Below are 115,343 nucleotides of genomic sequence, written 5' to 3' on the forward strand. Positions count from 1 at the left end.
AGATTGAAAAACTTACTCGGAATGTTAACGAAAATAATATCAAATCATCTGAAATCAAAGAAAAGTTGATTCGCTTAAAGGAACAAAATAGTCAACTCAAGTCCAGCAGGGAAAGTCTTTTAAAACAAAGGTTGAATTTTGAAACTCAATTAAAAAGCTTAGCCAATAGTATAAATGGACTTAAGCAATCAATTAATCAAGAAGTGGTGGCAGTAAAAACTAATATTCCCGAACTAGAACAACAAATCCAAAGTACTAAGCGGGATATTAACGATCTTAATTCAAAAATTGATAAGTTTAACCAAGATGATCAAAAATATGATCATCAAGTTTCCGATCTTCAGGATCGTTTAATTTCTCAAACAGGAATAGTTCAAAAGCTAGAATCAAATTTAAAAACAGCTATAGATAACCTTGATTCTGAGCGTTATCAACGCGATAACATGATTAAAGGAACTAGCTCAATGAAGAAGGTGGAACTTGAATTACCCGAAATCGATTCATTGATTAAATCACTCCAATCTGAAATTGACGAGTTGGGTCCGATTAATGTTAATTCGATTGATGCCTATGCAGAAGTAAAGGATCGTTACGAATTTATGAATCATCAACTTGATGATTTAATTGAATCTAAGAGTCAACTGATTGGGATAATGAATGAAATGGATCAAACGGTAAAAGTTAAATTTAGCGAAACTTATGATAAAATTGCAACTGCGTTTAGTCATATTTTTCGCAATATTTTTGGTGGTGGGGAAGCCAAACTAAAAATGGATGACCCGCATCATTTACTTACAACCGGGATCGATATCTTGGTAAAACCACCCGGAAAGAAATACCGTAATCTCAATTTACTTTCTGGTGGTGAGAAAGCTCTAACGGCTTTGGCACTGCTTTTTTCAGTTCTTGAGGTAAAACCAGTTCCGTTTGTAATATTGGATGAAGCTGAATCTGCTCTTGACCCTGCCAATGTGGATCGTTTTGCGCGGTATATGCAGAGTTTAAAGAATAATACACAATTTATTGTAATCACCCACAGAAAGGAAACGATGATCTATGCGGATCATCTTTATGGAGTTACAATGCAAGATTCGGGTGTATCTAAGGTTGTTTCGGTCAACTTAGATGAATCTAAAAAACTAGGAGAATAATTATGGGTTTATTTGATATTTTTAAAGGTAAGAAGAAAGAATCTGACGACAAAGAGAGCAAAACCAAGCAGTCTAAAAGAGAAGATGAGAAAGCAAAGGTTACTGGTGACGACACCTCTGATCAAGGTGACCACTTTCAACAAACTGAAGAAAATGAAGTTAGTCAGAAAAATGATGGATCAAGCGAGAGTGAGAACGATGGAGCTGATGTTTCTGAAGAACCGGAAGAACAAACGCAAACATCAAAAGATGGTGTTCGAAGCACTGACGATAACAAGTCAGATGAAAAAGGCCAGTCTGTGGTTGATACAGATCATTCTTCTAATAAAAATGAAGATGTAAAAGAGTCTACTGATGATGTAACTAAGCAGCCTGAATCAACTGAAAAAGCATACGAACATGGTCTGGCAAAATCACGGTCTTCGTTTGGACAAAAATTAAATGCGCTATTTGCTAATTTTCGCTCAGTTGATGATGATTTCTTTGATGATTTAGAAGATACGCTGGTTGAATCCGATGTTGGATTTGAAACTGCAATCCAACTAACTGATGAACTAAAAGAAGAGGTTAAATTAAAAAATGCCAAGAAACCAAAAGAAGTTCAAAATCTAATCGTCCAAAAGATGATCGATTTGTATGATGCACCAAGTGATAAAGATAGTTCAATCAAATTATCTCAAACTGGCCCAACTGTGATTTTATTTGTTGGTGTCAATGGAGTTGGAAAAACGACGACTATTGGTAAGATGGCCAATAATTTTAAAAAGCAAAATAAAAAGGTGCTTTTAGCGGCTGCTGATACATTTAGAGCGGGCGCCATTGAACAATTAGATGAATGGGCTAAACGTGATGGTGTTGATATTGTTAAAAAGTCCGCTGGTAGTGATCCAGCTTCGGTTGTTTTTGAAGCAGTAGATAAAGCCAAAAAAGAAAATTATGATGTTTTATTTGTTGATACAGCCGGAAGATTGCAAAATAAAGTTAATTTAATGAATGAACTTGCTAAAATTGATAAGGTCATTAAGCGTGAAATTCCAGACGCACCTCAAGAAGTATTGCTAGTGATTGATGCAACTACTGGTCAAAATGCTTTGAATCAAGCCAAGATGTTCAATGAAATCACTAACATTACGGGAATTGTTTTAACAAAGCTTGATGGAACTGCCAAGGGTGGAATTGTAATTGCAATCAAAAATAAGCTTAATATTCCGGTAAAGTTCGTTGGACTGGGAGAAACGGTTAATGATTTGCGTAAATTTGATTCTAAGAGCTTTATTGACGGTTTATTTAAGGGATTAATTCAAGACAATTAGTGGTGACTTTAGATGGACATTAAAAAGAATAATCGGATTAATGCTTTGTATGATTTTTATGGTGAATTACTCACTAAGAAACAGGCAGAGTACATTCAAGAATACTATGCAGATGATTTTTCGTTAGGTGAGATTTCAGAAAATTTCAATATTAGTCGCCAAGCGGTTTATGATAACATTAAAAGAACTGAGCAAATTCTTGAAGACTATGAAAGTAAAATGCACCTATATCAATTGTTTGTATTACGCAATCGGCAAACCGATGAGATTAGAGATTACATTAAAAAGCACTATCCAAATGATGAACACTTAAATGCGTTGGTGAATCACTTAGAAATTACGGAAGAAAATTAGGGGTGAAAAGATGGCTTTCGAAGGTTTAACCGATCGATTACAAAAAGCTTTTAAAAACTTAAGAGGAAAAGGCAAGGTCAGCGAATCTGATTTGCGTGAAACAATGCGGGAAATTAGATTGGCATTACTAGAAGCGGACGTTAACTTTAAGGTGGTTCGTCAGTTTGTAAAGAAGGTTCAAGAAAAAGCTAAGGGCGCTGATGTTCTTGAAGGATTAAATCCGGCCCAACAAATTGTTAAGATCGTTAACGATGAACTGACTAACATGATGGGTGAATCTGCCACTCCGCTAGTTAAATCAGACAAGATTCCTACAGTCATTATGATGGTAGGACTTCAAGGAGCAGGTAAAACTACTTCAGCAGGTAAATTAGCTAAAAGGCTTAAATCTGAAGATAATGCGCGTCCATTAATGATCGCTGCCGATGTTTATCGTCCCGCAGCAATTGAACAGTTAGAAAAGGTGGGCGAACAAGTTGATGTTCCAGTATTTCAAGAGGGAACGGATGTTGACCCAGTACAAATTGTTCAAGATGGTTTAAAGGAAGCTAGCAAGAATAATAACGATTATGTGTTAATTGATACGGCCGGTCGGCTTCAAATTGACGAAAACTTGATGGATGAATTAAAGAATATTAAAAAGGTGGCCAATCCAAATGATATTCTTTTAGTTGTTGATGCTATGACAGGTCAAAATGCAGTTGATACGGCGGTCGGATTTAACGATGCTTTAGATATTACCGGGGTTATTCTAACAAAGTTAGACGGAGATACTCGTGGTGGAGCTGCTTTGTCAATCAGGGCTGTGACTGACAAACCAATTATGTTTGTTGGTCAAGGTGAAAAATTAGATGATTTGGACGTATTTCACCCAGATCGAATGGCTTCTCGAATTTTGGGAATGGGCGACATGCTCTCGTTCATCGAAAAGACTCAGAAAGAGTATGATGAAAATCAAGCTAAGGAATTAACCGAAAAAATCAAGGAAAATTCTTTTGATTTTGATGATTTTGTTGATCAATTAGAACAAATTCAAAAGATGGGTCCAATTCAAGATTTGGTTAAAATGATTCCAGGAATGGCTAATAATCCAGCATTGAAGAATTTAAACGTTAATCCCAAAGATTTAGACCACATTAAAGCGATTATCTATTCAATGACTGATGAGGAACGATCCAATCCGGATGTGTTAAATCCTTCAAGGAGACGTCGAATTGCTCGCGGATCGGCTCAACCGATTCAACAAGTCAATCGACTCATTAAACAATTTGATCAAATGAAGAAAATGATGAACAAAGTGTCTAACGGAAATATGTCGGGTTTGTCAAATATGATGGATTCTGCTGGAATGGGTGGAGGAATGACTGGTAAATTGTCGAATCTCGCCATGAAGCGGATGAGTCGTAAGATCAAAAAGAATAAAAAGAAGCGACGAAAAAATAAAAAAAGACATTAATTTTAGACTGTAAAGAAAAAAGCCTTTACATCACTAATATTTATTGGTAATATTAGTAACTGTTAAGAAGACTATTAGGAGGTGTGTTTATGTCATTAAAAATTAGATTAAGAAGAATGGGTTCAAAGAAGCGTCCGTTTTACCGTATCGTGGTTGCTGACTCACGTAGTCCTCGTGACGGCCGTTTTATCGAAATTGTTGGTACTTACAATCCATTAACTGAACCTGATCAAGTAACTTTAAAAGAAGAATCAATCATGGACTGGTTGGAAAAAGGTGCTAAACCTTCTGATACTGTTCGTAATATTTTGTCAGATGCAGGTATTATGAAACAATTACATGATGCTAAATTAGCAGCTAAGAAATAAGTGATTGATTATGGTTAATTTTGATAATTTAATTAAAACAATCGTTAAGCCATTAGTTAAATATCCTGATGATATTAGTATTAATCATCAGGATACTGATCAATTTAGCGAATATATATTGTCTACCAATCCTAATGACGTTGGACGTATTATTGGAAAAAAGGGTCGAGTTGCTCAGACGATTCGAACCATAATTTATAGTGTTCACGTTAATGATGGAAAGCGAATTAAACTCGTTATTGATGATGGCAAAGATTAGCTCTTAGATAAAACTCGTTTTTATTTAAGAGTTTTTTTATAGAAATAGGTGAACTATGGATTACTTAGAAATTGGGAAATTAGTAAATACTCAGGGAATTAAAGGTGAAGTACGAATAAAACCTACTACTGATTTTATTGATCAACGCTTTAAAGTTGGTAATCTTGTTTATGTATTCCCCAAAGACGGAAAAATGGAAGAATTGAAGATTGACGGGGTTAGAAGCCATAAGGGATTTATTCTGTTGCATTTTTCTGGTCGCAATTCCATAAATGATGTTGAATACCTTAAACCTGCCATCCTAAAAATTACGTCGGAGCAAAGAAAAAATACTGACTTACAACCAGGCGAATATTTCTATCAACAAATTATCGGCATGGATGTTATCGATAAAGATGATAATAAAATTGGTGTAATAAGTGATATTATGGATATGCCTGCCAATGATGTCTGGGTAGTGGAGCGTAAAAATAAAGATGATTTGTTACTTCCAAAGATTGATTCGGTCGTAAAAAAAGTGGATATTCCTAATCATAAAGTAGTCGTTGAGTTAATGGAGGGAATGCAGTAACGATGAAGATCGATATATTGAGCCTTTTCCCTAATATTTTAAAGGGCCCTTTGAGTGAATCCATTATCGGTAAGGCCATTGAAAAAGAAATCATAAATATTGATATTACTAATTTTCGTGATTTTTCGACTAATAAACATCATAACGTGGATGATACCCCCTTTGGTGGGGGAGCTGGAATGTTACTTAAGCCTCAACCAATGCTTGATGCTTTTGCGCATTCTCAAGAAGTTTCAGAAAAACAGGGTTATTCATCTGGTAGAGTCATTTTAACTGATCCGGCAGGGAAAAAATTTGATGAAAACGATGCTGCAAATCTTGCCAAAGAGGACCATTTGACCTTTTTATGTGGTCACTATGAGGGCTTTGACGAACGAATTAAATCCGTAGTAACTGACGAGTATTCAATTGGTGATTTTGTCCTTACGGGTGGTGAATTGCCTGCGCTAGTAATGATTGATGCGACCGTTCGACTCATTAAGGGTGTCCTTGGTAATCAAGAGTCAGCTCCAGGAGATTCTTTTTCAAGTGGATTGCTTGAATATCCTCAATACACGCGACCAGCAGACTTTAGGGGATTAGAAGTTCCACCGATTTTAACTAGTGGTGATCATCAAAAAATTGATGATTGGCGACAGAAGGAATCTTTAAGAAAGACATATTTAAGACGACCAGATCTGATTAATTACAATAAACTGTCAAAAAGGCAAAAGGAATTATTGGCGGACGTTAAAATTGAGGAAGAAGATCGGTAAGTATTGAGTTTTTTGGTTTGTATGTTATAATTTTAAGTGGTCTTTTATGGCTAAATAAAACGGTATTCCGCTGTCGAGAAGATAAGAATGCTAGTTAGGAGAAATGATTATGCGTCAAAATAAATTGATTGATAAGATCAATAGTGATCAACTTCGTTCAGATATTCCTGAATTTCGTGTCGGTGATACCGTTACGGTTTCCGTAAAGGTTGTTGAAGGTAGTAACGAACGTATTCAGAAGTTTACTGGTGTTGTAATTAAACGTCATGGTTCAGGCATTCAAGCTACTTACACAGTAAGAAGAATTGCCAGTGGAGTTGGGGTTGAAAGAATCTTCCCATTACATTCACCACGAATTGCTAAGATTGATGTTGTTAGACGTGGTTCAGTTCGTCGTGCTAAGTTGTATTACTTACGTGATCGTTCTGGTAAGGCTGCTCGTATTAAAGAAGCAAGTCGTAAGCATTAATTTTATGTAAAAAAAAGAGTTCGCATTGCGAGCTCTTTTTTTATTGGTCATCAACTTCTTTAGCAGTTTTAGTACCTCTTCGACTGTTGTATTCATACATTAACCAACCAACCAATGCAAAAGCTAGTGGTCCCACAATGGTCCAGAAGGCGGTGGTGTAATCATGAGTCAAGATTGGTTGAATAGCAGTAAAACCAATTCCTAACACTAGTACAACCAAGATAATGGTTACCATGATGTTAGTGACAATTCGGTTCTTGTAAAAGACAAAGGGACGAGGAACATTCTTTAGTTTCTTGAAGAATGGAAAAGCTCCAACTAAGAATAAGTAGGGGAAAGTTGTCGAAATATTAGCCATATCAGTTAAAATTAAGTAAAATTGTTGAGCATTATTGCCACTGAAAGAAATGACAAAGATAACGGCAACAACGACGAATGCTTGAATCCACATTGCAAACCCTGGCATGCCATGTTTGTTTAATTTAACCACTTTTTTAGGCCATAAATCTGGATTGGATCCCTCAATAAATGATTTGATTGGGGAATATATCAGAACAAAGAAAGAACCTAAGTACGGAATAAACATCCCTAAACCGGCTACTCGAGCCATGAAGCGACCAAATTCCATTGCTGATCCGGCTGAAAAGCCAAGGGTTTTAGCGAAAACATAACCAAGGTTATTCATTAAAACGTAAGTGATGTTACCCAAGTTGACCGAACCCTTTCCGACAACTTCATGCCAGTTAGCTGTAATACCAACCAAAAAAATGGATCCAGAATAGATGACTGCCATGATGATTGCCGCAATGATGACCCCACGGGGAAAAGTCTTCGTAGGATTTTTGACCTTATCAACGACTCCACCAATTGATTCCATTCCTCCATACGCAAAAATCGCATAAACAACAAATGACATGATGGCGATTGGAGTTACGAATAATGGATTAGGGGATTGAATGAAACTTTTAGCGCCATTGACTGGCTCAGCAAGTTGGCCCTTATTTAAGACCCAAACAATTACTGATAAGATAGCAAAGATCAGTGGCAAAGCAATTGATAATACTCCCCCGATGTTTGCAATCTTAGCAATTGAATCAAAACCATGAGTCGCACACAAAGTAATAATTAAAATCCAGGCAATCCCGAGGATTCCAATTGTTTGCATTGGGGTAAAAATTCCGAACAAATGCCATGTTTGGGTTTTATCCGTTCCAAAAATAATGTTAGAAAATGGAATCCAAACCTTAGAAGAAGTCGAGATCATCCAAATGATCCATGATGATAGCCAGATAAAGGTTCCGATGAAGGCTAAGCGTTCACCAATTGACTCTTTAAGCCAGGAATAAATTCCACCTTTAGCACTACTGAAAGTCGAACCATATTCGGCAAACATTAATGAAACCGGTAAGAAAAATACTAGTGCTCCAAATATGTACCAGATAATACTGGCGTAGCCCATTTGATCATAGGCGACGGTCGTATTACCAAAGCCAAATATCGCAGTGAGTATCATTAAAACTAAAGACATTAAGCCTAATTTACTTTGCTTTTTCCCTTTAGACATAAAGTCACTCTCCTTGATTAAATTTAATGGAAATACTAATAAAGTATACTCTCTTTTTTTATAGATTTAAATCTTGATGATAGTTGAGAAAAGAGAAGTCCGTTGAGTTTGTAATCAAGTATTGACCAAGGTTCTTAAAGCTACGCAAAGCGAGTTTACTTGTCTTAGAACTGGCCTCATTAGCAAGCTGAGTTAGTTCCGTTGAATCTAAGCCGTCGGACTTTTGTTCTACCTGCTGTAAAATTTGTTCGTATTGTTCGATTAAACTTTGTTGCACGTTTTTAAGTTTGTCACCAAATTCAAGGTAGTGGGGGTCAACTAAGATCCCAACTAGCTTGAAGATCCAGTAAGCCGATTTAGGATCAAAATCCATCTTGACGTGGTACTTATATGCTTTTGGAGTATCAGAAATTCCCTCAAGAAATGGGACGTAAGTACTCTGAGCCGCTACACCCATAGCAAGCCAGTGAATTCCACCAATTTCAATTGGTAGATTAGGTTTGATTTGGAGCACGTGTGATTCTTGGGTTTTGGCTAAACTAATGGGACGAAATCGAGTTCGATCAGCTTCTTCGCCTGCACCAATTGGATCGAACTGAGTTCCCTGATAGTGTGAACTGAGCAACTTTTGGGCATCGAGTGCCGATATTAATTCTTCACTTTTCCTTGTAAAGGGGAGGTCTTGGGAAGTGGGATCCTGCTTGATTTCTGGGTTAAACATTTTTTGTCCGTACCAAACTCGAGGGGTGTTGTAGTAGGTGTCTGATAAGTCATGGGTTCCAAAAATGTGTCTAAAGTTAAAACCAGAACGATCCGGATTTAAATTGTTTTTTGATACAAAGTCCCTAATCCCTGGTGACCACATGAAGTGATCATTATCTTTAAAGTTAACTTCTTCAATGGCCATTTGATTAGCAACGACGGCGTACTCATCGTCTGGGATTCTTTCAGCGATCCATTGGTGTCCGGAACCAATCTCTAAGTACCAAACTTCTTCTTTATCAGACATAAGGACTCCGTTGTTTTCACTGGCTCCATATTTTTCAACAATGTTACCAAGACGTTTGACGGCTTCTTTTGCGGAATGAACATAAGGCAAGACTACGGTTACCATGGCTTCTTCGCCGATTCCATCTTTTACAAGGGGATCATAACCTAGAACACGTGCGTTAGCGTACGTACTTTCAGTTGCACTCATAGCAACCCCATATTCGTTAATGCCATCCTCTTCGAATAAACCGTCTTGGTCGGTCCATTCGGGAGTAGCAGTGTATTTTCCCCGTGTTTTTGGTAGCGGCATTTTGAAGCCGTTATCAGTTGATTTGAATTCCTGATCATCCTGATGCTCCTTATGTTCATGGACAACAAATCGTTTTGGCCATGATGCTTTAGCATCTTCATTGCGACCAATTAAAGTGCTGCCATCAACCGTGGCATCTTTTCCAACTAAAATGCTGGTACATGCGGAATATTCATTAAAACTTGTCATTTAGATTGCCTCCTATTAAATCACATGTAAGTATTCTACCATATTGCCTTTGTTATGGTATAACTTCACGTTTGGTATGCTAAATTACTTAGGGTATAATTAACACATAACATTTATTTGAAAAAACGAGGGAAAATATGAGTAGCAAGCAATACATAATGGCAATTGATGAAGGAACGACCTCTGCTCGAGCAATGTTATTTGATCATGATGGCCAGATTGTGGGAAAAGTACAACGTGAGTTTAAACAATCTTTTCCTCATCCAGGGTGGGTGGAACAAGATCCAGTTGAAATTTGGAATGCCGTTGAATCTGTGATTTCTGAGGTATTGATTAACTCTGAAGTTCCTCCCTATAAAGTGCGAAGTATCGGCATTACTAATCAACGTGAAACGACTGTAATTTGGGATAGACGAAGTGGAAAGCCCATCTACAATGCTGTGGTGTGGCAATCAAAACAGACCAGTGAAATTGCTGATCGGTTAATAACTGATGGTTACGCTGATTTAATTCACCAAAAGACGGGACTGATTGTTGATTCTTATTTTGCTGGTACGAAAATTAGATGGATTTTAGATCATGTAAAGGGATCCCAGAGACGGGCGGAGAATGGAGATTTATTATTTGGAACCATTGATTCATGGTTGCTATGGAATCTGACCGGCGGAACCGTTCATGCCACTGATTATACTAATGCTAGTAGGACAATGTTATATAACATCAACGATTTGAAATGGGATGATGATCTGTTAGAGCTCTTCGATATTCCTAAGAAAATGTTACCTAAAGTGAAACCATCGTCACACTTCTTTGGATATACGAAGGGATATTCATTTTTAGGGGTACAGATTCCAATTGCCGGAATTGCCGGTGACCAACAAGCATCATTATTTGGACAATTAGCATTACAACCCGGAATGACAAAGAATACTTATGGAACGGGTGCCTTTATTATGATGAATACAGGAAAAACGCCAAGGTTTTCTAGTAATGGATTGTTAACCACAATTGCCTACGGATTGAATGGAGAAGTTAAATATGCTTTAGAAGGTAGCATTTTTGTGGCCGGATCGGCAATTCAATGGTTAAAGGATGAGATGGGTTTAATTTCATCGGCTAAGGCCTCTGAGCAAATGGCTTATGATGCCAAAACGAGTGACGGAGTTTACGTAGTGCCAGCGTTTACTGGACTAGGGGCACCATATTGGGATCAGGAAATTCGTGGATCGATTTTTGGCTTGACATCATCAACGACGCGTAATCAATTAGTTCGTGCGACCATTGAATCGTTAGGATTTCAAACAAAGGATGTTCTTGATACGATGGTAGAAGAGACTAAGATTCCGGTTAAATCACTAGTAGTAGATGGTGGAGCTGCTAAAAATGATTACTTAATGCAGTTTCAAGCCGATATTTTAAATGATCAAATTGAACGGTCATTAATTTCAGAGACTACGGCACAGGGAGCAGCTTATCTGGCTGGTTTGGCTGTTGGATTTTGGAAGGATATTGATGAAATTAAAAGAAGTAAGCGTGTTGGTACTTTTTTTGAATCACATATGAGTGGCGATAAAAGAAAAAAACTATGCAAGGGATGGAAGATGGCCGTGAGAGCTGCCAAGCAATTTGAATAATAAGGACTTATCAGTATGAAATTACCTGAAGATTTTAAAAGTAAATATCATAATCTGTTAAAAGATGATTATCAAAGTTTTATTGATTCTTTTGATGAAGACTCTTACAATGCCTTTCGAACTAATCCGCTCAAAACTAAAGCTGATGTTCGTTTGGATATGACAAGCCCGATTTCCTATACCCAAAATGGTTATTACGGAAAAATTAGCGGGAAAACCGTCGAGCATCAGAGTGGTTACGTTTACAGTCAGGAACCATCTGCCATGTACGTAGCAGAGGTGGTTGATCCTAGTATGGGAGATCAGGTATTAGACTTGTGTGCTGCCCCAGGAGGAAAGTCGACTCATTTGGCTGGTATGATGAAAAACAAGGGCTTACTTGTATCAAATGAGATTGACCGGAGCCGAGCTAAGGTTCTAGTTGAAAATCTGGAACGGTTTGGGGTGTGGGATCCTTTAATCTTGAATGAAGATCCACATAACCTGTCAAAGCATTTTCCAAGGTATTTTGATAAGATCTTGATTGACGCACCATGTTCGGGTGAGGGAATGTTTAGAAAAAATCATGACGCAACAAAATACTGGTCAATTGATTATCCGAAAGAGTGTGCTGTGCGGCAAAAAGACATTGTAAGAGAAGCCGTTAAGATGTTAAAACCAGGTGGACAATTGATTTATTCAACTTGTACTTTTTCACCAGAAGAAGACGAACAGATAATTGCTTGGATCTTAGCTAATTATGATTTTAAGGCTCTCCCGATTAAGAAGTATGATGGGATGATCGACGGAAAACCGGAATGGGCGGATGGAAGCGAAGAGTTAACTAAAACGGCTCGTCTGTTTCCTAACTTATTTAAAGGTGATGGGCATTTTATTGCCAAGTTGCAGAGTACAGATGTTGGAAAATCCAAAAAGATTAAGCATCAAAGAAGTAACGTCTCAAGTAGTATAAAAAAAGAGTGGAAAGAGTTCTGTAACGTTAACTTTAAGCGCGATTTTTTGACAAAAGATTTTCTAGAATTTGGGAGTACCCTGTATTCATTTAATCCGGCAATCCCCGATTTGGATGGTTTAAAAGTAATGCGACCCGGAACGCCACTTGGAACGATTAAAAAGAATCGGATTGAGCCTTCGTATGCATTGGCATTGGCAATTAATCCTAATGACGTAAAAAACATCGTTAAAATTACTGATCATCAGTGGCAGAGTTATGTCCATGGTGACACCGTTGCCGTGGATCCCAACTTAAAGAAGGGGTGGTACTTAATTCAATGTCGCGGAATGAGTGTTGGATTTGGTAAAGTCGTGAATGGGACGTTAAAAAACTTTTTCCCTAAGGGATTAAGGTTTAAAGCATGAGAAAATAAAAAGACCTTCGTTTAAAAAACGAAGGTCTTTTTATTTGCGCTGATTTAAGTAATTTTGTAATTCTGGACTGGTTACTGATTCACATTGACGCAGTTCATTAATGTTGTGTGCGCCTAGTGCGGTGAAAATGGATTTAATGCCAATAATCCAATCGTTAATCATTTTCACGGTCTCGTCTTCACCGTCATCAATTAGTTTCACCAAAATCTGACTCGCAATGCCAACGGCATCGGCACCCAAATACAAGGATTTGACGATTTCCATGGGATTAGTGATGCCACCAGTTGCTACGATGTTCATGCTAGGAACTTTTTGGGATTCAAAGAGAGATTCCACCGTGGTAATTCCCCAGTCTTTAAAATAGTCCATTTCTTTTTGATGACGACGGAAGTTCTCAATTTGAGCAAAGTTAGTTCCGCCACGACCCCCAATGTTTACATATTCAACTCCAAGGTCCAAAAGGGTTTGAATTGATTTAGAACTCATCCCGAATCCAACTTCCTTGACGATTACTGGTATTTTAATATTTTGGACAATGTTTGAAATATTGGATAGCCAGTTAAATGAATTTGATCCCTCGGGCATGATGAGTTCTTGAACTGAATTAACGTGGATCTCTAATGCATTAGCTTGAAGAATATCAATTGCTTGCTCAGCCGCTTTTGGGGTTGTCCCAGCACCAATGTTAGCAAAGATCAGTCCATCTGGGTTTTGCTTTCTAATGATCGAAAAGGTATCGATTAGTTCCGGATGTTTGATTGCTACACTCTCTGATCCCGAAGCCATTGCGATTCCGCATCTTTTGGAGATAGCGGCTAGGTGATAATTTAGTTTTTTGGTATACTCACTGCCACCAGTCATCGCTTCAATGTAAAAGGGGACCCTTAAAGACAGCGAGCCTAATTGAGTCGAGATATCTACATCCTGATATGTCATTTCAGGGAATGTTACTGGCATAAAATGAACCTGATCGAATCCAGCTTCAGATTCTATGTGGTGAAATTTTTTAGCAAGCGAGACATGTTCATCTTTTCGATGTGACTGTTGGTTAGTCATTTGTTTCTCCTAATTATTATGAATATTAAGGTCTAGTAGCTTAATTCCATGGCGGTTCCAATCGCTAACAAGATCATCGATATTATCATCCTTATTAATAATGACGATCCCACAATCACCACCACCTGCTCCCGAAGTTTTGGCTGCACCACCAAAATGATCGGCAATGTCAATTAATTCTTTTAGCTTGGGGGTTTCAATTTCAACGTTGGCAAATTCACCGAGTTTTAAAAGGAGTTTGCGGTTGTTTTCAATGTTCCTTTGGATCATTTCCAGATTAGAACTTTTAAAGCCATTAACAATATTTAAGACACACTCCTGACTGAAGTGAAGAAAGTCTTGATAAAGTTCAGAATTTCTGGCTTTTTTTAGCTCCACTCGATCAACTAGATTTGAAGTTGAAGCGGGTGAACCTGACCATCCAATTAATAATTGTAAATTCTTTGGTGCTGTTAGCGGCATAATTTTTAAACTAGGCCATTTTAAATCTAACAGTTCCACTAAATCAACATCTTTACGGGCATTGGCTAACCACTGTCGGTCAAATGAATGGTAAGCAATCCAACCGCCGAATACACTAGCAGCTACATCGCCTAATGAACCATTTCCTTGAACTTCAAAATGAGCAATTGCGGCTAGCTTGAAGAGCTGCATCGTTGAAAGGTTAATGTCGTAGAATTCGCATAAGGCTTTAACGGTTGCAACCGTGACGGCAGCTGAAGAACCTAATCCGTACTTACGTCCGTCGGCACTATCGAGTTCACTATTTACGATGATATCGTATGTTTTTAAACTTTTATCGAGAGTTTCAACGTATTCTTCAGTTACTTTAATCGCTGAAATGATGTACTGAAAAGGATTATCACGATTATCGAAGACCATGCGATGGCCTAATCTCTTCCAATGAAGCATATTTTCATCGTACTGTTTTGAATAGATGCTTCCAAAATCTGAACTTGCTTTAATGCCAACCCTAACAAAGCGATCACATGCAGCGATGATAGCAGGGTAGCCGGTCTCAACTACTGCATATTCACCAGCTACGTACAATTTGCCCGGTGCTTTTGCGGAAATCATGTAATTAATTACTCCCTTAATTTAAATATTCGATTCCAGGACCTGGAGTGGTAGCAACCACGTTTGATGATCCAAAAGTGCTTTTAAATCGATTTACAACTTGGTTTAAATTATCATGTTGGACTAACACTTTTACATTTGGACCAGCGTCAATTGTAAAATAGCAACTGATGCCATTGTCTCTTAATTCATGAACAATTTGAATTGCTTTAAGTGTATCTCCATTAAAATATGTAAAAGCTGGATCGGAACTGAACGTGAGGGCGTGCATTTTCATGGCATTTTCCTCAGCAGTGTGGCCCATTAAGTCGAAGTTATGAGTACGAATTGCTTTTCTCATCGTGGTCATGTCATGACTAGTAACTTTTTTCCATGATTGATAGTAAGGGGAGGTGGACTTAGAAATTTTCATACCCTCTCTACTAGAAATTTTTTTTTCGTTTCGATTAATAATAACAGCTACTAGGTTAATGTCCCAATCAATGTCTTCTTCAATTGGAATGGCAAAGGAAGTTTCGTCACTATGACCCTTTTCCCATTTGACGAAACCGCCAAAAATAGAGCGTGTTGCTGAACCTGATCCTCGTCTAGCGAGCCTAGAAAGATCTTTTTTAGAAAGATTCATTCCAATGGCTTTACTAGAAGCGGCAGCGAGAGCAGCAAACCCTGAAGCAGATGAAGCAAGCCCAGCAGCAGTAGGGATATTGTTATTTGTCTTAACATGGGCGTGAATATCAACATTGGCTTTTTTTCGAACGATGTCAAGAAAACTGACAATCTTTTTTCCTTCCGAATCATTAATTAGATGATTGTTAAAAGTGATTTGATCAGAACTTAGAGATGGGTCAAAGCGAACTTCAGTATCGGTATAGAAGTCATTTAAAGTTAAAGACAGGCTACTGTCTTCTGGAATAATGAGTTGACTATTGGCCTTCCCCCAATATTTGATTAGTGCAATATTAGTATGAGCACGAGCCTTCTGGGTTCTATAGATATTAGTATTGTCGGACATAATAAATCTCCTTACTTCATTTCATTTAATGATTGGACCCAAACTCCTTGTGCTCCACTTTGTTTAAGGGTTGTCTTGATTTTTTGCGTGGTGGTTTTAGAATCTGACAGAGCAATAATGCATCCACCGAGTCCGCTTCCCGTTAGTTTAGCACCGAGGGCACCCGCCTGATTAGCAGCATTTACCAGGGTATTAATTTCTGTTGAACTAACTCCCAATTTTGAAAGATCATTTTGGGCCAGATTCATTAATTTGCCGGTTTGTTTGAGTTTATTGTATGTCAGAGAATGTTTAGCTGCTTCAGCTAAATCCCCGAGGTCGTTAATTAAATCATTCGTATTTTGAAAGTTATGATCCATTTCATCTCTTACCATTGAAACTGCCGTGGAAGTATTACTTGAGATACCAGTATCAGCAATGATGAGATTTCCTGCGTTTGAAACAGGAAAATCGTAAAACTGACCTTTTTCAAATAAGATGGGATTAAGCGCGCTGACGGTTTTAGCGTCAATTCCACTTGGATTACCATGAGTTATCTTTTCCTCTACATCGGTAAATTTCTTAAGCTGGTTAGCGTTTAGTTGATGATTAAAGAAATGAAAAAAGGCTTTGGTAACTGCACTAGCTGTTGCAGCGGATGAACCCATCCCTCTCCCCAACGGAATTGCACTATCAATTTTGATATTAATTGGGATGTTATTAGGATTTAATGATTGGTTAAGACGATTAATAAGTGTCTGTAATCCATTCATTGAAGAAGGAAGAGCACTAATTGGACCATGGTAGTATTTACTGAATAGTTGATTGTTACCATCAGAAGTAATGGTGGTTTTCACTTTAATTTGTGGCACAGGAAAAACAATCGCAGGCTTTTGGTAGACGGCACTGTGCTCACCTAAAAAAATTATTTTTGCATGACTCAACCCGGTTGCAGTCGTGTTCATATTTCAATCGCTCACTTTCCAAACATACCTATTTTATCATAATTTAGAACATGACCAATATATTTTAGAATACTTTACTAATGATTAAATGTTGGTTTATATAAATATTAAGATAAATGTAGTAATATTATAGTGGAGTTAGTTTTAAAGGTAGGTGAGACAGGTGCCCAAGAATACAAAATATGCAGTCGTTGACATGGAGACAACTGGAACGGATGTCTCTAATGGTGACCAAATTATTCAATTTAGTTGTACTTTTGTTCAGGGTGGTCAAGTGGTCGATTCCTACTCAACATATGTTAATAATGGTGAAGCGATTCCTAAAGATATCACCCACTTAACTGGCATTAACGCCCAGACAATTAAAGGAGCACCAACGTTTGATCAGGTTGCTCCCCATATTTATAAGATACTGAGTGGTACTGTCTTCGTTGCCCATAACGTTAATTTTGACTTTCCGTTTTTAAATGCGGAATTAGAAAGAGTGGGTTATCCTGAGTTAGATATTAAAGCCATTGATACGGTCACGTTGAGTCAAATCTTTTTTCCGGAATTAACGGGATATCGATTAAGGGACTTAAGTCATCATTTTGGGATTTCACACACCCATCCGCATTCCTCTAAAAGTGATGCTGACGCAACTGCTCATTTACTGTTAACAATCATGAAGAAGATTGAAAAATTACCCTTAGTGACAATTCAGTCTATTCTTAAGGTTCATCCTGATCTCCCTAGAGATACGGTTCAATTTATTGAAGATCGTGAAGAGATTAAGCGGGAACATTTAAAGAATTTGAATTCGCAATATGTGGTTGTAAATGGGATTGCGCTAAAAAACCAAGTACCATCCTATTCAATCTCAGAGCACAATTTGATAAAGTATCCTAAGACTAAGAAGCAGAAGGAACGCCAATTTATGGGTAAGTTAAATTGGCGAAGTTCACAAAGTAAAATGATGAACTTAATTTATAATAATTATCATGATAAAGAAAACCCCACCTATAATTTATTAATTGAAGCACCAACCGGGAGTGGGAAAACCCTGGGATACATGGTTCCAATGGCTTATTTGGTTAATGAAGGTGAACAGCTAGTGGTCAGTACTTCTACCAATGGACTTCAGGAACAGTTGTATTCTACAATTAAGAGTCAACTAGAACCGTTACTTAATACTAGTTTTGATGTTGCTATGTTAAAGGGTGTCAATCATTATATTAATCTAGAACGGTTTAGCAAAACACTTCAATTTCACGATAAATCTAAACAGTCACAATTCATGAAAGCACGAATCTTGGTCTGGCTCACTGAGACAAGCACGGGTGATCTTGACGAATTAAATCTTCCCAATGAAGTTCCGTTTATTGATCAAATTAATTATCAAAATTCTCATGTGGAGACGGATAAGAAGAACTCTTTTCGGGATGTTGACTTCTTACTAGCTCAATTGAAGCGGGTGGAACGTGCTGATATTGTTATCGTTAACCATAATTATCTTTTTGAGAATAGTCGTCAATTAAGTAGTTACATGACTTCAAAGCCATACTTAGTGGTTGACGAAGCTCATAAACTTGCTGACGTTGCGTTTTCATCGCAAGAAAAAGTCATTAAATTCAATACTTTAAAGAAAAATATTGGAAGGGTTAAGAATGATTTATTTCAAACCCACGGATTAAATTTAAATGAAATCTTTTCTGACGATATTGATGAGTTAAATCGACTTAATGAGTTAGATTCCCAGCTAGATGCTATTTTTGATACAAATCAGTTGATTTTACAGGATTTTAGGGTAAAATTCATGAAACCTGTTACTACTAGGCGTTCTGAGTCTTCGATTAGTGCAAAAGAACTACTTCAATTTGTGAAAGACCATCAGGATCAAATAAACCATTTGACTCATATTAACGTAAAATTAGAAGAATTTATAAATACTTTCAAAAAGTTAGTTAAGAAGGAAAAGAATCGTTGGACGATTTCTGATGAAGCTTTGATTGAAAAGTTTGAACGTCATTTACTTACAATTACTGATTACATTGATAGTGTTAATGTGGATCAAGTTAAGCAAAGGGTTAGTGAGCGATCCTCTTTTTACTGGATCTATTATACAGAGGATCTAGATCCTAATCATGTCATCCTTATGACTGGCGATTTTGCTTCCAAAAATAAGTTAAAGGAAAATATCTATCACTATTTTAAGCCAGCAATTTTTACCGGTTCGACGTTGTTTACATCAAAAAAGTCACAGTATATTTTTGATCAGCTTGATTTAAGTCGGAGTGATACGAGAATGAAACGGCTAAAATCTTCTTTTGATTATTCCAAGCAAACTGAAATGATGATTTCTGAAACGACACCGATGCCGCCTAGTGTAGATAATGATGAATATATCTCTTATCTGGCTAACTCAATTTGGAAACTTATCAACGCTAATGCAGTACCAACGCTAGTACTGTTTAACTCATTGGATATTTTAAAAAAAGTGTACGAAAAATTAGATCAGAACAATAACGGTAATTTTATGATTCAAGCCGCCGGTGTTTCTGGGAGTCAAGAAAAAATGATCAAAAGGTTTGAGTCAACCAAGGATGCAGTTCCGGTAATACTTGGAGCTAATGGTTATTTTGAGGGTGTTGATTTTCCGGATAATTTACTCAAGCAACTCATTATTACCCGGATACCGTTTGAATCTCCCAATAATCCGGTTGTTTCAAGTCGGGCTAAGTTTTTAAAGGAACAAAACAAGAATCCATTTTATAACTTTGGCTTACCAGAAGCTATTATCAAAACTAAACAAGGTGTGGGAAGATTGATTAGAAGCTCAACTGATTATGGTATCATTAACTTTTTGGACAGTCGTTTGATTGACAAACGGTATGGTAAGCAAATCATCGATGCGCTTCCCTCTGATTTACCAATTAAAACGGGGTCGATCGCTAAGATTGTTAAAGATGGTCAAGATTTCTTTAATAAGAGGGATTAATTAATTATTAAACAAGGAAAGTTTGCTATAATGATGCATGTAAAAGCTAAATAAAAGAGGAATTTTCATGTACAGAGAACAATTAAAACGAAAAAGGACTCATCGGATTCGATGGATAACTGTTGCGGTGATCGTTCTAATCATTCTGGGTGTTATTATTTTCTTTCATGTTGCTAAAGCACCCCAATTACGCGCTCGTTCTCATGTCACTACGGTAGCAGAAAATAGTGCTGGATTTCATGATATTAATCATTTCTACTCGTCTAATTTAAATAAGACATACTATTCAGTTGGTGGTTATAATAAACAGAATCAGTATGCGTATGCCATCTTACCTAAGAACGGGAAAAGTATGCAGGTCGTTACCCAAAAGAGTGGGATTACACAACAGGAAGCAGAAAAGACGGCTCAAAAAATTGGGAAAGCCTCTAAGATTATTAACACCGGACTTGGGATTTATCAGGATCAGCCAGCCTGGGTGGTTTCCTATTTAAATCAGAACAATCGAATGAATTATGTCACGGTAAATTATAAGACGGGCAAGATTGTGCAAACAATTAAGAATTTGTAATGATGAATTATTGAAGGAGGAATAAAATGAGTGAAAATTTAGAGCGCTATTTAGAAAGTGGTTCAATTAGCGTTTCTGGTTTTTTATTGCAGCATTTCTCTGAGTTGGGGATGACCCCAACTGAATTAGTGGTCTTCTTGGAGTTAGTACTAGCTCGTTCTAAAGGGGATTTGTTTCCAAGTGCTACTGAGTTGTCGAAAGCAACTGGTTTAAAAGAAGACGATATTTATAATTTATTACATCAATTAGTTACTAAAAAGATTATCAACATTTCTAGTACGAAGTCTGGGAAGGACGAATATAAGTTTGATCTTTTAAATCATAAAATGGACAAGTTGCTTGATTCTACATCGTTAGTAAACACTAATAATCATGCTCAAAAAGAGCGTAACAAACAAAGTAATGATATTAAGGAACGAAAAGGATTATTTAAAAAAATTCAAGAGGAATTTGGTCGGCCATTATCTTCAATCGAGTTGGAAACAATCAATCAATGGCTTGAACAAGATCATTACTCACCAAAGATTATTGGATTAGCCCTCAAAGAGGCGGTTCTAAGTCAGGTTTATAGTTTGAAGTATATGGATCGAATTCTTTTGAATTGGCAGCATCGCAACATTAAAACCGCTGCACAAGTTCAGGAAGCCAATGAACAGCGACAGAGAAATTTAAACAGTGATCAACCAAGAAAACCAAAACAAAATATTCCGATTTTTAAAATTAATCAATGATGCATGGATGTAAAAGATCTATGCATTTTTTTTGTGGTTAAATGATTAAAATTCAGGTGAAAAGTTAAAAGTTACTTTAACTTAATTAAAAAAAACAAAACAACAACAAAAAAGACCCAAGCCACATAAATCATAAAGTGGATGAGTCTTAAAGAGAATATTCAATTTATTGATTTGGAGTAGAAGTGCTTGATGATTGACTATTATTAGAAGCAGGAGTGCTCTGATTATTGTTATCTTGATTATTTGATGATTCAGAAGATGATTGATCATTAGGTTTGCTCGATTCAGATGGCTCTTCAACCTTAGAACTAGACCCCGATGACGTCTGACTTGAACTAGAATTATCGTCAGATGATGAACTGTTGGAGTCTTTTGAACTTGATGAATTTGAGACAACTGAACGATTCTTGGATGCTTGTCCAGATTGACTAGCATTATTAGCTGAAACCGCGGTTCCCATGTGGCCTTCGATATAGTATTCGTTTACGCCATCTCGTTTGGTTTCAATCACATTATCCGGCTTCTGCCAATCAATATTAGGTTTATTAGCAGATGCCTGTGACATTACTTCTTTGTAATAGGTTTGAGCAATTCGTGTTTGTGGCTCGGAAATATAGTTTCCGGGTTTAAATTGATGGTCATATCCGGTCCAAATAGAAAGTGAGAAATTCTTCGTGTACCCACTAAACCATGAATCCATTGATGATTGATCAGGAACTTTCTTAATCCAATCATCCGGATATTGGGTAGTACCGGTTTTACCGGCTTGATAAAGTCCAGGAATCTTAGCAGCAGTTCCAGAACCATTAGGAGAAGTCATGACGCCTTTTAGCATGTCATTTATCATAAAGGCAGTATCTGGTGACATGGCTCGATGCCCCTTAGGACTGTATTGCTTTTCAGCTCCGTTGACATTAACTACTTTATTGATTAAATATGGTTTGTAATACGTCCCACCATTTGCAAATGCAGCATACGCAGCTGCTTCCTGCTCTGATGAGATATAGGCACCAATTCCGTTTTGTAGTTCAAGTGGTTTATTAAATGTCATTCCTAATCCAGCTAAAAAGTCTTGTGATCGTTGGATTCCAACCTGTTGAAGGGTCCTGATCGCAGGAATATTACGTGACTCAACAAGTGCTTTTCGCATCGTGATGGTACCTTCATGCTTATTGTCAAAGTCTTGAAGTTCTTTATTTGTTCCGGGATACGTGAAAGGCGTGTCTTGAACAGCTTGATAAGTTGGCCATTTTAAGTATTCAATTGCTGGTCCATAGTCCATTAGTGGTTTCATAGTTGATCCACTAGAACGATCGGTTTGAATTGCACGATTTAATCCAAAGGCAATTTTTTGTTTTCTTGATCCAAGCATCGAAACCACTTTACCGTTATTGGAATTTACCATCGTGGCACCAATTTGGAAGTTATTGTTAGGAAATTGAATGGGTGAGTTGGGATCGTTGGCCAGTTTATACATTTGTTTTTGAGTGTCCATATTCAAATTTGTATAAACCTTATTTCCAGCATTTAATTTGTATCCCTTTTTGTCTAGTTCTTGAACAACTTGTTGGATATAGGCATCGGCATACTTCTCATTTTTTGCGTATGGAGACGAATTTGAATTGTGTTGTTTAACCAGACCATCTTGAATACTGGTCTTTTCAGCTTCACTAGCTTGCTCCTTAGAAATCACTTTATTGTTAGCCATTGCTTCTAGAACTTGATTTCTTCGTTCAGTTGCTAACTTAGGATTTGTATAAGGATTATATTGAACAGGAGCTTGAGGTAAACCAGCCAAAAAAGCCGTTTGTGGGAGGTTAATCTTCTTTAATGGTTTATTGAAATAATAATCGGAAGCAGTTTGCATTCCGTAAGCATTATTACCCATGTAAACCTTGTTGATATAAAACTCTAAAATTTGTTGTTTACTATAATCATGGTCGACTTTGACCGCTAACCAGGCTTCTTGAGCCTTGCGTTTTAGCGTTTGGTCCGAGGCCTTAGTCGAAAAGACTGATAATTTGACTAATTGTTGGGTAAGGGTACTGCCACCTTGTAAACCACCTTGGCCACGAAGATTTGAAAAGGCTGCTTCAACAATTCTGGCAGGATCAACCCCATGATCCTTATAAAAATGACGATCTTCAATTGAAATAATCGCATTTTTTAGGTTATCAGGAATCTGATCTTGTTTCACGTAGTCCCGATTTTGGGCACCTAAACGTGAAATTATCTTACCACTTGAATCATATATCGTCGTTGAATTATCACTAGAGAGGGTATTATAAGATATCTTTGGAGCACTAGCTGCATAGTAAGTAAAAAGCCCTGCTCCACAAATAAGTATGGCAACGATTACTGCCAAAATCCATAAAATGATTTTTTTCCAAAGCTTCATCTTTTTCTTTCGTGGTTGCTGATGGTGCTTAAACCTTTGTACCCTAGAAATATTTTCATCTGAATCAGCCATTAGACTTCTCCTTTACATATTGTTCTTATTATCGATAATTTGATCAACCGCTCTGAGGTATGGAATCAAGGGTTGAAGATGGTACTTAATTTGGTACGCATTCTCCTGAAGCTCTATTTTTGAAATTGACTTTCTTCCGCCCTGATTTTGTCGGTCCCAATAATAGAATAGATTCGGTCCTTCAAGCACAAAAAGTTCATTACTTTTAACAAATTTTATCATTGCAAAGGTGATCCCACCTAATTTGGTGCATTTTTTCATGTGTTCAATTTGATGTTTATGAAAGTTACTAAGAGGAAAAGAAGTGGTACTAGTAGTTTCTTTAGCATCAAAATCAATATATTTGCCCCGATAAATACCATTATAGTCAGTTGTAGAAGCATGCTGGAAATATGCTTCCTTAATAACGGCTGCACTACGTTTGGGGTAATCAACATTTACAATTTGAACTGGAGTAGGTTTTTTATGAACCACTGCAATATCCCTTTCCAAATAATATTTGTTGCTTTCATTTAATTCAGCTTCAAGGGACATCCCCCGATCACCGTACTTAATGGTAGATTTATTTTTTTTAATGATAAGTTTACTTGATTTACTGGTACTTCGATAGGAATTACCGTTAGGATAATGGAAATTCATTGTATAACCTCAATTCATTTATTAAAAATGATCATGTTATCATATACGTAGTATATTATAGCAATTGTAGGTAACTTGGAGAAATAATTATTGAAAGGTGGATAGAAATGAGCCGCGTTTGGGTATCAGGGTACCGGAGTTATGAATTAGGAATCTTTCAAAATGATGATCCTAAGTTAAAAATTATTAAGCAAGCTTTGTTTGATCAACTTTCACAGTTAATTGAAAATGGATGTGACTGGATTATCACCGGCGGACAGCTCGGAATTGAACAATGGACAGCCGATGTTTCTAAGAAACTTCAAAAAAAGTATCCACATGAATTTCAATTAGCAGTAATGTTACCATTTAAAAAATTTGGGTCAAACTGGAATGAAGATAATCAAGCAAAATTAAATCAAGCAGTTTCTAAAGCTGATTTTTCAAATTCAGTAAGTGATCATCCGTATGATTCACATAAACAACTAAAAAATTATCAACGATTTATGCTCACGCATACAGACCAATCATTATTAGTGTATGATCCAGAAAATGAAGGTAAAACTAAGTATGACTATCAAGCTATTCACCAGTTTCAAAAAAATCATGCATATCCGATGCAATTGATCGATTTTGATCAGTTACAAGATCTTGCTGATGATTATCAAAGACAGTTAAATGATGACTTTTAGTTTTATTTCTGATAGAATAGAATTATGCGGAAATGATTGGTGAGGTGTGCATTAATGGAAAATATTAATTTTACTCCAAAACAAATTCTACAAAAGGAATTTAAGCAAAAAATGCGGGGTTACGATCCTGCTGAAGTTGATACTTTCTTGGATAGTATCATTAAGGACTATGAGACTTTTCAACGTGAGATTGATCAGTTAGATCAGGAAAATCAAGATCTAAAGTTAAAAGTTGACGAATTATCTCGTCAAGTATCAATGGGATCGAGCACACAAAGTACTCAACGTCCTATCGAACGTTCAAGTGCTCCACAACGGGCACCAGAAGAAACAACTGCTGAGCCAACTAAATCTGCTGAGGAAGCATCAAAGAATACTGCTTCAAGTCAGCCGGCTCAAGGTCAGAATCCTACTGACATGGATATCTTAAAACGGTTATCCAGCTTAGAGCGTCGTGTATACGGCGAGGATTCAGATAAATCTAATAGGTTTTAAAGACTTGGTGCAGGTCCTGAGTAATCGCGGTCAACAATTGTTGGCTGAGGAAAGTCCACTCTCGCACAAGCTGAGATGCTTGTAGTGTTCGTGCTCGGTGAAAAAATAAGCCGAGGGATCATTGATTTGATTACGGCGAAAGAAAGAACTAAGGCAATTGCTATGCTCTAGTATTTCATAAAGTGCCACAGAAACGACTAATTTGAGAAATCAAATTATTGGAACGCAGTAAACCCCGCGAGCGGGAAACCCAAACTTTGGTAGGGGAGCTTCACACACGGAAATTGAACCAAGTGTGGGGGAAGAACAATTTGTTCTTGAGATAGATGATTACTACTTAACCACTTTTTCCTGAAGTTGTGGTTAAGCACAAAACATGGCTTATAGGGGCCTGCACCATTTTTCAGGTTGAGTGGGATCTTCCCACTCTTTTTTTATATAAAAGGGAATGGATAAAATGAAAAAATTTAATTTAATGGCAACTTGTTCTGCTGGTTTAGAAGGCTTAGTAGGAGATGAGTTGCGGGAATTAGGATACGATCCAGAAGTTAAGAACGGAATGGTTCTTTTTACCGGAACGATTACTGACATTATTAAGGCTAATTTATGGTTAAGAACTGCAGATCGAATTAAAATTATTGTGGGTCGTTTTAAAGCGACAACTTTCGACGAGTTGTTTGAGAATACTAAGAGGTTGGATTGGGAAGACCTTATCCCGATGGACGGAAAGTTTCCAGTTGAGGGACGTTCACAAAAATCAGTTCTTCATAGTGTCCCGGACATTCAAGCCATTACTAAAAAAGCAATCGTTGAAAAGATAAGTAAATTTTATCATCGCCGCACTAGATTACCTGAATCAGGGGCACTATATCCACTTGAAGTTCGGGTTAACAAAGACGAAGTTATGGATACACTAGACACTACTGGCTCTAGTTTGTTTAAACGTGGATACCGAGTTGCAAAAGGTGAAGCCCCATTAAAAGAAAATATGGCCGCAGCTCTAATTCTTTTAACAAATTGGCATCCCAAACAAATGCCATTTCTGGATCCAATGTGTGGGTCGGGGACCATCCCAATTGAAGCGGCTTTAATTGCTAGAAATATTGCACCAGGTTATAATCGTGAGTTCGTATTTGAACACTGGGATTGGGTGGATCCAGAACTTGTAAAGAAAGTACGTGCCAATGCAGATTCAAAAGCTGATTATGACACCGAGTTTGATATCATGGCCTCTGATGTTAATGAACAAATGATTAATTATGCCAAAGTAAACGCTGAGGAAGCTGGTTTACTTCATGACATTCAGTTTAAACAAGTGGCCGTCCAAGACTTTCATACCGATAAACAAGATGGGGTTTTAGTTACTAATCCGCCATATGGTCAAAGAATGGGTAATACTAAAGAAGCAGCTCAGCTTTATCATGACATGGGAAAGGTATTTATTCCTATGAAAACTTGGTCTAAGTATTACTTAACCAGTGATTTAAATTTTGAAAAAGAATATGGCAAAAAAGCCACTAAACGACGTAAATTGTATAATGGGCGAATCAGAACGGATTATTTCCAATACTGGGCTGAGCAAACTTTTAACAAGAAGGACAAGTAATTGAAAAAGAAAATTGCGATTATTGGTGGTGGAATAGTTGGTTCCACCCTTGCATATTACCTAAGTCAACTTCCAAATGCTGATGAACGAGAGGTAACGATGTTTGACGATAGTTATGGGCAAGCAACCAAAGCAGCTTCAGGAATCATATCACCATGGTTGTCGAAACGTAGAAATAAACAATGGTATAACTTAGCAAAGGCTGGAGCTAAGTTGATTCCTAAAATTGCTGATCAAACTCAAATGAATTCAGCAACTTTTAATAGTAGTGGGACCATCATTACAAGACAAGATAATAACGATTTAGATGACCTCTATGCTTTAGCTAAAAGAAGGGTTCAAACAACTCCTGAGATGGGAAACATAATGAGGTTAGACAAAAAAGAAGTGCAAAATAAAATTCCCATTCTTACGATTACTCACCCAGGAATTTTTGTTTCCGGAGGAAGTCGGATTAATGGGAATCTCTTCTGCAAGCATTTAGTTGCAATCGCCAAAAAACGAAATTTGACTCTTTATAAGGGCAGAGTGATACTTACTGGTGACCATACCATTAGTTTTAAAGATCAACTATTAAGTTTCGATCAAATTGTCATAGCTACCGGTGCTTGGGTAAAAGAAACACTTGCTCCTCTTAACATTAAAGTAAAAGTCAGACCTCAAAAAGGACAACTGGTAGAATTAAAAGTATCTGATATTCCAGCTCATGAGAACATGCCGGTGATGATGCCAGAAGGAGAATATGACTTTATTCCGCTTGGACACGGAAAATTGATTATTGGAGCTACTCACGACGATGAAAAGGGCTTTGATTTAAAAGAGGAACCAAAGGTTAATGATGAATTGCTTAATTCAGCCAAAAAATTAATTCCTACCTTGGATTATTCTGATATTATTGGTAGTAGAGTGGGAACGAGAGCTTATACAGATGACTTTGCTCCCTTCTTTGGTTCAATCCCCAATTACAAAAAATTGTTGATCGGTAGTGGTCTTGGATCGTCGGGTCTAACTACTGGACCAATGATTGGAAAATTATTATCGGATTATATCATTTTTGGCACTACTAAAGACTGGGATATGTACGAAAAACCAATCTCTAACTACGTTAATTAATTAGAATGAAGAGCTTGAAAAGCTAATTCGTGAGCACCTAGATTTTGAGTGTCTGGAATCCATTTAGTTAACACCATTGCGAAATGATTTTGTAATTTAACGATTTCATCAACGTATTTTTGATAATGTTTGGCGTATTGTTTATTAAGACTGTCGCTTAAAATGGAACTGTCAGTGTAGTACAGGACAGTAATATCACTTGGATGCTTGTTAATACTATTTAAATGATCACAAAGCTCTCTTAGGGCAGTGAGGCATGCTTTGAATTCACCAATATGATTATTTTTTGCTTTACATTGCTTTTTAATTTGAATTTGTTGTTTCTGATGAAGAATTAAAATTCCAATTCCACATTGATTACTTTTAGGTTTAATAGCTGCATCAGAATATAATTTATACATTAATAAATTACTCCATTCGTTTAATAAAGAGGTTTAGACTATGATAACTCAAAAGAGAAAATTTTTGTATCAACCAAATATCACTACTAGTATTATCTGCTGGAGTTGGACGTTTATTGTTTTGCTAATTGGGGTGATCATTTGGTTAGAAATAACTCACTTTCAAGAAATTACATTAGGTTTTTTTATTGTTTTTATCCTACTATCATGGATTCAAATTCATTTTAGAAAGTTAATCTTATCAAATAAGACATTAACAGTGCGGAGCGTGTTTCATCCCAAGGGGATTCAAATGAATATTAAGGACATTATTGATATTCATTCCAAAAAATTTCAATTATCTTTCAACTATAAGAATAAAAACTATAATTTTATACTTCCCAACAATTCTATCATCGAATTAAAAGAAGCTTTTAGCACTGAAGTAAAAAAATAGAGGGTGTATGAATGAAAACTGACATTGAAATATCACAGAAAAGTCAATTGGATCCGATTCAAGATATCGCAAGTAAACTTTCGATTCCCAAAAACGAAGTTGATCCATATGGAAAGTACATGGCGAAAATATCAGGTAATACTCGTGATCGACATACTAAAAAGAAACTGATTTTAGTAACTGCTATTAATCCCACTCCGGCTGGAGAAGGGAAATCCACTGTATTAATTGGTCTTGGCGATGCGTTAAATCAACTAAATAAAAAAGTTGCCATTGCTTTGCGGGAACCTTCTATGGGTCCTGTGATGGGAATGAAAGGTGGAGCAGCCGGAGGCGGATTTGCTCAAGTTGAACCAATGGTTAACATTAATCTTAATTTTACGGGAGATATTCATGCTTTAACTTCTGCTAATAATACTCTAGCGGCACTGATCGACAATTCGATTCAACAGGGAAATCCTTTACATTTAGATCCACGTAAAATTCAGTGGCACCGAGCGATGGATGTTAACGATCGTGAACTAAGAAATATGGTGATTGGACTAGGTGGATCTAAGTCCGGCGTTCCTAGAGAAGAGCATTTCGAAATCACAGCTGCAAGTGAATTAATGGCCATTTTGTGTCTATCAACTGATTTAAATGATTTAAAAGAACGTATTAAGAATATCTTAATTGGATACACTTATGATAATGAACCAGTTTTTGTTTCAAATCTGGGGGTTGAAAGTGCTTTAACAATTATTTTAAAAGATGCGATTAATCCTAATCTAGTTCAAACATTAGAACATACCCCAGCGTTTGTTCATGGGGGGCCGTTTGCTAATTTAGCTATGGGGTGTAACAGTGTTCAAGCTACTAATGTGGCTCTTAAAGTTGCTGATTATACGTTAACTGAAGCAGGATTTGGTTCTGATCTAGGTGGTGAGAAATTCATGGATTTGGTATCACCACACTTAAATGCAGATCCGAGTGCAGTCGTTATGGTTGCATCAATTCGTGCTCTAAAGTTCAATGGTGGGATTAGTAAAGAAAACTTAGCTATACCAAACGTTAAAGCATTAAAATCTGGAGTAAAAAATCTTGATCATCATATTAAGGCAATGAAATCCTTTAACAAACCAATTATCGTCGCCATTAATCAGTTTACTGATGATTCCCCTGAAGAAATTAAGTGGTTAAGTGATCATTTAAGAAAACAAGACGTTGAATTTGGTATTAGCAAATCATTTCTTGAGGGTGGTAAGGGCTCAATTGACCTTGCTCAAAAATTAATCAAACTTGTTGATAACAATGCATCCATTAATCGAGTTTACAATGACGAGGATTCCTTGATCGATAAAATTAATAAAGTCGCTAAAAGGATTTATGGAGCAAAGGACGTCGTCCTTTCTGGGAAAGCCATGAAGCAATTAAAGGGCATTGAAAAAAATGGATGGGATAAACTACCGATCTGTATTTCTAAAACTCAATATTCTTTATCAGATAACCCCAAAAAATTAGGCGATCCAAGTGGGTTTACTTTGCATATTACTGAATTATTGCCGAAACTAGGAGCAGGATACATTGTGGCGATGGCTGGAAAAGTAATCACTATGCCGGGATTGCCTAAGCATCCAGCTGCAGCAGAAATGGATATTGATAAAAATGAAAAAATCACCGGATTATTCTAAAAAACAAATCTTGGCATGGATATGTTTTGCACTAATGTTTTTTATTCTCCTGATTTTTGATCAAATTTCGAAATGGTGGATTCGGATTAACATTCCACTTGGAAAAGAAATTCCATTCGTTCCTGGAGTTATATCATTGACTAATATTAATAACACAGGTGCTGCTTGGAGTTTTCTTGCTGGGAAATCTTTCATTTTTGAATTCATCGCCACTGTAGCCGTTTTGCTTTTTATGATATTTATTTACGTTGAAAGATATCATATCGGATACTTGTTTGGTTTAACGTTGATGTTGGTTGGAACGATTGGTAATTTGTTAGATCGGCTGTTTTTAGGAGCAGTTACCGATATGATTCAATTAGATTTTATAAACTTTCCAATTTTTAACGTAGCTGATTCGTGTGTAACGATTGGTGTGATTGTCCTGTTCTTAGTTATTTTATTAGCAAAGCCTGAGAGTGAGAAAAATGCAAAATAGAGAATTTAGAGCTGATAATGAAAACGAGCGACTTGATAAATTGGTTTCGGATCACTATGAAGATTTAAGTCGTAGTCGTGTAAATGAATTAATCAAGGTTCATTTAATTTTAGTTAATGGTGATACTAAAAAACCAAAATACAAATCCCAAAATAATGATCTCATTCAAATTTCTATCCCTGAGCCTAAACAAATAAATTTAGTGCCAGAGAACATTAAGCTGGATATTGTTTATGAAGATGATCAGGTGATTGTGGTCAACAAGCCCCAAGGTATGGTAGTCCATCCCGCTCCCGGTCATCCTGACCATACCCTAGTTAATGCACTGTTGTATCATACAAAATTGTCTTCTATTAATGGAACAGTCAGACCAGGAATTGTTCATCGCATCGATAAGGATACCTCTGGATTGTTGATGGTAGCTAAGACCGATATTGCTCATAGATCATTGTCCAAACAACTAAGGAAAAAAACTAATCGCAGAAAGTATTTAGCGTTGGTTCATGGTAATATTAATGAAGAACGCGGTACCATTGATGCTCCGATTGGTAGATCTTTTAACGACCGCAAGAAACAGGCAGTAATTCCCGGCGGAAGGAATGCCATCACTCATTTCCACGTTCTTGAACGGTTTGGTGGGAAATATACTTTAGTGGAATGTCAGTTAGAAACCGGAAGAACTCATCAAATTAGAGTCCATATGAAATATATTGGTCATCCACTCGTTGGCGATCCACTTTATGGACCTAAAAATACCATTAAAGGGAAAGGACAGTTTTTACATGCTGCTGAACTGGGATTTAAACATCCAGTTACACATGAAGAACTCAATTTTAAAGTTCCAGCACCACCAATTTTTCAAAAAACAATCAATCAGTTAAGAAAACAGTATTCTGATATCAGTTAAGGAGTGACATTTATGGCAAAAGAGAAAGTTGTAGTTGATGGCATGGCCATGCAACGTGCTTTGACACGAATCACTTATGAAATTATTGAGAAAAATAAAGGTATCAACGACTTAGTTTTAGTTGGTATTAAGACTCGTGGAGTTTATTTGGCAAGAAGAATTGCTAAACGCTTGGAAAAACTTGAAAATGCTAAAATTCCGGTTGTGGAACTAGATGTAACCAAATATCGTGATGACTTAAAGAACCGAAAGACAAAGCCTAATCCAACTAATAATGATGGGGTAGACATTAATAATAAAAATGTAATCCTAGTTGATGATGTGTTATACACTGGTCGGACTGTCCGGGCAGCATTAGGAGCAATCAATGAAATGGGAAGACCGAAGAGAATTGGTTTAGCTGTATTAGTTGATCGTGGTCATCGTGAACTACCAATTCGGGCTGATTTTGTTGGGAAAAATATTCCTAGTTCGAAGGACGAAAAAGTTAATGTCTTGGTTTCAGAAATTGATGATCGTGATTCTGTCGAAATCGTTTCTAACAAGTAAGGGACCTTCATTATGACTAAAAGATATTTAATCCTAAATGATGGCACTTCATTTGTGGGAAAATCGATGGGGGCTGAATCAACCGTAACGGGCGAGATTGTTATGAATACGAATCTTAATGGCTACCAGGAATCAATCACAGATCCAATTTATCACAATCAAATCGTGGCATTCACACAGCCTTCAGTTGGAAATATCGGAATCAATCGAAAAAACTATGAGTCTATTTTGACATCAGCTAAGGGTGTGGTTGTTCATCATAGTGAGGATATTTCAACTAGTTACTTAAAAAATATATCTTTAGATACATTTCTTAAGCAACGTAATATTCCGGGGATAACTGCAATTGATACTCGTTATCTTTTGAAATACATTATGGCACATGATATTTCAAAAGCGAGTCTCGTTGATGTTAATGATGAACATGCATTTGATCAGTTAAATGCAGCTGTTTTAAGTAATCAGCAGATTCAACAGGTTGCCACACCCAAACCTTATTTGGTCCCTGGGAATGGCAAAACCGTTGCGGTACTTGATTTTGGCTTAAAAGAAGGGATTATTCGTCAATTATCTCAAAGGAATTGCAATGTAATTGTGCTTCCCTTTGACACTTCATACCAAGAAATCATTGATCTTGACCCAGAAGGAATTATTTTATCAACAGGGCCTGGATCTCCGCACGAAATTGATGAAAGTGTTTTAAAGACGATTGCTAAATTAGAACAGGCACTTCCAGTTTTTGGTATGGGATTAGGGCATGAATTGTTAGCTATGGCTAATGGAGCCAGTGTTTATCGAATGAGACTTGGACACCATGGAAGCAATCATCCCATTCAAAAAATTATTACTAATCAAATTATTTATGCTAATCAAGCTCAGGATTATGCCGTAGATCCAAATTCTATCGACACATCAAAACTAATTGTGACATACATAGACTTAATCAATGGAACAGTTCAGGGAATTAGGCACCGTGACTATCCAAGTTTCTCAGTTCAATTTTCTCCGGATGGGTCTAGTGGTCCAACTGACAGTATTGACTTATTTGATGAATTTCTAGAAAGTATCACAGCTCATGGGAGATAGCCTAATGAAAGACGATATCAAAAAAATCTTAATAATCGGAGCAGGACCGTCTGGAATTGGTCAAGAATGTGAGCTTGATTCCGCTGCATTTCAAGCACTAAAGGTTTGGAAGAAACTTGGGATTACTACTTTTCTTTTGGATAATAATCCATATTCAGTAATATTACAGGAAATGAATCCTGATAATGTTTCCATTAAACCTGTTAATACTGAAAATGCTAAACATGTTATTGAAACAGAGAACATTGATGCAGTTACCTCAGTTTTCGGCGGAGTTAATGCACTAAAGGTTATTCAACGCTTAAATAAAAATGGAATATTAAAAGAAAATAATGTAAAAATTATTGGTTTAAATGATGATAATATTGATCTGTTTAACAATGAAAATCGATTGAATCAAAGATTAAAAGAATATGGGATTCCCACCCCTGATTATTATATTGTTGATAATTTTGATGATTTAAGGAATGTAATTGATAAAATTTCATTTCCAATTTCCGTTAGACCGTTAGATCCTAAAGTTCGACAACAACGGTTGATTTTTCAAAACATGGAACAAATAACTAACGATGCTGATACCATCTTTGAGGAGTCAAAGTCTAGTAAATGCCTAATTGAACGGGAAATTGTCGGCTACAAAGAAGTTGGAACGGTTTCACTGCGTGATACAATGGGGACAAAATTGATGGTATCTTCTTTAGAAGATATGAATCCAGTCGGAGTGAACTCAAATGATTCGGTCGTTTATACCCCGGCACAAACTTTAAGTGATACCCAGATTCAAATGATGCGATCAATTTCATTTCAGGTCATGGACGTTTTGGGAATGAAGGGCGTTTGTCATGTACAATTTGCTCTGAATACTGAAACAAATGATTGTTTTGTTCTAAAGGTAAATCCTAGTTTTAACATGAGTACTACCTTAGCAGCAAGATCAACGGGATATCCAATTGCCTTAGTTACCTCACAATTATTATTAAATTATCCAATTACTAAAATTAAGTTACCAGCACGTTTTCATAAATTTACGACGGTGCTTCAACCAATCAGTGATCATATCACGGTAAAAATCCCCATCTGGCCGTTTGAGCAATTACCTGATGCTGATTCACGACTTGGAACTAAAACCAAATCCATTGGATCAGTAATTGGGGTAGGTCGTAGTTGCGAAGCCGCTTTGTTAAAGGCCATTAGAAGTTCGCAATCGAGTCCAAAAGATGTTTTGCCAAGTTATTCTGAACTTTCCGAAGATGAACTAATTTCACAATTAATTCACCCAACCGATATCCAACTCCCAATTCTATTTGAAGCCCTCTCACGTCATTATAGTATTGAAGATTTACAAGAATTGACCAAAATTGATCAATTTTTCTTTGTGATCATGGCAAATATTGATAAGAGTCGATCGTATATTTTTAAACACCAAAATGACGCTAAAGCTTTCAGGTTAGCTCATGAAATGGGATTTGGTGATGGAATGTTGTCATCCATTTGGCATACAGATATCAATCAACTTCGTCAAAAGGATTCTTATAAAACCTATAAAATGATCGAACCAACGGCTGGAGAATTTCCCGAAAAAATTAATTCCTTTTATGCTAGTTATGAAATTGACAACGAATCTAATCAAATCGGGAATAACACCGCACTAGTAATTGGAAAGGGTAGAAATAAAATTGGCCCCAATATTGCTTCTGATTTCTATACTAGTGAAATATTAATTCAACTTAAAAAGATTGGATTTGACACTGTAATTTTAAATAATAATCCTAATTCTGCCTCCTTAGCGCCAATGATGAGTGACAAGCAGTACATTGAACCAATTCAACTGGGAGAAATTTTAGACGTCATTCAAACTGAGAAACCCCAATACGTCTTTCTGCCGGGTAATCGTCACTTCCTAATTCGTGAACTTAGCAAGTATCATGATTTCAAGTTGGTGGTTTTACCACCAAATCAAAAAGATGCAGTTTGGTATGGATCTCATGTTGATTTTGCGTTTGATTTATTAGTAACGGAGAACAAAATAGTTCCAATTTCAACCGTGGGGTTTAAATCCGGTGATGGAAACGATGACGATATCAGTCTTCAAACAGATTATTATGTTCCTTATGGTAAAGATGTTTTGAATGTGGAAGGGCTAGTTGAACGAGCTAAGGTAGCGGTGAAAAATCAAAGTCTTCATGGACTAGTTCAGGTTCTTTTTTACAGGGATCAAGACAAGATTAAAATTACTGGTGTGAGACCACTTCGAATTACCGAGACCGTTCTTTTAAATATGTCCACTGGAATTAACTGGATTGGGGTGCTGGTCAGGATGGCAACCGGACATTTAAATATTGATAAAATTGTAAATACCGTTCCCAAAATTGATTCTTCAACACATTTTACGGTGATGCAGGCTTCTTTCCCATTTAAGCAACTTGGAGTGTACGATTATCAAAAAGACCGATCACTCGAGTCAGGGGCTAAATTATCAATAGGTCATACTATTAACGAAGCAACCAACAAGTTATTGAAGTAAAAAAACAAGATACTAATTAGTATCTTGTTTTTTACTATTCTCTCTTAAATGTTTAACAATTGCTTCCGTTGGCGTTACGTAAATCGTATTTTGCCCCCGATAGGTAACAAAACCGGGTTTCCCTCCATTGGGCTTTTTTACAGCTTTTACTTTAACGTAATCAACTGGCACGTTGGCAGATGCTCGTGCTTTGGAAAAATAAGCAGCCAGTTCAGCAGCTTGAAGAATTGTCTGTTCAGTTGGATTGAAAGATCTAATTATTACATGAGATCCGTGGATATTTTGGACATGAAGCCAAGTATCACGTTTATCTGCTGTCCGAAGGGTAAGTTGATCATTTTGTAAATTATTTTTACCAACCAAAATTATCTCACCATCATCTGAGACAAACTTTTCAGGTTTGCTAACTTTAGTTTTATGATGTTTACTGTTACCTTTTTTTGGCTTCCTAATGTATCCACCATTTTTTAATTCTGTCTTAATGTCATCTAAATCACGTGGATCCGCGATTTCAATTTGGGATTCAATACTCTCAAAATAATCAATTTCATCCTGACATTCCTTGATTTGCTTAACTACATATTCCTTTGCATTTCGCTTTTTATCGTATTTTTTAAAGTATTTTTGAGCATTTTCAGAAGCTGAGAGGGAAGGATTTAGTGAGATAATGATCTCCTTATTATTATTGTAAAAATTGGGTAGTTTAATCTCTTTAGATCCAACTTTAACTTGATTTAAATAAGTCATTAAAATCTCACCTTTAACCCGTAGGTCATCTGCATGCTCAGATTCTTCTAAGGTATTTTGTAATTTTTTAAGCTTTTTCCGATTCTTTTTTAATTCATTTTTGGTGATTCGAATTAATTGTGACCCTTGTTCTCGAACTCGCTCACGTTGAACCTTAGTTTGGTAATATTCATCTAACATTTCGCTTAAAGTTTTAAATCTTTTATCCGGCTGAATGCCGTTATACTGAAATGCTGAAAATTGTAATTTTCCCTTCATATCATCTCCAATAATAGGTTCTGGATTTTCGAAATGATTAAAAAATTTCCAATATTTTTGTTTTAAAGTTGATCCAGATACATGAAGGGCACTTGCGAGCGCATAGGACGTATCAGTCCCAAGTCCTTGAAGATATTTACGTAATTGAGTAGCAAATACATCTACATTTGGAAACTCACGATTGATTTTTTCAATTTGTGTAAATTCTTTTTCGTTAACTTGAAATGGATCAATCAGATCTTGTTTTGGGGGTTGAATATATTTAGATCCTGGAAGAATGGTTCGGTATCGATTTTGAGCAGATGAAATTCTTCTAACTGAATCAATTATTGATGAATCTTTAGCTTGAACTAAAATGATGTTACTATGACGTGCCATTACTTCAATGACAAGGACTAATTCCTCAATATCACCTAATTCATTCCTTGTATTAAAATGAATGTGAATAATCCGATCATTGTTTACTTGATGAATTTTGCTAATAAAACTTCCACTTAAATGTTTTCTTAACGTCATTGCAAAGTTAGTTGGAACTTTCGGATTTGTAAAAGGGACGTTTGTAATTTGTACTCGAGCGTATGAGGGATTCGCTGATAATAATAACTGATAATTATTATGATTAGAACGAATAGTTAAAATAATTTCATTAGGGTAGGGCTCGTTTATTTTTGAAACACGTCCGTTTAGTAATTTGTTATTTAATTCATGACTCATTGCATGTGTAAATGATCCGTCAAATGACATATATAACACTCCTTTTTGCTTCATTGTCCAGTATAACTTATATTGTTGAGTGGTAGCACATAAATATTAAATCCGTAATCTTGTATTAGGCAATTAATGGTATAATATTTTACGGAGGAATATCAATGAAAAATAGTTTAACTGCTCTTAGAGTTGTTGGGAAAATGCATCAACAACAGCTCCAAGCTCTTACCAAAAAATCAAATCTTACTATTTCAGAATGGCAATTGTTAATTGCCATTGATGATGGCTATACGACCCAAGAATCACTTTCTAAGTCAATGAAATTAGATACATCAACTTTATCACGACAATTGAAACGATTAGTTGTAAAAGAAATGATTCAAAAGAAAGCCGTTGGGCAGGATAAACGCCAGTTAATATACAGTATTACTGATAAGGGTAAGAAGGCATGTCATCAAATTAGTAATGACTACGAAGATCTTTCCACACAAATTTTTAATCAGTGGACTGATGAAGAAAAGAATCTTTTAAAGATTCTCCTCAATCGATTAGAAACAAGTATGAAGAAAATCCGTAAATAGGTTAGGTGAAAGAAATGAAGACAGCGATTGTTACTGATAGTACATCGTATTTATCTAAGGAAGATATCAAAAAATATAATGTTCATATTATTCCAATCTCCGTAATCTTCAACGGTAAAAGTTACCGCGAAGGAATTGACATTACAAATAAGGAATTCTACCAAAAGCTTAAAGAGTCACCCAAATTACCGACGACTTCACAGCCGCCAATTGGAGCACTTATTGAAGAATATAATAAATTAGCTGACGATGGTTATGATGCAGTGATTAGTATTCATTTAGCTTCAACCATTTCTGGCATGTATCAAGCAGTTTGTAATGTAGCCAAAATGATGGATAACATCAAAATTTATCCTTTTAATTCTGGAATTACTGTTGATCCAATGGCTGCTTTAGTGAAATATGCAGCTAATTTAGCACAAAATAATGTTCCTCCAGAAGAAATTATTCAAAAACTTAAACTTCTTCGGTCAACCATTGATGAGTTAATTGTTGTTGATGATTTAGATAACCTAGTTAAGGGTGGGCGTTTATCAAATGCAACAGCGTTTGTAGGTGGACTATTAAACATAAAGCCCATTTTAACTTTTGATAACCAAACTGATGAGATCGTAGCATTTGATAAAGTTCGTTCTAAGAAAAAAGCACTTAAACGTGTTGAAGATTTATTTTCTCAAGCAGTATCAAAAGCCAATTATCCAATTGAAGTTGCTGTAATTGATGCCAATAATCCCAAAGAAGCTGATGTTTGGCAGAAATCCATTCAAGAAAAATATCCAAATATGAAAGTTACCCGCGGATCATTCGGACCAGCAATTGGAACCCATTTAGGTAGTGGAGCTCTTGCATTAGGATGGATCAAAGATATTAATAGATAAAATAAGTTGGAAATTAAAGAACACCAAAAATGGTGTTCTTTTTAATATATATTTATAGAGGGAAACATTTAATTATTTATTCTTTTTCTAGTTTACATAATATATATTATACGAAGTAGGCTTAATATTAATAAAAGACCCATTCATACTTATTTTAGATTATCATCATTTGTATAACTTTAAATTGATTTTGCAACTTCATCATTTGGATTCACAATAATTTGATCTGACTGTAGATTCATCTACTTTTAAAAGTTTTCGCGAGTAATTCTTGATCGTTACTATCGTTTCCAAACGCAATCTAGTTTCTAATAGTTGCTATCGGTTATAATTCTTAATGTACTGAATTTGTTAATATTTTGAGCTGTCAGATCAATATTCTTTTCGCCAAAATGACGTATTTTGTTTAATGAATACTGTATTTTATCAATTAAGTCACTATTTATGTCCAATAAAATGATTTTAACGGCTTTTTTGATTGATGAGATAGCTACATTTTCAGCTAATTGATTTGAGTCTAGTTGCTTAAATATTGGATTTAAAGCGCTTACTTTATCACTGTAATTCCAATTATCATCAATTATGTAATTTAAATCGTATTTTTGAATGATATTTTTAGTCAATTGTATATCACAATTACTAATGGGTTTTATTGAATAAGTATGACCATTTCTTGATACAAGCGCCCCGTTTGCACCTACTAATGTCTTATTTTTAAATGTTGGTACGCTTGAAATTAGATATCTGATTGGCCTGGTTGAATCAAAGATAATTTCATTACGTTTTGCTAGTTGTTTAATTGCATTTACAATTTCTGAATCTATTTCAACACCATTAAAGCTCAACGTTCGGTCAACATCAAAGTCTTATTTAAATAGTTTCTATACTCAATGATACGCTAATAATGAGTGCTTTTAAATAACCTTCATTATTGGCTTGCTTTCAAAAAAATAACAACAGCATTTGTTGTTATTTCATCGATTAAATTTTTGATTATTTTCAGTGGTTAAACCGGTCTAATCTAAATGGTTCTAAGTTATAAGGATTTGATTTTCCAAGAGCTTGATCACTTAATAGTTTACCAAGTACACTGGAAAATTTGAATCCGTGTCCACTTAATCCAGTTACAATTTGAATCTTATTCATGGATGGAATCCGATCAATAATAAAATCACCGTCAGGAGAAAGATCATACGAACATGTACCACCATGGTCAATACCATCAGTCCCTGTCAAATGATGCTTTAGTAATGGATCGATTTCATCTAAATCTTCAGAATAATCGCCAAAATTGCCCCTTTCTTTTCTATTTTTAATCTTTTGACCACCCTGGTGACGTCCAATTTTAATGGTGCCATTACTTCCTGGGAAACCGTAATACTGAATAGCATCTGCAAGTTCTACCGTAAAAGCTGGGAACCCTTCATTTTCATTTAAACCGTTATCGGAGACGTTAAACCATGCAAATACTTTTCTTGTTGGCGTGATTGGTAAATTTGGCAATAGTTGTTTGACCCAGGTTCCTACTGATAAAATGACATTTTTGGCATAAAAAGTATAATCTTGTGTTTTAATCTTAACAATTCCATTGTCTTGCTGATCAATCTTTCTAACAAAACCATCAAAGCTTTGGGTAACGCCATTATTTTTAGCACCTTCGATATATGTTTTAATAATTTCCTCTGACTCTAAATACCCTGCACCTGGCTCTAAAATCCCTTCGTATTGATCTTTAAAATTCCAGTTATGCCATTGATCGTGAATTTCAGTTGAAGTATAAGGAACAATATCAATATCGTAGTCATTGGCAGACGCTTTGATATTATTTAAAAATGCTGAATCTTTTGGCCCAACGGCAGAACACCGGTTTTATGGAAAAGACGCTTACCGCTCTGTTCTTGAAGTTTATCCCATAATCTTTGAGCTTCTAGTAGTAGTGGGATATACTTCTCTCCCTCACCATAGGCATGCCGGATAATTCTAGTCTGCCCGTGATGTGATCCTAGTGTATGTGGAGGTTTAGCAATATCTAGCTCTAAAATATTGCTATTATTTTGACTGGCGTAATATCCTGCCGCCGAACCAACTGATCCTGTTCCAATGATTGCTAAATCAAAAATATTATCAGACATATTATGCCTCCGTTGTTTTATTATATTAAAAGAAAATACAAAAAAGCTCTTGAAACAAAAGTTTCAAGAGCTTGGACGAATAAACGCGGTACCACCGAGCCTTGATTGTCAGTTTTCTGCCAATCCTCAGTAACATTGCTAATTATATCTAGAATAAATTAAGCAGTGTATAGCGCTCTAATGGACGCCATCCAAATATGACTTGTAAATAACTTGTCTATATATGCTCCAAGACCATTTTTCTAAATGCCAATATGCAAACATCTCAGCGTCGCTTGCTTTCTGTATCATGGTTGGTTCAGTACTCATCTTTTCTTAGCATTTTCTTTAGACAATACATTATGCTTAACCAACGTTTTTGTCAATGATAATTAATCAATAATTTTTAAAAATTTACTGATGACTAATTCAAATCCCCATCAGCAATTTTTTCAAGCATTGGTCTTGAAGGGATGAAAAACGTTTGACCAGTTAATAAGGTTGAGAACGTTAACAAGAAATCATCTTCATCAACCATCTGTTGAAGCATGCCCTTAATAACGTGCCAGTATCGTGAATACGCAATAAAGTAAGTTCCTGTATCATTGTTAGCAGGATCAGAATAAGGAACATTCATCCTGACAATTTTTTGTTCAACTCCGTCAACGGATGTGTTTGAAGTTACATTATGGGCATTTTTAAATTTTTCTTCATCAGGTAATTCTAAGTCAGAAAATTTCTCTCTTCCAATGGCTTTATCTTGAGTAGTAGTATCTAGGTGATTCCAATAGTCCATGTTATGATGCCATTTTTGTGCAAAAGCATATGAACCATTGATAAATTCGGGATCTTCATCACCAATAAGCGCGTATGGAGCAACATCTTCAACTTGTGGAACTTCAGTCCCATCAATGAAACCAATGATAGCTCTTCCCTCTAAATATCTAAAACCATGAGTTTCGTTCACTACTTTAGTAAAATCTCTTAAAAAGAGCATGAATTGTGTAGTAACTTCGTATACAACGGCTTCAGTATTAGCACGAATATGAAGAAAGATATCTCCCTCAGATGATGGCATCGAATAGTTTGGACCATTAACGCCTGTAAAGTCCTCTAATTCTTTAGGTTTATTAGCCTTCGGAAACAAGTAATCCCAAGCTTTACTACTAAAACCAATGGCAACTCTAAGGTTTGCTTCAGGTTCTCTAATTCTCATTGATCTAATAATAGATTGTGAACGATCAGCAAAATCTTGGATTCCTTCTTGAGCCGCCTTTTGATCTTTTCTAGTTAGCTCTAAAGTGGCAAATTCAACGTTTTCACCGGTATCTTTCCAAACGTCTTGCGATTTATTTGGTCTTATCTTTTCTTCAGTCATTATAATACCTCCCAGAATATACTCAGTATTAGTATGAGATTAGAATCACTTTATTACTAATCTCATACCACTTTTATTTTACTACATATAACTAGTCATTAAAAAAGAATGTCAAATTGACATTCTTTTTGTTAACTTATTTACTTCTTCCAATGATCATCAATGAATTTTTTCCGTCCGCCACTTTCTTCGATGGCGTATCGAAGTGGATTCTTCTTGTAGAAGTCTTGATGATAGTCTTCAGCCGGATAAAACGGTTGAGCGTCTTCAATTTTCGTTACAATTGGTTCATCAAACTCGCCACTATTTTCTAACTCTTTCTTAGATTCTTCAGCAATTTTACGTTGTTCGGGACTATTCACGTAAATTACGGGACGATAAGAATCACCACGGTCCTGGAATTGCCCCATTGCGTCGGTTGGGTCAGTTTGATGCCAATAGATTTCAACTAATTTTTTATATGAAATGATGCCCGGATCAAAAGTAATTTTAACTGCTTCGGTGTGACCAGTAGTACCTGAAGCAACTTGCTCATAAGTTGGATTTGGGACATGACCACCTGTGTATCCAGATACAACGGAAATAATTCCTGGCATCTGATCAAATGGTTGGACCATGCACCAGAAACAACCACCGGCAAAAATTGCTGTTTCTTTTTTTTCACTCATTAATAAAGACCTCTATTTCAGTTATTTGTATTATTCAACAAACTTTTTGTATTTGCCATACCCTTCTTCGTCCATCTTATCATAAGGGATGAACTTAAGAGCGGCAGAGTTAATACAGTAACGTAAACCACCCTTGTCTTGCGGTCCATCTGGAAAGACGTGTCCTAGATGGGACTTAGAGTCTGCACCACGAACTTCTTGTCTAATCATACCAAAAGAAGTATCAGTATCATTCTTTAATTCGTCTTCACTAATTGGTTTAGTAAATGATGGCCAGCCACAACCAGCGTCATACTTATCAGCAGAACTAAATAATGGCTTACCATTTACAACATCAACATAGATTCCTTTTTTATAAAAATCATCATATTTGCCAGTAAATGCAGGTTCAGTTCCAGCATTTTGAGTTACGTTGTATTGCTCAGGTGTTAAGCGGTTTCTCAAATCATCTTTATTATTTTCAGCCATAATATAAACCTCCTATTTGTTTCTATATTTAATTTATATCTTATCCAATTAAATAGCAAACAATTTGTTTTAAACCAAAAAATCCACAATTAAGTGGATTTTTTATAACTATTCTTTTTCTAATGCATCAGTTAATGGGGGGACAACTTGCTTCTTTCGAGAAACGACTCCAGGCAAATTCATAATGTCATCATCATTGAATTTGTTATCAAAAGCTTGTTCGACCACGCTCTTTGGTTCCCCAACTACAATTAGTTCTGAATTACTATCAAGAATATTGGTTACAAGCACTAAGAATAAATCATAGCCCTTATCCTTAGATTCAGCCTTCATAGCTTTCTTAATATCATCAGCACGTTTGGTAATATCGTCTAAATCGACAACGTTAATTTGGTCGATCCTGACATTCTTACCACCTAACGTAAATGACTTAGCATCTCCGTCAATAAGTTGTTGATCAGTTTTTGCGTCAACGTTAGTCCCGGCCTTAAGCATTTTAACACCATAATCTTCGTAATCATCGATTCCGGCAATGTCAGCTAAAGCTTTGAGTGCATCGCGATCAAAATCAGTAGTAGTCGGTGATTTTAACAATAAAGTGTCAGAGATAATGGCTGATAACATTAAACCGGCTAATTTCTTGGGAATTTTAATACCCTCTTCTGAAAACATCTTAGTAATAATTGTACTGCAGCATCCATAAGGTGCAGCACGATAATACAAAGGTGCAGCAGTGTTAAAGCCATTAATTCGGTGATGATCGACAACATCAGTTACGGTTAATTGATCAATATCACTTACACTTTGTTGAGGTTCGTTGTGGTCGACTAGCATTACTTTATCAACTTCAGGCTTTGCACGTTCAATCACACGTGGTGCCTTAGTATCAAAGTAATCAAGCACATACTTAGTTTCAGCATTGGGATTGCCTAAAGCGACTGCTTCTACATCATACCCGTCTTGCTTCTTCAAATATGCGAGTGCCATTGCAGCCACAATTGCATCCGTATCCGGTACTTTATGTCCAAAAACTAGTTCTTTACTCATGATTCTCTCTCCTCTTTTTCCATATTTCCAAGAGTCTCTGACGATCTCTAACTTCTATATTAATACTACTTAAGTATACATCTTTAGCCTGCTCATATTCTCCTACAAAACCACTAAATTCGTCAAATAATTTATTTAACCGCGGAATACCATCTTTAGTATCACGATAGACGGCAACGGCTTGAAGAGAAAAATCAGGAATAATATCAGTATAATAAGTATTCTTTTGAGCCATTTTAGTTCGATCACGTGTCATCATAAAGGTCTTCGGCAGAATGGTATTTAACCCAGATGATAAAGCAAATTCTATGATTTGCACTGGTCTTGTAAAACATGCTTCCATTTTTGGCATTTCATAGCGCTTGGCGCTGTAAATGTTCTTTAAAAATTGATTAAAGTAATAACCATTGGGGAAACCTACCATTGGCCCAACAACTTTTTTAAGATTGATTTTACTTCCAATTTTACTTTTATCATGATGAACATAGCACAAAGTATCGTGAGTAATCGGTTTAATGGCCATTCCCTTCCAATTATGCAATTTCTCGTTTGGTAGGTACATAATGGCTAAATCAATTCTTCCACTTTCAAGATCAGAGATTAATGTTTGTTGAGTCAACATGTACATTTCAATTCGCAAATCTGGATTCTTTTCATAGAAATATAGGGCAAAATTTTCAAATATTTCATCTTCAATTGCAGAAAGAATTCCAACCTTAATTGTTCCACGGATTGAGCTTGAATATGATTCAATTTCATCAGTAGCATTATCAAGGATTCCATATACTTCCTCGGTAGCATTTTTTAAAGTATAACCCGCATCGGTTAAATGAATTTGTTTACCAACAGAATAAAATAAGTTAGCATGGAGCTTATTTTCTAATTTTTTAATTTGTTGGGATAGTGCAGGCTGTGTAATTCCTAAAATACCCGCAGCTTTTGTATAGTTCAGCGATTCAGATAATTGTAAGAAATATACCAAAGCCTTGGATGAAAATAATGATTCCCTCTTAGATTCTCTCAAAACTAATACCTCGCACTAACATTTATTATTATATTGTGTATATTATCACGAAATCACTATATTTACTATAGCAAATTATCAACTTGAGATTGTTTTAAAGTGTCATGGGCAATTAAAATTGGAGTTCCAATCATCTTCGTATTCATTACGGACGACCCGTTTGATAAACGACCTGACGTACCATAGTCACCCAAGACCACTTCGTGTGAAGTCGCGTGATCAGTATAAATTTTAAGCGTTTCATCACTAGAATCAATTTTGATAAAATCAGCTAACAGATTACTTTTGGTTTTAAATTCCTTTAAGACTTTAATTCCTTTTCGTGCGCGGCTAGTCACTGGAATGTCGCTTACTCTCATCTTTTTAAAGTTCCCATTTTGGAAAACAACTCCAATTTCAGACTCATCATTTACAAATTGCATGTTAACGACGTGATCATCATCAGCTAAACTAATTGCCTTCACTCCTGTGGTCCTCGGACCATTCAACGAAACTTCCTGCAAGTCGTATCTAAGGGCCATTCCCTTTTCTGTCATCAATAAGACACTACCAGGATCTTCAACCCGATTGTATGAGACATTGACTACTTTTGATAGCGGTTCCTTCAATTTTTCATACATTGCAGCGCGACTTTTATAGGTACGACTGGGAAGTAATTTACTAAATTCAGTGCGCTTAATATGGCCAGCACTAGTTGTAATTACAAATTCACCATCTTGTTTACTTAGATCAGAGAAGTCATAAACCGCAATGATTTTTTCATTGGCATCAAGCCCATTCATTCTTGAGATATGTTCTCCCGTGTCTTTCCACTTAACGTCTTCGACTTCATAAACACGGCGATAAATCATATTACCCTTGTCAGTGAACATAAACAGCGAATCACGAGTGTTTAATTCATTTAGGTAAACGGCATGGTCATCGTCTTTTAAGCCGTTATCAGTGATCTCAGACGCATTAAATGAGCGAAGACTACTGCGTTTTAGATAACCATCATTACTTACCATTACCATTACATTTTCGTCCGGAAGCGTAACTTCCTCACTAACTTCCAGATTTTGAATTTTGTCTTCAATTTTAGTACGGCGTGGATTACGGTAACGTTTTGCAATATCTCTAAGTTCGCTTCTTAAAACAGAGTCAAGTTCATCTGGACTTGCTAAAATAGTCTCATATTCAGCAATTTTAGCTGCCAAATCAGCGTTTTCTTTTTTTAATTCAGTAACATCTGTATTAGTTAAACGATACAATTGTAAGGCAACAATCGCATCCGCTTGTTTTTCGGAAAAATCGTATTCAGAAATTAAATTATTTCGTGCATCTTGTTTATCTTTACTAGCACGAATGGTTTTAATCACCTGGTCTAGGATTGATAATGCCTTAATCAAACCCAAGACAATGTGTTGTCGTGCATTGGCTTTATCTAAATTAAATTTAGTTCTTTTAGATATAACATCGCGTTGATAATCCAAGTAAGCAACTAAGATTTCTTTTAGAGAAAGCCTTTTTGGTGCCATATTGCTAATAGCAACGACATTAAAATTATACGAAATTTGCAGGTCAGTATTTTTGAACAAGTAATTTAAGATACTAGTACTATCAACGTCCCGTTTCAATTCAATTGCAATCGTCAATCCTTCGCGATCTGATTCGTCTCTTACTTCGGCAATTCCATCGATTTTTTTGTTGATCCTAACTTCGTCAATTTGTTTGACTAATTGAGCCTTATTAACTTCATAAGGAATTTCGGTTATCTTGATCATCTGTTTATTTCCACGTAATGCTTCGATTGAAGTTTTAGAACGGATCATGATGCGTCCCTTACCAGTTTCGTAGGCCTGTTTAATTCCGTCAAGTCCCTGAATGATTCCGCCAGTTGGAAAGTCTGGTCCTTTAACGTACTTCATCAGACTATCAAGTGTGGCATTTGGATGCTTTTGTAGATAAATTAATGCATCAATTACTTCACCGAGATTGTGTGGTGGGATTTCGGTGGCATATCCCGCTGAAATTCCAGTAGCACCATTTACTAGTAAGTTAGGAAATCTAGAAGGAAGAACGACAGGTTCATACTCCGTATCATCAAAGTTTAAAACCCAATCAACGGTATCCTTATCGATATCCCGCAACATTTCATCTGATATTTTACTTAAGCGAGCTTCTGTGTAACGCATGGCTGCTGGAGGGTCACCATCCATTGAACCATTGTTTCCGTGCATCTCAATCAACGGTTCCCGTAGTTTCCAGTCTTGACTCATACGAACCATAGCTTCATAGATTGAACTATCGCCATGAGGATGAAAATTACCCATGACGTTACCAACTGATTTAGCTGCTTTTCTAAATCCTTTAGAAGAAGTATTGCCATCCTTATTCATGGCATACAAAATCCGTCTTTGAACGGGTTTAAGTCCATCACGGACGTCTGGCAATGCTCTCTCTTGAATAATTGATTTAGAATAACGACTAAACCGTTCGTCCATAACTTCTGAAAGAGTTAAATCTTTAATTTTAGATCTATGTGCCATTTCATCACCTCCAAGCTAATTTTTCTCAGTATTATCTAAAATACTTCCGTCTTCTTCGAGATTAAATTGAACGTTATTTTCAATCCATTTTCGACGTGGTTCTACTTTATTACCCATTAAAGTTGATACTTGTCGTTCTGCATCAGCTGCATCATCGATTCGAACTCGAATTAAAGTCCTTTTGGCAGGATCCATCGTAGTTTCCCATAATTGATCCGCGTTCATCTCGCCCAAACCTTTGAAACGCTGTAACGAATATCCTGATTTAAAATCTTTAATGTCTTGATCACGTTCTTCATTGGTCCAAGCATATTCTACTTTGGATCTCTTCCCCTTACCATGTTGCAATTTATAAAGTGGCGGTAATGCAATATATACCTTACCTGCTTCAATCATTGGCCGCATGTATTTATAGAAGAAAGTTAAAAGGAGGATCTGAATGTGGGCACCATCATCGTCCGCATCTGTCATGATAATAATTTTGTCATAATTTGATTCCTCGATCTTAAAATCAGTTCCTACACCCGCTCCTACTGTGTAGATAATCGTACTAATTTCCTCATTTTTCATAATATCGGGAAGTTTAGCACGTTCAGTGTTTAGAACCTTCCCACGTAACGGTAAAATTGCTTGATGCTTTCGATCTCGTCCTTGCTTAGCGGAGCCTCCGGCCGAATCTCCTTCAACTAGAAATAATTCGTTTTCACTCGTATCTTTTGACTGAGCTGGGGTCAGTTTCCCAGAAAGGAGTCGTTCTCGTTTCTTTTTCTTTTTACCATGTCGACTTTCTTCCCGAGCCTTTTTAGCAGCCTCACGCGCTGTGCGCGCATTGGTGGCCTTTTTAATCAAAGTTTTAGCAAAGTCACTATTTTCCATGAGGTAATAAAGTAATTGTTCTGAAACAACACTATCAACAACTGACCTTGCAATCGGGGTTCCCAACTTTTCTTTAGTTTGACCCTCAAATTGGAGCAGTTCTTCAGGTACTTTTAACGCTACGACAGCAGTTAACCCCTCACGAACATCGTTTCCCTCCAGGTTCTTGTCTTTATCTTTTAATAAATCAACTTTTCTAGCGTATTCATTGAAGGACTTGGTCCATGCACTCCTAAAGCCGGCTTCATGACTCCCACCGTCCTTAGTTCTCACATTGTTAACAAATGAAAGCATATTTTCGGTATAGCCGTCATTGTATTGAGCAGCAACTTCAACTTCGATGCCATCTTTTTTACCATCGAAATACATAACTTTCCCAAGGGTACTTTTACCCTCGTTTAAATAATCAACAAATTCTTTGATGCCATCTTTGAACTGGAACTCATCTTCACGAATCTTTCCGGGTCTTTCATCTTTAAGCGTTATTTTAACGCCCTTCAGCAAAAAGGCAGACTCACGAAGCCGTTCTGCCAAGATATCATAATTATAAGTTGTAGTAGTAAAGATGTCCGGATCAGGTTTAAATGTGACAGTCGTTCCGGTATGTTTATTGGTTTTTCCAATTTTTTTTAGGGTTCCAACAGGATGCCCACCATTTTTAAAATCTTCTTGATAAAGAGTACCATTACGGACAATTTGAACCGTTAAATGAGTTGAAAGTGCATTAACAACACTTGACCCAACTCCGTGCAATCCCCCAGAAGTTTTATATCCTCCTTGGCCAAATTTCCCACCAGCATGAAGAACCGTTAAAATTACTTCAGGAGTTGGTTTTCCAGAAGAATGCATTCCAGTTGGCATACCACGCCCATGATCAACCACTGTGATACTATCATCTTCGTGAATGGTAACGTTGATTTCATCACCATAGCCAGCTAATGCTTCATCGACTGCATTGTCAACAATTTCGTAAACTAAATGGTGCAATCCCTTTGAATCAGTAGAACCTATGTACATACCAGGTCGTTTTCGAACTGCTTCTAAACCATGTAAAACTTGAATTGAAGAGTCATCATACTCTTGCTTTTTTGCCTGTGTCATTAGGAAAGACTCCTTCTTTTAGTCATCGTTTTTAATAATAACCTATTTAAACTTGATTGCAAAGACGTTTTAAAGTTAGCTCATTTTTCCAAACTAAATTTTAAAATCATCTTTTTAATGATAGAATAAACTTTTGGGACTTATATATTACATTAATAATACGGAGGAAGATATGGTTAAATTTATTATTCTCCTAATCTTTGCTTATTTATTGGGATCAATTCCCAACGGAATTTGGATTGGCAAAGTATTTTTTCATATCGACATTAGACGACATGGCTCCAAAAATATTGGAGCTACCAACACTTATCGGGTACTAGGATGGTTTGCAGGAACCATTGTGATGATTCTTGATATTGCTAAGGGCGCCATTGCTACTTGGTTACCAATGCAGTTTGGAATCCATTCATGGTACCCACTCATTTTTGGACTGGCAGCGATCTTAGGCCATACTTATTCAATTTTTGATCATTTTCGTGGTGGTAAGGCAGTTGCAACTAGTGCCGGGATGCTTTGGGCATATAACTTCGTCTTTTTCTGCATTGCGGCCGGAACTTGGATTATCTGTATCTTTGTTACTAGTATGGTAAGTCTTGCTAGTATGCTAGGCTTTACCATTATTGTTATTGCATCATTATTTGAAAACGATCCAGCACTGACAATTCTAGCAATTTGTTTAACAATATTTACTTTCTATCGCCACCGTAACAACATCATTAAGATTATTCATGGAGATGAAAATCTCGTTCCGTTTGGTCTTTATTACTGGTACTTAAAATACGTAAAGAAATCCATTCCTTCAAAAAAACAGCATAAATAAGGGGCACTCAACGAGTGTCCCTTATTTAATTTAATCTTATTTAGAAGAAAGTAATATCAAAATCAGCATTTAAGCTTTCGTTCGGGTCAAGTTTACTTATATCGGCCTTATCTTTTAAAAATCCAGTACTGCCTTCCTCATCAGCAATTCCCCACCATGGTTCTAAACACACAAAGGGAGCATTTTTAGGATAAGTTGACCAGATACCAATGTACTTACAGTCGTAAGCAGTCAAAGCGACTCCATGCTCGGTGACATCTGATTGGAGCATAACGGTAGTTTGCTCATTATCAGATACATCAAGCACCTTTGCATCATGAATAAATAGGTTACGATTTAACTGTAGTGGATCGTTCAGCGTTTTTTCAATTGGATGTTTAATATTACTGTATCCATTCTGATCAATTCTAACAGTTTTATAGTCATGCTTTGGAGCAATCGAGACCGAATAATCATCAAATGTTTCTTTCTTAGGAAACAATGGGACGTTGAATCCTGGATGAGCTCCTAATGAGAAATACATTGGATCTGGATTGATATTTTCTACTACCATTTCAACCGCAATGGTGTGTTCATCTAGCTCATAGTGAATAGATAAATTAAAGTTAAAGGGATAAATCTTTCTAGTAGCCGCACTCGAATGCAACATAAAATTGACTTCGGTTTGGTTGTGAGATTCGATCTCAAACTCACTATCTCTAGCAAAACCATGCTGATACATATGATAACTGTTTCCATCGTAAATATAATCATCATCTTGAAGTCGACCAACGATTGGAAACAAGATCGGTGCATGACGCTTCCAGTACTTTTTATTAGCACCCCAAATATATTCAGTACCGCTTTGATCCTTAACCGAAACAATCTCAGCACCTTTTTGATTAATTCGAACCGTTAAGTAATCATTTTTTAGTGTAACTGGCAATTTAATCCCTCCCTTTCTTTATATATTATTTCACAAAATGTAGAAACTATAAAATATATCGTGCTATATTTTCATCAGCCGCAAGATTACCAACTTTGTCTTCAACGTATTGTTGGTTAATCGTAATATCACCCATATGCATATCTGGTCCTTCATACAAAATATCTTCAAGTAATTTTTCTAGAATTGTGTGAAGCCGTCTAGCCCCGATATTATCAGTATCATGGTTAACAGAATATGCAATATCAGCAATTTTTTCAATTGCTTCCTTAGTAAAAGTTACTTTAATATTATCCGTCCCAATTAATGCTACATATTGCTTAATTAATGCATCACTCGGTTCAGTTAAAATTTTAACAAAGTCATTCTTACTTAGATCATTTAATTCTACTCGAATTGGAAATCGACCTTGCAGTTCAGGAATTAAATCTGAAGGCTTACTATCAGCAAAAGCACCGGAACCGATAAACAAGATGTGATTGGTATTTATGACTCCATACTTAGTATTTACATTTACACCTTCAACGATTGGTAAAATGTCTCGTTGAACACCTTCTCTTGACACTTCTCCACGAGTTTGTTTGTTTCCACCAGTCAATTTATCAATTTCATCTATAAAAATAATCCCGGTATTTTCGGCACGTTTAATTGCTGAGCCATTCACTTTGGCATCGTCAATTAGTGTTTCTGATTCTTGATTGATTAATGCTTCACGAGCTTCTTTTAACGGAAGGACTCTTTCAACTTGCTTCTTTGGCAGCATACTCTCTAATCCCTGCAAGTTAATTCCCATTTGTTCCATTTTGCTGTTGTCCGCGTTTAGTGCAGTTGCTGGGTCATCAATGGAGATTTTAACTTCATGGTCCTCTAACTCGCCGTTTTCAATTTGATTTAAAATTTGATCGGCATCATTTTTAATTTTATTCTTTTCGTCATTATCCATGAAGGGATCTTTTTGAGTTAACCAAGATAGATCAATTGGCTTACCCTTCTTAAACGCCTTATTAAACTCTTTGACCGTATCTTCTAATTTTTTATCGTTATTTGCGATTGCTTCTGGATCATCTACGTGATTTTCTTCGCGTGAAATGATCTCAGCCAAGTCCTTATTCGCTTTCTTTTCAGCTTCACGTCTAACGTTTTTAAACTCAATTTTCTTTTCCATTTGAACTGAGCTCTCAACTAAATCACGAACCATTGAATTAACATCTCCACCAACGTATCCAACTTCAGTGAATTTGGTTGCTTCTACTTTGACAAATGGAGCGTCTACAATCTTAGCCAAACGACGTGCAATTTCTGTCTTACCAACTCCAGTGGGACCGATCATCAATAAGTTTTTAGGAGTAATGTCCTCTTGCATCTGTGGGCTTAATTGAAGACGACGGTAACGATTACGCAACGCGATTGCTACAGACTTCTTAGCATCGTCCTGTCCAACAATATAATTATCTAATTGGGAAACAATTTCTTTTGGTGTCATTTGTTCTTCTTTTGTCATTAATTAATACCTCGGTTTATAGTTCTTCAGAAATTACATTGTGATTAGTAAAAATATCAATGTCAGCAGCAATGTTAATAGCAGCTTTGGCAATTTCTTCAGCTGACATTTCAGGCGCCTTATGTTTCATTGCAGTGGCTGCTGCTAATGCAAAATTACCACCAGATCCAATTGCTAAAATATCATCGTCTGGCTCAATTACTTCTCCTGAACCAGATACTAAAAGCAAATTATCATGATCGGCAACAATTAGCATGGCCTCAAGTTTTTGTAACTGTTGATCGCCGCGCCATTCTTGAGCTAATTTTACTGAAGCTCTTTTTAAGTTGCCGCTATATTCTTTCAACTTTTTTTCAAACTTTTCTTCTAGGTTAAATGCATCAGAAACACTTCCAGCAAAACCGACTCCAACTTTCCCATCAAAGATCCGACGGATTTTATGTGCGGTTCCCTTCATGATAACTTTTTCTCCCATAGTAACTTGACCGTCACCAGCTAGTGCAACGTGACCATTATGTCTGATGGCGCAAATTGTGGTAGCTTCAAATTTTACTGTCATAATTAAATTCCCTTCAAAAGTTAGTTTGGATTATCTTCATCAGGACGCTTAAAGAACTTCTGGTAGTTCTTAAGTAGTCCTTCTTTGGTAACATGAGTATAAATTTGGGTTGTAGATAAATCAGAATGACCAAGCAATTCCTGAACAGTTCTAAGATCAGCTCCATTATTCAACATTTGAGTGGCAAATGTATGACGAAGCATGTGAGGATGAATTGAACTATTAAGACCACTTCTTTTCATAATTCCATCTAAAATGTATTCAATACCGCGGCTTGACAGTTTATCACCATGCTGATTGATAAATAAGTAAAGATGGTCTTTATGATATTTACGCATAATTGGCGTTCGGCATTTCTCCATATATCGTAAAATAGCACTTTTAGCATACCTTCCAAATGGCAGATAACGTTCCTTGTTTCCCTTACCTAAAACAAGCATGATTCGATTATCAAAATCAATGTCGTTAATATCAAGATTGGAGCACTCACTGACTCTCATTCCCGTCCCGTATAGAACCTCAAGAATGGCACTGTCACGAGTAGCAATTCGTTTGTCCTGATTACTTGCGGCTGTTTTAAAAAGAATGTCTAATTCTTTTTGATAAAAGAATCTTGGTAAATGCTTATTATGCTTTTTTATGTGAACATATTCAAACGGATTGTCCGAAATTAGTTCATTGTTTAGCAAAAAATTAAAAAAAGACCTTAATGAAGAAATTTTACGAGCGATGGTGCTATTCTCATCTCCTCTATCGTGCAAAGTACCTAAGAAAACTTCAACGTCAAAATTGTCGATATTTTTAAAGCTTTTAGCATTTCCTGACGTCTGTAGAAATACATTAAATTCCTCAAGATCGTCTTCGTAAGCTTTAGCCGTGTCTTTTGAATATTGACGTTCGTTTACAATATATTTTACGAATAGTTTGATTAGTTTTTTGTTTTGCATTAGTTTTTCCTAAGTTAAAGTAACTTTTTACATTTTACCTTATAAATAAAACCGTTCCGAGGAACAGCTATTTTAATTATTTCTGAATGTCTTCTTTATAATCGCCGTTTGGACAAATCACTTGCATGCCACCGCGAACCTTTTTTTCAACCAAGAAATGACCACACTTTGGACAATCTCGTCCAATTGGCTTATCCCATGAAACAAAGTCACATTCAGGATAACGTGAACATCCATAAAACAACCGATTCTTTTTTGTTTTACGTTCAATAACTTGGCCTTTCTTACACTTCGGACAAGTTACACCAATTTCTTTGACAATTGCTTGAGTATTGCGGCAATCAGGAAAGCGTGAACAAGCGTAAAACTTGCCATACTTCCCCATCTTTACGACCATCGGCGCACCACATATCTCACAGTTAAACCCGGCTAATTCATCCTTAATTTGAACATCTTCCATAAGCTGTTCCGCATGATCAACTTCTTTTGAAAATGGTTGATAGAAGTGATCTACAACTTCAACCCATTTTTCTTTAGCTTCTTCGATCTCATCCAATTTTCCTTCGACATCAGCCGTGAAATCAACGTTGACAATGTCAGGAAAGTACTCTTCAATAATTTTATTTACAATCTCACCGAGTTCGGTTGGTTCAAATCGTTTTCCAACTAGTTTAACGTAATAACGTTTTTGAATTGTACCTAATGTTGGCGAATAGGTAGATGGACGTCCCACTCCATTCTCTTCTAAAGTTTTAATCAGATTGGCTTCAGTGTATCGAGCTGGTGGTTGAGTAAAGTGTTGGTCTGGATTATTTTTAGATAATTTAACGGTGTCACCACTATTTAAATCAGGCAAGATATTATCTTTCTCTTTCCCATTTGAATAGACTTTCAAAAAACCTTCAAATTTCATCTTTGAGCCGTTAGCACGATACGTTACACCATTTTGTTCAATGGTTACTGTTTCAGTATCCATAATTGCTGGAGTCATTTGACTAGCTACAAATCGTGACCAAATTAAATTGTAAAGTTTATATTGATCCTTAGTAAGATATTGTTTAATGTTTGCAGGAGTCCGATAAACGGATGTAGGTCGGACTGCTTCGTGCGCATCCTGAGCGCCTTCTGGCATTTTCCCCTTAATTGGTTTATTAGCAGAGTATTCTGCCCCATACTTTTCATGAAGAAAGGTAGCTGCCTCATGCTTAGCAATTGATGAGATTCTTGTTGAATCAGTTCTCATATAGGTAATGAGACCCTGGCTTCCTTCTTTGCCAATATTAATTCCCTCATAAAGTTGCTGGGCAGCCATCATTGTTCGTCCAGTCTTAAAATTTAATTTCCGGTTAGCATCTTGTTGAAGAGTACTAGTTGTGAATGGTGCGTTCGGTTGTCTCCGCCGTTCTTTTTTAGTGACTTTTGTAATATCAAAATCAGCTTTTGGATCAATTTGTTTTAAAACTTTTTGTACATCATCATTATTCGCAAGTTTCGCTTTCTTGCCATTAAGACCGTAGAAACTAGCTTTAAACTTTGAACGCCCAGACTTAAATTCAGAATCAATTGTCCAGTATTCTTCTGGCTCAAATTTTCTAATTTGACGTTCCCGATCAATCACTAACCACAATGCTACTGACTGTACCCGTCCGGCACTTAATCCCTTTTTTACTTTTTTCCAAAGCAGTGGAGAAATCGAATATCCCACTAATCGATCCAAAACCCGACGTGCTTGTTGAGCATCCACGAGATTCATATCGATCGTTCTTGGATGTTTAAAAGCATCCTTAACGGTATCCTTGGTAATTTCGTTAAAGACCACGCGATTTTGATCATTAACGTCAAGATTCAACACGTGGGAAACATGCCAGGCAATTGCCTCACCCTCACGATCAGGGTCAGATGCTAAGTAAATCATCTTCGACTTCTTAGCCTCTGACTTTAGCATTTTAATTACGTCACCTTTCCCCCTAATTGAAATGTAGTCAGGTTTAAAATCGTCTTCAATGTCCACGCCCATCCTACTCTTAGGGAGATCACGAACGTGTCCTTTACTTGCTACGACCTTATAGGTACTTCCCAGATACTTTTGAATCGTCTTTGCCTTAGCTGGCGATTCGACAATCACTAATTTTTTCTTTCTTGAACTTGCTTTACGTTTTTTTGTTTTAGTTGTTTTCTTTGTCTTTGCTACAGAAGTTGTGGCCATTAAAATTATCCTCGTTATTTTTTCTTCATTAATACATGATAATTTCCGTTTAAATTTCTTCCATATCATATTGCAGTTTTAAAGACCTGTCAAACTAAAGAATCCTCCAAAACATCATTATCACTCAAACAAGGACGTGCTCCAGAAGCAATTAGTTGATTACAACCCTTAGAAAGTGGAGAAGTAATATTACCTGGTATGGCAAGGACATCCCGATTTTCAGACAAAGCCAAACTAGCAGTAATTAAACTTCCTGACCTTTGCTTTGCCTCAACAACAATTAATTTTTCGCAAAGACCAGCAATAATGCGATTTCGTTCCACAAAATGATATTTTAAGGGCCTACTTCCTAATGGATACTCACTGATAACCAGGTTGGTTCTCATCAAATTATCCTGAAGCTGCGTACATTCAGCGGGATAAAAACGGTCGAGGCCTGTTCCAATCACCGCAATTGTACGGCCATCATGTGCTAAAGCACACTGATGACTTAAACAATCAACTCCCTTAGCCAGACCAGACACAATCGTAAACTTTTTAAGTACCTGACGTGTAATAATTTCCTTAATTGCTGCAATTGAATAACTTGTACACTGTCGTGCTCCTACCACAGAAATCGAACGTGTTGTAAGTAACGACACGTCACCCACATAAAAGAGCACAATTGGCGCGCAATAAATATCAGCAAGTTGTTCAGGATAACCATCATCAAGAATGGTTATCCAATGACACTTTTGGTTCAAACGAAAAGATCGCTCTAACTCACTACTTAAAAATGAATTCTTAAACTTCGTTGTCTGCAAATGATGACGTTTTAATAGATTGATTAATTCACCTTCAACCTCAGATAAAGACATGTTTTCAACTGAAGTCCCCTTAACCCACCGTGCAAGAATTGCTTCGCCTTTAATCCCAATCCCACGACATAACTTGATTCTAAGCAATAATTTCCGTTTATCCATTTTCTACCTCCTGGTTTGTCTATGGATAAATACGTAAATTAATGATTGATTGTTTTTAATACTGGTGAAAAAGTCTTGCGATGAATTGGGGTCGGGCCAAGTTTATCTAAAGCCCGTAAATGTTCTTTGGTTCCATAACCCGCATTTCGTTCGAATCCATATCCAGGATACTTACGAGCGTATTCATTCATTAAATCGTCTCGAAAAACCTTAGCAAGGATACTAGCAGCAGAAACACTAACTGATTTTGAGTCTCCCTTAATCAACCTAGTCTGCGGAATACTGTCATCAATTGTCATTGCGTCCACAATAATATGACCTGGCTGTGGATCTAACTTACTAATTACGTTTTTCATGGCAATTCTAGTTGCTTCATAAATATTGACTTGATCAATCATCTGACTTGAAACCGCAAAATAGTTGTAAGCAATCGCTTCCTTTTTGATTTTTGGAACTAGTTCTCGTCTTTTTTCATCACTCAATTTTTTGGAATCATTGACGTCAATAAGATCAAAGTCAACTGGTAAAATTGCCGCACCAGCGACTACTGGACCAGCAAGCGGCCCTCTGCCCACTTCATCAACGCCAGCAATATACTTCACCCCGCGTTGCCATATTTCTTTTTCATATTTAAGTCTGGTTAAAAAATCACGTTTTTTCTCGGTCTGGGTATTAATTCGCTTCAACGTTCTCTTAATAATTCTTTGAACTCCAATTCGTGGATCATCCCCAAAGCGGACAAAAAGCGGATCACTAACATTATCAACGTTAGCAAACCGCTCAGAAATTTCTCTAATCGTCATTGCCATGTTCATTTCTTTCCACCAGTTCAAGGGAATCTAACGTAAAACGTCCTAATTTTCCCCCTTGAACATCATTAATAATCCTGACGCTGGCTCGGTCGTAATCGTCTTTCATTCCAATCTTTTCAGTAATTTTAAGTAATAACTCAACATCACTTAGATTTAAATCGGACGGACCCAAATGATAACGTCTCAAGATCTCGTCGCTATGGTGACTACGAAAAAAATGAAGTGCAAATAAAGCAATATCATCAGGATGATAAATACTCTCCTTAATTGCTCCCGTTAACGCTAATTTATCAGCAATCTCCTGATTTTGAAACTTTGGCCACAATATTCCGGGAGTATCTAATAAATCCATCGTTTTACTGGAGGTTAACCATTGTTGGCCCTTAGTTACTCCTGGACGATTGCCAACCGCTGCTGATCTTTTACTAACTAACTGATTCAACAAAGTTGACTTGCCTACGTTCGGAACTCCCACACAGATAGCTTTAATGATGTCTTTCTTTAGGCCCTTTGCTTGCGATTGCTCTAACTTATCCTTCAGAACTTTCCGAGCAGCAGTCTCAATCTTATTTCTGACTCCACGTGATTTTGAATCAATTGAGATGGCCGATAATCCCGTACTATTAAAGTAATCTAACCATTCTTTAGTCATCTTTGGATCAGCTAAATCAGATTTAGTTAAAATAAACAAGCGTGGCTTATTACCTGATACCCGCTTAATCTCTGGATTAATCGATGAATACGGAATCCTTGCATCAACCAATTCAAAAATAATATCAACAACATGGACATTTTCCTCAAACTGACGAATAGCTTTCGCCATGTGTCCAGGAAACCATTGTATATTACTTCCCATTTACTGCTCCTTTATCGTTAATCGAGGTAGGCAAGATACTCTTTCCATGCATCATCAAAAATTGTCATGGATGGTAAATAACCAGCATTTTCCTCCAAGTACTTAGAAAGCCTTTCAAAATTATCCTCTTGCTTTGGAAATAATTGATCAAAGAACGCATTATTAGCAAATTCCGCAATCGGATCAGAACTCCCTGGATGTCTTCTAGTCATTAAAAACTCATAAAAACTTTTTCTCAATTTCTTACCTCTTATTTCTTACGCTTAAATATCTCAAAAGTATGCGGATAAACATTATGTTCATCAACTTTTCCGGAAATCTTCTTTTCTAATTCAAATTGAGAATAATCAATATCAATCATTTTAACATCCCCATCAAAATCATGATTGATACTAGTACGATATAGATAATCAACAAATGGCAACAAATCTTCAAATACGGACGTTCCACCAACCACAAAAATCATTTCATTAGGGTATCTTTTTGCATACTTCAAAAATTCATCAACCGTTTTAAAGGTCACAACCCCACTCGGAAAATCACTCTGCGGGCGGTGAGTCAAAACCAAATTTTTGCGTCTTGGTAATGGTCTTTTAAAACTATCATACGTGGTTCTACCAGCTAGAATTTGATGATCGATCGTATTACGTTTAAAAAATTGCATGTCATCCGGCAAGTGCCAGGGTAATTTACCATCTTTTCCAATGACATGTCCATTTGATTCTGCCCAAATATAAGCTAACATAATAATCTCCTATACTGCCACTGACGCTTTAATTGGCTTGTCGTGGTGATAATCAACCACCTTAATATCATCCATATCATAATCAAAAATACTTTCCTTATCGGGATTTAGCCATAGACGTGGAGCTGAGTGTGGCTTTCTCGTTAACTGCTCTTTGACTTGATCAATGTGATTACTGTAAATATGAGCATCACCCAACGTATGGACAAAGTCACCAGGAATTAATCCGACCTCTTTGGCAATTAAACTAGTAAGTAAAGCATAACTTGCAATATTAAATGGAACTCCTAAAAAAATATCACCACTACGCTGATACAGTTGACAACTTAACTTGCCATCGTTTACGTAAAACTGAAACATTACATGACAAGGTGGAAGAGCCATACTAGGAATATCTTCTGGATTCCAAGCACTCACAATCATTCTTCTGGAATCAGGATTAGTTTTAATGGTATTAATAACATTTTTAATCTGGTCAATGGCCTTACCATTGCTCGTTTTCCAGTTACGCCATTGGCTTCCGTAAACCAAGCCTAGATCGCCATATTTTTTGGCAAAATCATCGTCATTTAAAACTCGTTCACAAAATATTTTCTTCTGCTTTTGGTATTCTTCATTAAATTCGGGATCACTTTGTGAACGCAAACCAAAATTAGTCATATCTGGTCCATGATATTCATCAGAATTAATCCATTTTTCAAACGCCCATTCATCCCAAATATGATTATTATGTTTAAGTAAATAACGAATGTTAGTATCACCCCGCAAAAACCAGAGTAATTCTGATTTAATCAACCGAAAGGGAACCGCCTTAGTGGTTAAAAGTGGAAATCCGTCCTGTAAGTTAAAACGCATTTGATAACCAAAGGTACTAATGGTTCCTGTACCAGTTCGATCTGATTTTTTGTGACCATTATCTAAAACGTAACGTTCTAGATTTAAATATGCATCCTCTAACATTTTAATCTCTTCCTTTTTTAATAAAAACAACTACTCATCAACGTACTGGCTCAAATATTCCCATCGGTTCATTAATTGATCCGATTTCTGATTTAATTCATCAAGATTTCGTTGTAACTCTGCTAACTTATCGTAATCCGAACCATTTTCTTGCATCTGTTTTTTTACATCTTTAGTCTGGCGATCTAAAGAATTAATCTTGCCATCGATCTTATCCCACTCAATTCTTTCAGCATACGTTAACTTGGTTTTCGATTTCGTGCTTTTTTTCTCGGAAGTGCTATCTTTAGCTTCATCTAATCGGCTATTGGTTTGGTTCTTACCATCATGATGAACCTGTTTCCTTTGCATTTTCATTTTTTGTAGATAATCAGTAAATTGACCAGTATAACGCTCAATTTTAGCATTCCCATCAAAAATCAATAATCGATCAGCTACTTTATCAAGAAAGTAACGATCATGAGATACTGTAATCGTTGTCCCATTAAAGTGCTTGATGTAATCCTCTAGAACCGTTAAGGTCCCAATATCGAGATTATTAGTTGGCTCATCAAGAAGAAGCACATTTGGTTGCTCCATCAATAATTTCAGTAAATAAAGGCGCCTTTTTTCTCCACCTGAAAGCTTGCGGATCAAAGTTCCATGCATAAATTTAGGAAAAAGGAACTGTTCTAATAAATTAGTAACGCTGACCTTATTTCCATCCTTATCAACCACATTTTCACCGATATCGGTTAAATAACTAATAACACGTTTGTCTTCCGGGATTTTCTCCATTTTTTGTGTATAATATGCCATTTTAACGGTTTCACCAATATCAATGGTACCGGACTGAAGTGGAAGCTTTCCAGCAATTACATTTAAAAAGCTTGATTTTCCGGCACCATTTTCACCACTAATTCCGATTCGTTCACCATTTTGAATTAACATGCTGAAATCTCTTAGAATTGGCTTATGAGCAATTGTTAAGTTAGCGTGTTTAATGTCAATCACTTTTTTTCCAAGCCGTTTTTGACCCATTGTAATATCGACATCTTCATCGATTGGATTGCCCTGATCAACATCAGCTTTTAAATCGTTAAATCGATTAATTCGTGCTTGTTGCTTAGTGGAACGAGCTTTAGCGCCTTTTTTCATCCACTTTAACTCTTGTTTGTAAAGCCGTTGCTGCTTATGAGAGGCAGCCTCTTGCTCTTCATCAAGTTCAGCCTTCCTCTGGACATAATCTTGATAATTACCGGGATACTTATAAAGTTTACCAAATGATAATTCCCATATTTGATTAGCAATTTGATCCAAAAAATAACGATCATGGGTAACAAATACTAAAGCTCCCTTGTATTTACTCAAAAACCGTTCCAACCAGTCAATCGAGTCAAAATCCAAGTGATTGGTAGGTTCATCTAATAAAAGTAAATCAGGTGACTGAATTAAAACCTGAGCTAATCCAACTCGTTTCTGCTGGCCACCCGACATGCTACCCACCTTTTGATCTAAATCGGTAATTTTCAGTTGATTAAGGATGTTTTTAACGTCCACTTCCGCCGTCCAGGCATCCTCTTCATTCATTTTTGCTTCTGCATTCTCAAACTTTTTTTCAAAATCTGAATTTTCCGGATGCTTAGAGTAATTTTTAAGTGCATGTTCATAAGATCTGATGATTTTAAAAATCTTTTGATCACCAGCAAAAACAGCGTCAATAACGGTTAGGTTTTCATCTAAATCTGGAACCTGCTTTAGGTATCCAATTGTGTACGACTTAGAAGTGGTAATTGTCCCATTAACATCATGATCAATTCCAGAAATAGTATTTAAAAGGGACGATTTACCACTTCCATTCGTTCCAATTAATCCAATTCGGTCATGTTCATTGATAATAAAGTCAAGATTTTTAAATAAAGTCTTTTCACCATACGTCTTCGTCAAGTTTTCTGCTTTTAATGTTTGCACAATATCTGCTCCAATTATTTTTAATCATTATTTATTTGCTTCGATGCAGAAAGTAGTGAATCTGAATCATTTTTAATTTGGCCACTTATAACGGAACGTTCCAGTTGATTAAGAACATTTCCTAATAATGGACCTGGTTTAAAACCTCTATCAATCAACATTTTACCGTTAATTTTTAGTTCACTTTTACTTTTAATCGGAAGGCGATCATATTCATTTTCTATTTGGTCAATATTGACTACCTTACCTAAGGTCATGGCTACTTGACATGCGTTATCAAGATTGATGCGACCAACTTTATACGACGTTACTGGATCTAAAACATCACTTACAATCTTGTAAGTTGCTTTAACCGTTAGTTTAACGTTCTCGGTTAACCTATTTGATCCCTTCCAACTCTTCATCAGATGTCCAATCTGTTCACTATTTAATTCGCACTGACATGCAATTAAGGACCAAACCTGAACTTCGTTATTAATGTATTCTGAAATGGGACGTGACCCTAACCTAGCTATTTCAGAAACATAATCACCCAAGACGGGAACATACTTAATTAAATTCGTTTGGATCATCTGTTTAAGCCCCCTGCCAGGAGCCATCCCTAGCATCATCTTTACAAATTCCACGTTAATTCGTTCCACAGCAATCTTTTTTAATAGATAACTATGTTTACTAATCGCGTTAAAAGTGTTCTTTTCAATTGCAAAATCCAGTTTACTAGCAAAGCGAACAGCACGCATCATTCGTAAAGCATCCTCATTAAAACGTTGTTCTGGATCTCCAACAGCCTTAATTAGATGATTTCTTAAATCATTTAAGCCACCAAACAAGTCAATGATTTCACCATTTTCTTTCATGGCAAGCGCATTGATAGTAAAATCACGACGCTTTAAATCATCTTCAAGTGATCGAACAAAGGTAACTTGATCGGGACGCCGATAATCTTGGTATCCTGATTCAGTCCGAAACGTCGTGATTTCATAAGATCGACCATCGTGCACCACCGTGACGGTTCCGTGTTCAATCCCAGTATCAATTGTCTTCTTGAAAATGGTTTTAATTTCTTCAGGATACGCACTACTTGCGATATCAACGTCATGAATTGGTGCATGCAAAATAGTGTCACGGACTGATCCGCCAACAAAATAAGCTTGAAATCCCGCTTCTTCAATTGTCTGAAGAACCCTTCTAGCATCATCAAATTCACTTGGTAAGTTGTCTATTTTCATGATCCACACACCTTCACTGATTTCATTCTACCAAAATTATCATATAAAAGTTAGGCTTGTGTCTGGTTCTTGTGTTATGATTAAGTTAAAGTAACTTATTACAGGAGACAAATCATGAGTAACAATTATCCATATCAAGATCATTTTGAACGTTATCTAAGAAAAAAAGAACTCTCAAATGTAACCATTAGAGAGTATTCCAAAACCTTATCGGATCTTTTTAATTATTTATCTAATTTCAACGTGGGATACCAAGCGGATCACCGAGTTAGTCAAATCTTTGATCGAGACATCGAGCAATATCTAGATATGATCATTTCCAAGCGTAATAACGGAAACAATACCTATAACAAGGTTTTATCTCAGATCAACGTCTACTTTAAATTCTTATTTAACAACCACCTTAATACCCATCTTCCTACAATTAACATTAAAAGTAAGGAAAAAAACGAACATAATTCATACATTACCAAGTGGATCTATTCTTTACCAACTATCCTCGAAGATCCTGAGGTTCACCACTACACTAAAATGACACTGTTACTTATCAGTAAGGGATACCAATCTTCAGAGTTTCTCTTGCCTGGCTTTTATCATGAATTAAACCACGTTGACTTTTCACCTGAAGAAAAATCCTTTTTATCTAATTTTCAAAAATTTGTTACCCCGCTTCAAATTCGTCATCATTCAAAGGACCTCTTTTTAAAGCAAAGAATCGCTTCCAACTGCCATATTACATCTGCAGGTCTTCACAAATACTTAAAGCCAGATAGTGAATACCTAGCAATGAATCTTAATCCCAAATCACTATACCAAGCATTCGTCGTTAACTACTTCAATCAACATCCAAATGATAGTGACAAAACTCTTGCACATGATTTAAGAATGGATCCAGCGTCACTAATCTATTATCAAAAATTAGCACAAAAATAAGGATCAGAGTATCAAATCCAACTCTGATCCTTATTTTGTTACTCGTAATCTTCTAAATCTTCAAGCATGTATGCCATTTCATCATCAGTCGGGACAAGTTTCACATAATGTTTTAACAATTTAATGGTTTCCTTAATTTGACCATTCTCTCTGAACAATAAAATCGCCTCACGTAAGAAATCAGGATTATCATCAAAGTACGGAAGAGCTCGCTCATAGTACTTTTGAGCATCATCATACTTTTCAAGATGAGCATAAGACACCGCCAAATTCCAGTAAATTTGTGGATCGGTTTCTTCTTCTTTTACGTATGGGCTCAAAAAATCAACATTTTTTTGATATTCGCCCTGCTTAACGTACAAATTAGATAACTTAATAACTAATTCCATGTTATCCGGATCAACCTGATGTCCATTATTAAGATACTTCAGGGCTAGATCTTCTTTTGAAAGTTTAGCAGCAACGTCTGCGGCTTTAATGTACATATTGACATTATACTGATCAACGCTCATACCCTCCTGATAAACCTTTAAAGCATTTTCAGGTTCATTCATTTGAATGTATGCTTCCCCTAAGTAAGGATATAGTGAGGCATACTGAGGATCCTCTTCTCGCAACTGCTTGAACATCTCAATCGCTTTAGCGTAGTTCTTCAACTGTAAGTAAGTAAAACCCGTTTCAAATTTGACGTCTGGCGTCATATCAATGGGCTTAATCTGTTCAAGGTATCCAATAGCCTGTTCAAAATGACCTGCATTAGCATATGCCACCCCTAACCTTTCAACCAAATTAACTGAAGAAATGTTCAAAACACCTTGTTTAATTATTCCCAAATATATAGGAATGGCTTTATCAAATTGTCCGGTAGAAAAATACAATTCAGCCAGGGCAAATTTAATTACATTTTCGTCTGGATCAATTTTTTCAGCTTCAAGTAACTTTTGTTCACTAACGTTATACATTTCCTGAGTTTGATAAAGATCAGCTTCAACCATCAAAGCATTAACATAATTTGGGGAATCAGGTTTAATCTCACTTAAATAATTAAGCGCTTTATCAATCTTGCCTTCAGAAATCAAAATATCTGCAATACTTGTTCTTAACTCGTCTTCCTCAGGATATTTTTTTAAAAGATCTTTATATATATCAATCGATTCGTTTAAAAAACCTAATGAATAAAGTTCTTCTGCTAACGAATAAATCATATCATCACTATCATTTACCTTGGCTTTTTTGATGTCATCATTAAATTGACTCATATCACCCTTTTTTAGGGCGTCTAAGGCTTGCTCTGAATAAGTCATTACACATGGTCCTCCTACTAATAAAAAAACCAGTACGCATAAGCGCACTGGTTAAACCATTAAATAAAACTATTTAACAGCTTCCTTTAAAGCCTTACCAGGTTTAAAGGCAGGTACTTTACTTGCAGGGATTTGAATTTCTGCACCAGTTTGGGGGTTACGTCCCTTACGAGCGGCACGATTACGTACTTCGAAATTACCAAAACCGATCAATTGTACCTTTTCACCGTGAGTCAACTTGTCTTGGATTGAGTCAAAAACTGCATCCAAAGCTGCGGTGGCATCTTTCTTAGTTAAACCAGTTGCCTTTGCGACATCATTAACTAATTCTGCTTTGTTGGCCATGTGTATTCACCTCCTGAATAGATGTTTTTTATGTAAAAAACACCCAATAAGTTAAAGATTAAGCCAGGGGAAATGATGTACGACTACATCATTTCTAGTCTTAATTTAGCATAAGAATGGTGTCATTGCAACAAATAATGGAAGTATAATTAACATTTACTAAAAAAATTTTAATATAATTATGATTAGAAGGTTGTTACCATTAGTCATTACTTTCGACGCCTTGCTATCAAGTGAATTGGTGTCCCAGCAAAGTCAAAATTTTTTCTAATTTGATTTTCCAAATAACGTTTGTACGAAAAATGAAGTAGTTCTGGATCATTTACAAACAAGACAATCGTTGGCGGTCCAACAGCAACCTGGGTAGCATAGTAAATCCGAAGTCGCTTCCCATTTCTGGTTGGTGTTGGAGTAATTGCGATTGAATCCATGATAACATCATTTAAGGTTGACGACTGGATTCGACGCTGGTGGTTTTCGTTAACTCGTTTAATCAAAGATGGTAACTGACTAACATGTTGTTTGGTCGTTGCGGATACAAAAATAATGGGTGCGTAAGCCAAATACTGAAATTGCTCACGAATATCAGCTTCAAATTGTTGTTGCGAGTGATTATCCTTTTTTAAAGCGTCCCATTTATTAACGACAATGATGACACCCTTGCCAGCCTCGTGCGCATATCCAGCAACCCGCTTGTCTTGCTCTCTAATGCCTTCTTCTGCATTGAGAACCATCAATGTCACATCACTTCCATCAATTGCTCTCATAGCTCGCATTACGCTGTATTTCTCGGTCTTTTCATAAACCTTACCACGTTTCCGAATTCCTGCGGTATCAACAATGGTGTACTCTTGACCATCATTTTCAAACTTAGTGTCAATCGCATCGCGAGTAGTACCAGCTACATTTGATACGATCACCCGATTCTCTCCTAAAATAGCATTGACAAGTGATGACTTGCCAACATTTGGTCGGCCAATCACACTAAATTTAATACTATCATCGTCAGCTTCGTTAACATTTTCTGGGAAATTCTTAACAACAGCATCTAACAAATCCCCTAAACCAAGTCCGTGAGATCCCGAAATGGGGTATGGGTCACCAAACCCCAAAGCATAGAAATCATAAATGTCGGCCCGACTTTCGGGATTGTCAATTTTATTAACCGCCAATACAACTGGTGTATCAGATCGATACAATAATTGGGCCACTCGTTCATCAGCGTCAGTCATTCCCTGCTTACCATTTACCATAAATATAATTACATCAGCTTCATCAATCGCAATTTCTGCTTGATCAGTAATTTGCTTAATAAATGGTTCATCAGCAACTTCAATTCCACCAGTGTCGATCAAATTAAAATTGTGACCAAGCCAACTCCCATGAGCATAAATACGATCACGGGTCACTCCAGGAGTATCTTCAACAATTGAAATTCGTTCACCAGCAATTCGATTAAAAATTGTTGATTTACCAACGTTTGGTCTTCCAACAATTGCTACAGTAGGTTTTGCCATTTTATATCACCTCTTATTTTTGAGAATAAAAAAAATCCTTCATAAATATGAAGGATAATTTTCTAATTACTCATTGTCATCATCATTTAATTCATTTCCAACAATGTCACCTAACGTAAAACCATTCTCTTCTTCAGGAGCATTATTAGTTGAATTATCACTCACATTTTTCTTTGGAGTTTTTTGATCATCTCTGGGGTCTTTTTCGAGAGCCTTCATTGACAATGCTAATCGATGTTCTTCAGGTTGAACGTCAAGGACTTTAACTTTAACGTCTTCGCCAGACTTCAAAACATCACTCGGCTTGTCAATATGCTTATGTGAAATTTGTGAAATGTGAACTAATCCTTCAACACCAGGGAAAACTTCAACAAAAGCACCAAAATCAACTAAGCGCTTAACTTTTCCATCAAGAACACTTCCCTTAGGAGCTTTTTCTTCAATGTCACTCCAAGGACCCGGTTGAGTTTGTTTAATTGATAATGAAATACGATTACGATCAGGATCAACTGAAAGAACTTTAACCTTAACCTCTTCGCCAACCTTCAAAACATCACTTGGTTTGTTAACATGTTCATAAGAAATTTCTGAAACGTGAACAAGTCCATCAATCCCACCAAGATCGACAAAGGCACCAAAGTTAGTCAAACGGGCAACTTTCCCTTCAACAACATCTCCAGGTTTTAGTGTGCTCATAATTCGATCACGAGCTTCTTTACGTTCTGCTTCAGCAATCGCTCTATGTGATAAAATCAAACGATTCTCTTCAGGGACAACTTCAATAATCTTAACTTCGAGTTCTTGACCTTTAAATTGATTTAAATCATCAACAAAGTGATCAGTAATCATGGAAGCTGGAATAAATCCACGAACTCCGTCAGCATTTACCACTAAACCACCTTTTACCGCACGAGTAACAGTAACTTTGATGGTGTCACCCTTATCAGCTTTTTCCTTGATGTCATCCCAAACCTTGAGAGCCTCAAGTCTTCTGATTGAAAGAAGGTAACTTCCACCTTCCTTATCATCACCAATTCGAGATACAACAACAACCTTAACTTTGTCTCCAACTTTGTAGTTTGAAGTTGGGTTATCTTCCCTTTGTGCGGAAATTTCTTTCCTTGGAATAACTCCTTCAACACCAGCGCCTTCGATTCCCACGACTAATTGCTGGTCATCATCAATGGCCAAAATTTCACCATTAACAACATCACCAACGTTTACCTGCTTAATATTATCGAGAGCGGCTAATAAATCTTTGTTTGCATTAGTATCGTTTTCACTCATCAAACATTTCCTCCTTGCAACAACTCTAATTGCTATTTTATCTTAGTTGGAAATAAAATACCAGTTAATCGGCTTTATTATTTGAAAGTTGTTGAATTTTATTTTCGATTAATTGCGAAATTGCCGCAACCACGTCATCAATCGACATTGAAGTGGTATCAATTTCAAAAGCATCAGATGCTTTTTTTAATGGGGATATCTTTCGATGGGAATCCTTATAATCCCGTTCCTCAATATCTTTTTTAAGTTTATTGAGACTAACCGAAATTCCCTTTGCTTGATCCTCTTTATATCTCCGCTCAGCTCGCTCCGTAACACTGGCAATTAAAAAGACCTTTACATCTGCCTTTGGTAGAACCGTCGTGCCAATGTCTCTACCATCCATAACGATTCCACCATCTTTTGCCAAATCCTGTTGTCTTTTAACTAATTCGAAACGAATTGATCCAAGTGCTGAAACTGCTGAAACATTGCTAGTTACCTGAGGACTGCGAATATCATTTGTAACTTCTTTACCGTCAACAAAGACCTTCTGAACTGGATCACCCGGTTCAAAAGTAATCGTGGTTTTTTTTAAAAGATCAAGAAGGGTCTTCTCATCATTTAAATCTAATCCTAGTCTAATTGCTTTTAACGTAATTGATCGATACATTGCACCGGTATCACAATATATGTAATGAAATTTTTTTGCAACTAGTTTAGCTACCGTGCTTTTACCCGCTGAAGCAGGCCCATCGATTGCAACTTGTAAGCCGTTCTTACCCAAATGTAATCAATCCTTATCATTTATTTGTAATTATTTAACCCTTAAACTTTGTCCTGGATGAATCTGGCTGGATGAACTAAGTCCATTTAATTTTAATAACTGTTGCATACTAATACCCGCATTAGTAGCTACGCGATAAACTCCCTGACCTTTTTGAACCTTAACGTAATCATTACTACCAGCATTATCAGTGCCATTCGTTGTTTGGGCTGGTTTTTGTTGCTGCGCGTTATTAGCAGTAGATGATGAATCACTACTTGGAGTCGTACTACTTTGGTTACTTCCCATTTCGTTTTGAACGGATGAAGATGAAGCCTCTTCAGATCCAGCATCAGATGAAACAGTATTATCATTTGTAGTATCCTCACTTTGAACACTACCTGAGTTTGCTTTCGGTTTCTTTGATTTCTGATCTTTATTCTTTTTGGGCTTTGCGTGGTGCATCTTACTACTCTGTGTCTTTTCACTGGTACTCCCATTTCCAACCGCACGTTCCTTAGAAAGCCCAAAAACAAGTGCAACAAGGGCAATAATTACAATAACAGAAACCAGCATAATCACGACTAATGAATTACTACGGTGGTGCTTACGGTACTCTGTCCTTGAAAGATTTCCATCTGGATCGGTGTCATCTGAAAATGAATCATCCCATGGATCATTTTTTTTGTTATCTTTATGTTTGTCGTCCCTCATAAATACATCCCTCCAAAACTTCTATGGTGATTATATCATTTTTTGCGCCTAATTATTATTAAAAAAGTTTGTCCAAAATCTCATACCAAGTACCAGTTAAATTGGACTTTTCACTATTAACGTTTTTTAACAAACCAAGACTCATTAAATCAAACTTTTCACTTCCAAAGTCACAACAATCATCAGTGTGGTCATCAAAGTTCACATCAAATAAAGAAAGCAGAAGTTTTCGCCGACAGCCAGTATGATTAATGTACCGGACAACTTGCTTTAAACTTTGATCCTTTTTAAGGGTGACCTCAGAAAAAATCTGTTTGACGTCATCATTACCATACCCATGATTTAAATAGAACTGAAGGAGTCTCTTATTCTGCTCACTCATTTTAGCTTTGGGATTTGAAAAGAAATTATCAATCTGTTGATCATTAGGAATGGACCTAACAATTAAGCTCTGTGCAATTTGTTCATCACCATTAGAGTAAAGTAACACAGCGATACTCTGTTTACCATCTCTTCCAGCTCTACCAATTTCTTGAACATAACTTTCCATATCAGTCGGCATATGGTAATGGACTACAAATCGGATGTCTGATTTGTCAATCCCCATTCCAAAGGCGCTGGTTGCACAGATAACCTGAAGCTCATTATCCATAAATTGATGCTGAATCCGATACCGATCATCGTTACTAAGACCGGCATGATAAGCTGCCACTTTGATATCAGTTTGTTCTCTAAGTTTCAAAGCAACTTTTGAAGCCTTATCTCGACTAGAGAAATAAATTATACCCGGATACTTGAGTTTTTCAATTAAATTAAAAAGATAGGCTTGCTTATCTTTTTCACTTGAACTTTTATGAACCGCAAGGAAAATGTTAGGCCGATCCACATTTTCAATTATTTCTTGAACGTCAGTTAACTTCAAATAATTAATGATATCTCTTTGAACTTTCTTTGAAGCAGTTGCCGTTAGCATTAGTGTTTGCGGATGTCCTAACGTACGAATCACCTGTCTTAATGACAGGTAATCAGGACGAAAATCAAGCCCCCACTTAGAGATACAATGTGCTTCATCAATCACCAATAAGCCAATTTTCAATTGCTTAACTCGGTTAAGCACATCAGAATTAGATAATAGTTCTGGAGAAACAAAAATATAACGAAACTGATCAAGATGATTCAATAGCCGGTGTCGCTTCGACCAATCGTTCATTGAATTTAAAGCACACACCCGCTTTTCTCCCATAAAGTTCATTCGACCAACCTGATCTTCCATAAGAGAAATAAGTGGCGAAACAATCACAACCGGACGCTTAACTAAATACCCATATAACTGGTATATTAATGATTTACCTGCCCCAGTTGGCATGACTGAAAGAACATTTGCGCCATTTAATAGTGCAGAAATGGTCTTATCTTGACCAGGCTTAAAATCACTAAAGCCAAACTTGTTTTTTAATATTTGTTTAGCAAGTTTCATCTTGTTCATTATTAATTCCCTGTTTTGTCTGTTTGATTTCAAGTAATCTAAATTGAAAAAAACTAAACTGCTCTAAAACGTCAGTTGGTAATTGATGATAGTCCCAGTCATCAACGTCCGTTCCAAGTAGAATACGCCTAACTTTTCTTTCCATTTGAAGGGAAATGAAATTTCGATAAGGAAACTTGTCATAATCAACGTAAATTGCAACTTCCAGAAGATGTTCTAGGACAGTTGACTCTCGTAGATTTCGCAGTTGTTCAACCTTTTTTATATTACCCAATCGTTCATATTCATCAAAAGTCCTTTTAGCACTACCAGAAATTGGATTTTTGAAAAGACCATTAAGTAATGGAACCATTACAGATTGATCACTTTGCTCAACAAAGTTCGCCAATTTTGCATAATCGATAAAATCAGCAATATAACTTTTGACTAACGATTGGTTTAAATTATGTGCAATCTGCTGGATTGTGAATCCATTAGTACTAAATCCAACTAATCCTTGAGCAAATAAATCAGCGTCATTTAGATCGAGTAAGGATAAAAATCGTTTCAACTCTTTCTTTAAATCTGTGCCAACTTGCTTGCGATCAATCAGTCGATAATATTTTTTAATAAAATCTTTATTCACTCCATCAACATTGACTGGATAATAGTGTCTAACGTTATGGACATGCTCTGAGATAATCTGAACAAACAACTGCAATCGTTGCTTAAAACTAACTAAATCAATCCTTTGAAAAGTATGTAATGAAAAAGAAAGATTAGAATCATCAATCATTTTAACTAATTCTGCTCTTTCTTTTTCTCCTTCAGACGTTAATTTAAACTGACCATGTTCAACTTCTTCCAGCAAGTTCGCACTAATCAGAGACTTAACATCTAATTCGTTTTTATTAAAATATCGTCCAACTCCAAGAAGGTCTAAAAGACCATATCTCATCGCCCAGTATAAGGTGGCTACCGTTTTCTTGCCTAACAGTAAGTTTTCAATTAATCGAGCCCTTCGTTTTTGGGTTGCACTAAAAACGAAAAGACCAAGAGCTTCATTTGTCTTATTAATCATTTTTGATAAGATCGCTTATTAATCCATTTCTGCATTTGTTTTGCAATAATCACAAAAATTAGTCCAATCACAATACCCTTGATTAAGTTAAAGGGAACTACTCCGTAAAGAATCGTTTTGGCAAGCGAAAAATCTAACTTTAAATTTGTTAGTTTCACATACAGTGGAGTACTAATGAACAAATTGGTAATACTCATGACAATTATTAACGCCAGCGTTTCAACCAAAACAATCAAAAAGTCAATCCAGTGACTTTTAAATAAATATTTTCTCAAAAAGTAAAACACCAAAATCATTGTTAATGAGGCTAAAAGAGAGGTGGTCAACCCAATTAACTCAAGTGGTGAAAAACCCATCACCATCCAGTAAATAAATAGTTTAAGTATCACAGCTTCAATGGCTGCACCCGGTCCCAATAATAACAAACAAATCAAAATTGGAATATCCGAAAAATCCAATTTCAAATAACTCATGTATGGGATGATTGGAAATGAAATCAACATTAACAAAAATGAGATCGCACCAATCACGGCAGTTATAGTAATTCTTTTAATTCGATCGTTTTTAGCTATCATCACAATTCCTCCAATTAAACGTTCTTCAAAGTCAATTAGGGTAAATTGCGCCATAAAAAAACTCATCTTCTTTATACCAGACTTTACTGTCGGCAATGGGATTTCACCATCTCAACCAATTTTCATTGGGTAGTGGGCTGTAACCACCGATTGGGAATTTCACCCGACCTTGAAGACGTTTTATTAATTATTTAGTTAAAGCATACAAATCTCGTATTTCTCTTTTTCGGAGCCTACGAAACTCACCAGGTTGTAAGTTTTCTAAACCGATCCCAGCAAACTCTTCCCGTTTTAATTTTTCAACAGGATGACCAACTGCTTTCAGCATATCTTTAACTTCATGATTCTTACCCTCGTGAATCGTCAAACGTAGCACCGAATTATTCTTTGAATTACCAGCCTTATAAATCACCTCAACTTCCGCGGGTGCACTCTTATACTTGCCATTAATTAAAACACCCTTTCGAATTTTATTCAACTCATTGTGATCGAGTTTCCCAATCACCTTAACTAAGTACGTCTTTTTTACTTCATATTTAGGATGAGTTAACTGGAAATCAAGCGTTCCGTCGTTAGTTAAAATAATTATCCCACTCGTATCATAATCTAATCGTCCAACCGGGTATATTCGTTCAGGAACCTTTTTAAAAAAGTTCAAAACGGTCTTTCGATCCCTTTCATCCCTCACAGAAGAAATTACCCCACGTGGCTTATACAGGGCAAAATATACTAGATCTTCTTTTCTTAACGATGTTCCATCCACCTCAATCTTGTCAGTGGGTTCAACTTTTATCCCTAACTGATTAACAATCTTACCATTAACCTTCACATGTCCAGTACTAATAAGTTCCTCAGACTTTCGTCTCGAAGCCACCCCATCATGCGCCATAACTTTTTGTAATCTTTCACTCATTTCGCTGATCCTCCAATGGTTTCATTTTATCATCAAACATCTGACCATAATCTTTTGGATCTCTTTCTGCGTCTAAAGCTGGTAAATCATTAATGCTTTTAAGGTTAAAAGCGTTTAAAAAAAGGTCGGTAGTAACATATAGCTTAGGTTTGCCTGGTTCATCACGCTCACCCTTGATGGTAATTAAATTTTGTGCCAAAAGATTTCTAATTGAAATCAAACTATTTACGCCCCTCACTTCATCAACCTCAACGCGCGTTATTGGCTGTTTATACGCAATAATCGTAAGCGTCTCAAGTGCCGACTGCGTTAACAGCTCTTCATCGGATTTAACAAACTTTTGAATTACTTTTGAATAATCCTTTTTAGTTGTCATATGGATAATGTCACCATTTTGTAAAATGCAGATGCCAAATCGATCACTTGAATAACGCTCACTCAACGAAGCAATACAGCTCCGAATGGTGGAATCATTTGCGGAAGTTAATTTTTTCAACCGTTCAATTGTCATTCCAGACTCTCCCGAAACATACAAGAGAGCTTCAATTTCTGCCATTAAATTCATTAATTAGATTTCCTTAATAAGATTTCTCCGTCATTACTGGTTTGCACAACCATAATACGATGATGTTTAACCATTTCCAAAAGTGCCAAAAAATCGGTCACTAATTCTTCTAAAGGAGAATTGGCCTCAAATAACTTGGAAAAATAGATTTCATGACTACTAGCTCTATTTATTCGTCTCATAATTACTTCACTTTGCTCATTAACACTAAAATTCCATTCTGAAACTTGTTGAACTGGCGGTTTAGAAGTTAACTGATGTCGTTTAATGATCTTATTCCATGCTTGTTCCAACAAGCTAATTTCAAACTCATTTTCACCAATTGCAATCTCTGACTTATTAAAAGAACGAATCCTAGAATGATAATGATTTCGTTCTACTTCTTTTTTTTGCAACTTTTTCGACGCTTTTTTATACCGATTATATTCAACCAACTGATCAACCAGATCGTCTCGTGGATCATCACCTAATTCATCATCAGTTTCTTTAGCTAACAACATTTTAGATTTAATTCGCATCAAATTAGCCGCCATTACAAAGAAATCACCAGCAATATCAAAATTTAAACGTTTCATTTTATTTAAATATTTAAAATATTGCTCAGTAATATCCTTAATGTCAATATCATAAATATCCATCTTTGCTTGTTTGATTAGATGCAGTAAAAGCTCTAGTGGACCATCAAAGTCATTAACGTGAATCTGTAGATTGTCTCTGTTCATGACCTAACTCCCATTTACTAATGACATCTTGCGTATTAAACGTTCCCATGATTTTTTTGTCGGGATATTCATTTTCAACACTATCAAGAATTCGAAATTCATTAAAAATATTGTTAGCATCTGGCGTAAGGGTAATCCTTCTAACAACCACGTTTTTCGGGTTGGTTTCAACTCCTACAATTCCAGCCCAATTTCCAAATCGATCCTTCCAAAGAAAAATGTCACGATTGTCAGCATTTCGATACCAATTCATTTCTTCCACAAGATGTTTCGTTTTATCGTTACTTTTAGAAAGTGACAACATCCCCATCACAATCTTTTCATAATCATTTCGATACCTGAATAGCATCGACATCACCTCAATTACTTGCTGTCATTACTCCATCTCATTTTATGCTCTTGGATGATATTTATCATACACCTGACTTAACCGCTCGTGGGAAATATGAGTGTAAATTTGCGTCGTGGAAATATCAGAATGTCCAAGTAATTCCTGCACAGTTCTAAGATCGGCTCCATTTTCTAAAATGTGCGTTGCAAAAGAATGTCGTAATGTATGTGGAGTAACGTTCTTTTTAATGCCAGCTAAACTAACGTAACGTTTAATCTTTTCCCAAATGCTTTGTCGACTAATTCGTCCACCATGCGCATTCAAAAAAACGTACGGAGATGTCCGGTGCTTAAGTAACTGTAATCGACTATCATTTAAATACTTAAATAGCCAATTCTGAGCAACTTCTCCAATTGGAACAATTCGTTCCTTATCTCCCTTTCCGATGGTCTGAATCAGATTCATTTCTAAATGAAGATCAGATAACTTTAAATTAATCAATTCAGATACTCGAAGCCCAGTAGCATACATCACTTCTAAAATGGTTCGATCTCTTACCCCATACTTGGTGTTCACATCCGGCATTTTAAGTAATCGATCAACTTCATTAACGGATAAAACATCGGGTAAGTGCTTGCCCTTTTTAGGAGTATCAATCTTGTTCATGGGGTTCTTTTTAATCACCTTAAATTCCATTAAATATTGAAAAAATTTACGAAGCGTTGATACAAATCGAATGATTGTATTACGAGACTTACCACTATTTTTCATTGTTTCCATGTAATTTAAAATTGTATACTGATCGACATCTTTAAACGAACTGATGTGATTTTTTTTTAAATCCAACTCAAATTCCCTTAAATCTTGTCGATAACTTTTAATGGTATTGTCAGATAATCCTCTTTCTACTAGTAAATAGTGGAGATAATCTTCAATTTGATCATTCACTTACTTTCATCTCGTTTCAGTTAATTTAATTCCATCTGGGGTTTCGGAAATAACATGAGCCTTTAATAAATGCCCCAGGGCTCGTTTAAACTGAGATTTGCTGATTCCAAAGTAATCCTTAATTACTTGAGGGTCACTTTTATCGTTATAAGGTAATTCATTATTAGGCTTATGCTCAAGAATTGTCTGAATCATCTTGGCGTCCTCACCAATCACTTCATAAGATCGTGGTCTAAGTGATAAATAAAGCGTTTTATTAGGTCGGATTCCAATAATCCTAGCGTTTACTTTCTCTCCTAGTCGTGGTTGTTCTTCCTCTTCTGATTTGTCAATGAACCCTAAATTGTAGTGATCCGTTATTACTTGCGTTCCCATCAGTTTAGGGTTAATGACCCAAGCATTAACATCCCGATTTTTCAATTTTGGATCATTAACTGGTTGGGAAATCGCTTTATATATCTGAGGATCAGCTAATTTACCCCAGATTCGATTCTTACTATCCTTTTTTAAAGCAATTAAAAGTTGGTCACCAACTTCTGGCCATAATGACTTAATATCCGGCAAATCATCAAGAGAAACAGCAACATCCTTATCTGGTAAACCGATGTCAACAAAGATTCCCAATCCAAATTTAATTCCAACCACTTTTCTCCATGCATAGCTGTCAATTCCAACATCCGGAACGTTTCGCGTGATTTTCATTTGATGCTTTTCATTTTCGTAGACAAATCCTTTAAAATTTCCACCTAATTTAATTGGCTTTTTTAACTCGCCCTTGTTTAAAGAATAGGTAATTCCGTTATTTTGAATGAAATACTCCTTATCGTTTTCATCAGTGACTTTTCCCGTAATTACGGTTCCCAAATCTTCATTCATATTAATTCTCCATCCCAGTGCTTTTAATGAATATTATACCAAATAAAAAAAGCATCCGATAATAATCGAGTGCTTCATTCTTAATAATTATTATTTAGCTTTTGATTGGTTTCCAGCGTAAACAACACCGCGACGACCGTCAACAGTAACTAATTGACCATCTTTGATGTTTTCAACTGCATCAGTAGCACCCACAATTACTGGAATGTTAAGGGAGATACCAACGACAGCAGCGTATGAGGTCAAACCACCGTTTTCAACCACGATTGCACTTGACTTCTTCATTGCTGGTAAGTAGTCCTTGTTTGTATCCTTAACAACTAGAACACCACCATCAATGGCTTTATCGTTAGCTTCCTTAGCATCTTTAGCAACTACTGTCTTGCCAATAACAGTTTCACCACCAACACCTTGACCTTGAGCTAATTTAGTACCAATCAACTTAACGCGAATTGTGTTAGTAGTTCCTTGATCACCTAATGGTACACCTGAAGTAATCAAGATCATGTCGCCTTCCTTAGCAAGTCCAGTTTCAACTGCCTTTTTAGCAGCCAATTCGAACATTTCATCTGGATTTGATGGTTTATCAACTAAGATTGGTTGAACACCATAGTTAACCGTCAAGCCACGACGAACACGATCGTTAAACGTTAAAGCAAGAATATCAGCGTCTGGATGATATTTTGAAATCATTCTTGCAGTGTAACCTGAACCGGTTGCAGCTACAATTGTGTGAATTCCCATATCCTTAGCAATCCGTGCAACTGCTTCACCAAGTGACTCAGTGACGTCACCAGTACCGAACTTAGGACGTGGAGTACCAAATTCAAAGAAGTGTTTGTCAGCTTCGATATCAATCTTGCTCATCATTGCAACTGACTTAACTGGGTAATCACCGTTAGCACTTTCACCTGAAAGCATAGTTGCATCAGTACCATCATAAACAGCATTAGCAACATCAGATACTTCGGCACGAGTAGGTCTTGGTTCTTCTTGCATGGAATCAAGCATTTGAGTAGCAGTGATAACTGGTTTACCTAAATCATTACAGATCTTGATTAAATGTTTTTGAACGGTTGGGACATTTTCTGGTGGAATTTCAACTCCCATGTCACCTCTGGCAACCATCAAACCATCAGATACTTTGATGATTTCGTTAAAGTTGTCGATTCCTTCTTGTGATTCAATCTTAGGAAAAATTTGAACGTCTTCCATATTCTTGCTTTCAAGTAAGGCACGGATATCTAGGACATCTTGTGGCTTTCTAACAAATGAAGCAGAGATATAGTTAATACCATGGTCACATCCGAAAAGGATATCATCAGTATCTTTTTCAGTAATACCAGGTAAGTTAATTGAAACTCCTGGAGCATTAACACCCTTACGTGAGCCCAAGACCCCGTTATTTTGGGCAGTAACCACTAACTCTTTGTTGGCATCATCTTTTTTGTCAATCTTGGTATCCAAAAGACCGTCATCAAAAAGAACATGTCCGCCAACTTTAACGTCGTCATACAAGCCTGGGTAAGAAACAGCAATCTTGTCTTTGGTTCCCTCAAGGTTCCCATCCATTGAAATTCTAAATTGATCACCAGTGTGGTATTCAATCTTTCCGTCTTTTTGTACCGTGGTTCTGATTTCAGCACCCTTAGTATCTAAGACAATTCCAACAACCTTACCAGTTTTCTTTTCCGCTTCTTTCACTTTATTCATACGGTCTAAATGTTCCGCATGGTCTCCGTGTGAAAAATTGAAACGAAAAACGTTTGCTCCTGCTTCAATAAGCTTAGTGATGGTATCAACATCAGTACTTGCAGGACCAAGTGTACTTACGATCTTTGTTCTCTTCATAAGTAAAGCCTCTCCTTTTTGCATGGCACACATCTGTGCACCAAGCATTATTTGATTTCAAGTGTATTGTATCACTTTTTATAAGGATTGTCGTTAGTTTCACAGGCAAAATTTATCATTGTGTAACAACGTTTCCCACTCCTAAAATGTCGCGTAAATCATGCATTAAATCAGAATTAATGGCCACGTTATATGCTTTATCTAATAGTTGCTTTCGATCATCGGAAGCTCGATAAAGCAAAATTGGTGTTGAACCAGGATATCTTTTTATTATCCGGATTAAATCTTGATAGATTGAATCTCGATCATGATCTAACGCAATCTTTAAATAAAGCTTTTTTTGATGATCAACTTTTTTTAAAGACTGATGAACGACATTAGCAGCTGGTTCAATTGAATTTGCCACTAATTGAAGTCCCCGTTGAACCTCAATGTTTCCAGACACCAAAACCACTATTCCACTTTTTATCCATCCACTAATTTTAGCGTAAAGATTAGGAAAAATGGTCACATCAATATCACCAAACTGATCATTACCATCTATGAAAGCCATAAGTTGCCCTTTTTTCGTTCGGATCGTCTTTACATGAGATACAAACAAAATCATTTTCACGTTTTTACTGGGCTCATGAATATCATTAGTAGTTAAAGCATGCACTTGTTCTTGTAAATCAGTATAGTGACCAACTGGATGCCCGGTTAAATAAGTTCCAAGGTACTCATTTTCCTTGTTTAGTTTCTCCCAATCAGAAAAATCATCAGTTCTTTTAATTTTGGGAGCCAACGCTTGAATTAATTCAATTGAGTTCCCACTTAATTCAGTAGAACTAATAAATTCTGGAATGGCATTAATTAATTCTTTTCGGTTATACCCAAAACCATCAAGCGCCCCTGAATAAGCAAGTGCATTTAAAAGATCAATTTTTCTAAACCTGGGATCGATTCGACTGATTAATTCCTGTAAATCATGAAAATTACCATTTTGTTTTCGTTCTTCCTCAACATTCTTAATAAAATCGGTTCGTAATCCTTTGATGGTACGAAGTCCAAACCTGATTTTACCATCCTGATAAGTATAAACATCTTTACTCTCATTGATATCAGGACGCTCAACTTGAATATCTGATTCTTTGGCTTCTTGAACGTAATTCTTGGTCTTACGTGAATTACCGATCACCGAATTTAGCAACGATGTAAAAAATGGACCAGGAAAATGAACTTTTAAATAGGCCAACTGAAACGCCATTTTGCTATATGCAACTGCGTGAGACTTATTAAATCCATAGTCGGCAAATCGTTCCATATAGTCAAACGTTGTCTTTGAAACGTCTTTAGAATATCCTTTTTTACTAGCGCCATCAATGAACTGGATCTTCATGTTATCCATTTCTTTTTTATGCTTTTTGCTCATCGCACGGCGCAAAATATCAGCTTGTCCCAGTGTAAAACCACCCATTGCCGATGCAAGTTGCATAACTTGTTCCTGATAAACAATAATGCCAAAGGTTGAACCCAAAATGTTTTTAATGGTTTCATTTGGATAGTTAACCGTCTGAGTCCCATTCTTTCTGGCAATAAACATATCAATATTCTTAATGGGACCGGGTCGATACAAAGCATTCACGGCTGCCACCATATCAAAATCATTTGGTTTTAATTTACGTAACACGTTTTGAATCCCAGATGATTCAAATTGAAAAACCCCATTAGTCTTACCAGATTGAAAAAGCTTCAAAGTATCCTGATCATTTAAATTGATGTCAGTTATTTCAAAATTACGATCAACTTTTGAATGAATAATTTCTAAAATGTTAGCCATTGTAGAGAGGTTTCTCAAACCCAAAAAATCAATCTTTAAGAGCCCCACGCTTTCAACATAATACTTGGAGTACTGGGTCATCAACAATCCATCATTTCCGGATTGAAGTGGAGCACGATCAACGATGGGATCTTCACTTAAAATTAAACCAGCAGCGTGAGTGGAAAAATGGCGTGGTAGTCCCTCTAGTTTTTCAGCAATATCAAATAGCAACCGATTGGTTTTACTATCAGCTAATAAATTTCTTAATTTCTGTGATTCTGATTCGGCCTTAACCAGGGATTCATGAAGCTGATTTGGAATTGCAGATGACCACTTTGCCATTTGAGTTGGAGTCATTCCAAATACCCTGCCAACATCTCGAAGAGCTTGTTTGGCAGCTAACGTTCCAAAAGTCACAATTTGAGCAACATGTTCATTTCCATATTTTTGATGAACATACTGTAAAATATCATCACGCCGATTATCGGGAATATCTAAATCAATATCCGGCATCTGTGCTCGTTCTTCGTTTAAAAATCGTTCAAATAGCAAATTATACTTAATCGGATCCACATCGGTAATTTTTAAAGTGTACGCAACTAATGATCCCGCTGAAGATCCCCGACCAGGTCCAGTTATAATTCCTTGGTGATGAGCAAAATTTAAAACATCCCATACAATCAAGAAATAATCATCAAATCCCATCCGATTAATAACTTTTAGTTCAGAATCTAACCGGTCCTGATACTCACTACGATTAAGATGCGATTGATCCTTCAATCTTTCCTTTAAACCAAGTTCACATAATTGACGTAAATAGTCCTTTGAAGAAAGATTATCTGGAGCTTTAAACGTCGGTAGTTTAGGTTGCTCTTTGGGAATCGCTACGTCAACTTCATCAACCATTTTCTGGTTATTTAAAACCGCTTGATCAAGCCCTAGATTGTGATACTGAGTCTCAATATTATGACGATCCTTCAACCATTTTGTTCCAACCTGGTGCCGTTCTTCCATTGGATTTTTGATCACATCACCAGTTCCAATCGACTTTAAAACTTCATTTGAAAAATAACCATCTGCGTCAAGATATTCAACCGAATTAAGCGCCACTAAATCAACATCAGCTTGGACCCCTAGGTTCTTAAGCTCATTTATAATTATCTTAGTTCGATTTAAGCTAATTCCAACTTTTACTGCATTTGAATCGCTAACGCTCTTTACTTTAGCAATTAAGGTTTTAACCTCGCTCATTCTTCCTACTTCAATTAGTTTATTTAACTCACTATTCTCTGGAAAAATGACAAATAGATGGTGGAGTTTATCCTTGATTTTTTCAATAACATTAGTTTGATCATTACTCATCAAAAGTGATGAAATTTTCATCAAATTCTTGTACCCATCCTGATCTTTAGCAATCAAAATCAATTCGGACTTGTTTTCTTTAAAAAACATCCCGTCCAAAACTGCCGTTAAACCAATAATTGGCTTAATACCCTGCTTTTTTGCCTCATTATAAAAAGCTACCGACCCATACATCACATTCCGATCAGTTAGAGCCACACTTTGATAACCACGCGCACGAGCTTTTTCAATTAACTTAGGAACCGTATTGGTACTTTGAAGCAAACTATACGATGTGATGTTTTGTAACGGATTGTATCCCAAAATTTGTCATCTCCTTTCTTAATTCATATTCATTATAGCAAATGGACCCGATAAATTTTATTCGAAGTTTGTAATTGATTTTTTCTACTGTAGTGATAAACTACTGGTATTGAGAGGTGTTAATTATGAAGACGTTTGCTGCTAACTTAACTGGTGCTTTCTGGGGATTTGTATATGGCGAAATTATTGGTTATATTGGATCGGCCTTGGTTGGCGCACCTTATAATTGGATTCAAGTTGGAGTAATCGGCGCTGTTGTTGCCCTTATTGCCTTCAACGGAATTAAACTAATTAGTCGTTAATTAGAAATAAAAATAACCTGCAGGTTCAACCTGCAGGTTATTTTTTTAGTCTTTTGAAACATCCTCTGAAATCTTAATAATTAAATCGACAGCCTTTTCCATCGTTTGAAGCGACACATATTCAAAGCGGCCATGCATGTTTTCTGGTCCAGCAAATAGGTTGGGAGTTGGAATCCCAAGAAAAGAAATCTTAGAACCATCAGTACCACCACGAACCGGATAAATATTTGGCTTAATGTTAACTTCATTCATGGCATCCTTAGCAATGTTGACGGGTGTCATATCTTTCTTAATGATTTCCGCCATGTTGTAATATTCATCATGCATCTCAAGTTCAACTCTCCCATCACCATATTTATCATTAAACTTATTAACTAAGTTTTGAATGAATTGCTTGCGTTCGTTGAACTTACTCTTATCATGATCACGAATGATGTAATCTAATTTAGCATGATCAGTTACCCCATCAATCGCAAGCAGATAATAAAAGCCCTGACGATCTTTGGTATTTTCCGGTCGTTGGTCCTTTGGTAATTGATTATGAAAATCAATTGCAAGCTGAGAGGCATTTACCATCACACCATAGGCGTCACCAGGATGAACATCAGTTCCGTTGAATTTTATTGTGGCAGCCGCCGCATTAAACGTTTCGTACTCTAAGTCTCCAAGTGGACCACCATCAACCGTGTATGCAAAATCAGCACCAAAATCAGTAACGTCAAATTGATCGGCTCCGGTACCAATCTCCTCATCTGGTCCAAACCCAACTACGATATCGCCATGCTTAATTTCGGGATGATCAACTAAGTATTTCATTGCCGTCATAATTTCAGCCACTCCCGCCTTATCGTCAGCTCCTAAGAGAGTTGAACCATCGGTAGTAATTAAAGTTTGACCAGCATACTTTTTAAGGGTTGGGAATACGCTCGGATCCAGCTGGTATTTGCCATCTTTATCAAGTTTAATAATCGATTTTCCATCGTAATTTTTAACTACTTGTGGATTGACGTGTTCTGAATTAAAGTCTGCAGTGTCTATATGAGAGATAAATCCAATCTTAGGAACTTTTTGCTTAACATTACTTGGTAAATCAGCAAAAACATAACCACTTTTTTCATTGGTTCGTACGTTTTCCATTCCAATATCCTTTAATTCATAAGAAAGTTCGTTTAAAAAATCAACTTCTTTAGGATCAGACGGAATTGTGCCAGAATTCGGATTAGATCTCGTATTCACCTTCACATATTTCAAAAAGCGATCCAGTAACTGCTTGCTATCAGCCATAACTATTCCTCCTATATAAACTCAAACGGATCCGTGTTTAGTTGCGATGCAAATACATTGATATCCCAACGATTTTTATCAGACCAGCGCGTAAACATTTCAGCTAACTTATTTTTACATATACTTTCAATATGGTGCCCGGGATCAATCGCAGACAGACCACTTGAAAGCATCTCTTGAGAAGTATGATAATACAAATCGCCAGTAATATAAACTTGAACGCCTTGTTCAATCGCTTGTCGATAGAACTTGCCACCGTCTCCACCTAAGATAGCAATCCGCTTAACACGCTGTTGATCATCATTTGTTACTATTCGTAAACCGCTAATTCTAAACACTTGTTTACATAGTCGACCTAAATCAATGATTTTCATTGATTGTTTCAAGTTGCCAACGCGTCCCATCGAATAATTAGTAGGAAAACCATTAGTATCCAAATGGGGTACCAGTCCAACGGTATTTTGAAGACCGATCGCATCTGCTAGCCAGTCATTCATTCCACCATTTGCATTATCCAAGTTCGTATGAGCCGCATAAACGGTAATATTATGTTTCAAAATATTAGCGTACATTTGATTTTGGGGATCAGCTAAATCTAAATTCTTTGCAGGATGAAACATCACGGGATGATGGGCAAAAATAAAATCAACGTTCTTGTTGATCGCTTCATCAACCACTTCAGGTCTAACGTCTAAAGTGGTCATGACGTTTTTAATACTTCGCTTTTTAGAACCAATTTGAAATCCAGTTGGGTCTTTTGGTTCAGCAAGTGAAAGTGGTGCGAATCGTTCAAATCTAGTAATTAAGTCATTAACGGTTGTCATCTAAAATCTCCTCTAATTCTTCGTTAATCTTTTGGATGTGTTGAATTTTTTCAAGAGGTGGATTAGTAGCATTATGCAGATTATCCAAAACAATCTTATTTTTCCGCATCCGATCAGTCCATTTTGCAAGAAATGCTTGTTTTTGTTGTTTTAAAAGAATCGGTCCAAACCTTAGTTCCTGATTAGAATACTTAACCGGATTCGTTGATGGAGTTGCCAAGATCATTTCATAAAAATGACCAGCATCAAAAACAATGTTTTCAATATCAATCTTATACTGATTTGTAACTAACCAACTTCTTACTCGAATTTCATCAACGTTTGGTTGCAGAATTAGAGCCGTTTGTTTAGAAAGTTTCTCTTTGCCACGTTCAAGGATCTGAGTGATTAATTCACCACCCATTCCAGCAATCACAATTGCATTTACGTGGTCACTTGATTTAATCACATTAAGTCCATCTCCCAATCGGGTCACCATTTTATCACCTAAGTGTTGTTCTTTCATTTCCGATGTTGCGTTATGCAGTGGTCCAGGGGCAACCTCACCGGCAATCGCAAACTTAATCAAATTCCGTTTTAACAAATAAGCCGGAACATAAGCGTGATCCGAACCGATATCAGCTATTGTTGCCCCATTAGGAACTAAATCAGAAACTGCTTGTAAACGTGGCGATAACTTTTTTGCCGTCATCGTTTCCCTCCTAATCCAATAAAAAAGCAGCGATCCAGTTGGATCTCTGCCACATCTTTAATCTAAGAAATCTTTTAATTGTTTACTGCGTGATGGATGTCTCAGTTTTCTTAATGCTTTAGCTTCAATCTGTCGAATTCGTTCTCTAGTGACACCAAAGACTTTTCCAACCTCTTCTAAGGTTCGAGTTCTTCCATCATCTAACCCGAATCTAAGTCGTAAAACGTTCTCTTCACGGTCAGTTAACGTATCTAGGACACTTTCAAGTTGTTCTTTTAAAAGCTCATAAGCAGCATGATCAGCAGGACTAGTGGCATCTTCATCTTCAATAAAGTCACCTAAGTGGGAGTCATCTTCTTCACCAATTGGAGTTTCAAGTGAAACTGGTTCCTGAGCAATCTTAAGGATCTCTCTAACCTTTGAAGTTGACATATCCATCTCAGCACCAATCTCAGATGGTAACGGTTCTCTCCCAAGGTCTTGGAGTAATTGACGCTGAATTCGAATCAGTTTATTGATGGTTTCAACCATATGAACGGGAATTCGAATGGTTCGAGCCTGATCCGCAATGGCTCGAGTAATTGCTTGTCTAATCCACCAAGTAGCGTACGTTGAAAACTTAAATCCCTTACGGTAATCAAACTTCTCAACGGCCTTCATTAAACCCATGTTCCCTTCTTGAATCAAATCAAGAAATTGCATGCCACGGCCAACGTAACGCTTGGCAATTGAAACAACTAATCGCAAGTTTGCTTCAGCTAATTCTTGTTTAGCTGTTTCATCACCCTGCTCGATTCTGAGAGCTAATTGTACCTCTTGATCAGCGGTAAGTAATGGAACTCGACCAATTTCCTTTAGGTACATTCTGACCGGATCATTAATTTTAACTCCCTTTGAACTGGAAGCATTTTTTAGTTCTTTTTGAGTAACTTTTTTAGCTGCTTTTAAAGCTCTGGGATCGGGTTCCCCACTTTCATCAACAATACTTATTCCTGAGTCTTCAACCTTTTCCATCAATTCGTTCATTTGTTTTTTATTTAAACTAAATGGAACCTGGAGTTCTTCCTCTAAGACCCCATAGGTGATGTGACCAACCTTCTTGTGCTTTTTTACAACGGCGTCAAAAATCTTCTTATATCCAGTTTTATCAAATTTTTCTTTACTCGTTGTCTTCTTTGCTCTAGTTGCCTTAGTTTTAGTCGTTTTCTTTGCAGTAGTCTTTTTAGTGCTCTTATTTTTAGGAGCACCGCTCTTTTTGGGAGCTGCTTTCGCAGTCTTATTTGTGGAATTTACTTCATTTTTCTTAATGTCTTTTTCTGCCATAAAAATTGCCTCCCATTACTGTATTCTGTATTCTTATTGATACTTCTTTTGCAGGTCCTGGTATTCTTTACCCAATTGGGCAGCCTTATCAGTATCACCAAGTTTAACTGCATCTAACATTTCTTGATACTTTGATTTAAGGAATACCCCACCAGTTAAAGCCTGCTTTATTATTTTAACACAATCGTCAACTTCTTTTTCACTTGGCTCATTAGATAAAGCAGCCATTTCAATATTAGCAAAAGTTGATTGCAAATCAGATTCCTTCAAAAAGTCACTAAATTCAGCAGGAACGTACTCGTCATGCGACTGAAAATAATGTTGTGCAAGTAAATAAATCGTTTGATACCCATCATGAACAAAACTAAAATCAGGATCATCGGTCACCTTTAGCCAAACATCATGATTATTCAACATTCGTGACAAAAGTAACCGCTCCGCACTTTCAACTTTAGTAATCTTCTTTGGATTTCGATTCAAAACTTCAGGAGATGAGTCAGTCTTCAACCTACGAATTTGTTTTCTTTGCTGTTTATTGATGAAGGTCGAACGAATTTGTTTACATTGAACCGACAAAGCATTGATATCCAAGTCAAACTCATCAGCTAAATGTTTTAAATAAACACTACGTTCAACGGGTTTGTCAATTTTTGCAATCACATTAACGGCTTCATCTACATAATTTAGTTTTTCTTCATCATTACTTAAATCATACTGCGTTTTAAGAAAATGCAATTCAAAGGAAGTTGTGGTTTCTCGAGCACTTTTGATAGCATCTTTAAACTTGTCATTTCCATTTTTTCGTCGATACTCATCAGGATCAACCCCGTTAGGCATTTGAATCACGCCAACTTTAAACTTACCTTCACTACTTAAAAGGCTAATCGCTCGCTTAGTAGCCTTCTGTCCAGGTTCATCGCCATCATAACAAACGTATATCTGATTCGTTAACTGATTGAACTGATAAATTTGTTCGTTCGTCAAACTCGTTCCCATTGAAGCAACGCCGTTTTTAACCCCGGCCTGAAAAGCAGAAATAACGTCCATAAAACCCTCAAACAGAATTAAATTTTGCTCATTTCGAATACTAGACTTGGCAAGATCGAGATTATAAATAATCCTTCGTTTATTAAAGATGCTAGTTTCAGGACTATTTAAATATTTTGGAAGATCAGGATCTCGATGTAAGATTCTACCGGAAAATCCAATGGTCTTAGAATTAGGATCCCTGATCGGATACATGATCCGATTCGAAAATCGATCATTCAATTCACCACTCGAATTTTCAACAAACAATCCCGATTTTCGTAAAAGTTGAAAATCAGTTTTTTTGTTCTTAAAGAACGGTTTTAAGAGTCTTTGGCTAGGGGCAAATCCTAAGTTAAAAGTTTCAATCATTTCATCCGTTATTTTTCGTTCATGCAGATATTTTAATGCGGGAACTCCAAGCTCAGTGTTAACCAATACATGATGATAGAGTTTACTGGCTTCCTCATGAAGATTAATGAGGCTGTTCTTTTCTGAATTTACTGGATATTTACTATTATCATTTTGAACTGAGTCAGGAAGAGCAATTCCCTCATCTTCTGCCACAGCAATAACAGCTTGTGGAAAGGAAATTCCTTGCAAATCCATGAGGAATTTAAAAACATTTCCACCGCGTCCACAACTAAAACAATGAAAAATCTGTTTACTTTCTGACACAGAAAAGGATGGTGTTCTTTCCTCATGGAACGGACACAAACCGAATAAATTATTTCCTGACTTCTTTAGATTGACATACTTACTAACAACGTCAGTAATGTTGGTCTTACTTAAGACATCATCAATTACCGTTTCAGGAATTTTTGCCATGAGATCACCATCCTTTCTCGGAAATCTATTCTAATATTAATTTTTTTATTTAACAATTATTTCGTCGACATCAGCAAAGTGATCAATCATTCTTGCTAAATTAGTCAATTCTGCCAGACGATTATTGCGAACTTTCGTGTCGTCTGCCATTACCATGGTTTTATCAAAATATTCATCAATGAGTGGCTTTAAAGAAGTTAATTCATTAAAAGCTTGGTTAGCATTCAATTCATTAAAGTTTGGGCTGATAAGTTTGATTTTATCATTAAGGACTTTCTCTGAATCATTTTCAAACAACTTTTCATCAACTTTAACACTACCAGCTGGAAAATGACCTTTTTGAGCAATCCGAACCACTCGTGTCAGTGCTTCAATTGATTCTTTAAAATTAGGATCATCTTTATGATCATTTAATGTCATTGCGGTTTCAACGTTAAAGTAAATATCACTGTCAGTTGATCCCACCGCCGCATCAATTAGATCATAGCGAATATCTTTCGACTTGAGTTGTCGTTTAATTCTTTCTTTAATAAACGCAACCACGTCAGAAACAATCTTAGTTTGATCTACTTTTGGTAAGACCGCTTTAGCTTTCTCTTCAGCAATCACTTGATTCATTAATGGCATAAGTGGTACTCGCCACTTTTCACTAACAACAATTCTAACAATTCCAGCTGCCTGCCTTCTTAATGCATACGGATCATTTGAACCACTAGGAATCATATCTGCAGCAAAGAAGGTCATCACACTGTCAAGTTTATCTGCCACTGACAAAGCAGCACCTACTTTAGTTTTGGGAAGTTCCCCGTCGGATGAAATGGGAAGATAATGTTCACGAATTGCAGTAGCAACTTCCGGATCTTCACCCGCAAGCAATGCGTATTTTTCACCCATTACTCCTTGTAATTCAGCAAACTCTCCAACCATCCCGGTAACTAAATCAAATTTATAAATTTCTGAAGCACGTTGTAAGTGTTTTAATTGAGTTTCATCTAATCCAACATCTTTCCCAATTATCTGGGAAATAACTTGAACCCGTTGCATTTTATCGTATTCAGAAGAAATCTTATCGTGAAAGCTAACTGTTTTGAGCTTATTAACATAATCGTCAATTGATTGCTGTTGATCCTCATTATAGAAGAAATCAGCATCATCAAGTCTAGCAGTCAAAACTTTCTCGTTTCCGGCAACCACGTTATCAAGATGATTCTCATCCCCATTTCTAACGGAGACAAAATAAGGTAAAAGATTACCATCCTGATCTTCAACGTAGAAGAATCGTTGGTGGTTTCTCATTGAAGTAATCAATACTTCACGTGGAATTTTTAAGAAACGGTCGTCAAATTTTCCAGCAAAACTAGTTGGCCATTCCACTAAATTATTAACCTCTTCAAGAAGATCATTATCAATATTGACCTTCCAATTGTTCTTTTTAGCAATTGCTTCAATCTGTTTACGAATTAAATCTTTTCGCTTGTTAGCATCGGCAATCACGTGTTGGCTGGTTAAAGCTTCTTCATAATCATCGGCATTTTTTAACTCGACGTCTTTTCCAAGAAAGCGGTGTCCCCAGGTGGTCCGTCCAGAATGAACATCAACAATCTGCATTGGGATCACTTCATCGTCCAGTAAAGCCACAATCCATTTAATGGGGCGAATAAATTCAAACTTGTTGGTTCCCCACTTCATTAACGTTGGAAAAGTCATTGATTTTACAACATCATTAAGACCACTTAATACTTCTTGAACTGGTTTTCCCGCTACGTGTTTTTCAACAAAAGCATACTTAGTTCCCTTAACATCCTTAAAGACGATATCATCAGGCGTTAATCCTTGTCCTTTAGTAAAACCAATTGCCGCCTTACTCCAATTGCCATCTTTGTCCTTTGCAATCTTTTCGGCCGGACCTCGAACCTCTTTATCAACATCTGGTTGTTTGTTAACTAAGCCAGTAATTTGAATTGCCAGTCTTCTAGGAGTAGAGAATTTTTTAATTTGGTCATAAGAAATTCTTTGATCTTTTAAATACTGAGCCGCTTTTTCTGCCAATTGATTAACACTTGGCGTCACGACATGAGCGGGCATTTCTTCTAATCCAATCTCCAACAAAAATGTCTTAGCCATCTACTTATCCCCCTTGCCATCATGATGCTTTTTGTTTTTCTTCTTACTATTTTTTGAATCATCTTTTAAAAGCTCTTGTCGTTTTTGCTCATCCTTAATAAGTGGAAACCCACGCTTTTTACGCTCAGCAACAAATGCTTTGGCGATCGCGTGTGCCATTTTTCGAATTCGTGAAAGGTAACCAGCACGTTCAGTGACAGATACGGCTCCTCTTGCATCTAGTAGATTAAAAGTATGACTACATTTCAAAATATAATCATAGGCTGGGTGAACTAGTCCAAGTGATATTAATCGTTTGGCCTCTTTCTCGTAAGCATCAAACATTTCGTGCAACATTTTTTGGTCTGATTCTTCAAAACTATACTTAGAATGCTCATATTCGGGCTCTTTAAAGATGTCACCATACTTAACTCCGTTACCCCATTCCAGGTCAAAAACATTGTTGACGTCTTGAATGTACGAAGAAAGCCGTTCCAATCCATAGGTGATTTCAACCGCAACTGGATCCATAGTTAATCCACCGACAACCTGAAAATAAGTAAACTGAGTTACTTCCATGCCATCGAGCCATACTTCCCATCCAACACCGGCACATCCCATTGATGGATTTTCCCAGTTATCCTCAACAAACCGAATATCATGTTCAAGTGGATTAATTCCTAGTTGTTCAAGCGAATTAATGTACAATTCTTGGATGTTGTCCGGAGATGGCTTCATTAATACCTGAAACTGATGATGCTGATAAAGCCGATTAGGATTTTCTCCATACCTACCATCAGCTGGACGTCTTGATGGTTCAACGTAACAAACATTCCATGGCTCTGGTCCAATCGCACGCAAAAAAGTGTACGGACTCATTGTTCCCGCACCTTTCTCAGTATCATATGATTGCATCCGCATGCAACCAAGCGAACTCCAATATGACTCTAGAGTACTGATAATATCTTGGACTGATAGTTTTTCTGTCATTAACTTCTCCTCCTAATCAATAAGCAAATAAAAAAACCTATGCAAAAGTACAATGACTTTCACATAGGGACGATTTATTCGCGGTTCCACCCTACTTCTGAACTTAATCAGCAACTCGAGATTAAATGGCTCCGAAAGTGCCAATTTATACCCACATTAACCATTTCCCACTAACATGGTTTCACTGAAATGTGATAAGCATAAAACTTCCTTCATCAACACCAATTATTTAACTACTATAATTATAAAATTATCACACAAAACAGTCAACGGTTAACCATCAATTAAGGTTGATTTTCCAATTGTTCATCTGATCTAAAAATTTTTTACTCTTTAAATTTAGTCCAACAGAACTATCGTAAATTTTATCAATCACACTGCGAATTTTCTTTTTAGTTTTGTTATTAACCTGAATGTTACCAATCTTTTTTAAGTTAACCGCAGAAAATAAGCGAAGATAGTAAATTGTTTTTTGATCGAGATGCATTCGATGAGGATCAAGATGAAAATGATCCTCACAAATAATTCCTCCATACTCTTCTGAATAATCAAACTTTTTATTGGTTTGATGACAAATAACACAGGATTTAAATTCAGGTGCTACCCCAAAAGCAGGAAGAAGTTGAATCTCAATGATATTGGTAATTACTTCAGCATCAAAACCACTGTTAATCATATTTAAAGCATAGTATAAACGATTAAACCAATCGTTTATCTTAACTCCCTCAGGAAATGCCGCATCCACTAACGTCATAATGTAAGTAGCGTACGCATCTAAATAAATATCATTTGCAATCTGTTCAAAATGCTTAACCTCATTACCACTACTAATGTACGACAATCCTTCTGATTTGAGCGTGCCCTCGTACGTACCAAAGCTAAATGGCAAAATATCACCTGCCATTTTAAAGTTCGCTTTATTGGCTCCTCTAATAAAAAACATTTTGAGCCCAGCTTCTGCCGTCAAAAATTTCACCAACATATCGTGCTCGCGATAGTTCTTACGATACAATAAAATTCCGTGAAAAGTTTGACTCCTTGGATTTACTGACAAAATATCACCTAGTAACTATCTTTTCGGTACCCTAATTGTCTTAAAGCTGATTCTTTTTCACGCCAACTTGGTTGAATTTTTACCCACAATTCAAGATAAACTTTGTTTCCAAGTAGAGTTTCAATCTCTTTTCTGGCCAATGTCCCAATCTTTTTCAGCATTCCACCATTCTTCCCAATCAAGATCCCACGTTGGCCCTTTCGTTCAACAATAATATTAGCGTCAATATGAACGTTTCCATTATCTTGGGTCTTCATTTTTTCAACTTCAACTGCAACAGAATGTGGAATTTCTTGCCTCGTTAGTTCTAAAACTTTTTCGCGAATTAATTCGGAAACGATGAAACGTTCGGGATGATCGGTAATTTCATCGTCAGGATAATACTGCGGTCCTTCTGGCAACTTAGAAACCAAAGTAGTCAGTAATTCATCAACATTGTTCCCTTGAAGAGCAGAAATAGGAAACACATCAGCCCATTTATAGGCTCGTTTGTACGTGTCCATGATTGGTAATAAACTGTTTGGATTGACTTCATCAATCTTATTGATAACTAAGTAAACTGGACAATCCACTTTTTTTAATTGATCGATGATGTAATTATCACCAGCACCACGAGTTTCAGTAGCACTAACCATAAAAAGGACTGCATCGACCTCCTTTAAAGAAGAGAGAGCAGCGTCGTCCATATAATCATCCAACTTGTTTTTTGGTTTATGAATTCCGGGAGTATCAATGAAAACAATTTGTGCATCATCAGTGGTATAAATTCCCTGAATTTTGTTACGAGTGGTTTGTGCCTTGTCAGACATAATCGCAACCTTTTGCCCAATCACTCGATTTAAAAAGGTTGATTTCCCAACATTTGGACGTCCTACAATTGCTACAAATCCTGACTTATACTGTGCCTTTTCTGCCATATTTTCCCCTTTAGCTCATTAATTCAATAATTTTTGGAACGAAAACAATTAAACCTAAAATGATCGCAAAAATTGCCGTTAAAACAACGCCACCAGCCGCAACGTCTTTAATTACCTTAACTCGTTCGTCGTAATGATGGTCCGCCATAAAATCCATGATCCTCTCAACAACGGTGTTAAGAATCTCACCCACAAGAACTAAAATAATTGCGGTAAACAGCCACATAAATTGTTCCAAACTAATTTTCAAAAGAAACCCAATTATTATGGTAATAATGGCACTAGTTATATCAAACTTAAAGTTTCGTTCATGAACAAAAACCCATTTAATGCCATCAAACGCATGTCCAAAAGCCTGAAATATATTTTTATTTTTCCCAGTCTGTTTATTATTTTGTAAGTCCATAAGAGTCCATAATCTTTCTTTGAAGTGGAAACATGATGGCTTCATCCTCAGGCTTCATATGGTCATAACCATTTAGATGCAAAAATCCATGTACAACTAAAAAACCAAGTTCTCGATCATTTGAATGATTTAAAAAATCAGCCTGTTCAGCAACTTTATCAACACACACAAAAATATCCCCAATATTTTCAGGAATATCTTTTTTCATTTCATCATTCATGATTACGGGAAAATCATCATCACTCTGATCTTCAATCGCAAAACTAATCACATCAGTGGCCCGATCTACACCACGGTAGTCCCGGTTAATTTCCTTGATGCGATCATTGTTGACCAAAGTAACCGACATTTCGGTATTATTTTTTAAATCAATATACTTAGCGGCATAATTTAGAATATCTCTAATCAAATCAATTTTTTGGGGGTCGACCCCATCCTTAGTTTGATCATATATTTCCAGATCCATATCTATTCCCCATTATCATTTTTTTCGTAGGCATTAATGATTTTAGCCACAACTGGATGTCTAACTACATCATCAGCACTAAAGTTTACAAAATTAATATCATCAATATTTCTCAGGATTTTAGGAGCGGTGACTAATCCACTCCGGATTCTTCCGTTTAAATCAATTTGAGAAATATCACCATTAACAATCATTTTAGAACCAAAACCCAACCGGGTTAGAAACATTTTCATCTGAGCATTAGTAGTGTTTTGAGCTTCGTCTAAAATAACAAAAGAATTATCGAGGGTCCGACCACGCATATAAGCTAATGGCGCAATTTCGATAACGCCACGATCCATTAGCCTTTCAGTGTGATCAGATCCAAGGGTCGAATTCAGTGCATCGTACAGTGGTCGTAAATATGGATCAACTTTTTCTTTTAGGTCGCCAGGTAAAAAGCCTAAACTCTCACCCGCTTCAACAGCTGGTCTGGTTAAGACAATCTTATCAACGTCACCCTTTTTTAAAGCGGCAACTGCCATTACAACTGCTAGATAAGTCTTTCCTGTCCCAGCAGGTCCGATTCCAAAGGTGACATCATTATGCTTGATGGACTGAACGTACTGACGCTGCCCAAAATTCTTAACTCGAACTGGCTTCCCCTTATTATCCTTTAAAAGGACTTGATTATATAATTCTGGGAGAAAACCTAGAGTTCCTTTCTCAGCCATCTTCATTGCCGAAACAAAATCACTACCATTCAAAGTGATCCCAGAATGAACAAGTTCAAGCATTCCATTTAAAATATCAATGGTATTTTGAACCGCTTTCTGAGTGTCACCTTCAACCGTAATCTTACCACCAGAATGGCGAATAGAAGTTTCCATCCCCTGTTCTAGAATATCTAAAAAGGCATCTTGAGCTCCAAATAAAGCTGATTCATCATTTGGATTCTTTAACGTTAATTCTTTTTTAAATTCAAAATTATCTGTCAATCAAACAGGTTCCTTTCATATCAACTCAACTTTTACTTAAAATACTAGCATATAATTTGCCACTTACAAAGTAAAAGAACAAAAAGAACCCATTGACCATTCAATGAGTTTCCTTCTTAACTAAGCGCTTTATTAACAAGTTTATTAACAGTGTTGCCATCGGCTTGTCCTTTAACTTTACCCATGACAGCACCCATTACTTTGCCAAAATCGCTCTTGTTTGCCGCACCAAGTTGCTTAACCGTTTCGTTAACAATTTTTTCAAGATCAGCTTCTGACATTTGCTTTGGGGCATAATTTTCAAGAATCTTTAGCTCATCTTCTTGCTCCTTCACCAAATCATCCCTGCCACCATCTTTAAACTCAGCAATCGAATCTTTGTGTTGTTTAACTTCTCGATTAACAACAGCCGCTTCTTCACTATCAGAAAGATCATGACCTAATTTAATCTTTTCATTCATTAAGTTCGACTTAAGCATTCTGACAATTGTCAGCTTAGTCTTATCATGATTCTTCATTGCATCTTTTAAATCATTATTTAATTCATTTGATAAAGTCATATTGGACCTCTTTTCGTCAATATAAAAAACGCTCCTGATCAGGGGCGTTTACTATTAGAAGCTGCGACGCTTCTTTTTCTTATTGTTACGTTTACGAGCTGCTTCTGATTTTAATTTACGTTTTACGCTAGGTTTTTCGTAAAATTCACGTTTACGGAATTCCTGAAGGGTACCGCTTTTTGAAACCGTGCGCTTAAAGCGTCGAAGAGCATCATCAAGAGATTCGTTTTTACGAACGACAGTTTTTGACATGATAAAATCCCTCCCTCCGAGCTTAAATGATACCGTCTGTAATCCTTAACGGTCAATATTAATTATACATTATGGCACGGAGCCCGTCAACGAGTCTGAACAAGAAATATGATAAAATGTTAACAAAGTAGGAGGTAAATATTATGGCAACTAATTTTAATGCATTTATCATTTCTGATTCAAGTGGTGCCACGGCAACTTCGATCGCCCGAACCGCTGCTTCTCAATTTCCAGAAGCAAACGCTAATTTTAAACGATACCCATTTACTCAAACGCAATCCATGCTCGATGGAATACTCAAACTTGCTAAAAAACAGGACGCCATCATTTTTCACACTTTAGTTGATCCAAGCCTGAGTAAAATGGTATCTCAATTTGCACTAGAAAATAACCTTTATAGTTTTGACTGCATTCAAAAACCCATTCAAATCATTTCTAAAAAACTTCATGAATCTGCTGCAGAGGTACCTGGCCTAGTTCACAACTTAAATGAAGACTACTTCAAACGGATCTCAGCAATCGAATTTGCGGTAGCTAATGATGACGGAAAACGACCTAATGACCTCAAAAAAGCTGATATCGTTCTTTTAGGAATATCAAGAACATCTAAAACGCCATTATCGCTATACCTTGCCAATCAAAACTTCTTGGTAGCAAACGTCCCAATCGGTCCTACCATCCAATTACCAGAAGAGGTTTATCAGATCGACCACAATAAAATATTTGGTTTAACCAATTCAGTTACCAATCTAAAAAAGATTCGGCAAGAACGGATGATTGCTTATGGGTTAGACCCAAACACTCCATACTCGGACTCAAATCAAATAAAAAAAGAGCTTGACTATGCCAAGCAACTTTATCGAAAACTAAATTGTCTTCAAATTAACGTGTATAACAAGTCAATTGAAGAAACAGCTACCATCATAACTCAAAGTCTTAATATTAACGAACAAGATCATTAATCTTTTTAGCTTGATAATCTTCTTTAATATCCTCAATCATATCAGGATTAAATTTCTGTTCTTTTAACATTTTAATTTCATATTGATGAGGATTAATTTTAACATCCCCAATCTTAACAACCGGCGTCTCTAAAATCTTAGGAACTTGATCAAACTTGGGATACCGGGCTACATAATTTAAAGCATCAAATCCAATGGTCCCGAAACCAATGTTAGTATGACGGTCTTTATGGGATCCCATCGGATTTTTAGAATCATTTAAATGAATCACTTTGATTCGATTAATACCAATAACTTGATCGAACTCTTCCATAACCCCATCAAAATCATTTTTAATGTCATAACCAGCGTCGCTAGTATGACAGGTATCAAAGGTAACCGATAACTTATCATTCAAATTAACACCGTCAATAATCTCAGCAAGTTGTTCAAAAGTCGACCCGATTTCAGTCCCTTTTCCTGCCATTGTTTCAAGTGCAATTTGAATCTTTTGTTCTGGGGTGATTACTTCATTTAACCCTTTAATGATCTGCTTAATTCCGGCTTCAACGCCAGCACCAACATGTGCACCGGGATGCAAAACAATTTGATCAGCTCCCATTGCTTCAGATCGATCAATCTCTTGTTTAAGAAAATCAACCGCAAAGTGGAAACTTTGTGGCTTTTTTGTGTTACCTAAGTTAATGATGTAAGGTGCATGAACTACCACCTCACGTAAATCATGATCAGCCATGTAGTCGTGTGCTTGATCAATTTTAAGATTTGCAATCGGGGTCCTTTTTGAGCTCTGAGGAGCACCAGTGTATAACATAAAGACATTCTCACCATCGCGTTCGGCTTCTTTTGCGGATCCTAACATCATCTCTGGCTTTTTCATTGCAACATGTGAACCAATCAAAAATTCATCATTACTCATGTTTATCCCCCATTACTTTAACAACTTGATTAGAAGCATCTCCATGCTCCCAACTACAAAACTTACCATAAAATTTCTTCATTTTTTGATGATACCCAGCAAACTTACCATTTTCATTAAAATTAGACAACTCTTCATAAAAAGAATTTTGATTTTGAACAATTGGACCAGGAGCATCGCTTAGAAAATCAAAATAAAACCCACGTAGTTCATCCTTATAATGCTTTAAGTCGTAAGTATAAAATAACATTGGCCGTTTTAGATTGGCATAATCAAACATTACTGAAGAATAGTCAGTAATGAGTAAATCTGAAATTAAGTATAACTCATTAATATCACGATCAGCTTCAATGTAAACTCGCTTTTCATACCCAGAAATATCAATTTGGTCCTTGACTAAGTAATGCGGACGAATAATTAAAGTAGTGTCACTAGATACATGCTTAAAGAAACCTTTTAAAGAAAACGGTAACTCAAAGTTATAATTGCCCTTCTTTTGATAATCATCATCACGCCAAGTTGGTGCATACAAAATAACTTTAGAAGTCGAGTCACCAATAATTTTTTCTTTTAATTTTTTAATCTCACCTGAAGTATTTTTATGATATAAGACATCGTTTCTGGGATAACCAATTCGTAACGGAATATTTCTAAAATCAAAGGCGTGATCAAAGATTCGTTCTGAATACTGATTAGGCATAATTAAATAGTCCCACCGCTTGGCTTCTTTGACAAAATCATTATGGTATTGATTAGTGGAAATACCTGGTATCGCAACGTGTTTGATATCAATTCCTAATTTTTTTAACGGGGTTCCATGCCATGTTTGGATATAGGTAGTCCGCTTATTCTTTTTCCACCACTTCGGAAATCGGGAATTAAAAACCCAAAAGTCTGCCCTAGCAATGTGCCAAACCCACCTTGGAAAAAAACGCCGTAAAATCTTTATGTTGGGATACTTTTCGTGTAATTGTTTGTATTTGGAAGCTTTGACACCAAAATAGGCCTTTTTAGCATCATGAGGATGTTGCTTCACCCACGCAAGGTAAATGGCGGCTGGATTATCGTTTATATCCCTACCATTAAAACTTTCAAACATTACTTCATTTTTTTTAGTTGGTAAACAAATAAACCCATCGTTTAAAACGATGAGCCCAGTGCGAATAGTCAACTTAATCCCATTAATTAACTTGTTTTTAATTTGTTTTCCATTCATGTTATTTTTACCTATACTAAATCAACAAAATGCGATCTAAATTTAAAGTGAAGATGAGATCCAATTAAAAAGAAAAATAACGTCATCAACCAAAAAATCACGGTTAACAGTGGCTTCTCCCAAAACCAGCTACTCGATAACATTGAATCCCTGAATCCTTGAACAATATAAAAAAATGGATTCAACTCCAAAATTCTGATTAAAAATGGTGGGAATGACGCAGACGATTCAAAGTTAAATAGAACTCCTGAAATGTAGAACAGCATTCTCATAAACGATTGCAACATAACATGATAATCTCGCACCAAAACAGTAATGGTCGAATTAAAAATGCCAAAGGCAATTAACCAGGCAATCATGGCAATAAAGTAATAAATCCACTGGAACCAGAACAAACTCGGCCGAACTCCATAAAGATAACCAATTACAATTGAAAACGCCAACATTGTCCAAAAAGAACTCAAGTTACTGACTAACTTAATCGAAGGTAAGATGCTAATTGGAAACTTCATCTTTGAAACTAATCCCGCTCGTTGATAAATACTCTTAGAGGCGTCTAGTGTAACTCGGTTCATAAAAAACCAAGGAGTAATCCCAATGACCATCCATGGGAGATAACTGCCGTTGTGTCCGGTACTACCCTTTAACCCCACACCAAAGACTAACCAGTAAATTGCAATTTGAATCAGCGGATAAAGATACTCCCAGACTAAGCCCAAATAATGACTTTGATACGTAGCCTTATCTTCATACTTTGAAATTCGAAAAATAATGCCCAAATTTTCAAATTGTTCCTTAAGTAAGGCCCAAACTTCCTTCAAGCTCAGCACTCTCCCTTTTCTGTTTATCTAATTATTTTGTAAAACATACTTTTTAATAACCCGTTCGGTTGCATACCCATCATTATAAGTGTTCCAGTGTTTATTAAAATTAGTAAAATCAATTTTTTGATTATCCACAATGGCTTTATTCAACTGATCAACCTTAGTGATTGGTTTAGATGGTAACCACTGTAAGAAATCCTTTTGAATTCCTGGGTCTTTTTCGTATTGTTCTAAATCAAACATAAAGAAAATCATTGATCGTGCTTGTGGCAATAAACTAAAATCAAAGGCAACTGAAGAATAGTCCGTTACAAGTGTGTCACAAACTGAAAGTAAATCAGACGTTGAAAGTTGATTATAAAAACGAATATTTCCGTTTGAAAACTTTCTAATACGTGCTTCCTGATCCCTGAGTAAGGGATGAAGTTTAACCACTGTAATCGCATTTGGATCAGCGGTCAATGCTTCGCCAATACTTTTTGGAGGTTCAAACTCTAGACCATCCCGATATGTTGGAGCATACAAAATGACCCTTTTACCCTTTAATTCTGGAGCAACCTGATAAACACGATGTCTGGCAACTCTTCTCCAGCGTTCCTTAAACAATCGATCCGAACGTGGATAGCCTAAATATTTCATTTTACTAGGAACTTCATGATAACTGCGTTCAAAGATCTTTCCCATCGCTTTTGAAGCTACCACAAAGTCATCAAAATGATTGTATACACTTTGAAATCTAAGTCTATCGAAAAACGATCTTTTCTTGGTCGTGGGATCTTCCCATCCAAAACATTTAATGGCACCATCAGCATGCCACAATTGAACAATTCTCATCTTACTCTTTGGTCGTACTAAACCAGCCAAAAATGGGAAGTAATTATCACAGAACAAAACTCGAGCTGACATTAATTGAGGAACGGTAAATAACGCAAATTTAGCGTTTTCATTAAAGGGAATCGTCTTGATTCCAAATGCACTCAAATCAGTTGCTGCAGCTTCAATTTCGGGTTCGTATAATACGACTAATTCTTGTCCAATGGGCGTGTTAGCGGCAATCTGTTTAATCAACCTAAGGTTATTATCGAAACTCATAACATAATATATATTTTTCTTTGGTCGAAAATAAAAAATCGCAGAAACTATTTTAATTAACCATGTATACATGACTTTCACTTAAACCACCATTTTCAATAATTACAATGAGACATTATATCATAAAGAAAAAACCGGGACACTCTAACTTAATAAGCTATTTTCGCTTCTTTTCATAGAAATTCCCTAGTACCTTATCAACATCCACAACCACTCCAAATGAATCTGGATCAGATTCATTTAAAGCCGCTTCAAATTCGGTCATTTCATATCGTGAAATTGAGGTGAACAAAACCGACTTTTTTTTATGGTTATAGGCTCCCTCAGCATTATGAATAATCGTAATACCTCTCCTAAGGTGATTTTGAATACTATCAACCACCGTCTTAGGACGATCAGTAACTACCATTACTTGCACGATTTGTTGCCTTGTATATGCCAGATCCATCGCTTTCGCGTTAACTAGGACTCCAATTGCTGAATAAAAGGCATATGGCCAACCATAAAAGAATCCCGCTGATAAGATGATAAAAGTATTGAATATCAGATTAATTGTCCCAATTGATTTACCGGTTTTACGTTGGATAACAATTCCTAAGATATCTAACCCACCAGTAGAAATCCCATTTTTAAGCGACAGACCCACTCCAAATCCGTTAATGGCACCACCAAAGATAGCACAAATCAATGGATCCGTTGTCAGAGTCAGTGGCTGTAATATTTTGATCATAACACTGGCAACCACAACGGAAACGAACGTAAACATGGTAAACTGATGACCAATTTGTTTCCAAGACAAAATAAACATTGGAATGTTCAGTAAGAAAAGTCCCAAGGCAGCTGAAATTGTAAATGGAAAATACCGTTCTGTAAGAGTATCCAATAGCTGTGCAAAACCGGTAACTCCTGAAGAATAAATGTGTCCGGGAGTCCAAAAGAAATTCATCGCAATTGAAACCATGATTCCGTACACGAAGGCGGTCGAGAACTTAGATATGTACTGATGTCGCTTTAAAATTTTTTGTACGTCGTCCATTTAAGTAGCCCCTGATCATTTAGAAATTCATAACTAGTATACCATTCCAAAATTTAAAAAAAATAAAAAGTTGTGGGGTTACCACAACTTTTAGCTAATATTTAATTATCCTTTTTATCGACTGAAATGCCTAATTCATCTAACTGTTTGTCAGAAACAGGTGTAGGAGCACCAGTCAATGGTTCAACTGCCTTTGAATTCTTAGGGAAGGCAATTACATCTCGAATATTACCACGATGTGCTAATAACCTAGCAAAACGATCTAATCCAATTGCCAAACCACCATGTGGTGGAAAACCATAATCTAATGCTCTAAGGAAATACCCAAATTGATTCTCCGCACTTTCCTTAGTAAATCCGAGGGCTTTAAACATCTTTTCTTGAAGATCACGGGTATGAATACGAATTGATCCTCCACCAAGCTCCAGTCCATTCAGAATAATATCATAACTTTGAGCATGCGCTTTGTGGGGATCTTCTCCATCATTTAGGTAATGTTCGTCACCTACATTTGGCATCGTAAATGGATGGTGAGCAGCAACCCAACGCCCAGCACCCTCATCATATTCAAATAGTGGCCAATCAACAATCCAAAGGAAATTATACTTGTCTTCTGGAATCATATTTAACTCATTGGCAATGGCAACCCGGAGGTATCCTAAAGTATCAGCCACTACCTTACTCCGATCAGCAGCAAATAATAACAAGTCACCGTCTTTTGCCCCAGTGGCTTTTTTAATTTTACTTACCATTTCTGGATCTTTAAAGAATTTAGCGATTGGGCCAGAGAATCCATCATCAGTGACTTTCATCCATGCAAGTCCCTTAGCGCCAAAACGCTTTACGTATTCACCGTACTTATCAATATCTTTTCTTGAGAATTTTGCTGCACCACCAGGAATAGCAATGGCTTTAACCTGACCACCATCTTTAATTGCTGAATCAAATACCTTAAAGTCGGACCCAGTAACTACGTCCGAAAGATCCTTTAATTCCATCCCAAAGCGAGTATCCGGTTGATCTGTACCAAATCGGTCCATTGATTCCTGCCAAGTAATCCTCTCAAAGGGCAAATTAACATCAACGTCAACCGTATCTTTCATGACTTTTTTAATTAATCCTTCTGTGATTTCCTGAATTTCTTCAGCAGAAAGAAATGAAGTCTCCATATCAATCTGGGTAAATTCTGGTTGACGATCACCCCGTAAGTCTTCATCTCTGAAGCACCGTGCAATTTGATAATAGCGATCAAATCCAGCTCCCATCAGTAACTGTTTAAACTGCTGCGGAGACTGAGGTAATGCATAAAATGATCCCGGATATACTCTTGATGGGACTAGGTAGTCTCTTGCTCCCTCTGGAGTTGAAACCGTTAGATCTGGGGTTTCAATATCGATAAATCCATTCTCGTCAAAATACTTGTGAGTAGACTGTAAGATCCGATTTCGGATCAATAATCCCTTTTGCATCACTGGACGTCTAAGATCAAGATAACGATACTTTAATCTTAAGTCATCAGACGCATTGATATCATTTTTGATTTCAAATGGGGTTTGCTTGGAGGTGCTTAAAACCTTAGCGTCAGAAACATCAACTTCAACTTTTCCGGTATGGATATCCGGATTAATTTCTTTTTCTGCTCTAGCAACCACTCTTCCTTTAATCTGGATAACATACTCATTTTTAACTGATTCGGCTACTTTAAGGGCTTCTTTGCCATTTTTTTCATTAAAAACCAACTGAACGATCCCAGCACGATCACGTAAGTCAATAAAAATAAGACTTCCCAAGTTACGCTTTTTAGCAACCCATCCATCTAAGACTACTTCTTGATCTAAATAATCCTCGTTAACGTTTCCAGCATACGTTGTTCGCTTCATGTACTAATCTTCCTCTCATTTAATTGAGTCAAAAGCATAAAAAAAGCGCACCATGTAATTACAAGGGCGCAATTAGCACGGTACCACCTTTTTTAGTTTCTTTTGTTTATTCATTTTACCTCGATGCGTCTTTACCATTTTTAGGACACGCCCTCTCAGCACCTGGACGTTCTCTTCAGACCACTAAACGGTTACTATTCATCGTCAACAGTATTTTAAATCACTTTAAGACTAATAAAACCCACATAAATTGTCAAGATTCTAGTGAGTATTTTTATTATATGCTTAAACAAAAAGACAAAAAAGTTATACTATTATGAGTAATCGTATCATTAATGAGGTCGAAAAGATGAATATAAATTTATACATAAAAAATAAACGCGGTTTTTACACTACTTTGATAATTGTGGGCGTAACCTTGATTATCCTTTTAGTTATGTTAATAAAAAATAATGTCAGTATTGGCTTTAATAACCTGGACATAAAATCCGGTCCAGGGATTGAATATCGTACGGTCAAAACCATTAATCGAGGAACTAGACTTCAAATTCTAAGTGAAAAAGACAACTGGTACAGAGTTGTATATCAAAACCAAAAAATTGGTTGGGTACCTACTTGGTTAGTCAATAATCGTAAGCTTAATAAAGCCACTAAACTATCAGAAACAACCATCGTCTTAGACCCTGGTCATGGAGGAAGTGACTCGGGTGCACTATCAACCAGCGGGCAAAAAGAAAAAAACTACACCCTTAAACTAGCCCAACAAGTCGCAAATAAGCTGCGTAATCGTGGTGCGCATGTTATCATGACAAGGGATTCAGATAAGACGGTTAGTCTATACAAACGACCCGATTTTTCAACTGATAATCATGCCAATTTATTCGTGAGTTTCCATTTTGATTCATCCAGTACCGATAATACCGCAAGTGGATTTACCAGCTACTACTATCATTCAGGAAAATCAAAACAATTGGCATCTGACATCAATTCCAATATGGATGATGTTCCCCTTAATAATCGTGGTGTCCAAGTTGGTAACTATTTAGTGATTAGGGATGTCTCAATCCCATCGGTTTTACTCGAAATGGGGTACATTAATAATGACCATGACTTTAGTAAGATTAAAAATGCTAGTTACCAAAATCTCGTTGCAAATGATGTAACCAATGGAATCAATAATTATGTAAACAAGACTTATTAGAAGGGAGTTTACTATGAAAAAATTAAATCAAGATTGGATTACTCAATTACCATTAAAGAACGTTGAATCGTTAACTCCGGTTTCAGGCGGAGACATCAATGACTCATATCAAGTTAAAACTCCAGATAAAACTTACTTTATGAAGGTCCAGCCTAATCGTGGAAAAGTATTCTTTGATCATGAAGTTGAAGGAATTCACTTGTTATCGAAAGCGGCCAACGTACCAACGGTAGTAGCATCTGGTGAAATTGATGGTGACGGCTTTTTAATCCTAGACTGGATTGACGTTGGTTCTGGAAACCAATACGATCTTGGCAAAATGGTCGCAAACATTCATAAAATTCATAACGATCAGTTTGGATTAGACCAAAACTTTGATGCTGGAAAAATACCAAAAAATAACACCTGGCAAGACACTTGGCAAAAATTCTACGTCGAACAACGAATTGATCCGTTGGTAAAAATAGCAAAAGAAAAAGGCCGCTGGAATGATTCCAGAGACCAACATTATCAAGTTATGAGACAACAAATTATTGACTACTACACAAAACATCCCAGTACCCCAAGCTTGCTTCATGGAGACCTCTGGTCTGGAAATGCTATTTTTACAGCTAATCATGAGCCGATGTTAATTGATCCAGACGTTTATTTCGGCGATCGTGAATACGACCTTGGTGTAACAACCGTCTTTGGTGGATTTAACCGCGATTTCTACCGCGGTTACAATGACACCTATCCAATTGAACCGGGTTTTGAAAACCGGGTCGGTTGGTACCGCTTCTATTACTCACTAATGCACGTTGTATTATTTGGGGAGACATTTGGACCCTTATTAGACGGCGTGCTAAGCTCATTTAATTAAACTTAACATATCGTTAAAATCATGAACTACGTAATCTGGGTCTCCTGATTCAGCAATTACGTAGTCAGGATCGAAAAGGATGGTTTTAATTCCGACATTATGACCTGCATCAACATCCAAACGTCGATCACCAATCATAAAAGTATCAGATCGATCTAAATTCATCTTTTCAATTAAATAGTTCAAAGACTCTGGATCAGGTTTCCTTTTAAAAGACTGTTTGCTGGTAACAAAACCAGTAAACAGTCTTTTTAAGTCAAAATGATCAAGTAGAGTTAATGCTTGGTCATCTCTATGAGTTAAAAGTCCGTTCTTTCCATCCGTTTTTAAAACTTTTAACAAAACATATTGAACCCCTTTAAATGGCTTTGCTAACATAACTTCATCAACTTCAAACTTTTTATAGTCTTTTAGAAATTGATCTCGATTAAGATTAAATTCAGCGCAATATTTGGTCTCAGCTGAGCCCAATGAATGAACTCGCATATCTTCATAGATTGACTCAGGATCAAAGTTAACATCACTCACTCCATTCTCAGCTAACGCCTTACAAAACGAAGTCACCATGTACGGGTAAGTATTAAAAAGTGTTCCATCAAAATCCCAAACTGCATTTGTCATGTTAAATCTTTCCTTTTTTCTGATAATTCAAAATAAATGTGGCAGGACCATGGTTCTCTAAATCAACGTTCATATCGGCACCAAACACGCCAGTTTCAACTTTCAATCCGATCTCTCTGAGTGCGTCATTAAACTTTTCGTAAATGAGTTTAGCGTGCTCAGGATTACCAGCTCCAGTGAAAGTTGGGCGATTTCCCTTTTTGGTGTCAGCAAGTAATGTAAATTGCGAAACAGAAAGAATTGAGCCGTTAACTTGCTGGATGTTTAAATTCATCTTGCCATGCTCATCTTCAAAAATCCTTAGATGAGCAACCTTATGAACAAGATGATTAATTTCATCTTGTGCATCGGAATCTGTAACCCCAACTAAGATCATATATCCGTTACCTATTTTCCCGTTTATTTTACCATCAATACTTACGCTTGCATGATTAACTCGTTGAATCACTAATTTCAATCTTCCTCATCCTTCCGTTCGTTTAACTTCATAAACATCAGGAACAGCACTCACACTATCAATAATGCGATTTAGTTGTTGAATATTTCTTACGCCCACAGAGACTCGGATAGAAACAAGGTCTTCGTGAATGACCTTTCCTTCAACTGAATTCAAATTCTTAGTAGCAGAATTAACTCGTTTTAAGATATCGTTTAAAAGACCACTTCGGTTGTACCCTTGAATCTCTAAATCACTACTATAAGTAATGACATTATTATCAGTTTTACGCCAACTAAGATTAATAATTCGATTATTACCATTCTTTGCTTGAATTAAGTTAGGACAATTACTTCTATGAACTGAGATACCATTTCCCATTGTGATGTATCCTTCAATGTCATCTCCTGGAACCGGATCACAACAACGACTGATATGAACTAATAGGTTGTCAACGCCTTGAATCTTGATGTTATCTTCTGGTTTCTTTCCTTGTTCTGCGTCCTCACTCTCATGTGAGATGGTTTTATGACCTTCTAATACATCACGTTCGGCATCTTTTTGTCGTTTCTTCTCAATTTCATCTTTTTCTGGTTCTAGTAAACGATTAACAACTCCGTTAGGTTGAATATCACCAAACCCAATGGCTGCATATAAATTATCGATACTTGTATAATGCATTTCATTGATAACACGGGATAAATTATCATCAGTTAAAATGGTAGCCGGATCAAATCCAGAATCGACAATTTCTTTTTCAAGTATTTCTCTTCCAGAATTAATGTCATCATCGTGACTACTCCGTTTGAAAAATTGCTTAATCTTATGCTTAGCACGACGCGTTTTAACCATGCCCATCCAGTTTTTGCCAGGACCGTCGGAGCTACTGGAAGTGATAATATCAACAATATCTCCATTTTTAATTTCATAATCTAGGGGAACTAATTTACCATTAACTCGTGCCCCTGTGGTTGAATTACCAACATCCGTATGAATTGAGTAAGCCATATCAATCGGAATTGACCCCTTGGGTAATTCAATAACATCACCTGATGGAGTAAAGGCATAAACTCGGTCGCTAAATAAATCCCCTTGGACACTATCCATGAAATCAGAGGCGTCCTCTGACTCCTCTTGAATTTCAATGATCTTTTTAAAAAGATTGAGTTGAACATTGTTTTTATTACTTTCAACCTCGTCCTTTTTACCTTCTTTGTAAGCCCAGTGAGCAGCAACACCGTATTCAGCAATTCGATGCATTTCCTCAGTTCGAATTTGAATTTCAAGTGGTTTGCCTTCAGGACCAACAACTGTAGTATGCAACGATTGATACATATTAGGTTTGGGCATTGCAATGTAATCTTTAAACCGATCTGGAAACGGTTTCCATTCAGTGTGGATCGCACCTAAAACTGCATAACAATCCTTTACTGATTTCACAATCACCCGAACAGCCAGTAGATCATAGATTTCTTTAAAATCTTTATGTTTGTCATGCATCTTCCGATAAATGGAGTAGATATGTTTAGGCCTTCCATAGACTTCTCCCTTGATTCCCAGTCCTTTTATCGCTTGTTGCACCTTTTTTACAGCGTTATCAACATAGGCCACTCGCTCATTCCGCTTAGAATTCATCAAATCAACAATTTGATAGTAATCATCAGGCTTTAAGTAACGCAAAGAAAGATCTTCTAATTCCCACTTAATCGTTCCAATTCCGAGCCGATCGGCTAAAGGGGCATAGATATCTAAAGTTTCTTGAGCAATTCGCTTTTGCTTATCTGGGCGAAGAGCATCTAACGTTTCCATGTTATGCAATCGATCTGCTAATTTAACAATCATTACTCGAATGTCTTTGCACATTGCTAGTAATAGTTTCCGGTGATTTTCAGCAAGTTGTTCTTTACTCGATTTATACTTAATCTTACTAAGCTTTGAAACTCCATCAACGATTAATGAAACGTGTTTACCAAAAAGTTCAGTAACATCTTCAATCGTTGCACCGGTGTCTTCAACCACATCATGAAGAAAACCAGCCGTGATCGTTTCTGCATCCATATGAAGATCAGTTAAAATGCCTGCCACCTCAACAGGATGATTAATATAAGGCTGCCCAGAAGCACGTTCTTGCCCCTCATGAGCAATTTTGGCAAATTTATATGCTTTTTTTATCATTTGAACATCACTATCATCAAGATACTCAGAAGCATCACGAAAGATTTCTTGTGGTGTCCATTCTTTAATTTTCGACATTATATCCTACTCACCTTGTTTTAATTCTAATATAGTTGAAACGGCTGATAAAAAATATAAAGGTGCTGATTCAGTTCGCAAAATCCTCGGCCCCAATCCGACGGGCACAAAACCATCTTGCTTTAATTGTTCGATTTCTTTAAGTGAAATTCCACCTTCAGGTCCAAAAAAAGCGGTCAAGCTTTTGCCAGGCTTCATTTCCGACACACATTCATACAATTTACTGTTTTCACCCTGTTTAGCCGATTCCTCATAGGCCACAACTTTTTGATCACTACTAAGTTTTTTTACCTTAGTGATTGAATCGGTGTACTTCACCATTGGAATAACATTTCGGTGAGATTGTTCGGCAGCACTTTGAGCAATTTTTTGAAGTCTCTTAATCTTCTTAGGTGCCCTATTCCCCCATTTAGCAATTGACCACTCAGTAGGCACAAAAATAATCTCACTGACCCCCATTTCGGTTGCCTTTTGCGTGATGAGGTCGGCTTTGCTCGCCTTCGGAATTCCACAAATAATCGTTACTTTAACCGGAAGTTCAGTATTTTGACTAGTTACATCAACAATCTTAATTGTTGAGGCCGTTTCATCAACTAATTCCCCAATATAAATAATATTTTGACTAGAAACAAACTCCGCCTTGGTTCCAGCTTTTGCTCTCATAACCCCAACAAAATGATGTGCCACATCGTTTGGAAGTTTAACAATTTGACCCACTTTTAGTGGCTTATCTAAAAAGTAGTGTTGCAATTAATTAACCTCAATATCTTTCTTTGCAATTACTGATCGCCAATCATCCATACTTAAAACTTGATCAACCTTAAAATGATGTTTTTTTAGCGCGTCAATCACTAGCTCTAATTTATCGGCAATAATACCGGAAGTAATGAACACGCCACCTTCATTTAAACATTGTTCTGCTTGCGGGATTAACGGAATGATAATCTCAGCTAAAATATTAGCTACCACAATATCTGCTTTTTCATCGATTCCATTTAACAAATTATTAACACTAACGTTGATTCCCTTCATCCCAGAATTTAATTCAATGTTTTTTTCAGCTGATTTAACGGCCACCTTATCGACATCATAAGCATTTATATTGCCAGCACCAAGTTTCCTCGCTGCAATACATAGCACTCCAGATCCAGTTCCAACGTCAAACACTCTTTCGTTTCCTCTAATAACAATCTCAAGTGCTTGCATGGCAAGTTTAGTAGTAGGATGGGTGCCGGTTCCAAATGCCATTCCAGGGTCTAATTTTACCATCAACTCGTCAGAGCTTTTGACATCATAGTCTTCCCAACTTGGGACAACGGTTAAAAATCGTGTCACCCGTTCTGGATGATAATACTTTTCCCAAGATGTCGCCCAATCCTCATCTTTTACATCATGAACATTTATCACATTTTTACCAGGATTCAAACCGAACCGCGTTAAATCAGCAACTTTTTCATGAATCTTTTTTACGGTCGCATCTACCTCAATATCATCCTGAAAATAAGCACTTACTTTAGCGTTAACTAGATCGTTATCAGCTTTAGAATCTCCCAATTCATACTGATCCCAATTAGATTCTCGTTTTAAAACCTCATAATCATTTCTATCATTAATCTGAACTCCATTTGCTCCAAAGTCCATTAAAATATTAGCGACCGCATCAACTGCTTCGTGACTGGTTTCAACTGAAATCTCGACTAAGTTCATTGTTATCCCTCATTCTTTTTATAAAAAAAGCACCCGTTAATTGGATGCATTATTTTTATTGTCCTCAATTTTTTTAAGCTTCTGCTCGTGTTGTTTCAAATGACCAGCCAAATACTTAAGCAATCCTCGTTCTGTCTTAAAAATCCGAGGATGCTTTTGTTTATGCAATCGAAGATCAATTTCCTTAATTCTTTGTCGCCCTGTCCATCCATGGCCATAACGAATAATGAGCCGATTATTTAAATTATCTTTACCGAAGCGAAATACATAGACGTTATCTGGAGTAATTAACGGTCTGATATATGTTTTTTTGTAATGATATCCTTGATCGCGCAAAAATCTTTTAGTTTGATCTAACATATTCATCCTCCTCTCATATTTTTAATAAAACTCGTTCTTAAAACCTTTAGTCTATATCATAATGGAGATATATTTAATTGGCAAGCATCTAACTTCCAGCAAACAAAAAGACGTGTATCGCCACGTCTTAATATAAACATTCAAACTATAAACTAAACAATTTGACAGAATTCAATTTTTTCGTGGTTAGGCCCATAAATGTTAAAGAAACGGATTCCCTTATCCCAGAATGGACGAGTATCAATTTCATCTTCCTGAACATCTAAGCCCATTTTCTTAGCTTCTTTAAACGCTGCGTCAGCATCAGTAGTGTTTAATGAGATATGGTTAATAGCGCCATCTTTATCAGCAACTGGATCGCCCTCCCATGTCTCAATCATTAAATTGCCATACTTCATAAAAGCACAACGATTTCCTTGATACATGAATTGACCAGCTTTATCAAAACCTAACTTCTTATAAAAATCAATCGTTTCATCTAAATCTTTTGCTGGAATACCAACATGTTGGATGCCGGTAAAGTAATTACTAAGTGCCATAATAATTCTCCTTATGATATATTTTTCACCATATGTGAAATCTCTAACAACTACATTGTAAGACATTAACGATAAATAATAAAGCCATCATCCTAGTTTATTTTATTAATTTAGCACTCACAATTTCATTCCATTTAAGAATTTGGTCTCCCACAATTACTAAGTTCTTATAATACCCTTTCATCCTACCGATAATTTGTTCCACTTTTAGTTCGTTTTTGTCATAATAAGCATACTGTAGTTCCACTTTCAGTCGACTGACAAATGATTTTTGCAGAATTTCATCAATTTTTGAGTGATCCATCTGATCATCTAATTTTCTGGTTTGCTCATTATCCTTTTCTTTCTTTATTTGATTTAGTTTACTGGTATGATCTGATAAAAAATAACCCTGCCATTTTTTAATCCCACGATCATGATAATCAAACTTAAAAAAATCATGTACAGCTTCTTCGTTCATAACGTTCTCCTAACTTTAAGTTAATCTTGAATTTTCTTCTGTGAATCAGGCCAAACCATGTCATCAAAATTACGATAATAAATGGTTAACAGGTTATATTCAGTTACATAATTAACTACCCTTTCTAAAAGTTCTAAGTCATAATCAGAAATAACATAGATTGGCTGCGATCGTTCCTGTTGATACTTCTTCTTAGAACTCAAAAACCAATCGTACTCTTTATCAAAGGTGTTATTAACAATCATCATCCAGTAGCGGGTCTTAGGAATTCGCAAAAATAGATGATTAATATGGGATAAAACTTGATTCCCAATAAAAATCACAT

General features: G+C 36.5%; 111 protein-coding genes, 1 other RNA gene, 1 pseudogene and 1 riboswitch (2 of these 114 cut by a window edge). Of the genes and pseudogenes, 34 read left to right on the forward strand and 79 right to left on the reverse strand.

All coding sequences use genetic code 11. The features are described 5' to 3' along the window. The 9 genes from smc to rplS all read left to right on the forward strand — a co-directional run. A protein-coding gene (smc, locus tag AC6UDC_RS03555; protein WP_500721344.1) for a chromosome segregation protein SMC crosses the window boundary here: on the forward strand, nucleotides 1-1,151 show its 3' portion. Its footprint begins 2,383 nt before the window's first position; only the last 1,151 of its 3,534 coding nucleotides appear in the window; the start codon falls outside the window, past its left edge; the stop codon is at nucleotides 1,149-1,151. Between the two features lie 2 nt (nucleotides 1,152-1,153). After that, nucleotides 1,154-2,464 carry a signal recognition particle-docking protein FtsY gene (ftsY, locus tag AC6UDC_RS03560; protein WP_500707113.1) on the forward strand — a complete coding sequence of 437 codons (1,311 nt, stop codon included), beginning with the start codon at nucleotides 1,154-1,156 and terminating at the stop codon, nucleotides 2,462-2,464. Nucleotides 2,465-2,476: 12 nt separating this feature from the next. Then, nucleotides 2,477-2,818 carry a putative DNA-binding protein gene (locus tag AC6UDC_RS03565; protein ID WP_500699492.1) on the forward strand — a complete coding sequence of 114 codons (342 nt, stop codon included), beginning with the start codon at nucleotides 2,477-2,479 and terminating at the stop codon, nucleotides 2,816-2,818. A 10-nt stretch (nucleotides 2,819-2,828) separates the two neighbouring features. Next, nucleotides 2,829-4,274 carry a signal recognition particle protein gene (ffh, locus tag AC6UDC_RS03570; protein WP_500701058.1) on the forward strand — a complete coding sequence of 482 codons (1,446 nt, stop codon included), beginning with the start codon at nucleotides 2,829-2,831 and terminating at the stop codon, nucleotides 4,272-4,274. An 89-nt stretch (nucleotides 4,275-4,363) separates the two neighbouring features. Next, nucleotides 4,364-4,642 carry a 30S ribosomal protein S16 gene (gene rpsP, locus AC6UDC_RS03575; RefSeq protein ID WP_500707112.1) on the forward strand — a complete coding sequence of 93 codons (279 nt, stop codon included), beginning with the start codon at nucleotides 4,364-4,366 and terminating at the stop codon, nucleotides 4,640-4,642. 10 nt (nucleotides 4,643-4,652) lie between these two features. Next, nucleotides 4,653-4,901, forward strand: a complete 249-nt coding sequence (locus AC6UDC_RS03580) for a KH domain-containing protein (RefSeq protein ID WP_500696715.1) — start codon at nucleotides 4,653-4,655, stop codon at nucleotides 4,899-4,901. A gap of 55 nt (nucleotides 4,902-4,956) precedes the next feature. Then, nucleotides 4,957-5,472: a ribosome maturation factor RimM gene (rimM, locus tag AC6UDC_RS03585; protein WP_500693723.1), complete on the forward strand. Its 516-nt coding sequence runs from the start codon at nucleotides 4,957-4,959 to the stop codon at nucleotides 5,470-5,472. Between the two features lie 2 nt (nucleotides 5,473-5,474). Beyond that, on the forward strand, nucleotides 5,475-6,227 hold the full coding sequence (trmD, locus tag AC6UDC_RS03590) for a tRNA (guanosine(37)-N1)-methyltransferase TrmD (protein WP_500693724.1): 753 nt from the start codon (nucleotides 5,475-5,477) through the stop codon (nucleotides 6,225-6,227). Nucleotides 6,228-6,336: 109 nt separating this feature from the next. Further along, complete coding sequence (gene rplS / locus AC6UDC_RS03595) at nucleotides 6,337-6,696, forward strand: 50S ribosomal protein L19 (protein ID WP_500695672.1); 360 nt, start codon at nucleotides 6,337-6,339, stop codon at nucleotides 6,694-6,696. 40 nt (nucleotides 6,697-6,736) lie between these two features. Here rplS and yjeM read toward each other — a convergent pair whose 3' ends face one another. Both yjeM and AC6UDC_RS03605 read right to left on the reverse strand, forming a co-directional pair. Beyond that, nucleotides 6,737-8,260, reverse strand: coding sequence for a glutamate/gamma-aminobutyrate family transporter YjeM (gene yjeM / locus AC6UDC_RS03600; protein ID WP_500695671.1), 1,524 nt, complete (start codon nucleotides 8,258-8,260; stop codon nucleotides 6,737-6,739). 58 nt (nucleotides 8,261-8,318) lie between these two features. After that, complete coding sequence (locus AC6UDC_RS03605) at nucleotides 8,319-9,749, reverse strand: C69 family dipeptidase (RefSeq protein ID WP_500721347.1); 1,431 nt, start codon at nucleotides 9,747-9,749, stop codon at nucleotides 8,319-8,321. Between the two features lie 137 nt (nucleotides 9,750-9,886). Here AC6UDC_RS03605 and glpK point away from each other — a divergent pair, with 137 nt between their 5' ends. Both glpK and AC6UDC_RS03615 read left to right on the forward strand, forming a co-directional pair. Beyond that, nucleotides 9,887-11,383, forward strand: coding sequence for a glycerol kinase GlpK (gene glpK / locus AC6UDC_RS03610; RefSeq protein WP_500721350.1), 1,497 nt, complete (start codon nucleotides 9,887-9,889; stop codon nucleotides 11,381-11,383). 15 nt (nucleotides 11,384-11,398) lie between these two features. Further along, the gene (locus AC6UDC_RS03615; protein WP_500706526.1) at nucleotides 11,399-12,742 is read left to right on the forward strand and encodes an RsmF rRNA methyltransferase first C-terminal domain-containing protein; all 1,344 of its coding nucleotides are present in this window, start codon (nucleotides 11,399-11,401) and stop codon (nucleotides 12,740-12,742) included. 39 nt (nucleotides 12,743-12,781) lie between these two features. Here AC6UDC_RS03615 and fni read toward each other — a convergent pair whose 3' ends face one another. From fni to mvk, 4 genes are read right to left on the reverse strand one after another with little or no spacing between them, the layout of a single operon-like run. Continuing rightward, nucleotides 12,782-13,807, reverse strand: a complete 1,026-nt coding sequence (fni, locus tag AC6UDC_RS03620; RefSeq protein WP_500721354.1) for a type 2 isopentenyl-diphosphate Delta-isomerase — start codon at nucleotides 13,805-13,807, stop codon at nucleotides 12,782-12,784. A gap of 9 nt (nucleotides 13,808-13,816) precedes the next feature. Further along, a complete protein-coding gene (locus AC6UDC_RS03625) occupies nucleotides 13,817-14,884 on the reverse strand; it encodes a phosphomevalonate kinase (protein WP_500707108.1) in 1,068 nt (355 codons plus the stop codon). A 16-nt stretch (nucleotides 14,885-14,900) separates the two neighbouring features. Further along, a complete protein-coding gene (gene mvaD / locus AC6UDC_RS03630; RefSeq protein WP_500693732.1) occupies nucleotides 14,901-15,896 on the reverse strand; it encodes a diphosphomevalonate decarboxylase in 996 nt (331 codons plus the stop codon). An 11-nt stretch (nucleotides 15,897-15,907) separates the two neighbouring features. After that, entirely contained in the window at nucleotides 15,908-16,840 is a 933-nt protein-coding gene (gene mvk / locus AC6UDC_RS03635; RefSeq protein ID WP_500707107.1) for a mevalonate kinase, read from the reverse strand. A gap of 163 nt (nucleotides 16,841-17,003) precedes the next feature. Between mvk and AC6UDC_RS03640 the strand changes: the two genes are divergently transcribed. The 3 genes from AC6UDC_RS03640 (at nucleotide 17,004) to AC6UDC_RS03650 (ending at nucleotide 21,119) form a co-directional block, all read left to right on the forward strand. Next, entirely contained in the window at nucleotides 17,004-19,817 is a 2,814-nt protein-coding gene (locus tag AC6UDC_RS03640) for a helicase C-terminal domain-containing protein (protein WP_500721357.1), read from the forward strand. Nucleotides 19,818-19,884: 67 nt separating this feature from the next. Next, nucleotides 19,885-20,388, forward strand: coding sequence for a cell wall elongation regulator TseB-like domain-containing protein (locus AC6UDC_RS03645; RefSeq protein ID WP_500693735.1), 504 nt, complete (start codon nucleotides 19,885-19,887; stop codon nucleotides 20,386-20,388). Nucleotides 20,389-20,414: 26 nt separating this feature from the next. Beyond that, a complete protein-coding gene (locus tag AC6UDC_RS03650; protein WP_500707105.1) occupies nucleotides 20,415-21,119 on the forward strand; it encodes a DnaD domain-containing protein in 705 nt (234 codons plus the stop codon). Nucleotides 21,120-21,285: 166 nt separating this feature from the next. Here the strand turns inward: AC6UDC_RS03650 and AC6UDC_RS03655 are convergent, their stop codons facing one another. Both AC6UDC_RS03655 and recU read right to left on the reverse strand, forming a co-directional pair. Further along, a complete protein-coding gene (locus AC6UDC_RS03655) occupies nucleotides 21,286-23,592 on the reverse strand; it encodes a PBP1A family penicillin-binding protein (protein WP_500707104.1) in 2,307 nt (768 codons plus the stop codon). 12 nt (nucleotides 23,593-23,604) lie between these two features. Then, the gene (gene recU / locus AC6UDC_RS03660; protein ID WP_500693738.1) at nucleotides 23,605-24,231 is read right to left on the reverse strand and encodes a Holliday junction resolvase RecU; all 627 of its coding nucleotides are present in this window, start codon (nucleotides 24,229-24,231) and stop codon (nucleotides 23,605-23,607) included. A gap of 107 nt (nucleotides 24,232-24,338) precedes the next feature. On the opposite strand from recU, the gene AC6UDC_RS03665 reads away from it, so the two are divergent. The 5 genes from AC6UDC_RS03665 to AC6UDC_RS03685 all read left to right on the forward strand — a co-directional run bounded on the left by AC6UDC_RS03665 (nucleotide 24,339) and on the right by AC6UDC_RS03685 (nucleotide 28,116). Then, a complete protein-coding gene (locus AC6UDC_RS03665; protein ID WP_500721361.1) occupies nucleotides 24,339-24,902 on the forward strand; it encodes an SLOG family protein in 564 nt (187 codons plus the stop codon). Between the two features lie 54 nt (nucleotides 24,903-24,956). Further along, nucleotides 24,957-25,397: a cell division regulator GpsB gene (gpsB, locus tag AC6UDC_RS03670; protein WP_500706507.1), complete on the forward strand. Its 441-nt coding sequence runs from the start codon at nucleotides 24,957-24,959 to the stop codon at nucleotides 25,395-25,397. A gap of 12 nt (nucleotides 25,398-25,409) precedes the next feature. Then, nucleotides 25,410-25,786: RNase P RNA component class B (rnpB, locus tag AC6UDC_RS03675), an RNA gene on the forward strand. 68 nt (nucleotides 25,787-25,854) lie between these two features. Beyond that, on the forward strand, nucleotides 25,855-27,003 hold the full coding sequence (locus tag AC6UDC_RS03680) for a THUMP domain-containing class I SAM-dependent RNA methyltransferase (RefSeq protein WP_500707103.1): 1,149 nt from the start codon (nucleotides 25,855-25,857) through the stop codon (nucleotides 27,001-27,003). Beyond that, nucleotides 27,004-28,116 carry an NAD(P)/FAD-dependent oxidoreductase gene (locus AC6UDC_RS03685; RefSeq protein ID WP_500721363.1) on the forward strand — a complete coding sequence of 371 codons (1,113 nt, stop codon included), beginning with the start codon at nucleotides 27,004-27,006 and terminating at the stop codon, nucleotides 28,114-28,116. Here AC6UDC_RS03685 and AC6UDC_RS03690 read toward each other — a convergent pair. Next, nucleotides 28,113-28,517: a reverse transcriptase-like protein gene (locus AC6UDC_RS03690; RefSeq protein WP_500695657.1), complete on the reverse strand. Its 405-nt coding sequence runs from the start codon at nucleotides 28,515-28,517 to the stop codon at nucleotides 28,113-28,115. The genes AC6UDC_RS03685 and AC6UDC_RS03690 overlap by 4 nt on opposite strands. Nucleotides 28,518-28,557: 40 nt before the next feature. On the opposite strand from AC6UDC_RS03690, the gene AC6UDC_RS03695 reads away from it, so the two are divergent. From AC6UDC_RS03695 to AC6UDC_RS03725, 7 genes are read left to right on the forward strand one after another with little or no spacing between them, the layout of a single operon-like run. Then, the gene (locus tag AC6UDC_RS03695) at nucleotides 28,558-28,953 is read left to right on the forward strand and encodes an EbsA family protein (RefSeq protein WP_500695656.1); all 396 of its coding nucleotides are present in this window, start codon (nucleotides 28,558-28,560) and stop codon (nucleotides 28,951-28,953) included. 11 nt (nucleotides 28,954-28,964) lie between these two features. Next, nucleotides 28,965-30,623 (forward strand): formate--tetrahydrofolate ligase, encoded by a 1,659-nt coding sequence (locus tag AC6UDC_RS03700; RefSeq protein ID WP_500721367.1) that lies wholly within the window; start codon nucleotides 28,965-28,967, stop codon nucleotides 30,621-30,623. Continuing rightward, complete coding sequence (lspA, locus tag AC6UDC_RS03705; RefSeq protein WP_500707100.1) at nucleotides 30,598-31,101, forward strand: signal peptidase II; 504 nt, start codon at nucleotides 30,598-30,600, stop codon at nucleotides 31,099-31,101. The genes AC6UDC_RS03700 and lspA overlap by 26 nt, the downstream gene beginning before the upstream one ends. After that, nucleotides 31,091-32,008 (forward strand): RluA family pseudouridine synthase, encoded by a 918-nt coding sequence (locus tag AC6UDC_RS03710; protein ID WP_500707099.1) that lies wholly within the window; start codon nucleotides 31,091-31,093, stop codon nucleotides 32,006-32,008. The genes lspA and AC6UDC_RS03710 overlap by 11 nt, the downstream gene beginning before the upstream one ends. Before the next feature lie 12 nt (nucleotides 32,009-32,020). Beyond that, the gene (gene pyrR, locus AC6UDC_RS03715; RefSeq protein WP_500693748.1) at nucleotides 32,021-32,557 is read left to right on the forward strand and encodes a bifunctional pyr operon transcriptional regulator/uracil phosphoribosyltransferase PyrR; all 537 of its coding nucleotides are present in this window, start codon (nucleotides 32,021-32,023) and stop codon (nucleotides 32,555-32,557) included. 12 nt (nucleotides 32,558-32,569) lie between these two features. Continuing rightward, entirely contained in the window at nucleotides 32,570-33,643 is a 1,074-nt protein-coding gene (locus AC6UDC_RS03720) for a carbamoyl phosphate synthase small subunit (protein ID WP_500693749.1), read from the forward strand. 4 nt (nucleotides 33,644-33,647) lie between these two features. Beyond that, complete coding sequence (locus AC6UDC_RS03725; protein WP_500721371.1) at nucleotides 33,648-36,167, forward strand: carbamoyl phosphate synthase preATP-grasp domain-containing protein; 2,520 nt, start codon at nucleotides 33,648-33,650, stop codon at nucleotides 36,165-36,167. A 12-nt stretch (nucleotides 36,168-36,179) separates the two neighbouring features. On the opposite strand, the gene AC6UDC_RS03730 is transcribed toward AC6UDC_RS03725, so the two are convergent. Then, a complete protein-coding gene (locus AC6UDC_RS03730) occupies nucleotides 36,180-37,916 on the reverse strand; it encodes an Rqc2 family fibronectin-binding protein (protein ID WP_500721373.1) in 1,737 nt (578 codons plus the stop codon). Between the two features lie 125 nt (nucleotides 37,917-38,041). On the opposite strand from AC6UDC_RS03730, the gene AC6UDC_RS03735 reads away from it, so the two are divergent. Both AC6UDC_RS03735 and AC6UDC_RS03740 read left to right on the forward strand, forming a co-directional pair. After that, on the forward strand, nucleotides 38,042-38,461 hold the full coding sequence (locus tag AC6UDC_RS03735; RefSeq protein WP_500721375.1) for a MarR family winged helix-turn-helix transcriptional regulator: 420 nt from the start codon (nucleotides 38,042-38,044) through the stop codon (nucleotides 38,459-38,461). A gap of 14 nt (nucleotides 38,462-38,475) precedes the next feature. Next, the gene (locus AC6UDC_RS03740; protein WP_500695648.1) at nucleotides 38,476-39,339 is read left to right on the forward strand and encodes a DegV family protein; all 864 of its coding nucleotides are present in this window, start codon (nucleotides 38,476-38,478) and stop codon (nucleotides 39,337-39,339) included. Between the two features lie 308 nt (nucleotides 39,340-39,647). Here the strand turns inward: AC6UDC_RS03740 and AC6UDC_RS03745 are convergent. The 10 genes and pseudogenes from AC6UDC_RS03745 to parE all read right to left on the reverse strand — a co-directional run. Beyond that, nucleotides 39,648-40,190, reverse strand: a pseudogene (locus AC6UDC_RS03745) (HAD family hydrolase); the annotation flags it as partial. 148 nt (nucleotides 40,191-40,338) lie between these two features. Next, a complete protein-coding gene (gene solA / locus AC6UDC_RS03750; protein ID WP_500721567.1) occupies nucleotides 40,339-41,160 on the reverse strand; it encodes an N-methyl-L-tryptophan oxidase in 822 nt (273 codons plus the stop codon). Between the two features lie 5 nt (nucleotides 41,161-41,165). Further along, on the reverse strand, nucleotides 41,166-41,471 hold the full coding sequence (locus AC6UDC_RS03755) for an FAD-dependent oxidoreductase (RefSeq protein ID WP_500721380.1): 306 nt from the start codon (nucleotides 41,469-41,471) through the stop codon (nucleotides 41,166-41,168). A gap of 403 nt (nucleotides 41,472-41,874) precedes the next feature. Then, a complete protein-coding gene (locus AC6UDC_RS03760) occupies nucleotides 41,875-42,828 on the reverse strand; it encodes a Dyp-type peroxidase (RefSeq protein ID WP_500706491.1) in 954 nt (317 codons plus the stop codon). Between the two features lie 140 nt (nucleotides 42,829-42,968). Further along, nucleotides 42,969-43,496 carry a peptide-methionine (S)-S-oxide reductase MsrA gene (gene msrA / locus AC6UDC_RS03765; RefSeq protein WP_500707839.1) on the reverse strand — a complete coding sequence of 176 codons (528 nt, stop codon included), beginning with the start codon at nucleotides 43,494-43,496 and terminating at the stop codon, nucleotides 42,969-42,971. A 30-nt stretch (nucleotides 43,497-43,526) separates the two neighbouring features. Beyond that, nucleotides 43,527-43,964, reverse strand: a complete 438-nt coding sequence (msrB, locus tag AC6UDC_RS03770; RefSeq protein WP_500693758.1) for a peptide-methionine (R)-S-oxide reductase MsrB — start codon at nucleotides 43,962-43,964, stop codon at nucleotides 43,527-43,529. Nucleotides 43,965-44,072: 108 nt separating this feature from the next. Further along, entirely contained in the window at nucleotides 44,073-45,011 is a 939-nt protein-coding gene (locus tag AC6UDC_RS03775) for a manganese-dependent inorganic pyrophosphatase (protein WP_500695643.1), read from the reverse strand. Beyond that, nucleotides 45,004-46,035: a LysR family transcriptional regulator gene (locus AC6UDC_RS03780; protein WP_500695642.1), complete on the reverse strand. Its 1,032-nt coding sequence runs from the start codon at nucleotides 46,033-46,035 to the stop codon at nucleotides 45,004-45,006. The genes AC6UDC_RS03775 and AC6UDC_RS03780 overlap by 8 nt, the downstream gene beginning before the upstream one ends. Nucleotides 46,036-46,100: 65 nt before the next feature. Further along, complete coding sequence (gene parC, locus AC6UDC_RS03785) at nucleotides 46,101-48,563, reverse strand: DNA topoisomerase IV subunit A (protein ID WP_500699470.1); 2,463 nt, start codon at nucleotides 48,561-48,563, stop codon at nucleotides 46,101-46,103. A 15-nt stretch (nucleotides 48,564-48,578) separates the two neighbouring features. After that, the gene (gene parE, locus AC6UDC_RS03790) at nucleotides 48,579-50,540 is read right to left on the reverse strand and encodes a DNA topoisomerase IV subunit B (RefSeq protein WP_500693762.1); all 1,962 of its coding nucleotides are present in this window, start codon (nucleotides 50,538-50,540) and stop codon (nucleotides 48,579-48,581) included. A 172-nt stretch (nucleotides 50,541-50,712) separates the two neighbouring features. Here parE and plsY point away from each other — a divergent pair, with 172 nt between their 5' ends. Continuing rightward, on the forward strand, nucleotides 50,713-51,360 hold the full coding sequence (gene plsY / locus AC6UDC_RS03795; RefSeq protein WP_500693763.1) for a glycerol-3-phosphate 1-O-acyltransferase PlsY: 648 nt from the start codon (nucleotides 50,713-50,715) through the stop codon (nucleotides 51,358-51,360). A gap of 40 nt (nucleotides 51,361-51,400) precedes the next feature. On the opposite strand, the gene AC6UDC_RS03800 is transcribed toward plsY, so the two are convergent. The 13 genes from AC6UDC_RS03800 to AC6UDC_RS03860 form a co-directional block, all read right to left on the reverse strand. After that, on the reverse strand, nucleotides 51,401-52,285 hold the full coding sequence (locus AC6UDC_RS03800; RefSeq protein WP_500707097.1) for an aldose 1-epimerase family protein: 885 nt from the start codon (nucleotides 52,283-52,285) through the stop codon (nucleotides 51,401-51,403). A gap of 46 nt (nucleotides 52,286-52,331) precedes the next feature. Beyond that, a complete protein-coding gene (gene hslU, locus AC6UDC_RS03805) occupies nucleotides 52,332-53,786 on the reverse strand; it encodes an ATP-dependent protease ATPase subunit HslU (RefSeq protein WP_500695639.1) in 1,455 nt (484 codons plus the stop codon). 16 nt (nucleotides 53,787-53,802) lie between these two features. Next, on the reverse strand, nucleotides 53,803-54,345 hold the full coding sequence (gene hslV / locus AC6UDC_RS03810; RefSeq protein ID WP_500695638.1) for an HslVU peptidase proteolytic subunit: 543 nt from the start codon (nucleotides 54,343-54,345) through the stop codon (nucleotides 53,803-53,805). A 20-nt stretch (nucleotides 54,346-54,365) separates the two neighbouring features. Beyond that, entirely contained in the window at nucleotides 54,366-55,292 is a 927-nt protein-coding gene (gene xerC / locus AC6UDC_RS03815) for a tyrosine recombinase XerC (RefSeq protein WP_500695637.1), read from the reverse strand. Between the two features lie 76 nt (nucleotides 55,293-55,368). Then, nucleotides 55,369-57,498, reverse strand: coding sequence for a type I DNA topoisomerase (gene topA / locus AC6UDC_RS03820; RefSeq protein WP_500695636.1), 2,130 nt, complete (start codon nucleotides 57,496-57,498; stop codon nucleotides 55,369-55,371). 89 nt (nucleotides 57,499-57,587) lie between these two features. Beyond that, nucleotides 57,588-58,460 carry a DNA-processing protein DprA gene (gene dprA, locus AC6UDC_RS03825; RefSeq protein ID WP_500707096.1) on the reverse strand — a complete coding sequence of 291 codons (873 nt, stop codon included), beginning with the start codon at nucleotides 58,458-58,460 and terminating at the stop codon, nucleotides 57,588-57,590. 38 nt (nucleotides 58,461-58,498) lie between these two features. Then, nucleotides 58,499-59,275, reverse strand: a complete 777-nt coding sequence (gene rnhB, locus AC6UDC_RS03830; RefSeq protein WP_500707095.1) for a ribonuclease HII — start codon at nucleotides 59,273-59,275, stop codon at nucleotides 58,499-58,501. Further along, nucleotides 59,253-60,128, reverse strand: coding sequence for a ribosome biogenesis GTPase YlqF (gene ylqF / locus AC6UDC_RS03835; protein WP_500707094.1), 876 nt, complete (start codon nucleotides 60,126-60,128; stop codon nucleotides 59,253-59,255). Before ylqF ends, rnhB begins: the two co-directional genes overlap by 23 nt. A 17-nt stretch (nucleotides 60,129-60,145) precedes the next feature. Then, nucleotides 60,146-60,367: a YozE family protein gene (locus AC6UDC_RS03840; RefSeq protein WP_500693772.1), complete on the reverse strand. Its 222-nt coding sequence runs from the start codon at nucleotides 60,365-60,367 to the stop codon at nucleotides 60,146-60,148. Nucleotides 60,368-60,378: 11 nt separating this feature from the next. Then, complete coding sequence (locus tag AC6UDC_RS03845; RefSeq protein ID WP_500693773.1) at nucleotides 60,379-60,873, reverse strand: dihydrofolate reductase; 495 nt, start codon at nucleotides 60,871-60,873, stop codon at nucleotides 60,379-60,381. Nucleotides 60,874-60,882: 9 nt separating this feature from the next. Further along, nucleotides 60,883-61,833 carry a thymidylate synthase gene (locus tag AC6UDC_RS03850; protein ID WP_500721385.1) on the reverse strand — a complete coding sequence of 317 codons (951 nt, stop codon included), beginning with the start codon at nucleotides 61,831-61,833 and terminating at the stop codon, nucleotides 60,883-60,885. Nucleotides 61,834-61,863: 30 nt separating this feature from the next. Next, nucleotides 61,864-63,783 (reverse strand): ABC-F family ATP-binding cassette domain-containing protein, encoded by a 1,920-nt coding sequence (locus AC6UDC_RS03855; protein ID WP_500721389.1) that lies wholly within the window; start codon nucleotides 63,781-63,783, stop codon nucleotides 61,864-61,866. Nucleotides 63,784-63,803: 20 nt separating this feature from the next. Then, nucleotides 63,804-65,012: a CCA tRNA nucleotidyltransferase gene (locus AC6UDC_RS03860; RefSeq protein WP_500721393.1), complete on the reverse strand. Its 1,209-nt coding sequence runs from the start codon at nucleotides 65,010-65,012 to the stop codon at nucleotides 63,804-63,806. A 114-nt stretch (nucleotides 65,013-65,126) separates the two neighbouring features. Between AC6UDC_RS03860 and AC6UDC_RS03865 the strand changes: the two genes are divergently transcribed. Beyond that, the gene (locus tag AC6UDC_RS03865) at nucleotides 65,127-65,945 is read left to right on the forward strand and encodes a site-specific integrase (RefSeq protein WP_500721398.1); all 819 of its coding nucleotides are present in this window, start codon (nucleotides 65,127-65,129) and stop codon (nucleotides 65,943-65,945) included. 38 nt (nucleotides 65,946-65,983) lie between these two features. Here AC6UDC_RS03865 and AC6UDC_RS03870 read toward each other — a convergent pair whose 3' ends face one another. The 17 genes from AC6UDC_RS03870 to dnaE form a co-directional block, all read right to left on the reverse strand. Next, on the reverse strand, nucleotides 65,984-67,249 hold the full coding sequence (locus tag AC6UDC_RS03870; protein WP_500721403.1) for a tetratricopeptide repeat protein: 1,266 nt from the start codon (nucleotides 67,247-67,249) through the stop codon (nucleotides 65,984-65,986). Nucleotides 67,250-67,318: 69 nt separating this feature from the next. Beyond that, entirely contained in the window at nucleotides 67,319-67,594 is a 276-nt protein-coding gene (gene hbs, locus AC6UDC_RS03875) for a non-specific DNA-binding protein Hbs (protein WP_010021419.1), read from the reverse strand. 209 nt (nucleotides 67,595-67,803) lie between these two features. Then, nucleotides 67,804-69,111 (reverse strand): ribosome biogenesis GTPase Der, encoded by a 1,308-nt coding sequence (der, locus tag AC6UDC_RS03880; protein ID WP_500721406.1) that lies wholly within the window; start codon nucleotides 69,109-69,111, stop codon nucleotides 67,804-67,806. 66 nt (nucleotides 69,112-69,177) lie between these two features. Beyond that, the gene (rpsA, locus tag AC6UDC_RS03885; RefSeq protein ID WP_500699464.1) at nucleotides 69,178-70,398 is read right to left on the reverse strand and encodes a 30S ribosomal protein S1; all 1,221 of its coding nucleotides are present in this window, start codon (nucleotides 70,396-70,398) and stop codon (nucleotides 69,178-69,180) included. Nucleotides 70,399-70,462: 64 nt separating this feature from the next. After that, nucleotides 70,463-71,164 (reverse strand): (d)CMP kinase, encoded by a 702-nt coding sequence (gene cmk, locus AC6UDC_RS03890; protein WP_500696668.1) that lies wholly within the window; start codon nucleotides 71,162-71,164, stop codon nucleotides 70,463-70,465. A 30-nt stretch (nucleotides 71,165-71,194) separates the two neighbouring features. Continuing rightward, nucleotides 71,195-71,857, reverse strand: coding sequence for a LysM peptidoglycan-binding domain-containing protein (locus AC6UDC_RS03895; RefSeq protein ID WP_500721410.1), 663 nt, complete (start codon nucleotides 71,855-71,857; stop codon nucleotides 71,195-71,197). Between the two features lie 58 nt (nucleotides 71,858-71,915). Continuing rightward, nucleotides 71,916-73,343, reverse strand: a complete 1,428-nt coding sequence (locus AC6UDC_RS03900; protein WP_500707820.1) for a RecQ family ATP-dependent DNA helicase — start codon at nucleotides 73,341-73,343, stop codon at nucleotides 71,916-71,918. Further along, nucleotides 73,321-74,403 carry a helix-turn-helix domain-containing protein gene (locus AC6UDC_RS03905; protein ID WP_500721412.1) on the reverse strand — a complete coding sequence of 361 codons (1,083 nt, stop codon included), beginning with the start codon at nucleotides 74,401-74,403 and terminating at the stop codon, nucleotides 73,321-73,323. The genes AC6UDC_RS03900 and AC6UDC_RS03905 overlap by 23 nt, the downstream gene beginning before the upstream one ends. After that, nucleotides 74,400-75,032: an ECF transporter S component gene (locus AC6UDC_RS03910; RefSeq protein ID WP_500721414.1), complete on the reverse strand. Its 633-nt coding sequence runs from the start codon at nucleotides 75,030-75,032 to the stop codon at nucleotides 74,400-74,402. Before AC6UDC_RS03910 ends, AC6UDC_RS03905 begins: the two co-directional genes overlap by 4 nt. Nucleotides 75,033-75,038: 6 nt before the next feature. Next, a riboswitch (FMN riboswitch) is annotated at nucleotides 75,039-75,159 on the reverse strand. A 6-nt stretch (nucleotides 75,160-75,165) separates the two neighbouring features. Beyond that, nucleotides 75,166-75,891: a pseudouridine synthase gene (locus AC6UDC_RS03915; RefSeq protein ID WP_500696663.1), complete on the reverse strand. Its 726-nt coding sequence runs from the start codon at nucleotides 75,889-75,891 to the stop codon at nucleotides 75,166-75,168. After that, the gene (gene scpB / locus AC6UDC_RS03920; protein ID WP_500696661.1) at nucleotides 75,884-76,456 is read right to left on the reverse strand and encodes an SMC-Scp complex subunit ScpB; all 573 of its coding nucleotides are present in this window, start codon (nucleotides 76,454-76,456) and stop codon (nucleotides 75,884-75,886) included. The genes AC6UDC_RS03915 and scpB overlap by 8 nt, the downstream gene beginning before the upstream one ends. Next, complete coding sequence (locus AC6UDC_RS03925; protein ID WP_500721419.1) at nucleotides 76,456-77,178, reverse strand: segregation and condensation protein A; 723 nt, start codon at nucleotides 77,176-77,178, stop codon at nucleotides 76,456-76,458. Before AC6UDC_RS03925 ends, scpB begins: the two co-directional genes overlap by 1 nt. After that, the gene (locus tag AC6UDC_RS03930) at nucleotides 77,147-77,527 is read right to left on the reverse strand and encodes a riboflavin biosynthesis protein RibT (protein ID WP_500695617.1); all 381 of its coding nucleotides are present in this window, start codon (nucleotides 77,525-77,527) and stop codon (nucleotides 77,147-77,149) included. Before AC6UDC_RS03930 ends, AC6UDC_RS03925 begins: the two co-directional genes overlap by 32 nt. Nucleotides 77,528-77,569: 42 nt before the next feature. Beyond that, entirely contained in the window at nucleotides 77,570-78,457 is an 888-nt protein-coding gene (gene xerD, locus AC6UDC_RS03935; RefSeq protein WP_500721421.1) for a site-specific tyrosine recombinase XerD, read from the reverse strand. A gap of 6 nt (nucleotides 78,458-78,463) precedes the next feature. Continuing rightward, nucleotides 78,464-79,333: a CvfB family protein gene (locus tag AC6UDC_RS03940; protein ID WP_500721424.1), complete on the reverse strand. Its 870-nt coding sequence runs from the start codon at nucleotides 79,331-79,333 to the stop codon at nucleotides 78,464-78,466. 90 nt (nucleotides 79,334-79,423) lie between these two features. Further along, entirely contained in the window at nucleotides 79,424-81,184 is a 1,761-nt protein-coding gene (gene pyk / locus AC6UDC_RS03945; protein ID WP_500706444.1) for a pyruvate kinase, read from the reverse strand. A 115-nt stretch (nucleotides 81,185-81,299) separates the two neighbouring features. Beyond that, entirely contained in the window at nucleotides 81,300-84,650 is a 3,351-nt protein-coding gene (gene dnaE, locus AC6UDC_RS03950; RefSeq protein WP_500721428.1) for a DNA polymerase III subunit alpha, read from the reverse strand. A 125-nt stretch (nucleotides 84,651-84,775) separates the two neighbouring features. Between dnaE and AC6UDC_RS03955 the strand changes: the two genes are divergently transcribed. Continuing rightward, on the forward strand, nucleotides 84,776-84,952 hold the full coding sequence (locus AC6UDC_RS03955) for a YjzD family protein (RefSeq protein WP_500693794.1): 177 nt from the start codon (nucleotides 84,776-84,778) through the stop codon (nucleotides 84,950-84,952). A gap of 45 nt (nucleotides 84,953-84,997) precedes the next feature. Here the strand turns inward: AC6UDC_RS03955 and pepT are convergent, their stop codons facing one another. The 14 genes from pepT to rpsU all read right to left on the reverse strand — a co-directional run bounded on the left by pepT (nucleotide 84,998) and on the right by rpsU (nucleotide 98,653). Then, nucleotides 84,998-86,236, reverse strand: a complete 1,239-nt coding sequence (gene pepT / locus AC6UDC_RS03960; protein WP_500721431.1) for a peptidase T — start codon at nucleotides 86,234-86,236, stop codon at nucleotides 84,998-85,000. An 11-nt stretch (nucleotides 86,237-86,247) separates the two neighbouring features. Beyond that, entirely contained in the window at nucleotides 86,248-87,060 is an 813-nt protein-coding gene (locus tag AC6UDC_RS03965) for a Nif3-like dinuclear metal center hexameric protein (protein WP_500721435.1), read from the reverse strand. Continuing rightward, nucleotides 87,047-87,751: a tRNA (adenine(22)-N(1))-methyltransferase gene (locus tag AC6UDC_RS03970; RefSeq protein WP_500721439.1), complete on the reverse strand. Its 705-nt coding sequence runs from the start codon at nucleotides 87,749-87,751 to the stop codon at nucleotides 87,047-87,049. The genes AC6UDC_RS03965 and AC6UDC_RS03970 overlap by 14 nt, the downstream gene beginning before the upstream one ends. Before the next feature lie 57 nt (nucleotides 87,752-87,808). Beyond that, a complete protein-coding gene (gene rpoD, locus AC6UDC_RS03975; protein WP_500721443.1) occupies nucleotides 87,809-89,074 on the reverse strand; it encodes an RNA polymerase sigma factor RpoD in 1,266 nt (421 codons plus the stop codon). Between the two features lie 33 nt (nucleotides 89,075-89,107). Beyond that, nucleotides 89,108-90,928 (reverse strand): DNA primase, encoded by a 1,821-nt coding sequence (dnaG, locus tag AC6UDC_RS03980; RefSeq protein ID WP_500721447.1) that lies wholly within the window; start codon nucleotides 90,926-90,928, stop codon nucleotides 89,108-89,110. Between the two features lie 45 nt (nucleotides 90,929-90,973). Beyond that, a complete protein-coding gene (gene glyS, locus AC6UDC_RS03985) occupies nucleotides 90,974-93,052 on the reverse strand; it encodes a glycine--tRNA ligase subunit beta (protein ID WP_500721451.1) in 2,079 nt (692 codons plus the stop codon). Further along, nucleotides 93,053-94,021 carry a glycine--tRNA ligase subunit alpha gene (glyQ, locus tag AC6UDC_RS03990; protein WP_500696652.1) on the reverse strand — a complete coding sequence of 323 codons (969 nt, stop codon included), beginning with the start codon at nucleotides 94,019-94,021 and terminating at the stop codon, nucleotides 93,053-93,055. A gap of 280 nt (nucleotides 94,022-94,301) precedes the next feature. Beyond that, nucleotides 94,302-95,075 carry a DNA repair protein RecO gene (gene recO, locus AC6UDC_RS03995; protein ID WP_500701107.1) on the reverse strand — a complete coding sequence of 258 codons (774 nt, stop codon included), beginning with the start codon at nucleotides 95,073-95,075 and terminating at the stop codon, nucleotides 94,302-94,304. A gap of 8 nt (nucleotides 95,076-95,083) precedes the next feature. Further along, nucleotides 95,084-95,992, reverse strand: a complete 909-nt coding sequence (gene era / locus AC6UDC_RS04000) for a GTPase Era (RefSeq protein WP_500721454.1) — start codon at nucleotides 95,990-95,992, stop codon at nucleotides 95,084-95,086. Nucleotides 95,993-96,002: 10 nt separating this feature from the next. Continuing rightward, nucleotides 96,003-96,398 (reverse strand): diacylglycerol kinase family protein, encoded by a 396-nt coding sequence (locus AC6UDC_RS04005; protein ID WP_500721457.1) that lies wholly within the window; start codon nucleotides 96,396-96,398, stop codon nucleotides 96,003-96,005. After that, entirely contained in the window at nucleotides 96,382-96,864 is a 483-nt protein-coding gene (gene ybeY, locus AC6UDC_RS04010; protein ID WP_500696650.1) for an rRNA maturation RNase YbeY, read from the reverse strand. The genes AC6UDC_RS04005 and ybeY overlap by 17 nt, the downstream gene beginning before the upstream one ends. Before the next feature lie 2 nt (nucleotides 96,865-96,866). Further along, nucleotides 96,867-97,841: a PhoH family protein gene (locus tag AC6UDC_RS04015; RefSeq protein ID WP_500693806.1), complete on the reverse strand. Its 975-nt coding sequence runs from the start codon at nucleotides 97,839-97,841 to the stop codon at nucleotides 96,867-96,869. Between the two features lie 116 nt (nucleotides 97,842-97,957). Continuing rightward, entirely contained in the window at nucleotides 97,958-98,401 is a 444-nt protein-coding gene (locus AC6UDC_RS04020) for a GatB/YqeY domain-containing protein (protein ID WP_500695606.1), read from the reverse strand. Nucleotides 98,402-98,455: 54 nt separating this feature from the next. Next, a complete protein-coding gene (gene rpsU / locus AC6UDC_RS04025) occupies nucleotides 98,456-98,653 on the reverse strand; it encodes a 30S ribosomal protein S21 (RefSeq protein WP_039142968.1) in 198 nt (65 codons plus the stop codon). Between the two features lie 143 nt (nucleotides 98,654-98,796). On the opposite strand from rpsU, the gene AC6UDC_RS04030 reads away from it, so the two are divergent. After that, on the forward strand, nucleotides 98,797-99,615 hold the full coding sequence (locus tag AC6UDC_RS04030) for a pyruvate, water dikinase regulatory protein (protein WP_500696648.1): 819 nt from the start codon (nucleotides 98,797-98,799) through the stop codon (nucleotides 99,613-99,615). Here AC6UDC_RS04030 and AC6UDC_RS04035 read toward each other — a convergent pair. From AC6UDC_RS04035 to aspS, 6 genes are all read right to left on the reverse strand, one after another. Then, a complete protein-coding gene (locus AC6UDC_RS04035; RefSeq protein ID WP_500693809.1) occupies nucleotides 99,596-100,531 on the reverse strand; it encodes a deoxyribonuclease IV in 936 nt (311 codons plus the stop codon). The two genes, AC6UDC_RS04030 and AC6UDC_RS04035, sit on opposite strands and share 20 nt — an antisense overlap. Next, on the reverse strand, nucleotides 100,524-101,747 hold the full coding sequence (locus tag AC6UDC_RS04040; protein ID WP_500721459.1) for a CDP-glycerol glycerophosphotransferase family protein: 1,224 nt from the start codon (nucleotides 101,745-101,747) through the stop codon (nucleotides 100,524-100,526). The genes AC6UDC_RS04035 and AC6UDC_RS04040 overlap by 8 nt, the downstream gene beginning before the upstream one ends. Nucleotides 101,748-101,758: 11 nt before the next feature. Then, the gene (locus AC6UDC_RS04045) at nucleotides 101,759-102,568 is read right to left on the reverse strand and encodes an ABC transporter permease (protein ID WP_500693811.1); all 810 of its coding nucleotides are present in this window, start codon (nucleotides 102,566-102,568) and stop codon (nucleotides 101,759-101,761) included. A gap of 27 nt (nucleotides 102,569-102,595) precedes the next feature. After that, on the reverse strand, nucleotides 102,596-103,744 hold the full coding sequence (locus tag AC6UDC_RS04050; RefSeq protein WP_500721463.1) for a CDP-glycerol glycerophosphotransferase family protein: 1,149 nt from the start codon (nucleotides 103,742-103,744) through the stop codon (nucleotides 102,596-102,598). Nucleotides 103,745-103,820: 76 nt separating this feature from the next. Then, entirely contained in the window at nucleotides 103,821-104,699 is an 879-nt protein-coding gene (locus tag AC6UDC_RS04055; RefSeq protein ID WP_500696644.1) for a YitT family protein, read from the reverse strand. Nucleotides 104,700-104,800: 101 nt separating this feature from the next. Further along, nucleotides 104,801-106,579 carry an aspartate--tRNA ligase gene (aspS, locus tag AC6UDC_RS04060; protein WP_500707082.1) on the reverse strand — a complete coding sequence of 593 codons (1,779 nt, stop codon included), beginning with the start codon at nucleotides 106,577-106,579 and terminating at the stop codon, nucleotides 104,801-104,803. Nucleotides 106,580-106,928: 349 nt separating this feature from the next. Here aspS and AC6UDC_RS04065 point away from each other — a divergent pair, with 349 nt between their 5' ends. Next, nucleotides 106,929-107,780, forward strand: coding sequence for an N-acetylmuramoyl-L-alanine amidase family protein (locus AC6UDC_RS04065; protein WP_500696642.1), 852 nt, complete (start codon nucleotides 106,929-106,931; stop codon nucleotides 107,778-107,780). A gap of 13 nt (nucleotides 107,781-107,793) precedes the next feature. Continuing rightward, nucleotides 107,794-108,642, forward strand: coding sequence for a fructosamine kinase family protein (locus tag AC6UDC_RS04070; protein WP_500696641.1), 849 nt, complete (start codon nucleotides 107,794-107,796; stop codon nucleotides 108,640-108,642). On the opposite strand, the gene AC6UDC_RS04075 is transcribed toward AC6UDC_RS04070, so the two are convergent. From AC6UDC_RS04075 to AC6UDC_RS04115, 9 genes are all read right to left on the reverse strand, one after another. After that, a complete protein-coding gene (locus AC6UDC_RS04075) occupies nucleotides 108,631-109,263 on the reverse strand; it encodes an HAD-IA family hydrolase (RefSeq protein WP_500721467.1) in 633 nt (210 codons plus the stop codon). The genes AC6UDC_RS04070 and AC6UDC_RS04075 overlap by 12 nt on opposite strands. A 1-nt stretch (nucleotide 109,264) precedes the next feature. Continuing rightward, nucleotides 109,265-109,720, reverse strand: coding sequence for a D-aminoacyl-tRNA deacylase (gene dtd, locus AC6UDC_RS04080; RefSeq protein ID WP_500707080.1), 456 nt, complete (start codon nucleotides 109,718-109,720; stop codon nucleotides 109,265-109,267). A gap of 6 nt (nucleotides 109,721-109,726) precedes the next feature. Further along, nucleotides 109,727-111,952, reverse strand: a complete 2,226-nt coding sequence (locus AC6UDC_RS04085) for a RelA/SpoT family protein (RefSeq protein ID WP_500706419.1) — start codon at nucleotides 111,950-111,952, stop codon at nucleotides 109,727-109,729. Nucleotides 111,953-111,958: 6 nt separating this feature from the next. Beyond that, nucleotides 111,959-112,702: an RsmE family RNA methyltransferase gene (locus tag AC6UDC_RS04090; protein WP_500707079.1), complete on the reverse strand. Its 744-nt coding sequence runs from the start codon at nucleotides 112,700-112,702 to the stop codon at nucleotides 111,959-111,961. Further along, on the reverse strand, nucleotides 112,703-113,659 hold the full coding sequence (prmA, locus tag AC6UDC_RS04095; protein ID WP_500707078.1) for a 50S ribosomal protein L11 methyltransferase: 957 nt from the start codon (nucleotides 113,657-113,659) through the stop codon (nucleotides 112,703-112,705). A gap of 36 nt (nucleotides 113,660-113,695) precedes the next feature. After that, nucleotides 113,696-114,019: a hypothetical protein gene (locus AC6UDC_RS04100; RefSeq protein ID WP_500695594.1), complete on the reverse strand. Its 324-nt coding sequence runs from the start codon at nucleotides 114,017-114,019 to the stop codon at nucleotides 113,696-113,698. Between the two features lie 152 nt (nucleotides 114,020-114,171). Continuing rightward, on the reverse strand, nucleotides 114,172-114,558 hold the full coding sequence (locus AC6UDC_RS04105; protein WP_500693823.1) for a VOC family protein: 387 nt from the start codon (nucleotides 114,556-114,558) through the stop codon (nucleotides 114,172-114,174). Nucleotides 114,559-114,655: 97 nt separating this feature from the next. After that, the gene (locus AC6UDC_RS04110) at nucleotides 114,656-115,018 is read right to left on the reverse strand and encodes a hypothetical protein (RefSeq protein WP_500707077.1); all 363 of its coding nucleotides are present in this window, start codon (nucleotides 115,016-115,018) and stop codon (nucleotides 114,656-114,658) included. Nucleotides 115,019-115,038: 20 nt separating this feature from the next. Further along, nucleotides 115,039-115,343, reverse strand: the 3' portion of a protein-coding gene (locus AC6UDC_RS04115) for an acetyl-CoA carboxylase (RefSeq protein WP_500707076.1). Its footprint extends 10 nt past the window's final position; 305 of the gene's 315 nt are visible here — the last part of the coding sequence; its start codon lies off the right edge, out of view; the stop codon is at nucleotides 115,039-115,041.

This window comes from Fructilactobacillus sp. X7R7C1, assembly GCF_059901065.1.

Bases quoted from the DNA above. Each gene is read 5' to 3' on its own strand.
- ftsY (WP_500707113.1), top strand. From the start codon at position 1,154: ATGGGTTTATTTGATATTTTTAAAGGTAAGAAGAAAGAATCTGACGAC.
- AC6UDC_RS03565 (WP_500699492.1), top strand. From the start codon at position 2,477: ATGGACATTAAAAAGAATAATCGGATTAATGCTTTGTATGATTTTTAT.
- ffh (WP_500701058.1), top strand. From the start codon at position 2,829: ATGGCTTTCGAAGGTTTAACCGATCGATTACAAAAAGCTTTTAAAAAC.
- rpsP (WP_500707112.1), top strand. From the start codon at position 4,364: ATGTCATTAAAAATTAGATTAAGAAGAATGGGTTCAAAGAAGCGTCCG.
- AC6UDC_RS03580 (WP_500696715.1), top strand. From the start codon at position 4,653: ATGGTTAATTTTGATAATTTAATTAAAACAATCGTTAAGCCATTAGTT.
- rimM (WP_500693723.1), top strand. From the start codon at position 4,957: ATGGATTACTTAGAAATTGGGAAATTAGTAAATACTCAGGGAATTAAA.
- trmD (WP_500693724.1), top strand. From the start codon at position 5,475: ATGAAGATCGATATATTGAGCCTTTTCCCTAATATTTTAAAGGGCCCT.
- rplS (WP_500695672.1), top strand. From the start codon at position 6,337: ATGCGTCAAAATAAATTGATTGATAAGATCAATAGTGATCAACTTCGT.
- yjeM (WP_500695671.1), bottom strand. From the start codon at position 8,260: ATGTCTAAAGGGAAAAAGCAAAGTAAATTAGGCTTAATGTCTTTAGTT.
- AC6UDC_RS03605 (WP_500721347.1), bottom strand. From the start codon at position 9,749: ATGACAAGTTTTAATGAATATTCCGCATGTACCAGCATTTTAGTTGGA.
- glpK (WP_500721350.1), top strand. From the start codon at position 9,887: ATGAGTAGCAAGCAATACATAATGGCAATTGATGAAGGAACGACCTCT.
- AC6UDC_RS03615 (WP_500706526.1), top strand. From the start codon at position 11,399: ATGAAATTACCTGAAGATTTTAAAAGTAAATATCATAATCTGTTAAAA.
- fni (WP_500721354.1), bottom strand. From the start codon at position 13,807: ATGACTAACCAACAGTCACATCGAAAAGATGAACATGTCTCGCTTGCT.
- AC6UDC_RS03625 (WP_500707108.1), bottom strand. From the start codon at position 14,884: ATGATTTCCGCAAAAGCACCGGGCAAATTGTACGTAGCTGGTGAATAT.
- mvaD (WP_500693732.1), bottom strand. From the start codon at position 15,896: ATGTCCGACAATACTAATATCTATAGAACCCAGAAGGCTCGTGCTCAT.
- mvk (WP_500707107.1), bottom strand. From the start codon at position 16,840: ATGAACACGACTGCAACCGGGTTGAGTCATGCAAAAATAATTTTTTTA.
- AC6UDC_RS03645 (WP_500693735.1), top strand. From the start codon at position 19,885: ATGTACAGAGAACAATTAAAACGAAAAAGGACTCATCGGATTCGATGG.
- AC6UDC_RS03650 (WP_500707105.1), top strand. From the start codon at position 20,415: ATGAGTGAAAATTTAGAGCGCTATTTAGAAAGTGGTTCAATTAGCGTT.
- AC6UDC_RS03655 (WP_500707104.1), bottom strand. From the start codon at position 23,592: ATGGCTGATTCAGATGAAAATATTTCTAGGGTACAAAGGTTTAAGCAC.
- recU (WP_500693738.1), bottom strand. From the start codon at position 24,231: ATGAATTTCCATTATCCTAACGGTAATTCCTATCGAAGTACCAGTAAA.
- AC6UDC_RS03665 (WP_500721361.1), top strand. From the start codon at position 24,339: ATGAGCCGCGTTTGGGTATCAGGGTACCGGAGTTATGAATTAGGAATC.
- gpsB (WP_500706507.1), top strand. From the start codon at position 24,957: ATGGAAAATATTAATTTTACTCCAAAACAAATTCTACAAAAGGAATTT.
- AC6UDC_RS03680 (WP_500707103.1), top strand. From the start codon at position 25,855: ATGAAAAAATTTAATTTAATGGCAACTTGTTCTGCTGGTTTAGAAGGC.
- AC6UDC_RS03690 (WP_500695657.1), bottom strand. From the start codon at position 28,517: ATGTATAAATTATATTCTGATGCAGCTATTAAACCTAAAAGTAATCAA.
- AC6UDC_RS03695 (WP_500695656.1), top strand. From the start codon at position 28,558: ATGATAACTCAAAAGAGAAAATTTTTGTATCAACCAAATATCACTACT.
- AC6UDC_RS03700 (WP_500721367.1), top strand. From the start codon at position 28,965: ATGAAAACTGACATTGAAATATCACAGAAAAGTCAATTGGATCCGATT.
- lspA (WP_500707100.1), top strand. From the start codon at position 30,598: ATGAAAAAATCACCGGATTATTCTAAAAAACAAATCTTGGCATGGATA.
- AC6UDC_RS03710 (WP_500707099.1), top strand. From the start codon at position 31,091: ATGCAAAATAGAGAATTTAGAGCTGATAATGAAAACGAGCGACTTGAT.
- pyrR (WP_500693748.1), top strand. From the start codon at position 32,021: ATGGCAAAAGAGAAAGTTGTAGTTGATGGCATGGCCATGCAACGTGCT.
- AC6UDC_RS03720 (WP_500693749.1), top strand. From the start codon at position 32,570: ATGACTAAAAGATATTTAATCCTAAATGATGGCACTTCATTTGTGGGA.
- AC6UDC_RS03725 (WP_500721371.1), top strand. From the start codon at position 33,648: ATGAAAGACGATATCAAAAAAATCTTAATAATCGGAGCAGGACCGTCT.
- AC6UDC_RS03730 (WP_500721373.1), bottom strand. From the start codon at position 37,916: ATGTCATTTGACGGATCATTTACACATGCAATGAGTCATGAATTAAAT.
- AC6UDC_RS03735 (WP_500721375.1), top strand. From the start codon at position 38,042: ATGAAAAATAGTTTAACTGCTCTTAGAGTTGTTGGGAAAATGCATCAA.
- AC6UDC_RS03740 (WP_500695648.1), top strand. From the start codon at position 38,476: ATGAAGACAGCGATTGTTACTGATAGTACATCGTATTTATCTAAGGAA.
- AC6UDC_RS03755 (WP_500721380.1), bottom strand. From the start codon at position 41,471: ATGTCTGATAATATTTTTGATTTAGCAATCATTGGAACAGGATCAGTT.
- AC6UDC_RS03760 (WP_500706491.1), bottom strand. From the start codon at position 42,828: ATGACTGAAGAAAAGATAAGACCAAATAAATCGCAAGACGTTTGGAAA.
- msrA (WP_500707839.1), bottom strand. From the start codon at position 43,496: ATGAGTGAAAAAAAAGAAACAGCAATTTTTGCCGGTGGTTGTTTCTGG.
- msrB (WP_500693758.1), bottom strand. From the start codon at position 43,964: ATGGCTGAAAATAATAAAGATGATTTGAGAAACCGCTTAACACCTGAG.
- AC6UDC_RS03775 (WP_500695643.1), bottom strand. From the start codon at position 45,011: ATGAGTAAAGAACTAGTTTTTGGACATAAAGTACCGGATACGGATGCA.
- parC (WP_500699470.1), bottom strand. From the start codon at position 48,563: ATGGCACATAGATCTAAAATTAAAGATTTAACTCTTTCAGAAGTTATG.
- parE (WP_500693762.1), bottom strand. From the start codon at position 50,540: ATGACACAGGCAAAAAAGCAAGAGTATGATGACTCTTCAATTCAAGTT.
- plsY (WP_500693763.1), top strand. From the start codon at position 50,713: ATGGTTAAATTTATTATTCTCCTAATCTTTGCTTATTTATTGGGATCA.
- hslU (WP_500695639.1), bottom strand. From the start codon at position 53,786: ATGACAAAAGAAGAACAAATGACACCAAAAGAAATTGTTTCCCAATTA.
- hslV (WP_500695638.1), bottom strand. From the start codon at position 54,345: ATGACAGTAAAATTTGAAGCTACCACAATTTGCGCCATCAGACATAAT.
- xerC (WP_500695637.1), bottom strand. From the start codon at position 55,292: ATGCAAAACAAAAAACTAATCAAACTATTCGTAAAATATATTGTAAAC.
- topA (WP_500695636.1), bottom strand. From the start codon at position 57,498: ATGGCCACAACTTCTGTAGCAAAGACAAAGAAAACAACTAAAACAAAA.
- dprA (WP_500707096.1), bottom strand. From the start codon at position 58,460: ATGGATAAACGGAAATTATTGCTTAGAATCAAGTTATGTCGTGGGATT.
- rnhB (WP_500707095.1), bottom strand. From the start codon at position 59,275: ATGAACATGGCAATGACGATTAGAGAAATTTCTGAGCGGTTTGCTAAC.
- ylqF (WP_500707094.1), bottom strand. From the start codon at position 60,128: ATGGGAAGTAATATACAATGGTTTCCTGGACACATGGCGAAAGCTATT.
- AC6UDC_RS03845 (WP_500693773.1), bottom strand. From the start codon at position 60,873: ATGTTAGCTTATATTTGGGCAGAATCAAATGGACATGTCATTGGAAAA.
- AC6UDC_RS03850 (WP_500721385.1), bottom strand. From the start codon at position 61,833: ATGTTAGAGGATGCATATTTAAATCTAGAACGTTACGTTTTAGATAAT.
- AC6UDC_RS03860 (WP_500721393.1), bottom strand. From the start codon at position 65,012: ATGAAAATAGACAACTTACCAAGTGAATTTGATGATGCTAGAAGGGTT.
- AC6UDC_RS03865 (WP_500721398.1), top strand. From the start codon at position 65,127: ATGAGTAACAATTATCCATATCAAGATCATTTTGAACGTTATCTAAGA.
- AC6UDC_RS03870 (WP_500721403.1), bottom strand. From the start codon at position 67,249: ATGACTTATTCAGAGCAAGCCTTAGACGCCCTAAAAAAGGGTGATATG.
- hbs (WP_010021419.1), bottom strand. From the start codon at position 67,594: ATGGCCAACAAAGCAGAATTAGTTAATGATGTCGCAAAGGCAACTGGT.
- der (WP_500721406.1), bottom strand. From the start codon at position 69,111: ATGGCAAAACCTACTGTAGCAATTGTTGGAAGACCAAACGTTGGTAAA.
- rpsA (WP_500699464.1), bottom strand. From the start codon at position 70,398: ATGAGTGAAAACGATACTAATGCAAACAAAGATTTATTAGCCGCTCTC.
- AC6UDC_RS03895 (WP_500721410.1), bottom strand. From the start codon at position 71,857: ATGAGGGACGACAAACATAAAGATAACAAAAAAAATGATCCATGGGAT.
- AC6UDC_RS03900 (WP_500707820.1), bottom strand. From the start codon at position 73,343: ATGAACAAGATGAAACTTGCTAAACAAATATTAAAAAACAAGTTTGGC.
- AC6UDC_RS03905 (WP_500721412.1), bottom strand. From the start codon at position 74,403: ATGATTAATAAGACAAATGAAGCTCTTGGTCTTTTCGTTTTTAGTGCA.
- AC6UDC_RS03910 (WP_500721414.1), bottom strand. From the start codon at position 75,032: ATGGCGCAATTTACCCTAATTGACTTTGAAGAACGTTTAATTGGAGGA.
- AC6UDC_RS03915 (WP_500696663.1), bottom strand. From the start codon at position 75,891: ATGAGTGAAAGATTACAAAAAGTTATGGCGCATGATGGGGTGGCTTCG.
- scpB (WP_500696661.1), bottom strand. From the start codon at position 76,456: ATGAATTTAATGGCAGAAATTGAAGCTCTCTTGTATGTTTCGGGAGAG.
- AC6UDC_RS03925 (WP_500721419.1), bottom strand. From the start codon at position 77,178: ATGAACAGAGACAATCTACAGATTCACGTTAATGACTTTGATGGTCCA.
- AC6UDC_RS03930 (WP_500695617.1), bottom strand. From the start codon at position 77,527: ATGCTATTCAGGTATCGAAATGATTATGAAAAGATTGTGATGGGGATG.
- AC6UDC_RS03940 (WP_500721424.1), bottom strand. From the start codon at position 79,333: ATGAATGAAGATTTGGGAACCGTAATTACGGGAAAAGTCACTGATGAA.
- pyk (WP_500706444.1), bottom strand. From the start codon at position 81,184: ATGAAGAGAACAAAGATCGTAAGTACACTTGGTCCTGCAAGTACTGAT.
- AC6UDC_RS03955 (WP_500693794.1), top strand. From the start codon at position 84,776: ATGAAGACGTTTGCTGCTAACTTAACTGGTGCTTTCTGGGGATTTGTA.
- pepT (WP_500721431.1), bottom strand. From the start codon at position 86,236: ATGGCTGATAGCAAGCAGTTACTGGATCGCTTTTTGAAATATGTGAAG.
- AC6UDC_RS03965 (WP_500721435.1), bottom strand. From the start codon at position 87,060: ATGACAACCGTTAATGACTTAATTACTAGATTTGAACGATTCGCACCA.
- AC6UDC_RS03970 (WP_500721439.1), bottom strand. From the start codon at position 87,751: ATGACGGCAAAAAAGTTATCGCCACGTTTACAAGCAGTTTCTGATTTA.
- rpoD (WP_500721443.1), bottom strand. From the start codon at position 89,074: ATGGCAGAAAAAGACATTAAGAAAAATGAAGTAAATTCCACAAATAAG.
- dnaG (WP_500721447.1), bottom strand. From the start codon at position 90,928: ATGGCAAAAATTCCTGAAACGGTAATTGATGATGTCTTAAGTAAGACC.
- glyS (WP_500721451.1), bottom strand. From the start codon at position 93,052: ATGGCTAAGACATTTTTGTTGGAGATTGGATTAGAAGAAATGCCCGCT.
- glyQ (WP_500696652.1), bottom strand. From the start codon at position 94,021: ATGACAGAAAAACTATCAGTCCAAGATATTATCAGTACTCTAGAGTCA.
- era (WP_500721454.1), bottom strand. From the start codon at position 95,992: ATGGCAGAAAAGGCACAGTATAAGTCAGGATTTGTAGCAATTGTAGGA.
- AC6UDC_RS04005 (WP_500721457.1), bottom strand. From the start codon at position 96,398: ATGGACTTACAAAATAATAAACAGACTGGGAAAAATAAAAATATATTT.
- ybeY (WP_500696650.1), bottom strand. From the start codon at position 96,864: ATGGATCTGGAAATATATGATCAAACTAAGGATGGGGTCGACCCCCAA.
- AC6UDC_RS04020 (WP_500695606.1), bottom strand. From the start codon at position 98,401: ATGACTTTATCAAATGAATTAAATAATGATTTAAAAGATGCAATGAAG.
- rpsU (WP_039142968.1), bottom strand. From the start codon at position 98,653: ATGTCAAAAACTGTCGTTCGTAAAAACGAATCTCTTGATGATGCTCTT.
- AC6UDC_RS04030 (WP_500696648.1), top strand. From the start codon at position 98,797: ATGGCAACTAATTTTAATGCATTTATCATTTCTGATTCAAGTGGTGCC.
- AC6UDC_RS04035 (WP_500693809.1), bottom strand. From the start codon at position 100,531: ATGAGTAATGATGAATTTTTGATTGGTTCACATGTTGCAATGAAAAAG.
- AC6UDC_RS04040 (WP_500721459.1), bottom strand. From the start codon at position 101,747: ATGAATGGAAAACAAATTAAAAACAAGTTAATTAATGGGATTAAGTTG.
- AC6UDC_RS04055 (WP_500696644.1), bottom strand. From the start codon at position 104,699: ATGGACGACGTACAAAAAATTTTAAAGCGACATCAGTACATATCTAAG.
- aspS (WP_500707082.1), bottom strand. From the start codon at position 106,579: ATGAAGCGAACAACGTATGCTGGAAACGTTAACGAGGATTATTTAGAT.
- AC6UDC_RS04065 (WP_500696642.1), top strand. From the start codon at position 106,929: ATGAATATAAATTTATACATAAAAAATAAACGCGGTTTTTACACTACT.
- AC6UDC_RS04070 (WP_500696641.1), top strand. From the start codon at position 107,794: ATGAAAAAATTAAATCAAGATTGGATTACTCAATTACCATTAAAGAAC.
- AC6UDC_RS04075 (WP_500721467.1), bottom strand. From the start codon at position 109,263: ATGACAAATGCAGTTTGGGATTTTGATGGAACACTTTTTAATACTTAC.
- AC6UDC_RS04085 (WP_500706419.1), bottom strand. From the start codon at position 111,952: ATGTCGAAAATTAAAGAATGGACACCACAAGAAATCTTTCGTGATGCT.
- prmA (WP_500707078.1), bottom strand. From the start codon at position 113,659: ATGAACTTAGTCGAGATTTCAGTTGAAACCAGTCACGAAGCAGTTGAT.
- AC6UDC_RS04100 (WP_500695594.1), bottom strand. From the start codon at position 114,019: ATGTTAGATCAAACTAAAAGATTTTTGCGCGATCAAGGATATCATTAC.
- AC6UDC_RS04105 (WP_500693823.1), bottom strand. From the start codon at position 114,558: ATGGCACTTAGTAATTACTTTACCGGCATCCAACATGTTGGTATTCCA.
- AC6UDC_RS04110 (WP_500707077.1), bottom strand. From the start codon at position 115,018: ATGAACGAAGAAGCTGTACATGATTTTTTTAAGTTTGATTATCATGAT.